The following is a 112003-nucleotide window of genomic DNA, read 5'->3' on the forward strand; positions in this document are numbered from 1 at the left end:
AGCACGACCGGAAGCAGGTACGCGAAGGCCGGCAGCACCTGCATCGTGTCGAGGACCGGTCGCAGCACCCGGTGCATCCGGTCCGACAGGCCGGCGGCGAGCCCGAGGAGACCACCGAGCAGCACCGACGCGGCGACGGCGACCACCATCAGCGCGAGCGTCTGCATGGTGGGCACCCACATGCCGAGCAGTCCACACCCGCCGAGGGCGACGACGCAGGCCAGCGCGAGCCGGACACCGGCGACACGCCAGGCCACCAGGCCGGCGGCCGCGACGACGCCGGCCCAGCCGGCGGCCAGCAGCGCCAGGTACACCGCGCGGACGGACACGACCACGAGGTTGCTCACGTGACCGAGGAAGTAGAGGAACACCGGATGGCTGTCGCGGTGGTCGATGATCCAGTCGCTGGCGCGCCCGAGCGGCGCGGACACGTCGACGGCCAGCGCTCCCGGCCATCCGCCGCCGCCCAGGAGTACGGCGCCGAGAAGCAGGCCGAGGGCCGTGCCGGCGCCGATCAGGCGGCCGCGGTGCCGCGCGAGCGCGCGCAGCGTCCCGGGCCGGGCGTCACGGGTCGCGGCGCCGTCGGCGTCGTCGACGGCAGTGCCGGTGGCCGTCCGGCCGGAAGGGGCGGGGGTGACGGTCACGGTCATCGCACCCACCGCCCCGGGCCGCTCGTGCGCCGCACGGGCCACACGGGGCGGCGGCTGGTGTCCCCGCCGGCCGGAGCGCTGCCGAGGCGACCGGCGTCACCGGCGGAACCGGAGGCGCCGAAGGCCGCGCGGGGGCGTCCGGTGCCACGGCGCTCTCCCCGGGCGCCGGCACCGGTGGTGCCGCCCGGCGGCGGCGAGGTCGTAGGGGAGTGCATCAGGCCACCCCCTTCCCCGCCGCGGCCGGTACGCCGGCGACGACACCCAGGAGTCCCGCGTGGTCCACCACGCCGAGGCACCGGCCGTCCTCGACCACCCGGGCGTTCTCGCCCGTCCGGGCGACGGCTTCGATGGCCTCCTGGACGGTGGCGTCGGGGGCGAGCGCCGGGCCGGCCTCGTGTTCCTCCGCGAGCGCGGGGCGCATCGCCGAGCGCACGGTCAGCACCTGCTCGCGCGGCACGTCACGGACGAAGTCACGGACGTAGTCGTCGGCGGGGGAGCCCACGATCTCCTCCGGCGTACCGAGCTGCACGATCCGGCCGTCGCGCATCAGCGCGATGCGGTCGCCGAGCTTCAGCGCCTCGCTCAGGTCGTGCGTGATGAAGACCATCGTGCGTCCCTCCTCCCGGTGCAGGCGCACGACCTCCTCCTGCATGTCCCGGCGGATGAGCGGGTCCAGCGCACTGAACGGCTCGTCGAACAGCAGTACTTCGGGGTCCACGGCGAGAGCGCGGGCCAGACCGACCCGCTGCTGCTGACCGCCGGACAACTGGCCAGGTCTGCGCTGCTCCATGCCCGCGAGGCCGACCTTGGCGACGAATTCCGCCGCCCGCTCACGCCGTTCACCGCGACCCACGCCCTGGATCTCCAGGCCGTACGCGACGTTGTCGAGCACGGTGCGGTGCGGCAGCAGACCGAAGTGCTGGAAGACCATCGCCGCCCGGTGCCGGCGCAGTTCGCGGAGCCGGCCGGGGTCCATGGACAGGACGTCCTCGCCGTCGATGGAGACCGTGCCCGAGGTCGGCTCGATCAGCCTGGTCAGGCAGCGTACGAGCGTCGACTTGCCCGAGCCCGACAGGCCCATGACGACGAAGACCTCACCCTTCGCGACGTCGAAGGAGACGTCGCGGACAGCGGCGGTGCAGCCGGTACGCTCCCGCAGCTCGGCCGCGCCGAGCCGCGCGAGCTCCTGGTCGTCGGGCACCCGCTCGGCCTTGGGCCCGAACACCTTCCACAGACCACGTACGGAGAAGACGGACCGTGCGGCGGGCGGGGACGGCGCGGTGGCGCGGGTCGGGGCGTACGGCATGCTCATCGGGTCGTACCTCCCAGCAGGTCGGCGCATTTCTCGCCGACCATGAGCACGCCGATCATGGGGTTGACGGCGGGCATGGTCGGGAAGACGGACGCGTCGGCGATCCGGATGCCGTCGAGGCCCCGGATCCTCAGGTCGGGTGCGACGACGGCGAGTTCGTCGTCGACGGCACCCATCCGGCAGGTGCCGGCCGGGTGGTAGACGGTGTGCGCGACGTGCCGGGCGTAGGCGCTGAGCTCCTCGTCCGAGGTGATCTCCGGCCCCGGGCACACCTCGCGCTTCAGCCAGCCGGCCAGGGGTTCGCTCGCCGCGATCTGCCGGGCGATGCGGATCCCGTCGACGAGGGTCCGTCCGTCGTAGTCGTCCTCGTCGGTGAAGTACCGGAAGTCCAGGGCGGGCTTCACCTCGGGGTCGTCGCTCGTCAGGTACAACCGGCCGCGGCTGCGCGGCTTGGGGATGTTCGGTGTCATCGACACGCCGTGCGCGGGCCGTTCGTAGCCCAGACGCTCGGGGTTGTCGGTGAAGGGGATCTGGTAGAAGTGGAACATCAGGTCCGGTCCCTCGGACTCCGGGTCCCGGCGGACGAAGAGACCGGCGTCGGAGTCCATCGCGGAGTTCTCCGGGATCGGGCCGTGGGTCTCCCACACGATGACCGACTCGGGGTGGTCGAGCAGGTTCTCCCCGACGCCCGGCAGGTCGTGCACGACGGGTATGCCGAGCTTCTCGAGATCGGCGCGCGGCCCGACGCCGGAGTGCAGCAGCAGGCGCGGCGTGTCCACGGCGCCCGCGCACACCAGGATCTCGCGCCGGGCGCGCACGACGTGTTCCGTGCCGTCCTTCGCCCGGATGTGCACGCCGGTCGCCCGGGTGCCCTCGAACTCCAGCCGGAACGCCCAGGTCTCCAGGGCGATGTGCAGGTTCGACCGGTCCAGGAACGGGTGGAGATAGGCGACGGAGGCGGACGACCGCTTGTTGTTCTCCGGGTGGTAGGCGAGGTCGAAGAAGCCGACGCCCTCGTGGAACGGCTCGCGGTTGAAGCCCTCGACGCGGGGCACCCCGAGCGCGGTCTGCGCCGCGTCGACGAAGTCCCGCGCGATCGCGTTCCGGTCGGCCTCGTCGACGGGAACGATGTTGTTGCGCAGCCGGGCGAAGTAGGGGGCCATCGCGGCGGCGTCCCAACCCTCGGCACCGGCCTCGGCCCACTCGTCCCAGTCGGAGGGAAGGGGCTTGAACGCGATGAGGGTGTTGTGCGAGGAGCAGCCGCCCAGCACGCGGGCCCGGCTGTGCCGGATGTACGAGTTGCCCCGGGGCTGCTCCGTGGTGGGGTAGTCGTAGTCCAGCTCGCCCCCGAGCAGACCCATCCAGCGGCGCAGGGTGAGGACGTCGTCGCGGCCGACGTCGCTGGGGCCGCCCTCGATGACGGCGACGGTGACGTTCGGGTCCTCGGTCAGCCGGGAGGCGATCACCGAACCCGCGGTGCCGCCGCCGACGACGACGTAGTCGTACACGTGCTGGTCGTTCATGCCTGGTCCTTCCGCGTCTCGCCCGCGAACCAGCGCACGGGGCGCGGAGCGAGGTTCCGGTAGATGTGCTTGGTCTCGCGGTACTCGGCGAGACCGCCGGGGCCCAGTTCCCGGCCGATGCCGGACTTCCCGAAGCCGCCCCATTCCGCCTGTGGCAGGTACGGGTGGAAGTCGTTGATCCACACGGTGCCGTGGCGCAGCCGGGCCGCGACGCGCTGGGCGCGGTCCTCGTCGGCGGTCCACACCGCTCCGGCGAGGCCGAATTCGGTGTCGTTGGCGAGGGCGACGGCCTCGGCCTCCGTCTCGAAGGTCTCCACGGTGAGGACGGGCCCGAAGACCTCCTCGCGGACGACCCGCATGCGCCGGTGGCAGCGGTCGAGGACCGTGGGCCGGTAGAAGTAGCCCGCCCCGGCCGGTCGCTCGCCGCCCGCCCGCAGCACCGCCCCCTCGCCGAGGGCCGAGGCGACGTACTCCTCGGTCCTCGCCAGCTGCGCGGCGGACACCAGCGGACCGCACTCCACGCCCTCGTCGGTGCCGCGTCCGAGCCTGATGTGGGCCGCACGCCGGGAGAGTTCGGCGACGAAGCGCTCCCGCAGAGAGGCCTCGACGATGAGACGGGAGCCGGCGGAGCAGACCTGGCCGCTGTGGATGAACGCGGCGTTGAGGGCCTGGTCGACGGCGGTGTCGAACCCCTCGGGCGTCGCACAGGCGTCGGCGAAGACGACGTTGGGATTCTTGCCGCCCAGTTCGAGGGCGACCTTCTTCACGCTGTCGGCAGCCGCCCTGGCGACCTTCGTCCCGCTGACGAGACCGCCCGTGAACGAGACGAGGTCGACGTCCGGGTGCTCGGCGAGCCGCGCACCGACGGTATCGCCGGGGCCGGTCACGACGTTGGCCGCGCCCAGTGGCAGTCCGGCCTCCAGGAGCAGTTCGACCAGGACGACGGTGCTCAGCGGGGTGATCTCGCTGGGCTTGATCACGAACGTGTTGCCGGCGGCGAGGGCGGGCGCGATCTTCCAGCTGGCCTGGAGCAACGGGTAGTTCCACGGCGTGATCAGGGCGCAGACCCCGACGGGCTCGTGCACGACGACGCTGCGGATCTCGTCCGATCCGGCATCGACGACCCGCCCGCCACCGTCCTCGTTCGCGACGAGGTCGGCGAAGTAGAGGAAGGCGTCGCGGACGCAGTCGACGTCGACGAGGCCCTCCTCCAGTGTCTTGCCCGCGTCCTGGCTCTCCAGAGCGCCGATCCGCTCACGGTCGCGCTTCAGCAGGTCGGCGACCCGCCTGAGGAGGGCGGCGCGCTCGGCGACCGGCGTACGGGGCCAGGAACCGTCGTCGAACGCGGCCCGCGCCGCGGCCACGGCGTCGTCCGTGTCCTGGACACCGCCCTCGGCCACGATCGCGAAGGCGGTCGCGTCGGCGGGGTCGATGATCTCGCGCGTGGCTCCGGACAGGGCTGCGCGCCACTCTCCGCCCACATGGATGGTCTGTTGTGCTGCCGTCACGTCGCGTCTGGCCTTCCGTTTTCCGAGTCCCCCTGCCGGGTGTCCGGCGATCCGGCCACCTGCCCTGACCTCTGCGATCCATGCGCAACGCGCTACGGAGAGTGAGCTGCGTCACTGTTGGGAAGGGGCAAAAGCGGCATGTGGGGGATTCGAGTGAGCGAGGCTCGACGGTCAGGCATGTGCTGCCGCACCTGACCGTCCAGGGAAATGGCGGGCGTCCGTCAGTCCCGCGGTCAGCGCCGCCAGAACCGGCTGCCAGGCCGCCGGAGTCAGGGCCCCAGGAACCGGCTCCGCCCCTCAATGTCAGACCCATCCCGTAGAACGGTGCTCATCGCAGTCGAGTCGTGAACCAGGGCTCCCCAACGTGCCGTCGGGTGAACGGCGGCGGAGCCGGGGTCCCGGGACGACCTGACGACGCCTACCTCCGCCGAACTCAGGAGACTGACCCGCCATGAGCCCGACCCTCACGCCGCGCCGCGCACCGTCCTTCGGCGACCGGATCGCCGACGCGGTCCTGGACGCCGCGTACGAGACACAGCGCCTGTACGGGCACGGCGCGTTCGGTGTTCCCTGCCCGACGTGCGGAGTGCCGGCCGGGACGCTGTGCCTGGCCCGACGCAGCGTGCACGCCGAGCGGCGCGGGGCACACCGACGGACCCTGGAGGGCCGCACGCTCGTCCCGCTGCTCGTCGCGGCCGCCCGCTGACATCGCGCGGCACGGTGTACGGGGGCTCGGTCGTCAGTCCCAGGCGTTGAAGAGTGCCCCACCCAGCGTGGTGATGCCGTAGGAGCGAATGTGACGCCACTCGTTCCGCGTCAGCATCGAGGTGTCGATGTCCGAGAGAGGCGTTGCGAGCCGCTCATCGCTCAGAAGCACGAAGCCTGCTTCCGTGAAGTGGGAGGACCACGCGGGAATGGGGGCGAACTCCTCCGCGTACCAGGTCCGGCGTTCTTGAGCGAAGGCGATCCAGGGGTGGTGGGCGTGACACAGAACGACGCGCTCGCGCGTGCGGTCGACGACCGAGGCGGTGTGGAAGGTCACGGGGTACTCCTGGACCTGGATCTCGCCGACCTGGCCTCCGACGGCTCGGGCAGCGGCGTGCAGAGCGCCTCGGAAGGCCCGTAGATCGGTTTCCGGAACCGGGCCATCCTTCGGCACGAAAAAGCCCGTCGCGCCCCGCGGCAGTGCGAGGCCGGTGTTCCCCTCATTGACCATGCCTCTCATTGTGGCCGGTGGACGGCCCCCTTCGCTGTCGCAGGCGCTGGCGGTCGTGAGGCCCGACTGGTGTGACGGCGACCGTGAGTGGGCCATCCCGATGTTGCACGTGAGCGGCAGCCCGCCCGTGTCGGCCGTCGGCTGTCACGCCAGTGGAGAGCGCTCCGTGCGGGCATACGTCGAGTTCACGTCGCACCAGCTTCGCCTCGACGCGCTCCACCGCGTCCTCACCACGCTGGGCATCGACGGGGCCGAGGAGCCGCAGGACGGGCTCGGACGACTGGACCGGGCGTGCGGTCCATGCTCCCGTCGTATCCACGCCCCGCGTGATCATGGCCTTGACCTGCGGATTTCGTACGAGTCGCCGGCGTGAACAGTGAGCGAACCCCTGGCGCGACGGGTTTCGGAGGTGCCGTGCCACGCCTTAGCGTCCCCGCCATGTCCGACTTCTCACGCCGTAAGGTCCTCGGCACCCTCGCCGCGGGCTCCGCGCTCTCCGTCCTGCCGCCCTCCCTCCTGACGGCCATGGCCGCCCCCATGCCGCGTGGTGGCCTCCGGGCCGTCGAGCACGTCATCGTGCTGATGCAGGAGAATCGTTCCTTCGACAATTACTTCGGCACGCTCAGGGGTGTCCGCGGCTTCGGCGACCGGAGAGCGCTGCGACTGCCGGACGGCGCGAGCGTGTTCGAGCAGCCCCGCTCCGGCGGGCCCGCCGTCCTGCCGTTCTCCGCCCGGCAGGCGGCCGTCGACGCAGGCCGGCCCGAGAGCGACATCCAGTACCTCGGCTCGCTGCCGCACGGCTTCGCCGACGGGGTACAGGCCCGCGCGAACGGCTGGTGGAACGACTGGATCGCGGCCAAGGGGCAGAGCACCATGGCCCACTACGACCGGCGCGACATCCCCCTCCAGTACGAACTCGCCGACCGTTTCACCATCTGCGACGCCTACCACTGCTCCGTCTTCGGCTCCACGAACCCCAACCGCAACTTCCTGTGGACCGGCACGACCGGGTTCGAACCCAACGGCGGGGGCCGGGCCGTCACCAACGCCGCGTACTCCTACAGCCACGCCGGCTACGACTGGACCACCTACCCGGAGCGCCTGGAGGCCGCCGGAGTGTCCTGGCAGATCTACCAGGAGTGGGACAACTTCACCGACAACGCGGTGGAGTACTTCAAGCCGTGGAAGCGGATCGGCCGGAAGATCCTCACCGCCGCCGGGTTCTCCTACGCCACGACCGAGGAGTTCTACGACAAGCTGTGGGCGAAGAGCGCCGGCGAGCGCCAGGCCGACCTGGCCCGGTTCCGTACCGCCGTCGACGCCCTCCCCGAGGACGAGCGTCGGCTGTTCCTCCGCGGCGCCCACCGCTCCGAACCGGGCACCCTGCTCACCCGGATCAAGGCCGACATCAAGGCCGGGACCCTCCCGAAGGTCAGCTGGGTGGTGCCCACGGCCGCACTGTCCGAACACCCCAGCTCCTCCACGCCCGTCGGTAGCGCCGGCCTCGTCTACGACCTGCTGGACGCCATCGCCTCGGACCCCGAGACCTGGTCGAAGACCGCGCTGTTCATCAACTTCGACGAGAACGACGGCTACTTCGACCACGTCCCCGCCCCGACCGCCCCCAGACCGGACACCGGCGACGGAGACGACTGGGTGAACGGCCGTCCCGTCGGGCCCGGCCCGCGCGTCCCGATGACCGTCGTGTCCCCCTGGACGGTCGGCGGGTTCGTGAACTCCGAGCTCTTCGACCACACCTCGGTCATCCGGTTCCTGGAGAAGTGGACCGGCGTCCAGGAACCCAACATCAGCGCCTGGCGGCGCAGCGTCTTCGGTGACCTGACCTCCGTGTTCGACTTCGACCGCAGCTACCGGCAGCCCGAGGTGAAGCAGCCCGGCGCGGTCCCGGCGCCGATCGGCCGATGGAACCCGGTGCCGCCCGCGACGCAGGAGCGGCCCGTCCAGGAGCACGGCGTCCGCCCCACACGGCCCTCCCCGTACCGGCTCTCGCTGCGCGCCACCGTCACCGACGCCGAGGTGCGGCTGGGGCTCGGCAACGAAGGGCGGCGGACCGCCGCGATCACCGCGTACCCGGGGGACGGGACCGTCCCCCGGACCTGGACCGTCGCCGGCCGGGACAGCACCACCGGAAGCCTCCCGTACGGTCCCGAGGGCTACGACCTCCAGGTGCACGGCCCCGGCTGGGCGCTGTGGGAACTGCGCGGCGCCGGTACCGGTGCCGAGGCGCATGTGGTGGAGCGTGCCCATGCCCGCAGCGTGGACGTGGAATGCAGCAACCCGTCGAAGCGGACTCGGACACTCCTGGTGGGGGAGTCCACCCACCCGAGGCGCGGCGAGGGCGGCGTGCAGATCGTCAGACTGGCGCCCGGTCGGAAGCGGACCGTGTCCGTACCGCTCGCCCGGCACGGCTGGTACGACATCGTGGTGCTCGACCAGGACGACCCGCGCTTCCTGCGCCGGATGTCCGGCCGGCCCGCGGACAGCGGACCCGGCAGTACCGACCCGGCGATCGGTGCGGGGCCGGCGCTGAGCGCGGCGCTCACCCTGCCGGAGCCGTTGCCTCCGCTGACCGCCCCGTTCGTGCAGGGCAGCCCCGCCGACGTGGTGGTACGCGTACGTACTGAGGACACGGGACGGCTGAGGGACCTCGCGGTGTCCCTGCTGGCACCGGCCGGCTGGACGGTGAAGCCCTCCGGGCCGGTCCCGCGGAGCCTGCCCGGCGGCGGATCGGCCGACCTGCGGTTCACCGTCACCCCCGCGGCGGACGCCACCGCCGCCACGCTCACCGTCGCCGCCCACGCCGAGGACGACGGTCTGCTGCGGATCGCGGACGCCCGGGTCCGGGCCGAGGTCGCCCGCGCGGTGAGCCTCACCCTGACCGCGCCGGCGAGTTCGCCCGACACCGACGGCTGCGCGCTGTACCCGGAGAAGCCGCTGGCCGTGACCGCGACCGTCACGAACGCGGGGAGCGTTCCGCTCACCGCGCTGTCGGCGGCGCTGGCCGTACCGGACGGGTGGCGTGCCGAGGCGACCTCCGGCACCCCGGCCTCGGTGCCGGCCCGCACGTCGGTGAAGGTGGTCTGGGAGGTCACGGCCCCGGCATCGGCGGCCCGCACCTCGGCGACGCTGAAGGCGACCATCGGCGCGCGCACCGCGGGCGGCGCGGCGGTGGAGCAGACCGGGTCGTTGGCCACCCGTGTGGGTCCGGTGATGACCGGCTACCTGATGGCCGAGGACTTCGAGTCCCTCGCCGACCGGCTGGCCCCGGCCACCGACCTGAGCCGTCCGGGACTGAAGGGCTGGACGCGGACCGCACCTGAGGGGTGGACGGTCACCAACGCGCCCGGGATGCCGAAGGGCACGGAGGAGCTCAACGGCTGGTCGTTCCTGTCCCGGCAGTTCTGGTTCCCGGCCGGCCAGGAACGCGCGGCGTTCGGCCGGTCCCTGGGCATCGTCGCCGTCGCCGACCCGGACGACTGGGACGACACGGGCAGCCCGTCCAGCCGTGGCACCTTCGATTCGACGCTGACGACGCCCGCGGTCGTGATCCCGGCGGGGACCGAGACCCTGTACCTGGGCTTTGACTCCCACTACCGGCAGGAGAGCCCGCAGGAGGCGGAGGTGACCGTGGTCTTCGACACCGGTGCCACCTCCCGGGTGCTGCACTACTCCGGCGCGGCGTCGGGGAACACCAACGGCGGCCGCGACCAGCAGAACCGTCTCGTCACCGCCTCCTTCCCGGTCCCGGCCGACGCGCGCTCGGTGAAGGTGGGCTTCCGGATCCACCACGCGGGCAACAACTGGTTCTGGGCGGTGGACAACATCAGGCTGAGCTCCTTCCCCGTCACCGACGCCTGACCGGCCCTGGGCCTCTGCGGCTGGGCCCCCGGTGCCGGGGGCCCAGCCGGGCCGTCACGTCCGCGGCGAGCAACCGGTCCGCTACCGAGCCCGCCGGCGTCCACAGCGCTCCAGGACGCCGGCGGGACCGGTACCCCAGGACGCCGGCTGCCGCCGGTTGGTCGGCGGATCGCGGCAGCTGAACTATTCGTCACCGCGCAGTCCCTGTCGCCGCCTCACCGGCCGCGAGTGCCGTCCGATGGGGGCCGGAACGGCTCAACTGTCGCCGGACGGCAGGTTCTCCTTGATCTTGGCGATGGCGAAGCCCCAGCCCTGGGACACCGTCGGCTTGCCCGGCACGGCCACCTCCGCCGGGTTGGTCAGCACGTCCAGGAGGACCGGGCCCGGGAGCGCGAGCGCCCGGCGTACGGCCTCGTCGAGGTCCGCCGGGTCGGTGACGCGGATGCCCGTCAGCCCGAGGGCCTCGGCCACCGCGGCGAAGTCGGGGTTGTCGAGGACCGTCCCGAACTCGGGGAGCCCGGCCTGTTCCTGCTCCAGCTTGACCATGCCGAGGCGGCGGTTGTCGAAGACGACCAGCTTGACCGGCAGGCGCTCGGACCGGATCGTCATGAGGTCGCCCAGCAGCATGCTCAGGCCGCCGTCCCCGCACAGGGCGACGACCTGGCGTCCGGGTGCCCACAGTTGGGCGCCGATGGCCTGCGGCATGGCGTTGGCCATGGAGCCCAGGTTGTACGAACCGATCAGCCGGCGGTCGCCGCGCATCCGGACGAAACGCGACAGCCAGACGGTGGCCATTCCGGTGTCCGAGGTGAAGATCGCGTCGTCGGCCGCGTGCCGGTCCACCGCCGCCACCAGGGCCTCCGGGCGGATCTCCTCGACCCGGTTGTCGAACATCGCCCGCACCCGCCCGAGCAGGCGCCGGTCATGGGCGGGATCGGCCAAGCCCGCCTGACCCTCCTCCCACCGCAGGAACCGCTCGCGTGCCTCGTCCAGGTGGGCCCGCGAGCCGACCGGGCCGAGCAGTGGCAACAGGGCTCGCAGCGTCGCGCCGACGTCCCCGGCGAGTCCGACGTCGACCGGTACGCGGCGGCCGAGGTGTTCCTCGCGGACGTCGATCTGCACGACGCGGCAGTCCTCCGGATACCACTCGCGGTAGGGGAAGTCGGTACCCAGCATGATCAAGGTGTCGCAGGTGTCCAGGGCGTGGGCGGCGGCGGGGTTGCCGATCAGGCCGGTCTGCCCGACCCCGTACGGGTTGTCCGCTTCGAAGCCCTCCTTGCCCTTGAGCGTGAGCACCATGGGCGCGGAGAGGAGCTGGGCCGCGCGCAGTACCTCCTCGCGGGCGTCCCGGGCGCCGCGTCCGACGAGCAGGGTGATCCGGGAGCCGGCGGCGATCGCCTCGGCGGCCTCCGCCAGGGCCGGGTCGTCGGGGCGGGTCACGGCAGGGCGGGGCAGGGCGAACCGCGTCGGCCGGTCCTCCTCCACCTTCCGGTCGCCGACGTCTCCGGGCACGGTCAGCACCGCCACGCCCCGGCGGGTCACGGCCGCGCGCACCGCGGACTCCAGCAGCCTCGGCATCTGGGAGGGGGACGTCACGGTGGCCCGGTACACGGCCACGTCCCGGAACAGGAGGTCGTTGTCGACTTCCTGGAAGTAGTCGCCGCCCACCTCCGACAGCGGCACCTGGCCGCAGACGGCCAGGACCGGGGCGCCGCTCTTGGCGGCGTCGTACAGGCCGTTGAGCAGGTGGACCGACCCGGGCCCCACGGTGCCCATGCAGACCGCCAGCCGGCCCGACAACTGCGCCTGGGCCCCGGCGGCGAACGCCGCCGCCTCCTCGTGCCGGAAGCCGGTCCACTCGATGCCGTCGGTGGTCCGGATGGCGTCCGTGAGGGGGTTGAGGGCGTCGCCGACGACGCCGAAGACGTGGTCCACGCCGAGGTCCGCGAGACCGTCGACGATCACTTGGGCGACGGTACGGGTCATGAGGTCTCCCTTGTCGAGAAGGAACGTCGGCTGTCGAGGCCGAGGGGGCACGAGAACAGAAGGGGCGGAGGTACGGGGAGGAAACGGACGAAGGGACGGGGGAGGAACGGACGGAGGAACGGGGGAGGAACGGACGGAGGGTGGGAGGTACGAAGACAGGGAACGCCGACCGACCGGGTCACCGGAGGGTGAACCGGTCCGGGTGCGCCGCCATCCAGTCGCCTGCCCAGGAATCCGGGAGCGATCCGGAAGTGCCGGGATCCCCGGACCCGGCCGACGTGAGCAACTGCCCCGGGGCGAGCGGCTCGTACACCTCCGCATGGGACCGGACGTCGTCCGGTCCGACCCGGCTCAGGAGCATCTCGGGCGTCAGATCGGCGGGACCGGCGGCGCCCATGGCGGCCATGATCTGCAGGGCGCTCTTGACGGTCGCCTCCTGGAAGCGCTGGACACGCCGCGCCTTGTCCTCGACATCCAGGGCCCGGGCCCGTCGGGGGTTCTGTGTGGCGACGCCGACGGGGCAGGTGTTGGTGTGGCAGCGCTGTGCCTGGATGCAGCCGAGGGCGAACATCATGGCCCGGGCGGAGTTGGTGTAGTCGGCCCCCTGGATGAGCCGCTTGACGATGTCGCCGCCGGTGGCGACCTTTCCGGAGGCGCCGATACGGATCCGGTCGCGCAGTCCGACACCGACGAGGGCCCGGTGGACCGTCGTCAGGCCCTCGGTGAGCGGGAGTCCGACGGAGTCCGCGAACTCCAGCGGCGCGGCGCCGGTGCCGCCTTCGGCCCCGTCGACGACGATGAAGTCGGGGGTGACGTCCTCCTCCAGCATGGCCTTGCAGACGGCGAGGAACTCGCGGCGCGAGCCGACGCACAGCTTGAACCCGACGGGCTTGCCGCCGGCGAGGTCGCGCATCCGGTCCAGGAAGTGCACGAGCTCCCGGGGAGTCCGGTAGACGCGGTGGTACGGCGGTGAGATCACGGTACGGCCCTCCGGGACGCCCCGGACCGTAGCGATCTCCCGGCCGACCTTGGGGCCCGGCAGCACCCCTCCGATGCCGGGTTTGGCTCCCTGGCTGATCTTCAGCAGCACACAGGCGACCTGGTCGAGGGCGGCCTTCTCGGCGAACCGCCGCGGGTCGAAGTCGCCGTCCTCGGTCCGGCAGCCGAAGTACCCCGTCCCGATCTCCCAGACGAGGTCCCCGCCCGGAGCGAGGTGGTGCTCCGATATCCCGCCCTCACCGGTGTCCTGGGCGAAGCCGCCCCGGCGGGCGCCCTCGTTCAGGGCACGCACGGCGCGGTCCGACAGGGCGCCGAAGCTCATCGCCGAGACGTTGAGCAGGGCCATGTCGTACGGCCTGGTGCAGCCGGGCCCGCCGATCCGGACCCGGGGCGGCTCGGTCGGGACGGGGCGGGGGGCCATGGAGGGGACGAAATAGGCGGTGCCCGGGCGGTCCAGGTCCAGCTCCGTGCCGAAGGGGTCTTCGGCGTCGGTTCCCTTGGCCCGCTCGTAGACGATGGAGCGGGTGTCCCGGTCGAAGGGCGCGCCGTCGACGTTCCGCTCCACGAAGTACTGCTGCACCTCGGGCCGGAGCGCCTCCATCGCGAACCTCAGGTGTCCCAGGACCGGGTAGTTGCGCAGGACCGAGTGGCGCCGCTGGAGCAGGTCGTACGCCGCCACCGCGGCGAGCAGCAGGGCGGGGCCGGCCGCGCACCACCACCACGGGGACACCAGGGCGGCCAGGAGGCCGGCGGCGAGCGCGGTCAGGGCCGGGAAGGCCGCGAGCAGAATCGTCACCATGCGGGCCCGCCTGTCCCCGATCGGGGAAGTCACTCCCGCCGCGGCGCGGGCGCCCGGGGTCCGGTCGGCCCGGGCGGGGTGAATCCGGCGCGGCGCGACGAGGGCGGGTTTGCGCCGGGCGGACCCGGCTACACGACCCACATGAGTGCTTCGCAGAACAACGACCGCAACCCCTCCCGCTGGAGCGACGAGCTCGCGGCGACGGACGGCACCGGCCCGTCGGACGGTACGGGTCCGTCGGACGCGGCCGGAGCCGCCGTACGGGTGGGAGAGCCAGGCCCGGGGACGGCGGAGACGCCTGACCGGGCGGCCACGGGGGCGCTGCGTGTCCTTCCCGCCCCGTTCGCCGAGAAGGCCCGTACGGCCGCGTACGTGGCGCGTGGCGGCGGGGGCGCGATGTGGACCGTGGTGCGCTCGCACACGACGGCGGCCGGAGCCGCCGTCGTGGGGACGACGGCCGCCGTCGCCGGTGCGTACGCGTGGGGACGGCGGGCGGGGCGGCGTCGCCGCGGCCCGCTCGGCATCGTGGCCCGACCCAAGGGGAGTACGGGCCGCTGGTACCGCTGGTAGGAGCTTCCCCCGGGAGTTCTGGGGCCCGTCCCGCTGCTGTTGCGGAGCGGGCTCCAGCGCGTGCTCCGGCGCGGGGAAGACGGGCGCCACTCGATGGTGGTGTCGGGATCCCAGAGACCATCATGCGAAAACTACGGTTTCCAAATGGGCAGAGGGTAACTAATGTTTACGTGCCGTCTCGCTCGCGACCCGACGGCGTCAGCGAGACAGGCCCTCAGACGACGGCGATCAGTTCCCGGAAGCGCGGGTCCGACCGGAGTTCCTTGAAGCAGGGATCACCTTGGGCCTCCCGCTTCTCGTCTGCGGTGACGAGGGCGTGGCGAAGGTCCTCGATCGCGTAGTCCCACTGCTGCCGACGGGCTTCCTCCCCGACGTCCCTCCGCCGTGCGACGAACATGTGCAGGCACGCGTGGTCGTAGGCCAGTCTCGGGGTGGCGGTCGCACCCTTGTGGGGGTGCTGTGCGTCGACGTCCTCGACCGCCTTGACGCCTTGCAGCACATCAAGGCATGCCACGAGATTGACGGCGTGCGGGTACATTACCGTCAGCCGGCGCAGCAGATCCTGGCCCTTCCAGGTGACCTTGCCCGCATCGCACAGGCGGCTGAGCTCGGCCGTGGGCGTCCGGGCGGAGGTCAGCATGGCGGCACGGTCCACGTAGGTGCCGTCGCCGTCGCCGTCGATGTCGGCTCGGGCGTAGGCGTATGCGTTGAGCCACTGTGTGGCGCACCGGTAGAGGATCCGGATCTTCAGCGGCATCCACCCCTCCTGGTCGTCGGTGACCTGCCGGATCGAGGAGCGTTTGTAGGCGTGGTCGATGACCCGGGCGAACGCTGCGAGATCCGTCTCCTTGTAGGTCGTGTGCTCGTACGCCGCCCACAGGTACTCGAACCGTGCCAGCTCGTTCCCGGGGTCCTCGTTGACGGCTCTGGCCAGCAGCCGCACCTGCGTGGCGGGCCGGCTGTCGTCGTTCTTGAGCAGCGACTTGCTGGTCGCGATCACCTGGAGGGCGACGCTCCGCCACTGCCGGGCGCCGTACAGGCCGCGCTGGAGTTCCGTGTGCACCGTGCTCAGCTGCACGAGGACGAAGGCGGCGGCGCCGGTGAGCATCTGTGCCTTGGCCCGGTTCTCGTCGTCGTCCGAGGGGAGCCTCAGGTCCGGCCGGCTGAACACCGCGCTCGCGGCGTGCTTTCCGTTGCGCGTGAGGGTGGTCGCGACACGGTTGCCGTCCACCAGAGTGACCCTGGCACGCCAGGTCAGATCCGGTCTGAGGGCGAAGAACAGGCGCGTCAGCGTTCCCACGAACTTCCCCGCGGGCAGGACGCTCAGCTCCTCCACGGGGATCTGGCTCAGCGGTGTGCTCCCCGGTGTGCTCGTGCTCGTGTGCAGGGCCTGCGGGGTCTCGGTTCCGAGGTCCATCATCCGGGCGAGCAGGTAGTCGGACGAGGCGGCGTTCACGCTGCCGTCGGACTGCTGGACCTCGACCTGGAGCCGCAGGTTCTGGCCCAGCGCCGCCCCCGTCAGGAACACCCCGAGCGCCGAGAGGGCGATGTGCACGAACATGAGTCGTACGTCGTAACTGAGCGCGTCGGCCAGCAGCACCGGGAGGATCCCGGCCGCGGTGACGATGCCCAGGGCGATGAACAGCCTGCGCCACGGCTTAGCCCTGCCGCGTGAGCCCCAGAGCGCCAGGGCGACCGCCGCCAGGGCGACCACCCCGATGACCAGCGCGCCGATCCAGCAATCGGTCCACGTGGGGGAGAAGGGGCTGAACATGGCGAACAGTGGTGCCATCACCGCGGCCGCGAACAGCAGAAAGGCGCCCAGGCTCCCGGTCGTCCACCGGATCCACTTCTGCCAGGCGACCGCGTCCACCTTGACCAGCCAGCGCGAGGAGAGGCCGGCGAGGGCGTAGAAGATCAGCATCCCGATCGTGGCGAGCACGACCAGGCGTCCGATGGGGAGCGCCCAGTCCTGGTAGAAGCGATCACCGTTCGAGACCGCTGTGGGCAGGGGGCGGCTTTCGAGGTCCGCGACTTTCGCGACGCCTGCGCTCGCGGCGGCGTTCGTCGCGTCGAGGTGAAGGGCGGCGTCGAACTTGACCTTCGCCCCGTCGAGGTGTCCGGAGCGGATCAGGAGCTGACCGGCAGTGACGAGCTGGGCCGCCGCCCTGCGCGCTTCGGCCACCAGCCGGAGGCCGTCCACCGCGCACGTCTGGTCGCCGTCTCCCGCCTTCACCGACTCGTACAGAGCCTGCGCCCTGTTCAACGATCCATGCCCACGGTGGCCGTCGGCCGCCTCGCAGGCCTGTTGCGCGACCGTGTCGGCGGGCACCGCCGCGAGCGTGGTGGCCAGGACGAGCGTCACCAGGGCCAGGGCCCGAACAAGTCGTCTCCACATGTACGGCAATCAAACCCAGCCGCGGGTCCGTGACGCGGAGGCGCACCGCCGACACCGGCGAAACCGCCCTCACGCCCCGACGCGCACGACCACTTTGCCGAACGCCGCCCCCGACGCGTAGTGGCGGAACGCGTCCGCCGCCTGCTCGAACGGGAAGGCGCGGTCCAGGACCGGGCGGATGTGATGCCGGGTCAGGAAGGCGTTCAGGGCGGTGAACTGGGCCCTGCTGCCCACCGCGAGCGCGCGGACGGTCGCGCCCGAGCCGAAGAGGACGCGGGGGTCCAGTGGGGGTGCCGTGTCCGAGACGAAGCCGACGCAGGCGACGTGGCCCGCGACCCGTACCGACCGGAGGGACGCGTCGAGGTGGCCCGCGACGTCGACCACGCGGTCGACGCCCTCGCCTTCCGTCGCCTCCCGCACGGCGGACGCCCAGTCGGGCACGGCCCGGTAGTCGATCACCTCGTCCGCGCCGAGGCCGGTCAACAGCTTCGCCTTCTCCGGGCCGCTGGTCGTCGCGATCACGCGGGCGCCGAGGGCCTTGCCGAGCTGGAGGGCGAAGAGGGACACCCCGCCGGAGCCGAGCGTGAGCAGGGTCTGCCCGGGGCGCAGGCCCTCGCCGTCGCCGGTCAGGGCGTTCCAGGCGGTGACCGCCGCGACGGGCAGCGTCGCGGCCTCCTCGTACGACAGGTGTGCGGGTACGGGCACCAGGGCCGTCGCGTCGAGCACGGCGAGTTCGGTGAGCATGCCGTCCAGGGAGCCGCCGAGCTGGGGGAGGTGGCCCAGGCCGAAGGGGCCGTCCCGCCAGCTAGGGAAGACCGTGGCGGCCACCCGGTCCCCGACCCGTACGGCATCCACGCCGGGGCCGACGGCGACCACCTCGCCGGCGCCGTCCGCGAGCGGCACGACGTCGGGGCGTACCGGCAGGACGTAGTCGCCGCGCAGGATCATCAGGTCGCGGTAGCTCAGGGAGGCCGCGCGGACGGCGACCAGGGCCTGGCCGGGGCCGGGGGTGGGGTCGGCGTGCTCCCGGAGCGTCAGCCCGTCGATGCCGGCGCCGCTGTCGACGTGGTGGCTACGCACGGGCCGCCACCTCCGCGTCGGAGACGGAGCCGGGGACGGAGCCGAGGGTGTCGGTGGCCAGGGGGACTTCGCCCGCCGTCTTGCTGTAGCCCAGGGCCTCCACGATCCGTCCGTTCTCGACGCGCATGAGGTTCACGCCGCTCACGTGGTCGGCGGGGCCGTCGCCGAAGCGGTAGCGCCAGCGGATCGCGGCCCGGTCGCCCGCGACGAAGACGTCCTCGGGGCCGAAGCCCGTGGTGCGGTCGGCGGCCAGTGTCCGCCAGAAGGCCAGGCACGCCTCCCGGCCCTCGAAGCGCTCGCCGTCCGGGGCGGGCTGGACGGACTCCATGACGCAGTCCTCGGCCACCAGGTCGTCGAGGACGTCGGGGGCGTGGTGGACGAAGGCGTGGTTGAAGAGGTCGATGACGTCGGTGGTGGTGCGGGGGCGGGGATGCATGAGGTCTCCAGGTGGAGGAGGTAGTAGATAGAACAGTCGGTCTACTGAGTGCGGGCTCGAAATATATAGACCGGTTGATCTATCAGTCAAGGGTCGGCACACTGGTGGCCATGAGCACCCGTACCGGACCCGGCCCCCGCGACCGCCTCCTCGATGCCGCCCAGGAACTGACCTACCGCCACGGCGTCGGCGTGGGCGTGGACACACTGCTCAAGAGCGCGAACGTGGCCCGCCGCTCCCTGTACGAGCACTTCGGCGGCAAGGACGGCCTGATCGCGGAGGTGCTGCGGCGCAGCGCCGCCGAGGACGAAGCCGCGTACGAGCGGGTCATGGACGCGGCGGGCGACGACCCGCGCGCACGCCTGACGGCCGTCTTCGACGAGCTCGCCGCCGTCGTCGCGCGACCGGATTTCCGGGGCTGCCGCTACCTCGCCGCCGACCTGGCGCTCGCCGACCCCGACCATCCCGGACACGCCGTCACCCGCGCGTACCGCGAGCGCGTGAGCGGCCTCCTGGCGGCCGAGCTCACCCGGCTCGGCCACCCCCGCCCGGCCCACGCCGCCGACCAGCTGCTGCTGCTCATCGACGGGGCCATGGCCGTCGGGGCCACCCGCCCCGCCACCGACCCGGTCGCCTCCGCGCGGGAGCTGGCCGAGGGGATCCTCGCGGAGGCGACGGGCATCTGAACCCCCCGGCCGCCCGGCCGGACCGACGCGGTTCGGACCGCCCCCAGCGCCTCCGTCGGCTCCTGCTCCCTGCGGGGTTGGTCCCGCGCCCGCAAGGGGTTCGATATCTTGATCGCAGTCATCAACGAGTTGCTCTGATGTCGCTCGCCGGGCTAGGGCAGACAGTAATTCGGTGTCGCAGCTGCAATCCCGGTGCTGCAAAGACGGGCGATCGGGCAACGGAAAACCGGGAGTTCCTGTTGCGTGCGCCCGTACCAACCATCTTTCGTCACGGCCATTCGTTGATGGCTGCGACGAGAAGGGTTGCTTCGTGGCGGACGGCGAACTTGCATGCAGAGCACCGACAACAACGCCCGCCCACTACCTGAGCCTGATGCGGAGACTCTCTGCAAGCCACACGAACAGCGCGGGTCCGCATGGCGACGGACACCGGGGTCGCAGGGCCGTTTCACACGGCGGCCCTCGGCGAGTGCGCCGCCAGGGCTACTGCTGCGGGGCCAACGTACCTTCATCCTCCCAGAGGAAGAGCCCGCGGCGGATGTCCTCCCAGGTGTACGGCAGGGGCGGGAAGCCTTCGACGGTCAGCACGTACTTCTCGGCTGCGCCGGACACCTTGAAGTCGAAGGTGAACTCACAGGACTTGAGGGTGTAACCCTGGGCTCTACCGGGCGCGAGCGCGCCGGTACCCAGGATCTTGCCTGCGTCGTCTGTCACGCGGACTTCTGCCCCGGCCTTGACCTTGGAGTTCGGCGGGACCGTGCACGGCTTGCCGATCGAGGGGCCCTTGCCGTCCGTGGACAGTTCCACAGAGACCCGCCCATTGATGGTGAGAGTCACAGCGGACGGTGTGGCACTGGGCGCCGAGTCTTTCGCGTCGTTCGTCGTGCCAGAGCAACCGACGAGACCCGCGATGCCGAGCACCAGGCCGCCACAGACCCACGGTCTTCTCATTCTTCCCACCCCTTGTGACGTGCGGCGGACTGTCCTGCGCAGGTATCGCGCACCCTACACATCCACCCGAACGAGCCACCACCAGAATGGGCGTGGGAGCGCGCCTCTTGCCCTGGCTCTCACTGTCAACGCCAGCGGGCGCTTGCGGCCGCCGTCCACCGACGGGCCAGAAAGGCGTTCCGCCGGGACCGCCCGGCCCGGGGCATGCTGACAGGCTCACAGCGCCGCGACTCGACGCCCGCCGCGGCGGCCGGTCAGTTGGTCTTGGACCGCGACCTGGACCAGGCCCGCCTGGACGACGCGACGCCCGTCTTGCTGAGCTCGCTACTGGCCCCGGAGGTACTGGCCGCGGACGCCGCTGCTCGCGTCGCGCTCGTCGAGTGGCTGTGTGTCCGCGGCGCGGATTCCCGGCACGGGCACGGGTGCTGCAGCGGTGGGGAAGTGCGGGTCCGGGCGGCGACTGCCCGCGTCGGCGGACTCGGCCGCAGCGTACGCGTCCGCCGGCGTCAATGACGCCGATTCTCCTGGCGTTTCATTGATCCGTGCATGACGGATCTGGTTGAGCGGGTGGTGTCGGAGGAGTTGTGCGCGCTGTTCCGGCGGGTGGTGCCGCCGGCGGTGGTGATACGCATGGGCAAGTCGAAGTGGGTGCCGGCGGCCGTCGCAGTGGCTACCGGTGTGCTGGCGGTGGCCGGGTGGCTGGGCTTCCGCTGGATGGAGGAGCCGCTGGCGGAGCATGCGGTGCGCAGGTACGACGCGACGGTCCGGGCGAGTACGGCGCCGCACACGCAGTACGTGTTCACCGGGCGCGTGCAGGCCTTCGAGGAGCAGCGGGAGACCGAGGGGTGGACGCAGGACGTCTACCGGTTCGATGTCGCGACGGTGCTGCGGGGGAGCGTGCACGGCACGGTGCGGGTCACGTACGGGCTGGACGAGGGGGTGACGCCTCGGCTGAAGGACGGCAGCACGTACGTGTTCGCGACCAACGCGTGGGCGGACCCCGACAAGGACGGGCACGCGCACCTCTACGAAGGTGCGAGGCGGCCGGTGAACGACGAGGAACTGTCGGTGTGGAGGAGGGCGGCGGCGCTCCCGCTGGCGGGCCAGCAGCGGAGGCGGGGTGATGGAGGCACCTCGCCGGCCGAGGTGCCGCCTTTCACCTGCCGCCGGCCCGGGGGTGGTCAGCTGATCCGGAGGATCACCGCCATAAACTCGGCGCGGGTAGCGTGCTTGGGCCGCGAGCGCACCGATGGCGCCGAGGTCCGCATGAAGTCGCCGGGCCGGCGGGCGCCGCGCACGGTCATGCAGGAGTGCTCCGGCTCGAACGCAGGTCACGTCGAGGGACCTTGACCTTGGACAGGCCGACGACTTGGCCGTCGGCGGCTTCGAAGTGGACGTCGAGAAGGGCCTTGGGATCGGGATTGGCGCTGGTGGCGAGGGTGGCCATCTTCAAGTGGGCTGTGACGGCGAGGGTGCGGCGATGCCGTCGCGGTCGGGGTCCCGCACGTACGGTGTGGACCACGCAACCCTGCCCCGCCCGAGCTTTCGAAGCCGCGCAGGGCCCGGCCCGGGCCGCCTACGGACCGCGCCAGAGGTTGGCGAAAGCCGAGTTCTCGATGGTCCGACGCTGGCGTACGGCCTCCAGTTCCATGACCGCGTCGTGTGCGGCGGCGACCACGACCGTGGCCGCTTCGTCGTCGAGACCCGGCGCGGCGTCGGACGGGCCGCCGCCGATGCCCACGACTGAGGCGAGGGCCGCCAGAACGGGTTCCCTCCGCTCCCAACGGTCGACCGCCCCGCGGCGGGCCGGTGTGTCGACCGGCTCCAAGCGTCGCGCACCGAACGACAGGCGGCCACTGCGAGCCGGGATCAGCTCACCGTCCCCCTCCATCGCGGTCTGGTAGGCGGCCGCGAGGTTCTCGCCACGGCGCCACAGCCAGTCTTCGACGCGCTCGTACGGTGCCTGCCGGGCGAGACGCTCCGCCGCCTCGCCGAGGAGCCGGTCCTCGGGGGCCGACGGTGCACCGGGCACGACACGGACGCCGTCCAGGGCGACGTCCCCGGCACTGAGGAGATCGATCAGTTCGGCTCCCGCGAGCGCGAGAGACAGGTCTCCCTGCCCGACGGCGGGTTCCTGTTCGGAATCCATTGCGATGATGAACAGGTCTTTCGCCGTGGTCATGAACGGCTCCCCTCGGAGGCATCGACGAAGGCGCGCCCAGCCTCTCTCGGCGGTGGAGCCGGCGAGACGATGGGAGTCTGCCCTTGCCAGTATCGTCCCGGCCGGCCGCTCCCGGCACGGTTTCGGCCGCATCGCGATCAAAGGGTGATCACCTGGGCCGGGGACCCTTCGTCGGCAGGGCGGCGCACGGCCTCTCGGGCCGGGTTACGGTCGCTCCGTGGATGAAGGCTGCGACCGGCCACCCTGGTCACGCCAGGGTGCGGCGGCCGGGGCCCGGGCCGCTTCCGTCCCTTCCGGCAGAGCGATGTCGCCCCTCGACGAGGCGTTCTGCATCCGCATGATGCGCGCCACGTGGTGCTCCACGTGCGGGTGGAGCACCAGGCGCTCGGCGATGTCCCGGTTGGCGCGGTTCTGGAGGACGAGACGGGCCACGTCCTCCTCGCGCGGGGACAACCGGTCGCCGTAGCGGAGGCGGCCCCGGCGGTGGGTGGTGACGATGGGGCGGCGGCGCAGAACCCGTCGCCAGCGGACGCCCAGCTGCCGGTAGACCTCGGCCACGTCCCGCACACCCGGGACAGCCGCCTCCCCGCGCAGGTCGAGCAGGCAGCGCCCCCCGGCCCTCCGCCGCGCGGGCGACCTCGAGGGGGCGGTCGAGCAACGGCCACCTTGCCTCCGTGTCCGTCTACAGGCCGACGGCCTCGTCCGGCCGGTTTACGGCCTCTGCGAGTAGCGCCCTGCACACAGGTCAGGGCGGCTTCGGCGACGAGCCGCAGGCCGCGCGTCGTGTGGCCGCTGCCGTGGAGTGCCTCCACTGCGACGGGCGCACCTCAATCGCCCAACCCCGGTCCTGATCGGCCCCCCGAAGCACGTGCCGGGAGGTGTTCATCTGGGGGAAGGAGAGGCAGAAACGCGGTCGAGAGCCCCGTCCTCGGCGGATATCCTCGCGGACGCCTGGTACCAGGGCTCCGGCGCCCGAACCGGTGGACGCGTGGTGACGCCACCGCACCCCAAGACCAGGAAGACGTCCTGTTGCACCGCCCTCACGGATGGCCGGGCCGGCGGCGGGGGACGGTGTACTCCTTGGCGGTCATGTCCTGGGAGCGGGTGCCGTGCTCTCCGCTGTCAGACGGCCGTCCGCAGTCCGCCTCAGCCACCCCGGGTGACGCTCCAGACCGTGATCCCGAAAGCGAGGGGGAGGGCCGCGCTGCCGGCGAGGAGGAAACGCGCGGGCACGGTCAGGCGCCGGGTGGTGGGGAGGAAGGTGAGGGCGATCGGGCCGCCGAGGACGACGAGTCCGATCAGCGCGCTCCACAGCAGCAGACCACCGACCGGCTCGTCCGCTGCCGCGCCGATGAGCGCGGTGAGGAGCGCCATCGTCGCCAGCCCGCCCAGCAGGACCAGCACCACCGCCCACACCACCCCGGCCAGGATCGCGACGCCGGTCTGTCCGCGGCGCGGCGACGGCGCCGGGCGGCCGGGTCCGTACAGCGCCGCGTACGCATCGGGGTTCATGGACGGCTCCTCGGGTGTGATGCGGGGGACGGCCCCATCCTCACCGCGCGCCCCGGGCCGGGGCCTGAGCACGCCCACTCATCTCCTGGTGGCCCCGTACTCACCCACCCACGCCGCGACCGCCGCGTAGTCGGCCCCCGTCAGGCCCCTTCGCGGGTCGACGCGGTGGAGAAAGGTGGGAGCCCCGTGGCACGCGGCGACCCAGTCCCGGTCGGCCTGGGTGATCTCGTCGTCGAGCCAGGCATACGGCCGACCGGCGGCCCAGGCGGCGAGGGCCCGAGTCTTCCAGTGCAGGCTTGTCGCCCCCGCGGACGACTCCAGAGCGTCGTTGGCCCAGTGCACGACCGGCAGCGGCGGGAGACCGAGCCGCGGGGCGAGGACGTCGTTCGCGTCATCGGTCCAGGTGGTCGCCCAGACCAGCTCGCAGCCCAGCGCCGTAAGGCGCCGGCCGTGGGAGGGGTCCACGCGGTGGAGGAGCGGATGGGCGTCCGGGTGCGGCTCGGGGGCGTACGCGGGGTGCGGGCCGGGGCCGCCGAAAGGAATGAGGGGGCCGTCCACGTCGAGGAAGAGCAGGGGCCACATGCCCTCAGCCTGCCACGAGACCGCTGCCCCGCACACGCGTACACCTTCGCTCTCTCGCCGATCGTCCGCAGACTCGGACGCTGCTGGGCATCGTGGGCGTACTCACCTTCCGCTCTCTGGCCGGCCTTCGACGAATCCCCCTCGATCTTCGCCGACACGCTGGCGCAGTCCCTGCTGGGTGAGCGTGCTGAAGCGGGACGAGGCGGGTCAGGCGTATGCGGAGACGGTCATGACGGCGGCGGCCGAGCGGGGTGAGCCCTGGCAGACGTTCCTCAGCATCGAGCAGATGGACGCCCTCCTGCTTGAGCACCGGTTCCAGCCGATCGAGTACGTCCGGCAGCGCGAAACGATCGACCCAGCGGAGTGGGTGCGAACCGACGCGCTCCGTCCGTTCGAGCTCTCCGTCCTGGCCCGTGCGAGGGTCCCCGCCGGCTAGGAGCAGTCCGGCCGGCCACCGGTCGCTCCGTCGTGTCCGACTTCCCGCCTGCGCGACCTCGTCATCCGCCGCCGGGGTGGGGAGGCCGGTGCATGGCCCAGCGGATGGCAGCGGTCACCGCGGCGCCGGCGGGAGCCGCGCACCAGCGCTCGGTACGGGGTAGCAGGGGCAGGTTCAGAGGGGCGCGGGCCCAGGGTGGGAGCAGGGCGACCGCGGCCGCCGCCAGCATCGCGTACGGCGGGCGCGCCGGCCAGGGCAGCGGGGGGCTGAGCAGAATGAACCGGGCCGCGGAGCGGGCCGCTTCGGTGCCGCGTAGCTCCGGTCGGAAGGCGTCTATCCGCTCTGCCAGTTCGTCCGTCGTGCGCGGTGGGTGGACCATGCCCAGAGCGCGCCCCACCCGGGCCGTCGAGGCGACGTACGCGTCGCACTCGTCCTCCCGCAGGCGCTGGGCGCCGTACCGCTGGTAGGCCCGCAGAAAACTGTCCACCTCGGCGATGTGCACCCACTCGAGCAGGTGCGGGTCGTCGGCGCGGTACGGGTCACTGTCAGGGGTGCGGCCACTGATGCGCGCGTGCACCGCCCGTACGCCGTCCACCGCGAGCTGCGCGTCCTCGACGGTCCCGTAGGTGGTGAAGGCCAGAAACGTGCTGGTGCGCTGGAGGCGGCCCCAGGGGTCGCCCCGGTACCCGGAATGGGCCTCCACAGCGGCCATCGCCCGCGGATGCAGGGACTGCAGGAGGAGCGCGGTCAGTCCGCCGACGAACATCGAGGCGTCACCGTGGACCCGGCGGATCGGCTCCTGGGGTGCGAACCACCGCGGACCGGGGGTGTCGTGGATCCTGGCCCGGTTCTCCGCGCCGGACGGACCCGCGACACGACTGAAGAGGGCGTCGCCGAGGCGATCACGGGCTCGCGGCGACACCATTCGGTCGATGCCTCCCCACCGGTTCACGGCTCCATTGTCGCGCGGACGGGACCGTCCCGGAAGGACACGTCGGCGACCGCGCGCCCTCGCCTCGGCCGGTGCGGCGGCGCCGAACCGCATCCTCAAGCATGTTGCAGAAGGCTCAGGCCCACGCATAGGGGAAATGCCCGCCTCGCAGGCTTCTGCAACACGCATTAGCGAACAGCGTGGCACCAAAACCGTCGGTGCTCGCCGCGCGAGCGGAGGTGAGCCGCCGGGCGACGAGTCCCGCCCATCGACGACCACGTGCTCTCCGCGTGAGCGGCCGGCTCACCTCCGCTCGCGCGGAGAGCACTCGGCGGCGCCGAGTGCCAGGAGCCACGCGCTCGGCCCATCTCCGCTCGCGCGGACGACCACCTGCGCCGCTGGCTGCGCGAACGTGGCATCCGCCCTCGCATTTTGCCCGCAAGGGCGTCGAGTCCTCGCAGCGGCTGGGCCGCCACCGCTGGGTCCGGTTCTTCCAGGCGGGGGAGACACCGGCCTCAGCGGCGACGTGCGCGATCGGACGCGTGCGGCAACGTTCCACGAGCCTTCGGCGTCCCTCGATGTTCAAGGGTGCGTTCGCATGTGTCATCGGAGCACCTCGGTGCTCCGGCCGGCCGTGATGACGGTGCGGAGAGGGAAGGCGATGAGCAGCGCCACGGCGACGAGGAGTCCGCTCGCCCAGAGCGGCCCGAGGATACCGGCTTCGGTGCTGAGGGTGGCCGCGGCGATGGCGGGGCCGATGGCGGCGCCTACGTTGAGTGCCGCAGTCGCGTACGAGCCTGCCATGGTGGGGGCTCCCGCGGCCTCGTAGAGGACCCGTGTGATCAGCGTGCCGCCCAGCGCGAACGACAGCGTGCCCTGCATGAACACGAGGATGAACAGGGTGACCGGCTCGTCGGCCAGCACCGCCAGGGCCGGCCAGCCGATGAGCAGCAACGGACCGCCGACTGCGATGACCGAACCGGGACGCCGGTCGGAGAGCCGTCCGGCGACGGTGACGCCTACGAAGGAACCGGCGCCGAAAAGCACCAGGGCGACAGGGATCCACAACTCGCCCAGCCCGGCGCTGTCGGTCACCACGGGTGCGAGGAAGGTGAGGCTCCCGAACGTTGCCGCGTTCACCAGCGCACCGAGCAGCATCACCAGGATCAACGGCGGCCTGGTGAGCTGGGCGAGTTCCGCTCGCAAGGCCGGCCTGCCGGTCGCCTCGCTCTCGTCACGTCCTGCCGGGATTCCCTTCAGGATGCCGAGAGCTGCGGGGAGGCAGAGGGCGGCGACGGCCCAGAATGTGGCCCGCCAGCCGAGCAACGTGCCGAGCACCGCCCCACCGGGGACACCGGCGATCGTGGCCACCGTGGTGCCCGACAGCAGTACGGCCAGCGCGCGTCCCTTCTTGTCGGGCGGGACCAACGTGGCGGCAGCCGTCAGAGCGACGGCAAGGAACCCTGCGTTCGCGAGCGCGGCGACGACCCGAGTGGCGAACAGGAGGGGGAAGCTCGTGGTGACGGCGCCCACGGCGTGAGCTGCCGCGAAGACGAGCACGAACCCGAGAAGGCCGACGCGCCTGGGCCAGTTGCGGGCAAGCGCGGCCACAAGAGGGGCGCCGGCGATCATGCCGATCGCGAACGCCGAGGTGAGGACGCCCGCTGTCCCGACTGTGACGTCAAGATCTGAGGCGATGTCCGGCAAGAGGCCGGCGAGCATGAACTCCGAGGTCCCCATGGCGAAGACCGCCACGGCAAGCAGATACAGAGGAAGAGGCATCGAGTCGCTCCGAGGTGGGAGAAGCACGAGAAGGTCATCTCGTCACCGCGGCCAGCCCCATGCGCACACGCGTGGCACCGCGGGAGCGGTGCGACGACAGGGCTACGAGCTCAGTGGTTCAGGGGGCTGACGGCGTGACCGAAAGCCCCCACCGTGTCTGACTCAGGACTCGACATGGTCCGCACGGTACCCGACCCATGCCCGTCGAAGCATCTTGTTTTCACGGGCATCGGCCTGTGAAACCAACGTCATGTCCCGCAACATCCAGCTCCTGCGGATCGCCCAGGAGAAGCGGCCCGGCGCCCCCGACATCGTCGACTTCGGCACCCTCGAGGCAGCCCGCGCTGGAGCACTCCAGCGAGCTCTACGCCGCCGTCGCCGCGGCCTTCCTCACCGCCAGCGGTCACCCCGTCAAGGCGAGCCCCCAGCAAGCCCGTCGACCTGGTCAGCCAGACCGCGAACGGAATGGACGTCCGGGACATCGCCGCCGCCCCGACCACCTGGACCCCCTGACCGGGTTCCGGCCGGCGGAATCCCGGCGCCGCTCCCGTCTCCGGCCCGGCGGAGTCCTCGGTGAGGGAGAGGAAGTGGAGCGGGGCTGGGCCGGGTGTGGCGGCCCCGCAGGGCCGAAGCGGCCGTTCACCCGAGCTCCTTCGGCGACCACTCGGCCGATGGTGGGTCAGATCCAGCCGCGGCGTGCCGCGACGACGCCGGCCTGGAAACGGTTCACCGCGCCCAGGAGTTCGTGGAGGCGGCTCATGCGCCGGCGCATGGTGCGGACGGACCAGCCGAGCTGGCGGGCTATTGCCTCGTCCTTGAGACCGCTGACCAGCAGGGTGAGCACCAGACGATCCTCCTCACCGAGCGGGTCCTCGGCGGGTACGTCGAGCGGCAGGGCCTGTTTCCAGCACAGTTCCCAGTAGTCGGTGAGGGCGTCCAGCAGGGTGGAGGGGCGGATGACCGCGGCGCGCACGCCGTCGAGGTCCAGGGAGAGCGGCATCAGCGCCAGTCGGCGGTCCGCGATGGCCAGTTTGATCCGCAGGCCCGGCATCACCCGGGCCTGCTCGCCACGGCGCACGAGTCCGCGGATGTCCTCGAGCACTCCCGGCCACTCCAGCGCCTCGGGGGCGTAGACCGCGCGGTAGCGCACGCCGCGCCCCAGCGCCGTGCTCTCCACCGGGTTGGAGGTGGTCAGTGCGTACGGCGGCCGGTCCAGTGTCATGACGTCCTCGCGCGCTTCCTGCTGGAGGCGGACGAACCAGCGCCCGAGCGCCTCGCGGCCGGTGGCGATCTCCACCTCCTCCTCCCCGGCGGTGCCGGCCTGCGCCGCCGCGAAGAGGCGGGACAGCTCGCCCGCCGCCGAACGGACCCGGTCCAACTCCGCCGTCCTGTTGCGGATCAGGGACTCCACCGCGGCGCCCGGCTCGATCGCCGCGTACCGTCGGCGGACCCCCGCGAGCCGCCCGACCAGGCCGTGGTCGTGCAGCCGGTCCAGCGCCCTGGCGGCACGCAGGGTGGAGCAGCCGAGGTCGCCGGCGAGCTCGGCGGGGGCCGCCGTACGCCGGGTCAGCACGGCCCGGTAGACGCTCTCGTCGAACGGATCGATGCCTGCCGCGGTGAGCTCGTTCGTCATATGCCGATCCTGGCCCACTTGTGCCAGGTGCAGCAATGGGCCGCCAAGATCCGTTGTACGGAGAGTCACTTCGGCGCTAGGACTTCTGCCCATGGCCAAAAACCCACGAAGCAGCCGACGTCTGACGGCCGCCGCGGTCACCGCCGTCGCGCTGGCCGGTACGCTCACCGCGACGCCAGGCACCGCGACCGCGACGTCACCCGACCCGCACCAGCGGGTCATCGTCGAGCTGTCCGGAGACGCCGCCGTGGCAGCGGCCCCCGGCGGCTCGCTCACCTCCCTGACCGCCGGCACCACCTCCGCCGTCGGCGACGCCCGACGGGCCCTGGCGGCGCGGCAGGACGCCTTCGTCACGACGGCACGGCAAGCCGGACTGCACCCCGCCGCACCCCGCCGGCTCGGTCTGCTCCTCAACGCCGTCGCCATGACGGTGCCCGCCTCCGAGAGGGCGCGGCTGGCCGCGCTGCCCGGTGTCACCGCCGTCCGCCCCGACACCCGGATACAGGTCCGCACGGACATCAGCGTCCCGCTGACCGGAGCGCCCGAGGTCTGGAAGCGCGAGGACCCGGCCGGGGTGAAGGCCACCGGCAAGGGCACCGTGGTGGCGGTCCTGGACAGCGGCGTGGACTACGGCCACCCCGACCTGGGCGGCGGCTTCGGCGAGGGCCACAAGGTCGTCGGCGGCTACGACTTCGCCAACGGTGACGACGACCCGATGGACGACAACGGCCACGGCACCCACGTCGCCGGCATCATCGCGGGCAAGGCGGCCGGGAAGGAAGGCGTCACCGGCATGGCGCCCGACGCGCGTCTGCTGGCCTACAAGGTCACCGGCGCTGACGGCAGCGGCTACACCTCCGACATCATCGCCGGCATCGAGGCGGCTGCCGATCCGGGCAACCCGCACCCGGCCGACGTCATCAACATGAGCCTCGGCGGCCCCGGCGACGGCACCGACCCGCTGGGCCGCGCGGCGACCGCCGCCGTACGCGCCGGAGTGGTCGTCGTCGCGGCGGCGGGCAACTCCGGGCCCGGCAGCGGCACCATCAGCACACCGGCGGCGGCCGACGGCGTCATCGCCGTCGGCGCCTCCACCAGCGGGCTGCGGATCCCCAGCGCCTACCTGGCGGGCAAGGAGCCCGAACTGATCCAGACCTACCGGGGCGTGCTGTCCGCGAACCCGCCGACGCGACCGGTCACCGCGCCGCTCGTGGACGTCGGCGCGGGCACCGCCGAGGACTGGAAGCGCGTCGGTGACGTCCGGGGCAAGATCCTGCGCGCCGACCTGCTCGTCCCTCCCAGCACGGACGTCCTGAGCCAGAGCGACATCGACTGGGCACGCGAAGCCGAGGAGCGCGGCGCGCTCGCCGTCCTCGGCGGCCTCCCGGTCCACGACGGACCCGTGCTCGCCGCCACCCCCGGAGTGGCCGAGGCACGGGAGACCCCCGCCCGCCCCGACCTCACCCGGACCGCCGCCTCCGGCGACTCGCTGCGCATGGACCGCCTGGTCGTCATGGGCATCGACACGACCCAGTACGCCCAGCTGAGCCGCGAACTGGCCGCCGGAAAGGTGTCCGTCACCCTGAGCGGCACCGATTCCACCGACGAGATCGCCTCCTTCTCGTCGCGCGGACCCGGCACCGGCTTCGGACTCAAACCCGACCTCGTCGCACCCGGCGTGGAGATCCGCTCCTCGATCCCCACCTCGATGTACGCACCCGGTGTCTACCGCATGTCGGGCACCTCGATGGCCAGCCCGCACGTCGCCGGAGCCGCCGCCCTGCTGCGCCAACTGCGGCCCGGCCAGGACCCCGACGCGATCAGGTCCGCACTGGTCGGCACCGCGAAGGGCCTCGCCGGCACCGGCCCCACCGTCCAGGGCAACGGACGCCTCGACGTGGCCACCGCCGCGTCCGCCACCCTCACCGCCCTCCCGACGAGCGTGTCGTTCGGCCTCGCCGACCTCGCGGACCGGACCGTCGGCGGCACCGCGAAGGTACGCCTGGCCAACCCCGGCGAGAAGCCGCTGCCCGTCACCCTCGCCAGCACCGGCCCCGCCACCGTGTCCCCGTCGCGGGTGACCGTCCCCGCCGGGGGGTCGGCGACCGTCGACGTCACCCTGCGCGCGGACCGCCCGGCCACCGACACGGAGATCAGCGGCCGGATCACCGCCACCCCCGCGCGCGGCCCGGCTCTCCGCGTGCCGTACCTGCTCGTCGTCCGGCACCTGGTCGTCCAGGCGTCCCCCGATCCGAGCGACGGCCGCTCCACCGTGCACGTCGCCGCCCCGGCCGCCCTGAACGCGCCGCCGGAGATCAGGGTCACGCCGCCGCACGGCAAGGCCTTCACCCTGCGCACCACCATGAACGGCGCCGGCTACTACCAGGCCGACGTGACCGGGAGGACGGCCGGCGCCTACCGCCTGTCCGTGTCGGCCACGACCACCGACGCGCGTCGGATCACGGGGACCGGTGCTTTCGAGGTCACCCCCGCCGGCAGCCGCGGCGACCGCTGGGAGCCCATCGGCCCGAACAACGAGGCCGGTCACGTCGCGCTCACGCCCGCCCGGCCGAAGCAGGCCGTCGTGACCCAGTTCCGGAAGGCCGCCCCCTGGCTGACCACCGACGGCGGCGCCCACTGGCGCCAGGTGGGCCGGCTGCCCGTCGCCGACGGCAACGGCACCGGAGCGGTCGTGGTCGACGCCCGCCGCCCCGACCGCTGGTGGTACGCCGTGAACACGGCCGCCGACCCCACCCGCCGCGGCACCATCCTGCGTACCGACGACAACGGCCGCACCTGGCGCAAGCTCGACGTGCCCGACGCGCGCGTCGACGCGTTCGTCGCGGACGAGGAGACCCGTACCCTCGCCGCGATCGTCGGCGGCACCCTGCTGGTCAGCACGGACGCGGGCGACAGCTGGGCGGAGTACCCCACCGGCGTGACCGGCGGCGTCCGTGACGCGGCCCTCGTCGGCGACACGCTGTACCTGGCGACCTTCGACAGCGTCTGGCGCCTCGACGGCGTGGGCAAGGGCGACCCCGGTACGGCGCACCGCGTCCTCGACGAGCCCGTGGACACCGTCCGCGGTCTGGCGGCCGATTCCACCGTGGTGGCGGCCTACGTCCCCGGCACCGGCGTGCGCGGCTCCTACGACAAGGGCCGCACCTGGTCCACCCTGCTGCCCGTCGCGGAGGGCGGCAACGGCCTGTCCGCCTCCGGCGGCGACCTGTACCTGCGCGCGCTGTTCGGCGCGGGGCAGGTCAGCCACGACCACGGCAGGACCTGGAAGCCGGTGTCCGCTCCCTCGAAGGCCGCCATCGCGATGGACTACGACCGCTGGGCCGACGGCTCGGTGACCGTGTCCAGCGAACAGGACGGCCTGTACCGCGGCTCGGCCGACGGCACCGGCTACCGGAGGATCGGCGTCCAGGGCCTGACCCCCTTCGCCCTCGCGGCCAGCGGCGACCGGCTGCTCGCCGGAACGGTGAGCGGCACCTACCGCACCGCGATCCCCGTCACCGGCCCCGAGTGGGGCCACACCGGGGCGGAGGGCATGACCGGCCGGCTCACCTCGCACATCGCCGTCTCGCCGCGGGACACCAAGGTGGTGTGGCAGGTCCGGCGCACCGCGACCGGTCTCTTCGAGGTCTCCCGCAGTGGCGACGCCGGCCGGACCTGGCAGGTGAAGGGCACCTCGTCGGAGATACCGACCTCGATCCTGGTCCACCCGGCCGATCCCGACCGGGTGACGATCAGCTTCAGGAGCATCTTCGGCAACGGGCTGTTCTCCACCTTGGACGGCGGCAGGACGTGGAAGAACCTCTTCCACGAGAGGTCCTTCGACGCGATGGCCGGCGACCCGCGCGACCCGCGGCGCCTCTGGCTCGGCAACGCCTCGGGCCTCTACCGCTCGGACGACGGCGGCGTCACCAAGACCAAGGTCGCCGAGGGCCCCGTCACCGCGATCCTGAAGGACGGCCGGCGCCTGATCGTCGGCGGATCGTCCGTCCGGGTCAGCACCGATGACGGCACGACCTTCCGCACCGCCGACACCGGCCCGCTCGCGGTCCACGTCTCGGACCTGCTGCGGGTGGGCGGAGCGCTCTACGCGGCGACCGCCGGTTCGAAGGAGTCCGGCCTCGTCCAGGGCGGCCGGGGCGTACTGCGCAGCACCGACTCAGGCCTCACCTGGGAGAACGTCTCCAGCGGTCTGCAGAACACCGACACCACCAAGCTGGCCGCCGCCCCGGACGGACGCTCGCTCTACGTCGGCACGGTCGACGGCGGAGTACACCGCCTGAAGCTGCGCCGCTGACCCCCACGCGCACGAGGCGCGTGACCGCCTGACCGGCGCGAGCGCCGGCCCCGCCCCGAACCCCCGGGCGGGCCGGCCCTCGCGCCGTCGTCGTTCCCTGGCACCGGCGCACCCTTTTCGAACGCCGTCCCGAACAGTCCCGAACACGCTCCGGTCGTTGTCACGGCCCGAGGCCCGGCGAAGACTCTGTACCGCCCCGGCCGACCGGACGGGGACCTGACCGATCGAGCGGCGGGGCGCGTTCCGCAGCACGGGGGACGTCCATGTGCGGCCCGGCGCCCCGACGCCATCGCCAGACCAGGGAAGAACCGACAGGAGGGACCTCACATGAAGACCGTCCGTGGATGGGCCGACCGCATGCTGGAGCAGCTGGTGCCGCAGGAGACGGCGAGCGCGTGCACCGGCTACTGGATCTACCGGTGCATCAACAGCGCGTGCGGCAGTTTCAGCAACTACACGCAGCGCGTCTGGTCCTGTGACCTCAACAGGCGCGAGTTCATGAGCTGCGGCTGCTGAACCGCCCCCGCCCGTCCGGCTCCGTGACCACCGCACGGCGCAGGCGGTAGCTCCGCGGCGCCATGCCCCGTCAGCACCATCGGGGCCGCCCTCGTCCGGGCACCGTACGACCCGTCCCGTGGCCCGGCTCGCACCAGGGCCGGGCCACGGATCTCTCCCCGGGAGACCCAGTGGAATTCGTCTCGGCCGTGAGCCGGATCGCGCTCGTCCTCGTCTTCGCGGCGGCAGTCCTCGGAAAGATCAGGAACGCGGAGTCCTTCCGCGCCTTCACGTACTCCGTGGAGACGCTGGGGCGGGTGTCCGCAGCCCGGGCGCCTGCCCTCGCGGTGGGCGTCGTCCTCGCGGAAGCGGCGGGCACGTTGCTCCTGGCCTGGCCCGAGGCCTATGGCGGCCGGCTTCCCGCGATGACCGGTCTTCTGACGACGAGCGGTCTGCTGGCCTCGTTCACCTACGCCGTCGCCCGCGCCCTGCGCGCCGGACAACAGGTGGCCTGCCGCTGCTTCGGCACCTCGGCGGGCCCCGTCGGCCCTCCCCAACTCGTCCGCAACGCCCTGCTCCTCGCCGTCGCGGCGGCGGCCGCCCCCGGCGTGTGGGACGGCGGGCACCTCACCTGGCAGGCCCGGTTCACCGCCTGGCTGTGCGGGGCGACGGCCGCTCTCCTCCTGGTCGTCGGAGACGAACTCGTCACGCTGCTGCGGCCCACACCCGCCGCCCCGACCCGTACGAGCAACTGATTCCCTCTACCGAGAAGAGGCCTCCCGTGGTCTACCTGGCCATAGCGCTGGTGGTCGTCGGCGCGCTCTGCGCGCTGGACCTCCTGCTGACGCTCGCGGTCCTCCGCCGGCTGCGGAACCGCTCCTCCGCCGCCCCGGCCCCCACGGAGGACGGCGGCATCTCCGTGGGCGCGACCGTGGCGCCCTTCAGCTCCCGGTGCATCGAGGGCATGCCCCTGACGGAACGCGACCTCACGGACGGCGCCGTGGTGTCGTTCTTCACCCCTGGCTGCAAGCCGTGCCGGGACAAGCTGCCCCGCTTCGTGGAGCAGGTCGGCGCGCTCCAGGGACGGCGCCAGGCGATCGCCGTCGTGGTGGCGGGGAGCCACGAGCAGCGGTACGCGGACGAGGCCCAGGCGATGGCCGAGCAGCTCTCTTCCGTGGTCAGGGTCATCCGGGAGACACCGGAGGGGCCCTGCGCGAGCGCCTTCGGCGTCAGGGCCTTCCCCGCCCAGTTCGCCGTCTCGGCGGTCGACGGGGAGCCGCCCACCGTGGCCGCGGTCGGGGACTCGGTCCTCACGGCCGTTCCGGCCGGGCGGGCATGAGTCCCGCCCCGGGTGCCGCGCCACCCCGCGCGGTGCCGCTTCACCACGCGGTGACGTCGGCCCTCGGGCTCGGCCTGCGGGCGACCCCCGCCGCGATGGCCGGATTCCTGGCCGTGACCGTGGTGTCCGCCGCTGCGCCCGTGGTGATCACGTGGCTGGTCAAGGACATCCTGGACGGCCTCGCGGCGGGCAACGGCGTACGCGGGAGCCTCGGCCCCGCCGTCGCGCTGGCCGTCGCCGGCGCCGTGTCGGCCGGCGCAACTCAGCTCACCGCCTACCTCCAGGCCAGGATGACCCGGGCGACCAGTCTCCTCGTCCAGGAACGGCTGCACACCGCCGTCGACGGCTTCGTGGGGCTGGGCCGTTTCGAGAACCCGGAGTTCCTCGACCGTCTCCGGATGGCCCAGCACGCCGGCGGGCTCGCCCCCTTCCAGGTGGTCCAGGCCGTGGCGGGCATCGTCCGCGGCTGCGTCCTCCTCGTCGGATTCCTCGGCTCCCTCGCCGTCCTGCATCCTCTGCTCGCCGTCGTCGTGTCGCTGTCCGGTGTCCCCGTGCTCTGGGCGGAGATCGTGCTCAGCCGCCGGCGTGCCGCCACCTTCTGGGAGATCAGCCCCGCCGAGCGCCGGGAACTCTTCTACGCGACGCTGCTGTCGAGCGTGGAGGCCGCGAAGGAGATCCGGCTCTACGCCGCCGGACGCTTCTTCCGGGAACGTCTGCTGGCCGAACGGCGCAGGGCCGACGGGCTGCGGGAGCTGATGGACCGCAGGGAACTGCGCGTGCAGACCTCCCTTCAGGTGGCCGCCTCCCTCCTGGCGGGCGCCGCACTGCTGTGGGCGGTCGCCTCCGCCGCACGGGGGACCATGACGGTCGGCGGCGTCTCCCTTGTGCTGGCCGCCATCCCCGCCGTACAGAGCGCCATCGCGGGACTGGCCGGTGAGACCGGGCAGGTGCACCACTCCCTCATGATGTTCGATCACTACGTCACCGTCGTGGGGCTCGGCCCCGACCTCCCCGCCCCCGGGCGCGCCACCGCGGTCCCGCCCCTGCGGGACGCCGTCGAACTGCGGGACGTGTGGTTCCGCTACGACGAGGGCACGCCCTGGGTGCTGCGCGGCGTCGACCTGCGCATCGAGGCGGGGAAGGCGCTGTCCCTCGTGGGCGTCAACGGCTCGGGGAAGTCGACGCTGGTCAAGCTGCTGTGCCGGTTCTACGATCCCACCCGCGGCCGCATCCTCTGGGACGGCGTCGACCTGCACGCCATGGACCCGGTGGAGCTGCGGCGCCGTGTCGCCGCCACCTTCCAGGAGCCGATGCGCTACGAGCTCACGGCCCGCGAGAACATCGCCGTCGGCGACCTGAGCGCCCTCGACGTGCCGGAACGCTGTGAGGCGGCGGCCCGGCTGGCGGGCGTGCACGAGGACGTGACGCGGCTGCCCCACGGGTACTCCACCCTGCTGAGCCGCACGTTCCGGGGCGAGGACGACCACGCGTCCGGCGTGCAGCTGTCCGGAGGGCAGTGGCAACGGATCGGCCTCGCGCGCTCGTTCCTGCGTGCCGACGCCGACCTGCTGATCCTGGACGAGCCCAGCTCCGGTCTGGACCCGGCCGCCGAGCACGAGATCCACACCCGGCTGCGGGCCCGCCGCTCCGGCCGCACCAGCGTGCTGATCTCGCACCGGCTCGGCGCGGTCAAGGACGCCGACACCATCGCGGTCCTCCAGGACGGGCGCATCACCGAACGGGGCGACCACGCCGCCCTGATGGACCGCGAAGGGACCTACCACCGGCTGTTCACGCTGCAGTCCCGCGGCTACCGCGAACGGACGGACGGCTCCGGGGACGACGTGGCGGACGAAGAGGCAGGCACGTCCCACCCCCTCGTGCTGCCCGGCCTGAGTCCGTGACGCGGCCGGTGCGGAGGCGTTCCGCGTACGTGGCGGCGGGAAGTGCCGCCGGGCTGTCGGTCCTGGGGTGCGCGGTCGCGTTCCTGCTCCGGCACCGTTGCGTCCTGCTCGACGTCAGCGGCTCCAGCATGACCCCCACCTACCGCGACGGGGACCGGCTGCTGGCCCTCAAGGTGCCGGCACGCCTCGTGCGCAGAGGGGCGGTCGTCGCGATCCGGATGCGACCGGCCGGGGGCGCGGCGGGGGACGTCACGGAGGGCCAGGACGCCCTGCCCGGCGGGCCCTTGCCCACCGCCGTGATCAAACGCGTCGCCGCCCTTCCCGGAGACCGGACACCCGGCCGGCCTTCCTCGACGGACCTCGTGCCGGCCCGGCACGTCTACGTCCTCGGTGACAACCACGAGGTCAGCTACGACTCCCGCCAGACCGGACCCGTGCCGTTCGACCGGCTCGCCGCCGTGGTTCTCGGCCGGGTCCGCCACGGCGTCAGGCCCGGCGATGCCTGACCACCGTGCGCCGTGCGGCCGCGGGGCACCGCCGGCCGCCCCGCTAGCCGTCGGCCGACCCCGCCCCGGAGGGAAGGACCACGGCTCCGCGCCGGGCCGCCGCGGCCGCCTCGCGGGTTCGGGCCGCCGCGTCGTGGTCGCCGCCCAGGGCGTGGGCCTCGGCCAGCGTGTCGAGACCGGTGGCCAGCCAGGTCCGGGCGCCGATGTCCCGCCACAGCCGCACGGCGGCCTCCGCGCGCCGACGGGCGTGCTCCGGCCGGCCGGCGGACAACTGAGCCTCCGCCAAGGCGTTCAGGGCGGCCGCCTCGCCCCAGATGTTGCCGAACTCGCGGTAGGTCCACAGGCTGCGGGCCAGCATGCGGCGACCCTCGTGGAGGGAGCCCTGGCGGACCAGGATGTCGCCGAGCCAGCAGGTCGCGTGCGTGGCCCCGAGCCGGTCGCCGAGTTCGGTGCTGATCGCGGCGGCCAGCCGGAAGGACTCGGCGGCGGGGGCGTAGGCCCCGAGGGCGCGATGGCTCTGCCCCAGACACCGCAGGGCCTGCGCCTCACCGGGGCGGTAGCCGCCGCTCCGGCTCACGCGCAGGCCCTCCGTGAACCGCTCCATGGCCGCCGGGACCCGGCCGTGTTCGAGCGCGATGACACCGACGCCGGTGGTCGCGTAGACGAGACAGTTGACGTTCCCCGCCTTCCGGGCCAGCTCGGCGGCCTCCTCGAAGCACCGCACGGCGGCCTCGTACTGTCCGAGGAGCCGGTGTACGTACGCGAGACCGGCGGTCGCGCTCGCCCGGTACGACGGCCCCAGGCCCTCGGCGAGCAGCAGCGCCTGCTCGAAGTGGTCCAGCGCCTCGGGGTACCGGTCGAGAATGGTGGTGAGTTCGCCCAGGCAGCGGTGGAGCTGCGAGGCGCTGCGCCGGTCGCCGACGTGCGTGGCGGCCTTCAACGACCGCTTCTGCAAACGCTCCCAGTCGTCGAAGTGCCCGCCGACCTGGAAGAGCGTCGTCAGCGTGGTCGCCAGCCCCGCCGCCGGTGCCACCTCCGAGCGGTCCAGCGCCTGGTCCACCACCTGGATGAGGAACTGCCGCTCCTCCGTGAACCACGCGAGCGGAGCGGCGAGCAACTGCTCAGTGTCCCCGGGAGAGAGCCGCCAGGAGACCAGGTCACTCTGCGAGACGCCCTGGAAGTCGACGCTGAGCGTGTCCGCGGCCCGGTCGGCCAGATGGAGGGCGGCGCCGAGGAGCCGGGTGAGCGCCTCGGCGCGCTCCTGCCGTCGCAGCTCGCCACTGGCCCGTTCGCGCGCGAGTACCCGTACGAGATCGTGCAGTTGGTAGCGGATGCCGGTGGTGCCGACCGCGCGGACCCCGACGAGGTGGACCTCCACTAGGTCGTCGAGCACCTTCTCCGCCTCCACCAGGTCGACCCCCAGCAGGGCGGCCAGGGCCCAGACCCCGAAGTCGGCCGTGGGCATCAGGGCGAGGAGGCCCAGGGCGTGCTGGGTGGCCGGCGTCATCCCCTGGTAGGACAGGTCGAGGCTGGCGCGTACGGCGATGTGCCCGACGGCCAGTTCGTCGAGTCGGCGCTGTTCGTCGGCGAGGGCGCGGGCGACCTTCCGCAGCGGCCAGTGCGGCCGTGCGGCGAGGCGCGCCCCGGCGACCCACACCGCGAGGGGCAGACCGCCGCAGGTGTCGACGATGGACCGTGCCGAACCCGCGTCCTCGGCCGTGCGGTCCGTGCCCAGCATCTCGCGCAGCAGCGTCAGACCGGTCGCGGAGTCGAAGACGCCGAGCGGCAGCCGGTGACCGCTCATGTCGGCCAGGGTGGTGCGGCTGGTGACCATGACGGCGCAGCGGGCGCCGTTCGGGAGGAGGTCGCCCACCTGCAGGGCGTCGGCCGCGTTGTCCAGGACGATCAGGGTCCGCCGCTGGGCCAGGAGGGTGCGGTAGAGGTGGACGCGGTCGGTCATGTCGGAGGGCACGGCACCGCCGCGTACGCCGAGCGCCCGCAGGAACGCCCCGAGGACCGTGAACGGCTCGGCCGGTTCCGCGTCGAACCCCCGCAGGTCGGCGTAGAGCTGTCCGTCCGGGAAGCGGGGGGCCAGCTGATGGCCGGCGCGTACGGCGAGAGCGGTCTTGCCGACCCCCGCGGGACCGGTGACCAGGACGACCGACGGCCCGGGCCCCGGCCGGTCCAGCATCCGGCAGGCGGTGTCCAACTCCTCCTCACGGCCCACGAACAGCGCCGGATCGGCGGGGAGCAGCCAGGGCGTGAGCGGCCAGCGGTCCCCTCCGGCATCCTCCTCGGCACCGCCCGCGGCCAGGGGGTCCCATGACTCCGGGGAGGGCCGGGCGACGGCCTCGGTGCGCGGGGCGCCCTCCCGCCGGGCGAGCACCTCGTGTGCCGCCAGCCATTCCCGTACCGCCGCCGGGTCGCCGCCGCAGGCGCGGACGAGCGCCGCCACCACCTCCGGCCGCGGCAGCGACCCCCGGCCCAGCGCGTTCGCCATCGTGCTCACCGGCAGGTGGTCGCCGGCCTTCCGGGCCTCGCGCTCCAGCGTGCGGTAGGAGAGACCGGACCGGGTCTTCGCGACCCGCAGCAGGGCGACGAACTCGGCGGCCGTCCGGGCGTGGCCGGGCCGCGGTAACGGGGTAGTCACAGGCGGGCACACTACCCATTCAGCGGTGCGCTGACAGCCATCGATACCGGCCAGACCCGGGGCTGTCCTGATCCGGGACGGCCCGCGACACGGGCGCGCGGCGGGTGTCAGGCCGGGCAGATCCGGTCCGGGAGTCCGGCGGGCATGCCATGGCGCTCGTCCTGGGTGAGGTCCCGGCCGACGACGTCGCACAGGTGGCGTCTCCAGAACGCGCCGGAAACGCCGTGCATCGCCTCGTACGTGCTCGTGCCCAGCCGGTCGGCGAACCGGTCGTCCCACAGCCTCTTCAGTACGAAGCCGAGGAGCGGCAGGCTCTCGGGCTCGCCGCACGCGTCGTCGGGAAGCGATTCCCCGGCTGGCGGCTGGCGGCTGGCGGCAGCGGGGGAGAGCGGCTACGTATGGCTGGTGTCGACGCTCATCCGCCGCGGTACGCCGCATCACCGGGGCCGGCCGTCCGCGGGAACGTCGGCGCCCGTGGAGGCCTACCGTGGGAGACATGCGGCTCCTGCTGACCTCGGACACTCATCTGCCCGTTCGCGCCGCGGCCCTGCCGGACGCCCTCATGGCGGCCCTCGACGACGCCGACGCCGTCATCCACGCCGGTGACTGGATCGACGAGGCCACGCTCGACCTGCTGGTGTCCAGGTCCCGTCGGCTGATCGGCGTGTACGGCAACAACGACGGCCCGGGACTGTGCCGCAGACTTCCGGAGGTCGCCCGCGCCGAGCTGGAAGGACTGCGGTTCGCGGTCGTGCACGAGACGGGAGCGGCCGCGGGACGGGAGCGGCGCTGCGCCGCGCGCTTCCCCGACGTGGATGTCCTCGTGTTCGGCCACAGCCACATCCCGTGGGACACCAGCGCCGGGACCCTGCGGCTGCTGAACCCCGGCTCGCCCACGGACCGCAGGCGCCGGCCCTTCTGCTCCTTCATGACGCTGACCGTGGCGGGGGCGGAACTGCACGACGTGACGCTCCACCGGCTTCCCCCGCGCCGCTGACCGTTCTGGGCCCCCCGCCGCGAGATCCCCGCCACCGTCCCACCCCCGTGGACCCGACCCGCCGACCTGCCGACCCGCCGTCCCGCGCAGGCCGCGAGGCGCGCCGGGCGAAGAAGCGGACTTCCCGGCCGTTTCGCCCGATCCGCCGCGGGCAGCCGCTCCAGAGAGTGATCGACACGCAAGACAGCGAGAAGACCGAGCCCCCACCCGATGGCGCGACGGACCCCGTACGAGTGCCCCGGGGCCACGGAGGATCCGTCGACGGGTGTAGCCGCATCCGGCCGACGACGGCGAAAGGAGCGCTTGATGAGCGAGAACCAGACGGCGGACGACGCCTATCAGCCCACGGGCGCCCGCGAGGAGCAAGAGGACGTGGCGCCGCTGGACCTCCAGAACGCCGTGGACGAGCGCACCTACGACGCCATGCTGGACGAGGGCTACTCGCCTCCCGAGAAGCCGCTGGGCGTCACCAAGCACGGCACGACGGCCGAGGAGCAGCAGACCGGTGAGTCCCTGGACGGCAGGCTCGCCCAGGAGGTCCCCGATGTCGCGGAGCCGGAAGGGGACGGTCTGGGGGACCTGCCCGGCGGGGAGGGCGAACTGATCGACACCGAGGTGGGTACCGACCGCGCAGGGCGGTTGAGGGCGCCGGACGAGGGTGCCCGTACCGACACCACCCGGGAGCTGATCGCCCGGGACGAGGGCATCGACGGAGGCGCGGCGAGCGCCGAGGAAGCGGCCGTGCACGTCGTCGAGGACGAAGCCCCGGACCCGACGTGACGGCCGGCCGGCTCACCGCCGCCCCGTATGGCCCCCGCTCTGCGGCACCGACGACAAGCTCAAGGCGAGCCGGTCACGGCGCGATCCGGGCCCCGGCAGGCGCGGTTCCGGCCAGCACCAGCAGTACGACGTCGAGTCCGGCCAGGGCCAGGATGGCGACGAAAGGCCCCCGCCCGCGCAACAGCGCGGGCGGTCCGGCCACCGCCACGGCGCAGAGAGCGACGGCCACGCCGACCGGTGCCGCTCCGGCGAGGGACGCCCGGCCCCCGGGGCCGGCCGTCAGCGTCACACAGGAGGCCAGGGTCAGGGCGGCGGCCGACGCCGAGCATCCCCGCCGGCCCAGTCGCTGAGGGAGCCCGCGCACCCCGCTCGCGAGGTCGTCGTCGAGGTCGGGCAGGACGTTCGCGAAGTGGGCGCCGGTCCCCAGGAGGGCCGCCGCGGCGGTCAACCACGGGGGCGGCCAGGGGCCGCCGGGAAGAGCCAGCGTCAGGAACGCGGGAAGCAGCCCGAAGGCGACGGTGTAGGGCAGCCAGGAGAGAACCGTCCGTTTGAGCCACAGGTTGTACGCCCATCCCCCCGCGACGCCGCCGAGGTGCACGGCGCCGGCCAGGAGCCCGCAGCCGAGCGACAGCGGGACGCAGACCAGCAGGGCCGTGCACGCCGCCGCGCCCACCGTGCCCGGCCGGGCGGCCCCCGTGGCCAGCGGCTTGTCGCGGCGTCCCGCCGCTCGGTCGCGCACGAGGTCCAGCCGGTCGTTGGACCAGCCGATGGACAGCTGCCCCGCGGCGACGGCGGCCACCGCCAGGGCCCCGGAGGCGAGATCCAGCCCGAAGACGGTGGCCAGCAGGGCCGTGAGGACCGTCACCGCTGCCGCCGGCACCGGGTGACTCGCCTTCAGCAGACCGAGGACGAGGGAGCGTTCCGTCGGGCCGGGCACCGCCGGAGCGGCGAGGCGGTGGGGTCCTTCGTCCGTGGTGGGGCGCATCGCCCCACGCTAGGCGACGGCGCGCCCGTGTTCTCCCGGTTGAGGGTGTCGACGCCTCCTTGTCCCTATGTTGGAGCAATGACCCGCGTCCTCGCGGTGAGCACGGCCTTCCCGCCGCACCGCTACCCGCAGCACGAGATCACCGAAGAACTCGTCTCCGGCCTGCCGCCCGGATCCGACCGGGCTCTCGTACGCCGGCTGCACGCCGCGGCCGGTGTGGAGAGCCGGCACCTCGCTCTGCCCCTCGACCGTTACCGCGATCTCGGTTCCTTCGGCGAGACCAACCGCCTCTTCGTCGAACTGGCGGTCGCGCTGGGCGCCGAGGCCGTCGAGCGGGCGCTCCACGACGCCGGCGTCCACGCGGAGGACGTCGACCTGGTCGTCTCGACCACCGTGACCGGCATCGCGACCCCCTCTGTGGAGGCGCGCCTCGCCGCCGAGGTCGGTCTGCGGCCCGACGTCCGGCGCACGCCGCTGTTCGGGCTCGGTTGCGGCGCGGGCGCCGTCGGCCTGGCCCGCGTCCACGACTTCCTCGAAGGACGGCCGGACGGCACCGCTCTCCTCCTCTCCACCGAACTGTGCTCACTCACCTTGCAGCGCGCCGACACGTCGACGGCGAACCTGGTGGCGGGCGGCCTGTTCGGGGACGGAGCCGCCGCCCTCGTGGCCGTCGGCGCTGAGCGTCCGGCCGACGCCGGCCATCCCGTCGGCAGTGCCCTCTCCTCGGCCTCCGCGTGTACGTCATCAAGCCCGGCCGGTTCCTCCGGGCCGAGCGTCGTGGCGGCACGCAGCCGCCTGTACCCGGGGACCGCGCACCTGTTGGGGTGGGACGTCGGCGACTGGGGCTTCCGCATGGTCCTCGGTCCGGAACTCCCGGAACTCGTCAGGTTGCAGGTGACCGAGGAAGTCGAGTCCTTCCTCGCCGCGCACGACCTCAAACCCGGGGACGTGGGCGCCTGGATCTGCCATCCCGGCGGCCCGAAGATCATGGACGCGCTCGCCGGCGGGCTCGGCCTGCCGGACTCGGCCCTCGCGGCGAGCCGCCGCGCCCTGGCCGCCCACGGCAATCTGTCCTCGGCCTCGGTGCTGCAGATCCTGAAGGACGTCCAGGTCGCCCGGCCGCCGTCCGGAACGACCGGTCTGGTGATCGGCCTGGGGCCCGGCTTCGCCTCCGAACTCGTCCTCCTGGCCTGGTGAGGCTCTCGTGACAGTGACGGTGACGTTGTACACCGCGTTGGTCCTGCTGGTCGTCGCCGAACGCTTCGCGGAACTCGCCGTGGCGCGACGCAACGGGAACTGGAGCCGGGCCCGGGGCTCCCGCGAGCACGGCGCCGGACACTACCCGGTCATGGTCGTCCTGCACGCCGCGCTCCTCCTCGGCTGCCTCGTCGAACCCCGGGCGGCCGACCGGCCCTTCCTGCCGGTGCTCGGCTGGGGCGCCCTCGGCCTCACCCTGACCGCCCAGGCCCTGCGGTGGTGGTGCATCGGGACGCTGGGGCCCCGCTGGCACACCCGGGTGCTGATCGTGCCCGGCCTGCCGCTCGTCGCCTCCGGCCCGTACCGCTTCCTTCGGCACCCCAACTACGTCGCGGTCGTCGTCGAGGGCGTGGCCCTGCCGCTGGTGCACACCGCCTGGCTGACGGCCCTGGGCTTCTCGCTGCTGAACGCGGCTCTGCTGACCGTCCGCATCCGCTGCGAGAACGACGCGCTGGCGTCGTCACGTGCCCTCGCCCCCGCCGGAGCCGCGTCGTGATCGACCTCCTCGTCGTCGGGGGCGGACCGGCGGGTCTGGCCACCGCGATCCACGGAGCGCGACGAGGCTTCGAGGTCGTGGTCGCCGAGCCTCGGCCCGCGCCCATCGACAAAGCCTGCGGAGAGGGTCTGATGCCCTCGGCGGTGCGCGCCCTGGACGCCCTCGGCGTGCGGGTGCCCGGCGGGCGCCTCCGGGGCATCCGCTACGTGGACGCCGAAGGCGGCCGGCGTGCCGAAGCCCTGTTCCGTACGGGGCCCGGTCTCGGAGTACGCCGAACCGTGTTGCACGAGGCGCTCGCCGCCCGGGCCCTCGGACTCGGCGTCCGCGTCGTGCCGCACCGCATCCGTCGCGTGTCCCAGTCCGACGCGTACGTGACCGCGGACGGGATCGCCGCCCGCTATCTCGTGGCGGCCGACGGACTGCACTCGCCCACCCGGCGCGCGCTCGGCCTGACCGTACGGCCGGCCCCCGCCCGGCGACACCCGCCCCGGTACGGGCTGCGCCGCCACTACGACGTCGAGCCGTGGACCGACCTGGTGGAGGTGCACTGGTCCGCCGACTGCGAGGCGTACGTCACTCCGCTCGGACCACGGCAGCTCGGCGTCGCCATCCTCACCTCGAGCCGACTGCCCTTCGACGAGCAGCTGACCCGCTTCCCCGCGCTGGCCGCCCGTCTGCGCACGGCCGACGGGTCACCGGTCAGGGGCGCCGGGCCGCTGCGTCAGCAGGCCCGCGCCCGTACGGCCGGCCGGGTACTGTTCGTCGGCGACGCCGCCGGCTACGTCGACGCGCTGACCGGCGAGGGCCTGACCCTCGCCCTGACGGCGGCGGACGCCCTCGTGCGATGCCTCCGCGAGGGCCGCCCGCAGGCCTACGAACAGGCCTGGTGCCGCTTGTCCCGCAGCTACCGCCTCCTGACGAGGTCCCTGCTCTGGATCCGCAACCAGCCGGCCATGGCTCCCTTGATCACGCCGGCCGCCGCCCGGTTTCCCGGCCTGTTCCAGAGCACCGTGAACCTGCTGGCCTGAACACCCGCGTCCGAAAGCGGGCCCTCGGACTCGGACAGGCGCCACCGAAGGGACCTCGGACCGAGCCCCGTCGCTCGCCCGTACGGTGTGACGCCCCCGGGCCGCGCCGCAGGACTGCCGCCGCTCCGGCCGCCGGTCAGTTCCAGCGGATGAGTGTCGCCAGGTGGTCGTCGGAACCGTCCATGGGCGGTTCGAGGTCGGCGATCTTCACGGGCCGAGGAGCCGGGCATGCGAATGCCCCGGACGCGGGCCCCGGCGGACTTGGCCCGGCGGAGGTAGGTCCAGGTGTCGGTGGCAGACGTGATCGGGTCGGCCGGGTCGTGGAGGGCGATGACGGTGCGGTGGGCCAGGTGGGTGACCGGCTCGCCGGGAGGGCACCAGGGGGCGAGGGCGACGACACCGCGGACCTGCGGATCGTCGGCGGCGCGCAGCGCGGCCCGGGCCCCCATGGAGTGCCCGAGCAACACCACGGGCAGAGGGCCGGCCACATCCGCAAGTTCGGCCAGGGCCCGACGCGTGTCGTGAACGGGGTCGGCGCGCTCTGCGTTCCAGCCGCGCATCCGGTAGCGGACGTACCCGATGAGGACGTCGGCGTGGCGGGGGTCTTCGCCGAGTACCCGGGCGAAAGCTCTCATTCGCAGCTAACCGGGGCTCGGGCATATGGAGAGCGTGGAATGCGCTGTTTCGCTCGGGTCCGCTTATTTCGTGCTCGCCGGTGTGCCGCGGGCGGTTCTGCGGGGTGGCAGGGGGAGGAAGCCGCTGGTGCGGGCTGCGTAGGCTGCGTAGCCGGGGCGTTGGGCCATGTGCTTCTCCAGGAGGCGCTTGCCGCTGCCGATGGTGAGGAGCAGGGTCATGAGGACCGGGGAGAGGAGGACGGTGAGGGACGGCTGCCAGGCGGTGCAGGCGAGGAAGTACAGGCCCCACCAGATGAGGCTGTCGCCGAAGTAGTTGGGGTGCCGGGTCCAGGCCCACAGGCCCTGGTCCATGATCCGTCCCCGGTTGGCGGGGTCCGCCTTGAAGCGGGCCAGCTGGTGGTTGCCGACGGCCTCGAAGACCAGTCCGGTCGCCCACAGCGCGAGCCCGCAGTACGCCAGGACGCCCAGGGGCGCGGAGCTGTAGGAGGCCGCCTGGACGGGGAGGGAGATCAGCCAGACCAGGGCCGCCTGGCCGAGGTAGACGGTGCGCAGCGCGTAGAGGGTCCGGTTTCCGGGGGCCTTGTCGAGGAGGGCGGTGTAGCGGGGGTCCTCGCCATGGCCGCGGGAGCGGTGGGCGATGTGTACCGACAGCCGCAGCCCCCACAGGATGGTCGTCGCGGCGACGAGCAGGCGGCGGCTGTCGTCGCCGTGACCGTCGGAGAGCAGCCAGGTGACGGCGGCGACGGCGGCGAAGGCGAGTCCCCAGGCGATGTCGACGAGGCGGTGCAGTCCGCGGCGCACGGCGGCGGCGAAGGTGGCGAGGAGCACCGCCGTCGCCGTGCCCGCGCAGACGGCGAGGTTGACGCCGAGGGCGCCCCAGTCGGTCCCGTTCACGCGGGGCTGCCGGGGGAGTACCAGGCGGTGGGGGTGGCCGGCATGGCTGACGCCCCCTCGCGGGTGGGCCGCACGGCGAGGATCTGGTCGACGCCCATGCGGCGTTCGGCGAAGGCGAGCGAGGCACCGGCGAGGTAGAGCCGCCAGACGCGGGCGGTGGTCGTTCCGACGAGGGCCTCGATGTCGCTCCAGCCTTGTTCGAGGGAGGAGCGCCAGGCGTCGATGGTGGTCGTGTAGTGCTCGCGGAGCGATTCGACGGAGCGGGCCTCCAGGCCGGCGGTTTCCAGTACGTCCACGGTGCGGCCCACGGGGCGCATGTGCATGTCGGGGGCGATGTACGTCTCGATGAAGGCGCCTCCGCCGGGTGCGTGGGCGCCGCGGGACATCTGCTGGATCAGGAGGCGGCCCTCGGGGCGCAGCGCGTCGTGGAGCTTGGAGGCGAAGACGGGGTACTCGGCGTCGCCGACGTGCTCGCCCATCTCGACGGCCGCGGCCGCGTCGTATCCGCCGCCGTCGATGTCGCGCCAGTGCCGTAGCTGGACGTCCACGAGGTCGGCCACCCCCTCGCGCGTGGCGCGTTCGGCGACGTGGTCGTGCTGGGCGCGGGAGAGGGTGACGGCAGTGACGCGGGCCTTGTGTGCGCGTGCCGCGTGGACGGTGAGGGAGCCCCAGCCGCAGCCGACGTCGAGCAGCCGGTCCCCGGGGCCGAGGCCCAGTTTGCGGCAGATCAGGTCGAGTTTGTCGCGCTGCGCGTCGGCCAGGGTGTAGGTCGGGTCGTCCGGTCGGGTCCAGTAGGCGCAGGAGTACGCCATCGTCTCGTCGAGGAGGAGCGCGTAGAAGTCGTTGGAGAGGTCGTAGTGGTGGCTGATGCCCGCGCGGTCCCGCCCGACGCTGTGCAGGCCACCGGTCAGGCGGGCCCGCCCGTCGGGGCGCTTCGGGGGCGGTCCGACGACCCCCAGGCGTACCGCGAGGGCGGTGGCCGCGGCCATGCTCGCCGGTCCTGGGCGTGCCGCAGGCCGGTCACGGACGTTTCGGCCGGCCCTGGAGAGGGCGTCGGCGAGGTCGCCCTCGACGTCCAGGTCGCCGGTGACGTACGCCTCGGCCAGGCCGAGCTCGCCCGGCTGCCACACGAGGCGGCGCAGCGCGTCGGGCGAGCGGAGGACCACCAGGGGCGCGTCGGCGGGGCCCGTCTGGCTGCCGTCCCAAGCCCGGACGCGCACGGGCAGCGGCCCCGGGAGGAAGTGGCCGAGGAGTTGGGCGAGTCGGTCGGCGGCGGGGCTCATCGAGGGGTTCCTTCGGTGAGGAGGAGCTGGCGGACGTCGAGGTAGCGGGAGCGGAATCCGGCTTCCGAGTAGGCGAGGTAGAACTCCCACATGCGCTGGAAGACCGGGTCGAAGCCGAGGCCGGTGACGGCGGGACGGTTGGCTGTGAACCGTTCCCGCCACAGGCGCAGGGTCTCCGCGTAGTGCTCGCCGAAGCCGTCGTCGGCGGCCGTGTGCAGGCCGGCGGCGGCGGAGTGTTCGGCGATGGCTTCCCGGGAGGGGATCAGGCCGCCGGGGAAGACGTACTTGCTGATGAAGGTGTGGGTGGCGGCGGTGTGGAGCATCTGCTGGTGGCCCATGGTGATGGCCTGGAGGGCGATCCTGCCGCCGCGGGCGAGTGCGCGGCGCAGGGCCGTGAAGTAGGCGGGCCAGTAGTCGGCGCCGACCGCTTCGATCATCTCCACGCTGACGACGGCGTCGTACCGCCCCTCCGCGTCGCGGTAGTCGCGCAGCTGGACGTCCACCCGGCCGGCGAGGCCGGCCGCGGCGATCCGCTCGCGGGCCAGGGCCGCCTGTTCGGCGGAGAGGGTCAGGGTGGTGACGTGGGCGCCGCGGGCGGCGGCCCGCAGGGCGAGTTCGCCCCAACCGGTGCCGATCTCCAGCAGCCGGGTGCCCTCGCCGACGGCGGCGAGGTCCAGGAGCCGGTCGATCTTGCGGTGCTGGGCGGCGGCGAGGGAATCGAAGCAGGCGGGGAACGCGGTGAAGACGGCGGAGGAGTAGGTGAGGGTGGGGTCGAGGAAGGTGGCGAACAGGTCGTTGGACAGGTCGTAGTGGCGCTGGATGTTGGCGCGGGCCCCGTCGCGGGTGTTCCGGTCGGCGACGGGGCGGGAGGCCACCCACAGGCCCCGGAGCCGGCGCAGTGGAGCGGGGACCAGGTCGTCGGCGTGGGCGGCGAGGACGGTCAGGACGCCCGCCAGGTCGTCGCTGTCCCATTCGGCGGCCATGTAGGACTCGCCGAAGCCGATCAGTCCGTGCCGGCCGATGCGGCGGTGGAAGGCGTCGGCGTCGTGAAGCGTCAACCGCGGACCCGGGGCCGACGCGCGGTCCCGGGCGGAGGGCCCGGTCAGCCCCAGCCGGTCCAGTGCCCGGCCCACCAGCTGCCGGGCGACGGCCGTGCGGACCGGGCCGGCTGGGGGGAGCCGGGCCACGTCCGGCCAGAGCTCCGCGTCGACGTCGGCGCGGCGGACGGCGGGCACGGCGGCCGCCGGGTCGACGACCTGGTCCTGGCGAGGGACCCGGACCGGGCCGCCGGCGGGCTGGGGCCGGGGCTCGGAGGTGAGGGCGGGGCGAGTCACGGCAGCATGCCTTTCTGCGACGTGGGGCGGGGACGGGGCTGCACGGGCAGGCCGCGCAGCAGCAGGTGGATGCCGTGGCGGCGGATCCCGGCCCAGACCGCGGCGGTGGACCAGGGTCTGCGCACGGCCGCGGACAGCAGGGCGGGCACGCTCGCGGGGCGTCGGACGCCCCGGACCACCGCGGTGAACGCCCGGCCTCCTTCGTGCTCCAGCTGGACGGCCAGGCCGAGCCGTTCGCCGGGCAGCGGCAGCCGCATCCGGTAGCGGCCCTCGACCGCGAAGAACGGTGAGACGTAGAACTCCTTGTCCACTTCCGCCTCACCGGCCTCGTCGGTGCGCAGCAGGTAGCAGTGGCGCTGACCGTAGGTGTTGTGGACCTCCGCGACCACGCACACCAGGGCGCCGGCGGCGTCGTGGCACCAGAACACGCTGAGCGGGTTGAAGACGAATCCGAAGACGCGGGCGTGCGCGAGCATCACCACCCGCCCGCCTTCCAGGTCGACGCTGTGGGCGGCGAGGAAGGCGTCGAGTCCGGCACGGACGGACCCGGCGGAGCCGGCGAAGTGGTCGCGGGCGTCGAAACGGGCGAGGGGACGCAGCGGCCGGGGCAGTGCAGGGAGCCGGTCGAGGTCCACGTACCACAGGTAGGTGCGGTGCCGCAGAGCGTGCCGCAGGGGCGTGCGGCGGACGTGTGTGATCACGCAGTCGTACAGCGCCGGTGTCCCGGCCGCCGTGAGCGCGGCGGCGGAGTCGGTCCCGGTCACGAGCGCAGCCCCAGGGAGCGGGCGGCCCGGACGCCGGAGCGGCAGCCGTCCTCGTGGAAGCCCCAGCCGTGCCAGGCCCCGGCATACGCGGTCGTGGCCGTGTTGAGTCGGGGCAGTTCCCGCTGGGCTGCGACCGAGGTGGGGGTGTACACCGGGTGTTCGTACACCATCCGCTCCACCACCCGGTCCGCGGCGATGCCGTCCTCGCCGCCGAGGGTGACGACGTAGTCGGCGCCGGCGGGCAGCCGCTGGAGCCGCCGCATGTCGTAGCTGACGCGGACGGGCTCGGCCGTGGGGTCGCAGCTGGTCATGCGGTAGTTCCAGCAGGCGCGGGCGCGCGGCGAGCGGGGCAGGACGGTGGTGTCGGTGTGCAGGACGGTGGGGTTGCGGGAGTAGGTGAACGCGCCCAGGAGCCGCTTCTCGTCCGTGGTGGGGTCCGCGAGCATCCGCAGTGCCTGGTCGGGGTGGGTGGCGATCACCACGGCGTCGTGGGCGTCGGTGGTCGCGTCGGCGGTGGTGATCAGCACGCCCCGGCTGGTGCGCTGGACGGCCTTGACGGGGCTGGAGGTCCGGACCCGCTGGATGTGTTTGGCGGCGGCGTCGACGTAGGCGGCGGAGCCGCCGGTGACGGTCTTCCACTGGGGGGAGCCGGTGACGGACAGCAGGCCGTGGTGGTCGAGGAAGGCGAAGAGGTAGGCGGCGGGGTAGGACAGGGCGGTGCGTGCCGGGCAGGACCAGACCGCGGAGACCAGGGGGAGGGCGAAGTGGCTGACGAAGTAGGCGGAGTACCCGCCTACGCGCAGGAAGTCCCCGAGCGTGATGCCGGAACGCGGTGTGCGGGCCAGCAGGCGGCGGGCGCCGCGGTGGAAGGCCGGAACCTCCGCCAGCAGACGAAGGTGGCGGCCTCGCAGGGCGGCCCGGGAGGCGAACAGAGCGGCCGGGCCGCGGGCGCCCGCGTACTCCAGGCCGCAGCCGTCGCACCGCACCGACATGCTCATCTCGGCGTCCTGCGTGCCGATCCCCAGTTCGCGGAACAGCTGCAGCAGAGTGGGGTAGGTGCGTTCGTTGTGGACGATGAACCCGGAGTCCACGGCGACCTGCCGGCCTCCGGGGGCCGGCAGGTCACGGGTGTGGGCGTGGCCGCCGAGCCGTCCGTCCGCCTCGTACAGGGTGACCTCGTACGAGGACGCCAGGACGTAAGCGGCGGTCAGTCCGGCCACCCCGGCGCCGACCACGGCCACTTTCCGGTCTTCCACCACAAGCGCTCCCGCCACTCGACACGCTCGACTGCTGCGTTTCACCCGTACTTCGCAGCGGCCGGGCGATCGGATTGGCGTGATGTGTGACCGCGGGGTGGAGGGTCCGGAGGAAGAGATGTGCCCGTTCAGCCGGCCAGGCCGTCGGAGTACGAGCACAGCTGTGCGCTGCACACCGGGGTGTCGTCGCCGGGGTAGAAGACGAGGACGAGCGGCTTGCCGCGCTGCTCGCACAGGGTGTGGTCGCGGCGATGGACGGTTTCGCCGTCCAGACGTACGCCGGACAGGCAGAAGTCGCCGACGATGTCCCGATCGCCGGGGCGCTCGCCATGAAGTACCTCGATCGCTGATCGATGCGGAGCGCCCGGTCAGGCGGGCAGGGCCATCAGGAGCAGGGGGTCGGTGGTGGGCTGGGGGGATCCTCCGTCGGGCTCGAGGGTGAGGCCGACGGCGCCAGCGTCCGCCGGATCGCCGGTGAGGATCACGGCGCCGTCGCGGTCGATCAGACCGGCCGGGAGCATCGTGCCGTCGTGGTCGAGCCACAACTGATAGGTCTTTCCGGGACCGGGTGCGGGCAGGTTGGCGGCGGTGAAGACGGCCTTGTTCTGCTGGTCGGACGTGACGACGGTGGTCAGGGCCCCATTGGCGGACTTGCCGTGAACGGTCTGGGCGTCCGGGGCTGCCAGGACGGCACTGACCGCGTCGAGCTGCTGCTGGGCCTGGCGGGCCCGCTGTTCGAGGTCCTCTCCGTTCTGCGTCTGCCACACCGCGACTCCGCCCAGTGCGGCGGCGGCCACGCCGGCGGCCAGGGCCAGGGGTACGGCCCGGCGGCGCAGGATGCCGCCGAGGGCGGGCGCCGCACTGGCGGCGGGGACGCGTGGGGGCAGCTGACGTACGCCGTCGATGGCGGCCATGACCTGTGCCTTGGCGGCCGGAGGCGGCGGCTGGGCGACCGCTGCCGCCAGGCGTGCTGCGGTCGCCTGGAACTCGGCGGCTTCCTGGCGGCACGCCTCGCACGTCTGGAGGTGGGCGTCGAAGTCCTTGCGTTCGGCGTCTTCGAGTGCGCCCAGGGCGTAGGCGGCGACGAGGGTGTGGGCGTCGGTGGCGTGGTGGTTCATGTGGTCACCCCCAAGCAGTCGCGGAGCCGGTTGAGCCCGTCGCGCATGCGTGTCTTGATGGTGGGAAGCGGCGTGCGCAGGGATTCGGCGACTTCACGGTAGGTCAGCCCTTGGTAGTACGCGAGGGTGATCGCCTGCCGCTGCAGTTCGGTCAGGCCGAGCACACAGCGCCGGACCTGCTCGGACTCCAGGCGGGTCTCGACCTGTTCGGCGACCTCGTCGAAGGCGGTGGTGTGCTCGCGGACTGCCTGGGCCTGATCGCGGTCGGTGGCGGCCTGGGCGGAGCGGACCCGGTCCACGGCCCGACGGTGGGCGATCGCCGCCGCCCACGCCGTCACCGCGCCGGCCTCGGGCCGGTAGCGCGCCGCCTGCCGCCACAGGTCGATCATGACCTCCTGGGTGACCTCCTCGGACTGCGCGCGGTCGCGCACCACTTTGACCACAATGCCGAAGACCAGGGGTGTCAGGGTGTCGTAGAGGGCGGTGAATGCCTGCTTGTCGCCGCGCGCCACCTTGCCCATGATCTCGGTGAGGTCGCTGGGGGCGGGGCGGCCGCTGCGGCCGACGCCAAAGGGAAGCGGCTGGTTTACCTGCGCCGCTCCGGTCGTGAGCAGAAGGCGAAGGGGCGGCCTGGGCCGGCCGTCGGGGGGCGGGGCGTCCATCGCAAGCCGGTCCTTTGTCGTCGCTCGATCGTGCTGGACCGTCCGGGGGCGCTCCGGTCACCGAAGTCTGGTGGGTGTCTCGTCCATTCTCCGTAGCGGACGGGCGCGTGGATGGGGGGTGCTACGTCACCCGCGCCATCCGTGAGTAACCCGTTCGAGGGAAGCCGGGCGCAGCGGCCAAGCCGGAGGGCGTAGGGCGGCGAAGACGGTGCGTGAGGAGAGTGGAGCGACGTTCTTGGCTCCCCTCACCGGCCGCGCGGGTTGCGCGGCCGAGGCACCCTCGTAGGAGGTAGTTCACATGGTTCGTGTGCGACACGGTCTGGCGGTGGCCCTGGCGGCCGGTGCGGTGGTCGTCGGCGGGGCGTCGATGGCATCGGCCGATGCCGGTGCGCAGGGAGTGGCCGCCTACTCGCCGGGAGTGGGATCGGGCAACCTCCTTCAGGTTCCCGTCCACATCCCGGTCAACGCGTGCGGCAACACCGTCAGCGTGATCGGGCTGCTGAACCCGTCCTTCGGCAACACCTGCGTCAACGCCTGACCGAGCACCGCGAGAAGAGCTCCGGTCCGCCACCTACAAGACGGGGTGCCGCGGACCGGTGATCCGCCCGGAGGGCAGCGCGCTCCAGGCGGGTCGGCCGCGGGCGGCTGTCGGCACAGCCGCCCGCGGCACCACGTCCTTCCGCCTGGGCTACCAGGTGAGGACCGCGATGACCTGCCTGCCCCGGATGGAGGGGCTGACGAAGAGGTCCGCCCCCAGCGCCCGGACGATCTTCAGTCCCCGGCCCCCCGGCCCCCCCGGCTCCTTGCGCCGCGCGTCGCGGTGGCTCCCGGTCAGGTCCGCCGTCCCGTCGCTGACGGCGGTACCCGCCCGGCCCCGCTCCAGGCTCAAGGTGAGCGCGTAGGGTCCGGCGGCGTGCAGTACCGCGTTGCCGACCAGCTCCGAGACGACGAGTACGAGATCCTCGGCAACCTCACGGGGGCAGGCGTCCGCCTCCTGTGCCAGGAGCCGTGCTGCGGGCTGACGGGCCTGGTGGCCGCAGGTCCGTCCGCGAGGATCGGCAGATGCAGCGTGGCCGGACATCCGCAGGGAGCGATGGCGGTGCCCATGATGATTCCTCACGCAGAACAGCGCCGATGATTGTCCCGCTGCGCCCGGAGGCCTCCCGATGCCCGGCGAGGCGGAGAGATCGGTGCCTGGGCTGCCAGGTATTTGCGGACCGTGCGGCGGTTGAGTCCCGTCTCCTTCGCGATCTCGGACAAGCTCATCGCCCCGGACTCGAACAGCCGGAGAAATCGTCGAAGCTCCATCCATCGCTGCGGGTCCAAGACCTCGGCGAGCCGCCCTCCGCCGGCCCCGAACAGGCCAGCAGCAGCTGCCCAACAGCAACCCTCAGCACGTCAAGAACTGGGCACGTTCATTCGTACGTGGCTGGGCACGTTCACGTGTACCCCGACAACCGCTTGCCTGCGGGTCCGTCCCAAGTGCCGCTGTCAGCCCAAGGCTGAAGAGGGGCGCTGTCGGGTGAGGTCAGCGCCCTTCTTGTGTTCTTCGTTGAACACCCTCGACCTGCACCAGCACTGGGACGCCCCCAAGGGGCCGACCACGCTGTGGCACTGAGGTCGTGCTCTGCTTTCGTCGGGCGGCCTTTTTCGGCGTGTGGTCCGGAGGGTCACCCTCGTCGTTGCGGCGGGACGTGTTCCACGTTCACCGTGCCCGGGGCGTATGGCAGGTGCTTCCTGCCTGTCAGCAGGGCGTCGGCGGAGGTGTCGCCCATGAGGTAGCGGCGGAAGAAAGCCGTCGTGTAGGCGGTGGTGATCCGGCGCTGGGTGGCCTCGTCCAGTCTGGAGTGTTCCTGCTCCTGGCCGTCCTGGGAGACGCAGTACCCGGGACGCCGGCCGGAGACGGCGTCGTTCTTCCCGCCGACCTGTCCGCTCGCGGGGGACCACTGGGTGTTGAAGGAGTTGTGGTTGCCGCCGGTCAGGGTGACGCCGTGCAGGGGGGCCTTGTTCTTCCCCTTGTTCCAGACGATGTACCGGCCGGTGTTGACTTGGTCGCAGGTGCCCCACAGCACGGCGAGCGGGATCTTGGTGATCGGTTCGACGTCCCAGGTCGCGGTGGGGGCGAGGCCGAGTACGGCCTTCACCTTGACGCCTTGGGGCCAGGCACCGTGCCGGGCGTCGGATGCGTGTTGCATCACTCCGCCGCCCCCCATGGAGTGGCCGAGGGTGCCGACCCGGCCGAGGTCCACATGGCCGGCGAACCTGGCGCGGCTGTCCTGGCCCGTCCGTGCGTCCTTCAGCTTACCCAGCAAGGGGCCCTTCGCCTGGGAGAGTTGACGCCACAGTTCCAGATGCTTGTCGATCAGGGCGGCGCGGGCCTGGTACACCGACGGGGCCTGTCCCGCGCTGGTCGCGTTGATGCCGTTGGCGCCCATGGAGACCACGATGAAGCCCTCGCGGGCGAGGGCCTTGGCTAGGAAGTCGTATCCGGAACTGCTGGGCAGGGGGCGGACTCCGTCCCGGCAGGGCCAGGACCACAAGGGGGCGCTCGTTTGTTCGACGAGGGTGAGCAGGCGGGCCACCTCGTCCTCGTCGCCGGTCTTCTCGGCTTCGGCCAGTGCCTTCTGTGCGGCCTCGAGCTTGGTCTGTGCCGCGCGGTCCGCGCAGGTGTGCCACAGTCCGTGCTGCATCACGATCAGGGGATGCCGGCCCTTGGCCACGTCCTTTGGGTAGTGGACGACGGCGGCGAGTTCGGCTTTGCCCTCGTAGGGGGCGGGCGGCGTGAACGCCTGGTCGCCGAGGTCGTACCAGGCCTCCGCCACCTCGTGGGTTCCGGGACGGGCTTCCTGACCGGTCTCCTGGCCGGGCGCGGCCTTACCGGCCGAGGCCTGCACGGGTACGACCACCGCGGCCGCGACCGCTGCCACGGCGCCGGCGACAAGGGCTCTGCGGCCTGCTCTTCCGGAGAAGAGCCGCCTGCGGTGCTTCACTGCCATGAGTGTTCTTCCTTTCGGATCGTCTGGGGCTCGGATCGTCCGGGCCGCCATGTGCGGGCGGTACCTGGCCGGGCCGCCCGGGAGTCAGCGGCGGTGCCGGGCGCCTCGGCCGCGTCGCGCGGCCACGCCGGCGCCCGCGACCGCCGCCACGAGAAGGGCACACGCCACGCCGATGGCGGTGAGCGGTGAGCGGTCGGGCTCCTCTTCGGCGTGGGCCGCTGCCCGCGGTGTGGGCGGTTCGGTGCCGGCGGGTGTGGCCGGTGACCCGGTCGGCGGGGGAAGGGAATTGGTGTGGCCTGCCGGGGGCGCGGAAGCGCCGGCCGTGCGGAAGGCTTCATCGACGAAGGCCCGGGCCTGGTCGTGGAGGCGTGCGCCGGCCTCGCCGTCCTCCATCATGTCGACTCCGTGGACGGGGCTGTCGAGGATGTGGAGTTGCTTGTTCTTGGCTCCGGACGCCAGGTGGAGGGCGCGCACCTCGTCGACGAAGGTCTGGTCGCCCGTGGCCGCGGCGAAGAAGGAGGGCACCTTCACCTTCGCAAGGCCGGGGAGGGGCTTCAGCACCGGGAGCTCGCGGGGCGAGGACAGGATGAGCAGGCCGACGAGTTCGGGGATCTCGGGGGCGACGGTCGCCGTCGCGGTGCCGCCCATGGACGCTCCGCCCGCGAGGATGTGCCGCGCGCCCCGGTCCCTGAGCTGTTGGACGGCGGCCCGGACGTCCCGGTCGAAGTGCAAGTTGGCGGCCCTGCCGCCCTGCTCGGAAGCCCCGTCGTGCACATTGCGCTGGTCGTAGACCAGGACCTGGTAGCCGACGGCGGCGAGCTCCTCGGCGAACGCCAGCCAGCTGCAGATGTTCCAGCCGTTCTCGTGGGAGAGGACCACGCCGCGCGGCCCGCTGCCCAGGACGAGACCGGCCAGCCGGACGCCGTCCCTGGCCGTGAAGGCGATCGCCTTGACGTGCAGTCGCTTGGGCACGCAGGCGTTGACGGGCACCTTGGCCCGCAGAGGGCCGCGCTGCACGGTGGCGGAGCCGGTTGACGGCGTCCCTCGCTGCGGACCGGTCTGCACCGTCGCGGTAGTCGCGGTAGTCGCGGTAGTCGTGGCGGCCGCGGTGCCGGGCACGGTGAGCGGAGAGACCAGAGCGAGGAACAGGGGCAGTGCGAGGGTTCGGGCTGTGCCGGTGGCGCGGCGAGGAGGAGCGGGGGTCATGGCTCCTTCGTAGTCGAGCCGTGTCAGGGAACTGTCAGGTTTCCTCTGGTTTCCTGTCGGGTCGGACCAGGCGGGCAGGTATAGCGGGACAAACGGTGCAGATCACCGGATTAGCGGGCCTATGATTGCGAAAGTGGATCTTGTTCGTTGGTGATCACTTCTTCTGGGACGTGGGAATCTGACGAACGGCCAGTGGGCCCGGCTTAAGCCGCTGCTGCCGCGAGGCATCAAGCCGGCAGGCCGCAGGTGTGGACGCGGCGGCAGCTGATAGACGGCATATGGTGGCGGACCCGCACCCGTGTTCCCTGGCGGGACGTGCCCGAGCGTTATGGGCCGTGGGGCCGGCTCTATGACCTGTTTCCGGCCCTGGCAGCGGGACGGCACCTGGGCGAGTCCTCGTCCGCCTGGACCAGGCGGGCTATGACCGGGACCGTGCTGCCGCCGGCCGAGTTGCCGTACTCCTCGGTCTCCGGTACGTGGTCGCCGTTGAGCTCCTTCACCCAGCCGGGGGCCTGCTGCACCCGCTCGACGTCGAACAGGCCGGTTCCCAGGATGTGTTCGAGGGGCACCTGGCCGCGTACGGCGGGGACGATCCGCGCTTCCGGATTGAGGCGGGACAGCGTGGCGCGCAGCAGGCGTGCCTCTTCCGGGCCGACTAGGTCGAGCTTGTTGAGGACGATGACGTCCGCGAACTCGACCTGGTCCATGAGGAGGTCGCTCACGGTCCGCTCGTCGTCCTCGTACTGGTCGAGCCCGCGGGCGACGAGTTCGTCGCCGCCGTCCAGCTCGGGCAGGAAGCCCGCGGCATCCACGACGGTCACCATGGTGTCGAGCCGGGCGAGGTCGCCGAGGGTGGCGCCGTCGTCGCGGGGGAAGGAGAACGCCGCGGCCACGGGCATGGGCTCGGAGATGCCACTGGACTCGATGAGCAGGTAGTCGAAGCGGCCTTCGCGGGCGAGCCGGTCGACCTCCTCCAGCAGGTCGTCGCGCAGGGTGCAGCAGATGCACCCGTTGGTCATCTCGACCAGCCGCTCCTCGGTGCGGGACAGGGCCGCCTCGCCGCCGCGGACGAGTGCGGCGTCGATGTTGACCTCGCTCATGTCGTTGACGATGACCGCGACCCGCAGCCCTTCGCGATTGCCGAGGACATGGTTGAGCAGGGTGGTCTTCCCCGCCCCGAGGAACCCGGACAACACGGTCACGGGAAGCCGGTCGGTGGGCGTCATGAGCGCTCAGCCTTCCGACTGGATCAGGCCGCGCTCGTACGCCTTCGCAAGGCGCTGCGGGACCCGGTGGACGACGCCGTCCACGGTGACCGGCACCAGCTGGGGCGTGACCGCCTTCCACTGGGCACGGCGGTGACGGGTGTTGCTGCGGGACATCTTCCGTTTGGGGACGGCCATCGTGAGACTCCTTGGTCCGGTTGCTGACACGCAGAGGCTATATGAAAATGGATCCCATTATCAATCTTGCCCTGTGTGGCTGAAGAGAGGGTCGGACCACCCGGTCCAGCTCGCGCGGCCCGATGCGAGTTCGGCGTCGGTGACCAGGGCGGCATCCAGTGCGCCGGTGATGCGGTCGACGTCGAGGTGTGGCCCGGTGAATCTGATCTCACTGCGCCGCTCGCCGTAGTAGACGTCCCAGTGCCAGGAGGCGAGGGTGCGGCGCTGTGCGGAGGCGGCTTCCCAGGATGGGGTGTCGGGTTCCTCCAGCCAGATCGCACTCGCGGACGTCGAGGTGCGGGCCGGCCGACCGCCAACTGAGGATGGCGTCGCAGTCGCGGCCGGTTCTGGCTCGCCGACCGTCCCGACGTCCTGCTCGCCTGGGACGCGGCCGGCGGAGCGCTGTGCGTGGAGAACGCGGGCCCCTGGCTGGCGTCCCTGCCCGACGCCGCCTGGGAGATGGTCCCGCCCGTACGCCGGGCGGCCGCCGCCCTCGACTGGCACCCCGAGCACGGTGACTGCTGCCAGCACCTCGTGTTCACCTCGCCCGGCCTCGACCGGGACGGGCTCGAGGAACTCCTCGACTCCTGCCTGCTGACGAACGCCGAGTACCAGGCGGGACGCGAGGCCTGGAAGCACCTGCTCGCCGCCTTCGACTCCCTTCTCGACGCCACTTGACCTCGTACGCCCCCACTGAACCGCTCAATCGAAGGAGCCGCGACATGGCCCGATGCCCCGACCCCCGCAAGCCCGCGAAGTCCCGCCCGAACCCGCTCGACGCGGCCGGCATCACGTACATCGACTACAAGGACACCGACCTGCTCCGCAGGTTCGTCTCCGACCGCGGCAGATGGCGCCGAGGTGGTCGACGACCTCGGCCAGGGTCCGCAGCCGAACCTCGGGGCCGACGACGCACCCCCGCGCGGCAAGCAGGGGCCGCACCTCGCCGATGGCCGGGGTGATGGTGGAGCGGTCCACGACTACTCGGCCGTCTCGCTCAAAGTGCCGCCGGATCTTTCCCTAGCCGTTCATTCAGGACTGGGTGCGTTCGACCATCCAGCGTGTGCCGACTTGGAACGGGGCGGGCACCCCTCTGCGGGCGATCTTGTCGGTAAGGCCCTGCGCCCCAACACCTGGCGACTGGGCTTGCCGTCGTAGGCGGAGTCGCGATGCACGGTGGCGTCAGTGGGGAGGTTCCCGACCTGGCGCCTCGCCGTGTCGATGGTCGGTCCGAGCAGGACGGAGTCATTTGTCGGTCCGCGTCGGCTGAAACCAGGCCAATCGGTATCCCGCCGCTGTCGACGAGGGTCGTCCGGGGAATAGGTGACGGCCCCGGTCAGGATGCCTGGATGCAGGCCCTCACAACATGGCTGTCGTCGTCGGGACCGTTCGTGGTCGGCGGCAGCCCGGCGAGGAAGGTGCGGATCTCGTCGGCCTCGGGGACGGCGAGGGCGGTGTAGAGGTCGAGGGCCTGGCGGGCGTGGTCGTGGGCGAGGTCGATGCGGCCGAGGTCGCGGTGGGCGTGCGCCATGCCGTCATGGGCGCGGGCCTGTTCGGGGCGGTAGCCGAATTCGCGGGCGAGGGCCAGAGCGTTGTCGTGTTCGGTCACGGCCTGGGTCAGGTCGCCCAGCGAACGGGCTGCTTCCGCGAGGGCGTTGAGCGACTCGGCCTCGTCTCCGGGGAAGTCGAACTTGCGGCACAGCTCAAGGGCCTGGCGGTGCTGCCGCCGGGCTTCGTCGTAGCGGCCCTGTCGCTGGTACAGCAGCCCGATGTTGTTCAGCACGATGGTCTCGCCGATGCGGGATCCCGTCTCGCGGTACGCGTGCAGCGCCTGCCGATGGTGCTCGTGGGCGTCCTCGTGCCGCCCCCGGTGCTCGTGGACGATGCCGAGATCGGTCAGGCATCGGGCCTCGCCGCCGCGGTCGCCGAGCTCGCGGAAGAACGCGAGGGCCTGCGCGCTGTGGTCGTGGGCCCGGTCGTAGTCCCGTCGGCGCCTGGAGACGATGCCGAGGCCCTGCAGTGCGCGGGCCTCGGCGCCTCGGTCGCCGATCCCGTGCGCGAGGTCCAGGGCGTGCCGGTATTGCTCAGCCGCCTGCTCGTGGTCGCCGTGCCACCAGAAATGCACTTCGCCGAGATCGATGAGCGTGCGCGCTTCGGCGGCGGTGTCGCCGCTCCGGCGGCCGGCTTGGAGTGCCAGGCCGTGGAGGGCCAGCGCGTCGGCCTGGTGGGCGTGGCCGAGGAGGTAGCGGTGCAGGGTGGCGGCCAGTCGGGTGGTGTGCGGGAGCATGTCGTGCTCGGCCGCGTACTGGCCGGTCGCCATGAGGTTCGCGCGTTCGGCGTCCAGCCAGGCGATCGCCTCGGCCTCGTCCCGCGGGGGCCATGCCGGAGTGTCCGGCGCGGGGATGCGCGGCCTGCGGTTCCTGCCCTCGGGGTAGAGATGGTCGATGGCCGTACTCGCGATGTGGAGATAGTGGTGGAACAGCCGGCCGAGGGCCTCGCGCCGAGAGTCGGGGGCCTCCTGGGCGGCCGCGGTGGCGAGGGCGTGTTCGCGCAGCAGGTCGTGGAAGGTGTAGCGGCCCAGTTGATGTTGCGTCAGTACATGGGCATCCAGGAGGTCTTCGAGGAGCGTTTCGGCCTCGTCGAGCGGGAGGCCGGTAAGCGCGGATGCCGCCTCGGCGCTGATGTCGCGGCCCGGCTGGAGTCCCATGAGCCGGAACATGCGCTGCTGGTCCTCGGTCAGCTGCTCGTAGGACAGCGTGAACGCCGCTGCCACTCCGCGCTCCGACGTGGCCAGCTCGGAGAGTCTGCGGCGCTGGTCGCGGAGCCGGTCGGCGAGGTACGCGACGGTCCAGCGGGGTCGGTGGTGCAGGCGGGCGGCGGCGATGCGGACGGCCAGCGGCAGGAATCCGCACAACTGCAGGACGTCGAGGACGGCCAGGGGTTCGGCGACCGCCCGTGCGCCGACGATCGCCGTGAACATCTCCTCGGCGTCCGTGGCGGGCAGTACGTCCAGGGACAGGGCGTGCGCCCCGTCCAGGTCGGTCAGCCGTCGGCGGCTGGTGATCAGGACGAGGGCGCGCGAGGCCGCTCCGGGCAGCAACTGGCGTACCTGGTCGGCGCCGAGAGCGTTGTCCAGCACGGCCAGCACACGGCGGCCGGAGAGTTCGGACCGCCACAGCGCGGCGCGATCGGCGACCGACGCGGGTATGTGTGAGGCGGGTACGCCGAGTTGGCCCAGAAGGACCTCGAGTGCGGCACCGGCGTCGAGGGGGACCTGGCCGGCGGTGTGCGCCTGCAGGTCGACGAAGAGCTGCCCGTCCGGGAAGCGGTCCGCGAGGCGGTGCCCCGCGTGGACAGCGAGCGTCGTCTTGCCGACCCCGGCCATCCCGTCGATCGCCGAGATCGTCACGACACCGCCGCTGCCGCCCGACCACAGGCGGATCAGCCCGGCGACCTCGTCTTCGCGTCCGGTGAAGTCCGGGACGTCGTACGGTAGGAAGTTGACCCCCTGCGGCTTCGCCGGCGCGGCGGCGGGCCCGGCGTCCGGCGTGACGGACTGCGCGGCGGCGGGCGGGACAGAGGGCGCGGTGACCGGCGGCCGCAGTTCGGGGGCGTCTCGCAGGATGTCCTGTTCGAGCTTCCCGAACGCGTGGCCGGGGTCGAGCCCTTGCTGTTCGGCCAGGGCGGTCCGGAAGTCCCGTGCCACCTGCAGCGCGTCGGTCTGGCGTCCGGCGCGGTGCAGGGCGAGCATCAGCTGGCAGCAGAGCCGTTCCCGCAGGGGATGGGCCGAGGCGTGGACGGACAGTTCGTCGATGAGATTGTCGTGCCGCCCCCGGGCCAGCTCCAGCTCGGCCAGGCGCTCGACAGCGGTCAGCAGCTGCCCGTTCAGACGTGCTCGGGTGCCCTGGACGTAGGGGGCGGTGATGTCGGCCAGCGGCTCGCCCCGCCACAGTGCCAGCGCGGCACGGATCCGGTCCGCGATGTCCCCCGGGTCGTCGGAGTCGGCCTGCGCCGTGGCGATTCGGCTGGTGAACTCCTCCAGATCGAGCTGCCCCGGTTCGGGGGTGATCACGTACCCGGCCGGCCGCGTCGCCAGCATCCCGTCGGCCCCTGAAGCGCGCAGCATCCGCCGGATCGCGGCGATCGTGGTCTGGATCTGCGCGCGGGCGGAATCCGGCGGCAGCGGCCCCCACATCGCGTCGATCAGGCGATCCACACTGATCGCGACCCCGGAATGCAGCAACAGGTAGGCGAGCACGGCCCGATGACGGGGCGCCAGGCTGGGCGTGTCCGTACCGGGAGCCACGGCCTCCACCGGGCCGAGGATCGTGAACCGCATGCCGCCACTCCAGAGGTCACCGTCGCGCGCATCGAAGACGCATCGGGAATGTATCAAGATCGCCCGGCAGAGTTCTCCGCATGACAGCACTCCACACCGTCGAACCGGAGAACACGACCGGCGAGACCGCAGCCCTGTTCAACGCCACGCACCAGGCCCTGGGAGTCGTACCGAACCTGGCCAGGGTGATGGCCAACAGTCCCCCCGTACTCAAGGGGTACGTGGCCGTCGTCACCGCCCTGAGCGCGGCGGGAACCCTGCCGGCGGCCGTACGCGAGAGCATCGCACTGCTGGTGGCCCAGGAGAACGGATCCGACTACTGCCTGTCCGTGCACGCGTTCCGCGCGACGAGGACGGCCGGACTGAGTACCGCCGAGGCCGGGCGCGCACGCCACGGTGAGGCCGAGGACCCCTGGGCCGCCGCCGTCCTGGAGCTGGCCGCCGTGATGGTCCGCGACCGCGGAGCCGTCACCGACGAGCAGCTGGCCGCCGCCCGGCGCGCCGGTCTGTCCGACGGGCAGATCGTCGAGGTCGTCGCCCACGTCGCTCTCAACGTGTTCTCCAACTACCTGGCCACGACGGCCCGTATCGACATCGACTGGCCGCTCGTGCGCCACACCGACTGAGAAACGTGAACGCGATGACACAGGCTGCGTCGGGTGGCCCGAACCGATCCACTCCGACCTCTCTCCTGAACGAGACCGCCTTCCCCACCGAGGATCCCCACATGATCAGCGTCGTCCCCCTCACTCGTGTCTCCCCTGAAGACGCCGCCGCCTGGCACGCGGTCGTAGCTGCCTCGCTCGCCGGCGACCTGCCGGAAGAGCCCCGGCCCACGGTCGATCAGGTCCACGCCCAACTCGCCGTCCCCGGGCGGGACAACCGGCGACTTCTCTGGCAGGCCACCGTGCCCGACGGCGCAGTGGTCGGCGTGGCAGGGCTGCGGTTGTTCACCTCGCCCGGTCAAAGGCACTTGTCGGAGCTGGAGCTGCACGTCGCTCCCGACCGGCGGCGCTCGGGCGTCGGCTCGCTCCTGCTGGCCACGGTCGCGGCGGCGGCACGGGCCGAGGAACGGCGCAGCATCATCGCTGCCGTGTCCGGCGACGGACCGGGGGACGCCTTCTGCACCGCGCGAGGCTTCCGGCGGGTGCTGGCGTTGGATCACCTGCTGCTCGACGTCGCCCGAGCCGATGATGCCGCGGCCGACGCCGAGCACCCCGGCTACGAACTGGCCGACTGGACCGGCACGGTTCCCGACGACCTGGCCGAGGCGTTCGCCGCCGCCAAGAACGCGATGAACGACATGCCCATGGGCGACATGGACTACGGCAGCCAGACCTGGACCGCCGACCGGGTCCGGGCCATGGCCGAAGTCCTGGCCGAGCGCGGTGACGTACTGCTGACGACCGCCGCGCTCGTCAAGGGGGAGATGGCCGGATACACCGAGATCGTCATCCGGGCCGGGGAGACCCGCCGGGCACTGCAGTACGACACCGCCGTGGTGCCCGCACACCGCGGCCACGGGCTCGGGCTGTGGGTCAAGGCACAGATGGTGCGCAGGCTCCGCGCCGAGCACCCCGGAATCGTGGAGATCGAGACCGACAACGCCCAGGACAACACACACATGCTCGCCGTGAACCGGCAGCTGGGCTTCCGCTTCCACCGCAGCACCCACGAATACCAACTCGACCTGCCCACCACCTGACCACTCCACCACCTGGCCTTGCCACAGCCAGACCACCCCACCAAGGAGAACGTCCCATGCAGATGTTCAAGACCCCCGAGGCGATCGCCGCCGTTGTGGAGATCCCCGCCGGGCGCATCAGCCTCCTCGCCGCCGACCGCGCCGAGACCACCGCAGAGGTGCGTCCCGCGGACGCCGGCAAGGGCCTGCGGCTTACCACTATCGACGGCGATGTCCACGTCGGCCGGCTGGGCGGCCCGCGGAGATCTCCGCCGCGCGGGGCGGCATCACCATCGGCGAGGCGGTGCGCGGCACGGTGGTGCTCCACACCCAGCACGGCGACATCTCGATCGCCGCCGCCCCCGGTGTCTCCGCCACGCTCGACGCCGACGCCCGCCACGGCCGCGTCAGCAACGTCCTGAAGAACGACGGCTCCCCCGTGCGTGAGATCAGCGCCACCAGCGGCAGCGGCAACGTCTCCGCCCGCAGCCTCTGACCCCCTCATCCACCACCTCCTCCTTCTCACCTCACCCCCTCCACCCGACATTTCCACCCGACAAGGGAGCGCCACCCCGCCATGTCCCAGTTCACCGCTTCCGGGCAGCGCAGGATCCGCGACGTGCTGGCCCGACACGTCGATTCCGGCAAGATCCCCGGCGTCGTCGCGCTGTACAGCAAGGACGACGAGACGCACGTCGAGACGCTCGGCACAATGGAGCACGAGGGCGGCGCGCCGATGCGCCGGGACACCATCTTCCGGATGGCGTCCACTTCCAAGCCGGTGTCGATAGCGGCGGCGATGGTGCTGCTCGACGAGTGCCGGCTGCGGCTGGACGACCCGGTGGACCGATGGCTGCCGGAGCTGGCCGACCGTCAGGTGCTGAAGACGTTCGACGGCCCGCTCGACGACACGGTCCCGGCGCGCCGTCCCGTCACCGTCCGGGACGTGCTGACCTCCACCTTCGGCCTCGGTATGGACATGACCTCCATCGGTACGCCGATCATGAACGAGGTCTTCGCACAGGGGCTGACGCCCAACCTGCCCACGCCGATGCCCGGGCAGGACGAATGGCTGCGCCGCCTGGGCACCCTGCCGCTGATGCACCAGCCCGGCGACCACTGGCAATACCAGCTCGCCAGCGACCTGACCGGCGTACTGGTCTCCCGGGTGACCGGCAAGACCTTCGAGGATGCGCTGCGCGAACACGTCTTCGGCCCACTGGGGATGGACGACACCGGCTTCCACATCCCGGACCACAAGATCGAAAGGCTGCCGGTCCTCTACGCGCCCGATCCGGAGTCCGGCGAGTTCCACGTATGGGACGCGCCCAAGGGCGGCCGTTGGAACACCCCTCCGGCGTTCCAGAGCGGCGGCGGTGGGCTGGCCTCCACCGCGGACGACTACCACGCCTCCTTCAGGATGCTGCTGAACGGCGGCAAGCACGGCGGCGAGCGCGTTCTGTCCAGGCAGGCCGTGGAACTGATGACCACCAACCGCCTCACCCCCGCCCAGAACGCCGCCCGCACCGAACTGGCCACCAACAACGTCCACATCTCCTTCGGACAGGGCCAGCACGGCGGCTGGGGCTTCGGAATGGCGGTACGGACCTACCGCGGCGACTACGCCCCCGTCGGGCAGTTCGGCTGGGACGGCGGCGCCGGCACCTCCACCTACGCCGACCCCGTCAACAACGTCGTCGGCATCCTCCTCACCCAGGTCGGCACATCCGTGCCCGACTCGATCCACCTGATGCACGACTTCTGGACCACTCTGTACCAGGCGATCGAGGACTGATCGCCAGCAAGTCCGTTCCGTCCGCACATGCGGATGGGGGATTGGTCGGGCTGCACCCATGTGCGCCCGGAGCAGGCCGGGGCCCACGTCGCGATGCGTTCCGACGCAGTCGCCTCCGTACCCGGTACCCAGGGCAGCCGTGAGCTGCCGGGGCTCGGTGACCGCCGCAGCTCCGCCCCCGAGGTCCCCCCGAGGCTTCCGGCAAGGCCCCGGCCTTGCCTCACATTCACCGGCCCAGGCCGGCACCCATGGAAATGAGAACCGCTCAATGCGTGTGTTGTTGATGGCGTACGGGTCGCGTGGAGACGTCGAGCCGATGGTGGGACTCGCAGTGGGTCTGCGGGCGCTCGGCGCGGAGGTGCGCGTGTGCGCGCCGCCGGACTTCGCGGAGCCGCTGGAGAGCCTGGGCTTCCCGCTGGCACCGATCGGCCGGCCGTTGCGGCCGGTCGTGAAGGCAGTGGTGACCGGCACGGCGCCGGCGGCGGCGGAGGGCTTGGCCGAGCGCACGGCCGCGTTGCTCACCTCCACGTACGATGCGGTCGCCGCGGCCGCAGAGGGCTGTGACGTGGTGGTGGCGACCGGCCTGATCCCGGCCATGGCCGCCGCGCGGTCGGTGGCGGAGCAGCTGGGCATCCCCTACATGTCCGTGGCCTACTTTCCGGCGTTCCTGCCGTCGCCACACCATCCCCCGCTGGCGTGGCCGGGCCGGCCCGTCCCAGCGGAGGCGACCGGCAACCGGGCGCTGTGGGAGCTGAACGCGGAGAACCTGAACGCTCTGTTCGGCACGGCGATCAACACGCACCGGGCATCGATCGGCCTGCCCCCGGTGGACAGCGTCCGCGACCACGTCCTCACCGATCGGCCGTTGCTGGCTGCCGACCCGGTCCTGAGTCCGTGGCTGGAACCTGCGGACCTCGACGTGGTGCAGACCGGCGCGTGGATCCGACCGGACGAACGCCCGCTCCCGGCTGATCTGGAGGCGTTCCTGAACGCCGGAACACCACCGGTGTACGTGGGCTTCGGCAGCATTCCCGTGCGCGACGCGCAGAACGTCACTCGGGCTGCCATCGAGGCCATCCGCGCGCAGGGCCGCCGTGTCCTGCTCTCCCACGGCTGGGCCGACCTGGAACCGGCCGACGACAAGGACGACTGCCTCGCCATCGATGAGGTCAACCATCAGGCCCTCTTCCGCCGGGTGGCCGCCATCGTGCACCACGGCGGCGCGGGCACCACGACGACGGCCGCCCGGGCCGGCGCGCCCCAGGTCGTGGTACCCCAGATGGCGGACCAGCCCTACTGGGCCGGCCGTGTGGCCGAACTCGGCATCGGAGCCGCCCACGACGGCCCGACCCCGACCGTCGAGTCCCTGTCGGCCGCACTCGCGACAGCCCTGACCCCCGAAACGGAAGCACGGGCGAAGGCCGTCGCCGACACGATCCGCACCGACGGGACGGCGGTGGCCGCAAGACTGCTCCTCGAAACGGTGGAGGCTGCGCCGATGAGCCGTGAACAGATCTCCGGCATTGCGCATGCCGACCACCCGATCAAGTCCCCGCTCGGTGACGATTCGGTCAGCCGGCTGCTCGAACGCGGCCTGCCGCGAGGCGACGAGCGCGTCCTCGACCTCGGATGCGGCACGGCGGAATGGCTGCTGCGCGCTCTGGCCACGCGCCCGGCCCTGCACGCCGAAGGCGTCGACGTGTCCGAAGTCGCCCTGACGCGGGCCCGCCAGGCAGCGAGCGAACTCGGGGTCGACGAGCGCCTGGTCCTCCACCGGCAGGCGGCCGCGGACTTCGTCTCCCCACAGCCGTTCGACCTGGTGATCAGCATCGGTGCCACGCACGCTTACGGCGGCCTCTTGCCCACGCTCGCGGCAGCCCGCGAGCACCTGGCTCCCGGTGGCCGCGTCCTGATCGGCGAGTCGTTCTGGGACCGCGACCCGTCACCGGCGGCCGTGGAGATCTTCGGTGACCTCGACGACCTGGCGACCACGGTCGACCGCGTCGTCGCCGACGGCTGGACCCCGGTCCACTGCCACGTCAGCACCCGGGCTGAGCTGGACACCTACGAGTGGGCCTGCTGGGGCTCCCTGGCCGCGTGGGCACTCGACCACCCCGCCCATCCGGCCGCCGCGCAGGCGCTGGAAACGGCCAACGCCGCCCGCTCGGAGTGGCTGCACGGGTACCGGGACAGCTTCGGCTTCGTCTGCATGGTGCTGCGTCAGACCTCGGAGTGATCGCCTAGGGCGCCGAAAAGCTCACGCACCCAAGACGTCCCTCGCGCCCGGGGCACGCCTTCTGCACCTCTCAGCGGGTCCCGGGGGGCCCGCTGAGAGGTGCTCCGGGCTGCGTACTGGACGACCGAAGGCAGCGTTCTGGACGTCAGGGAGGTCGGGCACTGTGCCCGGGGAAGACCTTCTACACGTGCGTGTCCGGGGCCGTCCACGGCGATCTCACGGGCGGTAGACGAGTTCCATCAGGATGGCCGCGATGAGGAGCCGCGCTCCCAGGCCGAGCACCCACACGAGGTCCAGGACGATTCCGGCTACGCATACGGCCGGTGCGGCGGCGAGCGACGGCGACTCGCGTAGCACCCGGAGGCCCGCGGGTGTACGCGCATGGTTCCGGCCCATGGCTCGACCGCAGCCCGAGGAGCCCTTGCGGGGTACTGGATGACCGGCCGTCGTCGGAGCCCAGGTGTCAAAAACGTGTGAAGAGAGCGGCACCCGGCGCAAAGAACGCGCCAGGAAGTGCTGGGACCGCGCCGGCCGGGGGACACCCTGAGCGGAACTGAGTACGAAGGAGACACCCGCATGTCCGCGCTGACCACCGAGAACGGGACTGCACCCGTTGCCGAGGAGCCCCCTGACACCGGTGCGCGCCACAAGCTGACCGCGGTCACCGGACTCGCCGCCCTGTCGCTCGACGCGATGGCCTCCGTGGCCTACGGTCCCGAGGCCATCGTCCTCGTCCTCGCCGCGGCCGGCGGCTACGGCCTCGGCTTCACGCTCCCGGTCACCCTGGCCATCGCGGCCCTGCTGGCCGTCCTCGTCGCCTCGTACCGGCAGGTCATCGCAGCCTTCCCGGACGGCGGCGGCTCCTACGCGGTGGCGAAGGCCCACCTCGGCCGACGGACCAGCCTCGTGGCCGCCGGCTCCCTGGTCCTGGACTACGTCCTGAACGTGGCCGTGGCCGTGACGGCCGGCGTCGCCGCACTGACCTCCGCCTTCCCCGGGCTCTACGGCGACCGCCTGTGGATCTGCCTGGCCGTACTCGTCCTGATCACGGGCGTGAACCTGCGGGGGATCGTCGACTCGGCGCGCGCTTTCATCCTCCCGACCGCCGTCTTCATCGGCGCGATCCTGACGCTGATCGTCGTCGGCCTGTTCCGTGACGCCCCCGTCTCCACGGCCGCTTCGGACGGTCACGCCTCCGTCCTCGCGGACAACGCCACCACCGTCGGCGCCCTGCTGCTCCTGAAGGCGTTCGCCTCCGGCTGCTCCGCCCTCACCGGTGTGGAGGCGATAGCGAACGCGGTGCCCTCCTTCCGCGCCCCCGCCGCCCGACGCGCCATGCGCGCCGAGGTCGCCCTGGGCGCGCTGCTCGGCGTGATGCTGATCGGCCTGTCCGTCCTGATCTCCCGCTTCGGCCTCCAGCCCGTCGGGGGCGTCACCGTCCTCGCTCAGCTCGCCGATGCCTCCCTGGGGCACAACTGGGCCTTCTACGTCGTCCAGTTCGCCACGATGCTGCTGCTCGCCCTCTCCGCGAACACTTCCTTCGGCGGGCTGCCGGTGCTCCTGAAGCTCCTCGCCCGCGACAACTACCTGCCGCACGTCTTCGGCCTCAAGGCCGACCGGCAGGTTCACCGCCACGGCGTCGTCTGGCTGGCCGTCGTCTCCGCCGGGCTGCTGGTCTTCTCCGGCGGCGACACCAACACCCTCGTGCCGCTCTTCGCGATCGGCGTCTTCGTCGGCTTCACGATCGCCCAGACCGGCATGGTCCTGCACTGGCGCCAGGAGAGGGGGCCCAAGTGGGCGCCGAAGGCCCTGCTCAACGGCCTCGGCGCCGTCCTCACCGGTGTCTCCGCGGTCGTCGTCACCGCCACCAAGTTCCACGACGGCGCCTGGCTGATCGTGATCGCGCTGCCGCTGCTCGTCCTCGCCTTCGAGGCCGTGCACCGAGCGTACGGGAAGATCGGCGAGCGTCTCGGCGTCGGCCGGATACCGGAGGCCCCGCACCGCGAGCGCTCCCTCGTTCTGGTGCCCGTGTCCTCCCTGACCCGGGTCACCAGCGAGGCCCTCACCGCCGCCGTCTCCCTCGGCGACGAGGTGCGCGCCCTCACCGTCTGCCACCCGGACCACGAGGACCAGGCGGCCACCGAGGCCCTGGAGCGGGACTGGGCCCTGTGGAACCCGGGCGTGCCCCTCGTGCGGCTTCCGTCCGAGCGTCGCTCCCTCGGCCGGCCCATCACCGCCTACGTACGCGACCTGCGCGCAACCGAAGCGGGTACCCGGGTCACCGTCCTCATCCCGGAGGCCGAACCCGAGCGTCTGTGGCAGCGCGCCCTGCAGAACCAGCGGGGCGCGGTCGTCGCCCACGCAGTCCGCCGCGACACGGACGCCGTCGTCTGCCGGCTTCGCTTCCGCTGCTGACCCGGACACTGACGTCAGCACCTGCCCCGTCAGGGATACGTCAAGGACTCCTCCGCCCGGTGCCCTCCGCGCAGCGCCGGGCGGAGGCTTGAGGTGTCGGGGCAGAGGGGGGCTGGATCTTGCGAGGTGGGTCATGAGGATTCCGCTTCGGGACACGGCCGCCGTGGCCGCCGGAGTCCTGGCACCGCTCGGCGCCGCGCTCGCGCTCGTGCCGCTGCGGACCTCCGTCACGCACACCGATCTCGGGCTGGTGCTCGTCGTGGTGGTCGTCGCGGTGTCGGCCCTCGGCAACCGCTTCGCCGGTGCCCTCGCCGCCCTGTCGGCCGCCGCGTGGTTCGACTTCTTCCACACCGAGCCGTACCAGAGCTTCCACATCCACGACCGGGCCGACATCGAGACCGCCGTCCTGCTCTTGCTCGTCGGCCTGATCGTGTCGCAGCTGGCCGCGTACGGTCGGACGATGGGACGAGTGGCGGTCGTGGACGCCACGCATCTGGAACGGCTGCACGGGACGAGCCGGCTGGCCGGTCTCAGCACGTCGTCCGACGAGGTCGTCCGACGGGTGCGGGACGAGCTGATCGAGGTGCTCGAACTGCGGGCGTGCCGCTTCGAGTACGGCACGCTCATCGGGCGGCCGGCGCGCCTCGACCCGGACGGGACGGTGAAGGTGGCCGGCTGGATCTGGGACCTGGAGCGGCAGGGCTGGCCGGACGGCGAGATCGAACTGCGCGCGATCGTCCACGGCCGCTATCAGGGCCGCTTCATGATGACCCCGGGGCCGGACTCCGCACCGCCGCCCCTTGAGGCGCGCCTGGTCGCCGCCGACCTGGCGGCCCAGGCCGCTGCCGTACTCGACGACGAAGCGGTCAGTGCAGGCCCGAGATCCTGAAGACCGAGTGAGCGGTGTCCCGTTCGACACGGTGCCGGAGCCGGTGGAGGTCGCGCACGCCGTCCCGCAGGGTCCCTGTGGGTAGATGCCGGTCGCCCCTTCCGCCGCCGACCGGACACGCCCTCTTGCCCGTTGAAGCCCCGGTGCCCTCTCAGGTCGCACCCCGCGAGGCGCTGGAGGCCACGGCCCACTGCCCGCCCCGGCACCGTCGGAATCACAACGGCACGGCGATCGGTAGTCCCAGGAGCTGGCGGGCCGCGGTCGGCGGTCTCACCGTGGCGAGGACCTCCGCGACCTCCCGGCCTCCGGGCCGGCCTGGGCGAGCGCGGCGACCAGGGACGTTGAGGGGCTGCCGCCCATGCTCGAACTGCGACGCCGCCTCGGTCCCCGGCACGTCACCCGTCCCGCGATGTCCTGACGGCGATCTTGTGCCGAAGGCCGGTCTCAGTGGGGTGCCGCGACCGCAGGGCCCCAGGCCCGCCCGACCTCGGCGGCCGGAAACGGCGTCCGCTTGCTCTCGGTGAGCAGACGACGGGCGAACTCGCCGAAGATCACGGCAGCTCGGGAGTGCCGGTTGATGATCGAGGCGATCTCGCCCGGGACGCCATCGGGCCAGTGACCTGCGTCCCACTCCCTCAAGAATGCCTCGTGTTCCATCCCGCCGCGCAGGCCATCGGGCAGGTGATGGCGGAGCAGGTGACTCACGGTGTGGCAGCGGTCATACGCGAGGTGGTCGGAGAGGAACTCCGCCTCGGCCGCTGACAGTTCGAAGCCGGAACTCAGGGCGAGGCCGAAGTCCGCGAAGTACAGCATCTGGCCGTCGGTCAGGACATTGGCGAAGTGGGCGTCGAAGTGGACGAGTCCGTGCGAGCTCATGAAGGCGGTGCCGCGCGTCAGGGCTTGCTCCACCCACGGGTACGGCGAACTCTCCCTGCCCTCCGGCGCGGCAGTCCGGTAGTCGTGCAGCCAGTCGCCGAGTGTCTGCGGGAAGTGTTCCAGGAAGAGAACCAGGCTGGACGAGGACCGGCCGATGGCCTCCAGCCGCTCGCGCACGGCCGATGACCCCTCCCAGTGCGCGACCGCCCCGTCGATGCCCCCGAACTCGTCGGCGACCGCTTCGGGAGGGGAGTCGGGCAGGATGCGCCAGTGGTACATCAGCGGAAAGCCCACGTACTCGTTCCCGAGGACCCAGTTGGTGGTCATGGCATGCACGGCCAGCTCTCGCCAGGCCCCGAACCCCGCTGAGCCCACCCCGTACTGGTAGAACATCGGCAGTCCGAAGAGGTTCGCCGTCGACCGCACATTCTCCGGACGCAACTCGGTGTCCGTCAGGGGCACCCGCTTGACGAACACCCGCGTGCCATCGATGTCCAGCTCCGCCGACCTGCCGCCGATACCGGACCCGAGCGGGTCGGCGGCAGCCACGACCTCACCGAGCCGACGATCACTCAGCAGAGACAGGCGCGTGGCCACGGTCCCGTACGTGGCAAGCCGAACGGCATATCGCGGGTCCGGATGGTGCATCGACGACTCCTCGGTGCCCAGAACCAGGGCCTCGGCGCTCTCGCGGACCTGGTCGAGCCTATCCGCCGGAGCTGTTGAAGGATCAGATACGCGAAGTCGCCCGGAACGCTGGCCCCGGACGCCGCCTCAGACGATGACATGCCCGCCGGCACCGATCTCTCACGGACGCGACCGCAAGCGTTCTACCTGCACAAACGATACCCATTCACCCGTTTGCCCCGGATGCGCTGTGGAACACCCGCTATCTCGACGCCGCCGTGGCCCGGCTCCGCGCCGAGGGCCACGACATCAAGGACGAGGACGTCGCCCGGCTCTCCCCGCTCAAGGACCGGCACGTCCACTTCCTGGGCCGCTACCTGTTCAACATCACCGCCAGCGTCCCCGGCCAGGGCCTGTGTCCCTTCCGCGACCCAGACGCACCCGAGGACGGTGACGAGGAGGAGTAACCCGGCTCAGTCCGGGCCGGTGCCTATTCAAGCTATGAGCAGACGGAGGCCGAGGTCTGCCGTGTCGAGGTGGGCGAGGTCGCTGTTGCGCTCGGCCCAGCGGCCGGAGTCGAGGTCGTCGCGGAGGCTTCGCACCGCCCGCTGCTCTGCGTCCGGCCCGACCCTTGTCCACACCGACATCGCACGGCGGACGTGCTCCTCCAGATACGCCGCCGGTCTGCGCCAATACGCCTCGAACAGGCCGTCAGCGCAGTCCCACGGGATGGGCACCGGCTCATTGCGAGCGCCAATCGCGTCGGCCATCCCCGCAAGTGAGGGAAATTCTGCGAGGACGGTGGCGAACTCGGGCAGGTAGTCACGGGTAAGCCAGAACCGGTCCTGCCATCCGGGCTCGTCAGTGTCGAACGTCAGCACCACCACGCGGCGGGCCACGCGCTGCATCTCGCGCAGCCCCGCTATCGGGTCTCCCCAGTGGTGAACAGTGGAGACGGCCATCGCGACGTCGAAGGAGCGGTCCTCGAACGGCAGGCTTTCCGCGGCGGCGGCCACGCACGGCGCCGAGCCAGCAGGCCGCTGACGCCGCATAATCTCCGACGGCTCAACCGCGGTCACCTCACGATCAGCCGGCTCGTAGGAGCCGGTGCCGGCCCCCACATTCAGCACCGTCCGCGCGCCCCCGAGCGCGTCCAAGATCTGCGCGGCGATCCGTGGCTCGGTACGCCGCGTCGCTGTGTAGGCGCCGCCGATCGCGTCGTACAGCCGTGCACCGAGCATCCCCAGTTGCTCCTCCGGTGTCACCTTCAGTCCCCTCACCCGTGCCTCAAGTTCCCTGTCGATGGCCGCCACCATGGCGTCAGCTCGATCGCGCCGCTCCAGCAGCAGCCCGCGCAGTCGGCGCAGGTGCGCGACCGCGTCGGTGGACGAGTCGCCGACCAGTTCCGCAACCTCCCGCAACCCGAAGCCCAGCTGGCGGTAGGCCAGCACCTCCCGCAGCCGCTCGACGTCACCGTCCGAGTAGGCCCGGTACCCACCTGCGGTCCGCGCCGACGGACGCAGGAGCCCGATCTCGTCATAGTGATGCAGCGTGCGGACGCTCACGCCGGCCAGCTCGGCCACGCGCCCCACGGTCCAGTGATCTTCCACGGCACCGACTATGCAGCCTGACGTCACGTGAGGGTCAAGAGCCGCACTGATGACCTGCAAGAGCCGACGCGCAGGCCGTAGCCGCACGCCGCACCACTGTCAGAAGCGATCCTTCGTGCGTAGCCCGATCGGGAGGGCGTCGGCTGGCCGTTGGGCGTCCGGTGGTGGGGGTGGGGGTGCGGGCTTGCGGTATCCGCGAGGAGGTGGTCGAGGCGTTCCGGCGTGACGTTGGCCTGGTCTGTGACTGCTGTTTGTGGCCGCTGGGTCGGGCGTATCCCGGCCTCGTTCTCTTTGATGCTTTGAGCCGGGTTTGGCGGTTCGGCCTGGGCCTGGGCCGGTGGCTACTTGCCGGGCCTGGCCTCGGCGGACTTGGTGTCCAAGATGCCCTCCTGGGCTCTGTGTGTTGGGTGTGGGGTGGTGATCGGTGGTGTGAACAGTGTCTGGACGGTTTCGCTGGTCAGCTCTCGCAGCCAGGTGTGGGCGTGGTCGTTGTCGTAGCGCTGGTGCCACAGCAGGTAGAGGGGGACGTCGGGTAGAGGGAGCGGCGGCGGCAGTGTGGTCAGGCCGAGTTGTTTGCGGGCCGTGCGGGTGACGGCGTCGGGGAGGGTGACGACCAGGTCGGTGGTGAGGGCGAGTTGGAGTGCGAAGGCGGCGGTGGGGCCGGCGGCGGCGACGTGTCGTTGGAGGCCGTGTGCGGTCAGGGCGTCGTCGATCGGGTCGCGCAGGCGGCCGCGCCGGGAAACGGTGAGGTGTTCGGCGGCTGCGTAGGTCTCGAGGCTGAGCGGGCCTTCGGTGAGCGGGTGGCCGGGTCGTACGGCGACGACCATCCGGTCCGTGCCGACGAGGCGGTGGCGGATGTCGGGGAGTGTCGGGGGGCTGGAACTCGATTCGAGGTCGACCTCACCCCGGCGCAGCTCGGCGTCGTCCGTCCCGGGTTCGGCCGGCAGTCGCAGTCGGACGCCGGGGGCCTGATGGCGGACGGCCGTGGTCAAGGTGGTGCCGCAAGCGGCGGTCAGGGTGTCGTGCCAGCGCACGGTGAACACCCGGTCCAGGTTCGACAGGTCGAGTTCTTGCTGCGCGGACAGAAGTTGGTGGGCCTGCTGCACGAGGGTGTGGACCTGGGTGCGCATGGCCAGCGCGCGGGTGGTGGGCACCATGCTGCGGCCGGTGCGGACCAGGATGGGGTCACCGGTGGCCTTGCGGATGCGGCCCAGGGAACGGCTCATCGCCGGCGAGGTGACGTGGAGGCGAGCTGCCGCGCCGGCGACGCTGCCCTCTTCCAGGAGGGCGTCCAGCGCTGTGAGCAGGTTCAGATCCAGTTGCATGACAGTAACTCTACAAGTGCCAACCATGCACTTGTTGTTAACAATCGGGCGTCCTACCTTCGAGGTGCGGGGGCGAGACCACCACCAACGCCGCTTCCCCTTTGCCGATCTCCTGGGAGACCACCATGAGCACAGCCATGCCTTTCGACGCTGACGCGGCGTTCCTGGCCGACGTCATCGCCGCGGTGAAGGCCGCCGGCCTCGTACTGCGCGACCGCTCCACCTCGTACGCCCGGGGCGTGGGCCTGGACGAGATCGTCGGCGAGATCCACGCCAACGACGACGCGGTGCTGGGCGTGCTGCGGGAACCGCTGCTGAGGGTCCGGCCGGGTTCGCGGTGGGCTGAGGACGAGCTCGCCGGCGGTGCGCTCCCGGCGGGGGAGTGGTGGGTCGTCGATCCCGCCGAGGGCAACATCAACCACGTCCATGGCATGGAGGACTGGGCCGTCACCGCCACCCTGGTCAGCGACAACCAGCCGGTCCTCACCGTTGTCCACCTGCCGCTGACGGGCGACACGTACACCGCCGTCGCCGGCGGCGGCGCCCGCCTCAACGGCCGTCCGCTGAAGGTGTCGGCCAAGACCGACCTGGGCGCCGCGCTCGTCGGCACCGGTCAGGCCAAGCCCGGCGAGGACAAGCGCACGTTCCGGCGGATCGGTGACTCTGTTACCGCCATGCTCGTCAACGGCCTGGTCGTGCGCGTGTCCGTTCCCGCCACGATGCAGCTCATCCACGTCGCCGCCGGACGCATGGACGCGTTCTGGCAGTTCTCGGACGTCCGCTCCGGCCTGGTCGCGGGCGCCCTGCTGGTCGCCGAGGCCGGAGGCACCGTCACCGACCTGGCGGGCGAACCCTGGAACACCGGCAGCCGAGACTTCCTGGCCGCCGCCCCTGGCATCCACGACGCCGCCCTGAAGGTCCTCTCGCCGATCGTCTGACCGGACGTCTCCGCTCTTTCCCGCCCCCGCACCGCCAGGAGTGTCACCGCATGACCCGCATCGGCATTCTGGGTGCCGGGCGCGTCGGCGCCAACCTCGCCGGCAAGCTCTCAGCAGCCGGACACCATGTCACCCTTGGCGTCCGGAGCCCTGAAGACGCCGCTGCCCGCATGGCTGCTGTCGTCCCGCGGATCGCCTTCGCCGACCAGCGCACCACCGCCCGCACCACGGACCTCGTGATCAACGCGACGCCCGGGGAAAGTCCCCTGGAGCGCCTCAGTCGCCTGCGTACCGAGGTCTGCGGAAAGATCCTCATCGATGTCTCCAATGCCACCCAGGCCGCCGCTGGCGGCTTGCCCGGCGACCTGTGCTACCCCGGCAGCAGCCTCGCCGAGAAGCTCCAGACCGCGCTTGCCGACACTCACGTGGTCAAGACCTTCAACACCATGCTCTTCATGGTCATGACCGCTCCCGAAACCCTGGCCACCCCACCGACCGCTTTTCTCTCGGGCAACGACGGACACGCGAAGAAGACTGTCACCGGCCTGCTCGGAGACCTGGGCTGGCAGCCCGAACGGATCGAGGACCTCGGCGACATCACCACAGCCCGCGCCACCGAGGCCGTGATCCTGCTCGTGCCCCACATCCTGCGGCGACACGGCTTCAAGCCTTTCGCCGTCTCCCTCGCCCGCTGACTCACCAGAACCGGAGCCGGGCAGTCGGCTCGGCTCTTTCAGAGTGGCCAGGGATCGGGCGAGGGGCCGATGTGTCGCAACGCACGAGGCTCCTGTGCCGTTGAGAGAGATGTTCGATGTATCAACTCATCAGCACAGGAGCCTAGTTGGTTCCCCGTCCTGCCGCACTTGACCTGCCTCATGCGGTGGTCGAGTGGTTCGATGCTCATCGTTACCCGCGAGGAAGGCCGACGGCGCACGCTGCCGCCCCACCAGGGTGCACTCGTGGGCCTGGTCTACCCGCGCCGGTACGACACGCTCGCGCAGATCGCTGCCGGCTTCGGTGTATCCGTCGGCACCGCCCACGCCCACGTCCAAGCCGTCGTCCAGCACCTGTCCGGCCGGGCATCCGGCCTTCTGCGTGTCCTGCGCGAGAGGATCCTGATGACGTCCTGCTCGGCGGGACGCTCGCCGAGTGCACCCGTGCAGGCGACAGCCGGGCCGACTTCTCCCAGAAGCACGTTCGTCACGGCGTGAACGTACAGGTCGTAGCCGACCCCTCGGGCAAGCTGCTGTGGATCTCGCCCGCGCTGCCCGGCCGTACCCATGAGCTGACCGCGGCCCGCACCCACCGCATCATCCGGATCTGCGAACGCCAGGGTGTTCTGACCCTCGCCGACCGCGCCTGTATCGGGGCCGGCCCCTGGGTGACCACACCGATCAGAGGCTCCCGAACCGGGACCTCACCGGGACCCGGCGAACGGTCAACCGGGCCCGGTCAGCGGCACGAGCACCGGTCGAACGCAGCATCGCGCGACTCAAGGTCCTCGCGGATCCTCCGCAAGCCCGCTGCAGCCCCAGCCGCATGACCGTCATCGTCGCGGCGTCCTCACCCTGGAGCGGCAACGCTGACGAAGCTCATTGCGGTCCAGGTGAGGACGGACTGGCGATGGCCGGCATGCGGTGAACAAGCGCCTCACGACCAGACGAGTCGGCCTTCGGCAACCGCGCAGACCGGATGGTTTCCATCGGCGATCTTCGTCAGCATCTCGGCTACGGAGTCGAAATATTGGGCCATCGATTCGTACTCGCCCGTGACCGTGACCTCACCCACGAACCAGCTGCCGACACGCCCGTCCCGCACATCGATGAACTTTCCCATCCAGCCGTCCTGGTCCGACAGGAACGGGATCCACTCATTGCGCCAGAACGGATCGTCCGGCTGGTCCGGAGGGTCGAATCCACAGTGGGTAGAGCGGTTCGCGTGGAGCTTCTCCATCGCCCGGATGCCCAGGAAGAAGCTTCCCTCGTCCGGGAACCCGTCGAAGCCGCAACATGCCACTTCGTCGTCGGCGTCTTCCTCTGGAAGGTCCAGACTGTTCTGCAGCAGCCACGTCCGAAGATCCTCAGGGAGCGAGATCCCCATCCGTTCCTCGGCGGCCGCGAGCGTCTGCTCAGTAGCGGGCCCTGGGAGGTCCGCGTGATCGGCCGGCGCGTGCTGCTGAAGAAGAGCCATCACGCGGGACCAACTCTCAGCCACACTCATCGTCCTCTGCCCTCTGTGCATGGATGCCTCTGTCCGACTGCTCTACGACGGGGGTGGCGAAGTGCCGACCGGAGAAACTTGCAGGGATGCTACTTCGAACCTGCCTCCCACCCCCGCGACCATCTTCCGGCCCGAAGCACAGTGCCGGCTCCTCAGCCTGGTGACCGTGCGTCAAACAGCCGCGCGCCCAGGCCGTCGGGTACACCGACCGAACCGCCCTGTTCCTGCGCTTCCTTGCCGACCTCCTCTCGGAAACTTCGAGCCAGTTGGCCGGAGTCAGCTCACCCCCACGCCATGACGTCAGTCGTCCGAGCCGCCCTCACCCTGGAGGGGCGAAGCTGAAGATGCTCAGTCATCGATCCCGAGGAAGAGGATGGTGGCCCAGTCGCTGGTGACCAACAGGAGTTGGCGCGACCATATGGTGCCCATGCCGATGCGGGGGCCGTCGACGTCACCGGAGGTTCGGACGGGCCCCAGATGGGCTTCGATGAGGTCGGCGATGCCGTCGGCGAGTTCGCCTGCCCGCCGGATCTCGACGGGATTGCGCAGGCTGGTGTCTGGCCACCTGTTGGCGGGCTGCATGAACCCGTCGGTCACCTCTCGGCGGAGAATGTCCCGCCAGGCTCGTGGTGACTCGAACGGGACGACCGACGTTCCTACCTGGTGTCCACTGGCTCCCGCGTCGTACACGGCTTGAGCGAGACCCTTCAACCAGTCATGACCGGGCGATATCCCAGCCACTGGGATGACAGGGGACAGCTCGATGGACGACACGAATGGGTTGCCGTCGTCGAGTAGGTCCTCGAGTGTTCCGGCTGCGGCTGACACTGTGTCTGGAGCGTCGAGTGGGTTCAGCATGGGCGTCTGGGTCCTCTGTGCGGTTCCGCGCTTCGGCCTCAGTGTGTCAGCAGAACACGTGCACGCTGCAAGGGTTTTGGGCGTTCGGCGCTCTTCCGCGGCGGGGGTCTGGTCCGTGGCCGGGATGGCATCGATCACCGGCTTGTAAAGGGTGCAGACGCCTCGCCCACGGTCTCCTTCCTGCGCGGCTCCGGCAAAGCTGATGTCACCGCCCGCTGTACGGCTCGTAGCCAACGCCGCACACCGGTTCCTTCCGGGTTCGACTGGTTCAGCAGGGTTTCCCCGTGATGGACCTACGGAATCCATGGTGCGCGACAGCGATCTTGCGGCGGCGGCGCGCCACGGTGTGGAGGCGGCGAGGAAGGCCACCGGTAGTCCCGGACGGGACCACCTGACACGTCAGGCCGCCTGGCTCAGCACCCGCCTGGGTCACTGACTCCACGTCAACTCTCCTTGCTTCTCCGAGGTTCGCAGAACGTGGCCATTTCAGGGAGGGGTTGGCGTGGCGACGTGTGCGAGGTGGAGGCGATGCGGAGGGTCTATTAAGAAACCTTGTTGAATAACCGCTTACCCCGGGTTCGGTCTTGATTTGCTCCCGCCAACCCGAACAGGGTTCCCTCGAACGTTTGACGCCCCACACGTCAACACGAGGAGAGATCCCCTTTCATGGCAACTCACAAGCGATCGCGCGGCCTTCGCAACACGGCCATAGCCACAGGTGTGGCAGGTGCCGCCGCCGCGGCGCTGTTCGCCGGCAACCTCGCCGGGGCGGCCGCCCCGGCCGAGGGCACCGTGTACGGACTCGGCGCCCCGGGCGCCGTCGACGGCAGCTTCGTCGTCATCCTCGACGCATCCGCGAACAAGGCGGACCTCGCGAAGAAGTACGGCGGAACCCTCCAGCGCGCCTACGGCTCCAAGGTCAACGGCTTCTCGGCTTCGGGTCTGACCGTCCAGGAGGCCAAGCGGCTCGCCGCCGACCCGGCCGTCGACACGGTCGTGCAGAACAAGCGCTTCAGCATCAAGGAGACGCAGGAGAAGCCCCCGTCCTGGGGCCTGGACCGGATCGACCAGACCGAGACGGCCGGCGACGAGAAGTACGCGTACCCGGACGGCGGGGGAGAGGGCGCCACCGCGTACGTCATCGACACCGGCGTCCGGATCTCGCACCAGGACTTCGGCGGCCGGGCCACCCACGGCTTCGACGCCGTCGACAACGACAACTCGGCCGACGACGGCAACGGCCACGGAACCCACGTCGCGGGAACCATCGCCGGAACCTCCCACGGCGTCGCCAAGAAAGCCAAGATCGTCGCCGTACGGGTGCTCGACGACAACGGCTCCGGCACCACCGAGCAAGTCGTGGCGGGCATCGACTGGGTGACGCAGCACCACTCCGGCCCCTCGGTCGCCAACATGAGCCTCGGCGGCGGCGCCGACGAGGCGCTCGACGCGGCGGTCCAGCGCGCCATCGCCTCCGGCGTGACCTTCGCGGTCGCCGCCGGAAACGAGTCCTCGGACGCTGGCCAGGGCTCGCCGGCGCGGGTGCCCGAGGCGATCACCGTGGCGTCCAGCACCAAGGACGACGAGCAGTCGGACTTCTCGAACTTCGGTGCGGTGGTGGACCTGTACGCCCCCGGCTCGGACATCACGTCCGACTGGAACGACAGCGACACCGGCGTCAAGACGATCTCCGGCACGTCCATGGCCACGCCGCACGTGGTGGGGGCCGCGGCCCTCTACCTGGCGGCCCACCCGACGGCGACGCCCGCCGACACGGCCGCCGCACTGACGGGGGCGGCCACGCCGGACGCCATCAAGAACGCCTCCTCCGGCACGGCGAACAAGCTCCTGAAGGTGGCGCCGTAAGCGCACACCCATAGCCGAAGCGGATGGCCCCCACGACGTGGGGGCCATCCCCGCTTCCCGCTGGTAGTCGGTGCCGAACGCCCTCAGCAGCTCCTTCGGGGACTCGGCCACCACGGCGGAGGACGCACCCGGGCTGCCGTACGCCCAGCCGGCGTGGACCAGGAGTGCGCCGGCACCTGGGGAGGGGAAGCCGGGGAGACCGGCTGCCGGTGCGCGACCTGCGGGGAGCCTGGGATGCGGCACGATGGTCCGATGAACGTACAACAGGGAAGCGCGGCCGAGGAGTCCGTCGGGGACCTCGCCCGGCGACTCGTCGCGCTGGACACGGACGGCTGGACACCGGAAGGTGTGAGGGCTGTGGCGGCCGAACTGGGGTGGGCCTGGGGCGGTACGTCGGACGCTCCCGTGCTGATCACTGGCCGGTCCTCGGGAGATGCCCGCTTGCGCCCGGTCGGCGATTACGAGAAGCGGCACGTCGACGGCGAGTCGTACGTGGAGCTCGCGGTCCCGGTGGCTGTTCCCGGGCCGGACGCCGCGGCTCAGGCTGCGGCCTTCCTCGCCGCGAAGGAGGAAGTGACCGCGGCGCTGGGCAAGCCGTCCATCATGGGCTCGCACGGTGACATGGGCCCGTTCTACGACAGCGAGCCGCTCTGGGGCGCTCCCTTCCTGCGTTGGCGCGGTCGGCCGGACACGCTCGAACTGCGTGCCGGGAAGTCGGGTCCGGAGCTGGTCCTGCAGCCCACCGGCCCCGCCGAGAGCTGGTTCTGGCGTCAGGGCAGTGGCGAGGAGCACGCGATCAGCGGATTCTTCGGGAGCACTCGCGACCAGGCCAACGTCGGCCTCGGCTTCCCCGGCGGTTGGACCGCCCGTAGCTGGGAGACCGTCACCCGCACGCTGGGGGAGTTCCTGGGGGTGCTTCCTGCCGAAACCAGCGCCCTGGGGATCCGGATCGGGATGCCGTTCTACGGGCGCGACGGTCGAAGCGCACCCCTCCTCTTCGACGTGGTGTGCGGTGACCGGCTCTCGATCGCCTGCTTCGCTCCGGACGACATCGATCCGGCCGCACTCGGCTGGGGCACGGTCGCCGAATTCCCGCACACGGCATCGGTCTTCGGTGACGACGATCCGGTGTGGCGGGTGGACGCGGGCGGCCCCGGCGAGCCGAAGGGCCGCGCACTCGCCGAGATGCTCGTGGCCACGGCCAGGGCGGCGGGGGCGAGCGATCCCACCGACCTGATCATCGGTGGCGAGGCGGGGTACGTGGACGGCTACCACGTCACCTACTACGGGCTGGGCCTGCCGACCGGTTGACCGCCTCCGGGGCGCACCGCTGCGGAGGTGCGCCCCACGGCGCTCGCCTGGACCGAACTCGACAGGAGGAGGTGTGCGGCCGTCTCCGTGCGTACGCCCCGGACGTACCGGCCGGGCGGCTCCCCGAGGTACCTGGTGAAGAGCCGGGTGAGGTGACGGGGGGTCTTCCCGACGCGAGCGGCGAGGGCGGGCGTGCTCAGGTCGTCGTTCGGGTGCGCGGCGATGGAGGACGCGAGGACGCGGACGGAGCCCTCGCGAGGCGGCGGTGCCGCGGTGAACACGCTCATCTGACGCTGATCGCCGGGTCGTTGCATGTGGACGACGAGGTGCCGGGCCACCCGGCGCGCCGGCTCCGGGCCGTGGTCCCCCTCGATGGAGGCCAGGGTCAGGTCCAGCGCGCTGGTGATGCCGGCCGACGTGTACACGTTGCCGTCGCGGATCCACAGGGGCGCCGGGTCCACCCGTACATCCGGGTAGGTGTCCGCCAGGTGTGGGGCGAACTGCCAGTGGGGGGTGGCCCGTCGGCCGTCGAGGAGACCTGCCGCGGCCAGCACGGCCGCGCCCGTACAGCCCGATGCGACCCGGCGGCTTACGCGGCTGAGGCGCCGGACGTGGCCGACGAGGCGGGGGTCCGCGGCGAACCGTCCGACGCCCAGCCCGCCCGAGACGACGAGCGCGTCCAGCGGCCCCTTCGTCCGTTCCAGGGAGGCGACACCTGCCAACGTGAGCCCGGGCACCGCACCGGATGGAGGCCCCGCCCGGGGCGATCACCCGCACGCGGTACGGCGTGCCGGGGTCGAACGGCTTTCCGTCCTCCGAGACCGCCGGCAGGATGAGTGTGACCGCGTCGGCGACAGCCGCGCCGACTACTCAGTCAAGCACCGCCGGCACGGCGTGAGCGTCCAGGTCGCCACCGAGCCGGGCGGGCACGTGTTGCGGGTCTCACTGGCTCTCCCGAGCCGGGCCCACGACCTGACCGCCGCCCGCACGCATTGCATCATCCGGATCTGCGATGGAGGGGTTGCGTCAAGCGAGCGGATGTCCTCCGTGGCCGGCTGGGCCTGGGGGCATAACGTCGCGCTCCCATGGCGAGACGCGGTATGCATGGAGAGCCTGATCGTCTTGGTCTACGGTCTTCGCACCCCCGACGTCGGAGGGATCCAAGCGGATCGTGGCGAGAGACTCGCGCTGGTCTCGGAAGTTCTCCATGATCCCGGAGAAGTCCTTCAAGAGGCCCTGATCCAGCATCAGTTTAGCCAGTACCAGTTCCCCTCCCCTTTGCGGCTCTTCCTGCTCGCGCGCCCGAATGTCCCTCAAGAAGACGAGAACGTCAGCGACGGTGTCGGGGCTCGATGCCCAAAGGTGCTCTCGGAGGTCGCGCGACTCACTTCCATGCTCAGGTCGCACGGTGGGCTGTGTCGGCACGTTGAGCCCCTCAGGCAACATTCCTGGCAGCTTCCAATACTCAAGCCCGCCCCGCACAGCCTCCGCTACGGACTCCTGAAGCTCCACGGGGAGCGACGGCACGTCTGCGACGAGTTCGGCGATTTCGTCCACTGCCGCCGCCTGCCACAGGGCATCGAACCGATCGATCTGCTCCTCTGGAGTGGTTCTGCGGGCACGCGCACCCAAGACCTCAACAAGTGAGTCCAAGACGTCCCGGCTCGGTAGTACCGGGCTGGTGAACGCGGCATGGAGTGTGCTTCGCGAGGCCCGTGTCGACGCATCCATGGCCTGGAGCATCACACTCAGAGACGGTCGCCCCGCCCAGAGGTGAAGTGTGTGCAGCGCATCATTCAGAGCCTTCAGCGGCCCCTCTGGCAACTCCGGCCTCTTGAACAGACCCGGCTTCCCCATAACACGCCCCCTGCGTCCAGAACCGTCCAGAACCGTCCACCAGCATCTCACCTCGTACGCAGCCGTCGGATTGCTTCGTATTACGTTCGGGTTCGTGGGAATCCGTAGCTGTCCGTCTCCATGCGTCCTAGCAGGTCACAGCCTCGTGCACCCTGGTCTCACAGAGCAAGTCACCACGACTTAGGGGAAGTTGACATGCACGAGTTGCTGAACCTCGCCCTCGAAGGGCTCCTCGCAAACATGCCATCGCAGATCCTCGGCAGCGCAGTAGGAGCCGGCGCCGCTATCGCCTGGAAGCGGTGGCAATGTCGCCGCCAGGAGCCGAGTGGCTCGCGTCGGCCCCGAGGTGGAGGAGTGGCTCTCGCCGTCTCCGGCCGGTCGGCGAGAAGGGCCCTGTGTGCCGTCCGCGGTGTTCGGCGCGCGGGGGCCCTTTGCGGATCCCATGCCGGTGGGGACGGTGCGACGCCTGCCGGTGAGGCCTGCCAGGAGGCCGGGCGTCGGCCGAAGCGGTCGCCGACCGCCCCGGCGGTGAGGAGCGGGGACGCGAAGGCGAGGTTCTAGGCGCCGACGATCCAGTGCAGGTCACGCGTCGAGACGTCCAGCTGCCGGCTGAGCTCGGAAGGCGTGACGTCGACGATCGTCGTGTCGAGGGTGATCGCCAGGGCGTCCAGACAGGCCGTTCCGAGAACGATGTTCTGTCCTGAGGACGCCCTGACGGGCAGGGGCGCTGGGCCGACCGGCGGCAGGGTGCCGGGTACGCGGCCTGGTCCGCGGTCCGCGGGCTGAGTCATCTGCTCATCGACGGACCACTCCGTGAACTGCCCGAGCGTGACGTCCGGCTCGCCCTCGATGTGACGCTCTCGATGATCAGCCGCAGCCTCTGACCGGGCGGTCGGCCGGTCCTGCCGAGGCGGCGTGACCTCGTCGAGGGTCGGCTGTTGTGTACCGCCCCGCCCGTGGGCGTCCCCTGCGTCCGCCCTTTCGCTGTCGACGGGCACCCGTTGCAAGTAACGCGTATTCCGTATAGCGCTCTTGAATGCTTGAGTGTAATGATTGGTACTGGGGGGCAGGGTGTGCTGCCCCAGAGAGACCGGAGGCCGCGACAGTGAGTTTGCAGCGCACAGAGCACGACCTGATCGGTGACCGCCTGGTGCCGGAAGACGTCTACTACGGCATCCACACGCTGCGCGCTCGCGACAACTTCCCGCTCACTGGCATCGCCCTGTCGGCGCATCCCGAGCTGGTGGAGGCACTCGCGGCGGTCAAGGCGGCCGCTGCCGCGGCACACCGGGATCTCGGTGTGCTCACCTCTGAACAGGCGGACGCCGTCATCCGGGCGTGCGAGGAGATTCGTGAGGGACGGCTCCATGACCAGTTCGTGGTCGACGTGTTCCAGGGAGGGGCCGGCACGTCGGCGAACATGAACGCCAACGAGGTCATCGCGAACCGCGCCCTGGAGCTGCTCGGCCGCGAGCGCGGCGCCTACGGCCACCTGCACCCCAACGACGACGTCAACCGTTCGCAGAGCACCAACGACGCCTTCCCGACCGCTGTCAAGCTCGCCCTGCACGCGGCCGCGGGCCGGCTCCTCGACGGCATGAGCGTGCTGGCCGGTGCCTTCACGGAGCGCGGCGGCACCTTCGCGAAGACGGTGAAGCTCGGCAGGACGCAGCTCCAGGACGCGGTGCCGATGACCCTCGGGCAGGAGTTCGACTCCTTCGCGCTCACTGTCCGGGACGACGCCGAAGTGATCACCCGGGCCTCGGGCGCCCTGCTCGAGGTCAATCTGGGCGGGACGGCCATCGGGACCGGTCTCAACGCGGAGGCGGGATTCGCCCAGGCGGTGATGCCGCACCTGGCCGCGATCACCGGCCTCCCCGTGCGCCCGGCCCGCGACCTGATCGAGGGCACGCAGGGCATGGGCGGTTTCCTCCAGCTCTCCAGCGCGCTGAAGCAGTACGCGGTCCGGCTGGCGAAGATCTGTAACGACCTGCGGCTGCTGTGCTCCGGCCCCAGAGCGGGCCTGGGTGAGATCAGGCTGCCCGCCCTCCAGGCCGGTTCCAGCATCATGCCCGGCAAGGTCAATCCCGTCATCCCGGAGGCCGTGAACCAGGTGTGCTTCGAGGTGATCGGTGTCGACGCCTCCGTCTGCGCGGCAGCCCAGGCCGGCCAACTCCAGCTCAACGCCTTCGAGCCGCTGATCGTGCACCTGCTGCTCAACTCCTTGAACCGCCTCGACGCGGCGAGCCGCCTGCTGGCCGAGCGGTGTGTCCAGGGCATCGAGGCGAACGAGCAGCACCTTCGCGAGCTGGTCGAAGGCTCCGCGAGTCTCGCCACGGCCCTCAATCCCGTCATCGGCTACCAGCGTGCGACCGAGCTGGCGCAGGAGAGCCTCGACACCGGTCTGTCCGTGAGGGAACTCGCCAGGCGCCGGGGACTGCTCTCCGAGGAGGAGCTGGAAGCGCGCCTCGACCCGTGGACCCTGGCCCATCCCTGCTGACCGGCGACGTGGAAGGAGGTCCGCGCCAACCTGTCGAGAAGGGGTGGCCCCCCAGGGGCCCCGTCCGGTTCCGTCCTGCCCGTGTCAGGGGCGCCACGCCCCGCTGCGCCGGCGACCGGAGGCCTCGCCTCCCCGCCCCGCGCGCCGCGCAGAACGGTGGTCCTGACCGGCATTCGACTGCCGGTCAGGACCACCGTGCGTCCTTGAGACTTCCAGAGCCAGGTGCGGCGCGCGGTGTAACAGGGAGGGGTCAGCTCTTGGTCACGCTGCAGCTGTAGGAGGCCGTTCCCGAGCCGGCGTATGCCTCCAGCTCGAGGTAGTACGTGCCGGCGCCCGCGGTGGTGCGGGTGAACGAGACCGACTCGTCCGAGCCCACGCCGTTGTTGACGGAGCGCTCCAGCGTGCTGCCGGTCGAGTCCAGCCAGTAGAGGTCGGCGTCGTAGGCGCTGGGCACGGCGCAGTTCACCGAGGCGGTCTGGCCGGAGTTCAGGCTGACCTTGAAGTAGTCGCGGTCGGTCGTGGACTGCATGGAGCCCGTGACGGTCCCGGGCGACGCGAGCGTCGTGGCGTCGTCGGCGGCGTCACGGGTGTCGTTCGGCTCGGTCTCCACCAGCGTGCTGCCGCCGCTCTGACTGCCGCAGTTCGTCTGGGGGGTGCCGGTGTAGAGGTTGGCGTCTGCGACTCCGTTGTTCACGCTGCGGAGGTAGTAACCGCAGGTCGGACGGTTCTTGAAGTCGAAGGTCGAGCCCGGCGTCAGGCGCCAGATCTTGAATCCGGAGTACGTCAGGGGCTTGCGGTCCACGGCCTGCTCGGGCTGGTGGTCGGCGAGGACGACGTAGGCGTCCTTGCCGTACTGCGTGGCCATGCCGTTGCGGTCGAGGTACAGCGAGCCGCCGCCCTCTTCCACGCCGACGCCCCAGGCCGCGCCGCCGGGGGCGAGACCGTCCTTCACCGCACGGGCGAGGAAGGACATGGTGCGGCCCATCCGGTCGCGGGTCACGAAGTGGGAGTCGTTGATGACGCCCGCGTAGTTCGGCCACTGGAACATGCCGGTGGTGAAGCTGATGTAGCGGTCGTAGGGGTTGGCGAGTGCCTCGGCGCTGGTGACGCTGCCGTTGCAGGCGTCGTAGACGATGGGGCTGTTGATGTGGTGGCCGGCGCTGCCGCCGCCGGATCCGCCGCCCTTCGCGACGACGGACTCGACGGAGGCCTCCAGCGCGGTGCCCTTCCACGCGGTGTAACGGCACTGGTCGCCGCCGGCGAAGTAGACGAACTCGGCGTTGCGGACGTCGGTGTTGACCTGGCTGTTGTTGCCGTCGTTGGCGGCGGTGAGCGTCCAGGTCGTACAGGAGTTCACGCCCGGCAGGGTCATGACCGTGTCGCACTCGGGCGTCGCGCTTCCCGAGGTCGGTGCCGAGCCCGCGAGGACGACCACGTCCATCGTTCCCGTGCCGCCGGTGATGTCGTTGACGGCGCGGCTCATGGAGGCGGGGATGACGGCTCCGGCGCCGTTCATCGTGAAGGCCGGCCCGTTCCAGGACGTGCGGCTGACGTCCGAGGGGTTGCCGAGGCGGATCCTGTTCGCGCTGGCGTGGGCGGGCTCCTGGGCGGTGAGCGTGAGGGCGACCGAGAGCAGCGCGACCGCTGCGGCGGTGGAACTGAGGGACAGACGTGACGACATGAGGGGCTCCTGAGGGAGGGAAACGGTGCCTCGTCGGTCGGCTGGATGTCGCCTGGCCGAAAGCCGATGAGGTTGGTAGCGGAACTTACAAGTCATCGCCTCTGACGGGAAGATGTATGACGACTTTGCTGGGACGTGACCGTCCAGGAGTCATAAATTCGCAGTACAGAGCCCCGTGAGCACGGGCAAGCGGCCGCGTTACGTGAACGTAATGTGAAGTACATCTAGTCAATCTGCGGATTGATCTGTAACTTCGCTGATGTGCGGCTGACGGCTGGAATCCGTCGGCAGAGTTCCCCCTTGAGAGGTTCCACCGCGATGAACGCTCGCCTTGCCCACCGCGTCGTAGCCACCGCCCTGGCGGCCACGACCCTCGCCACGCTCTCCGCCTGTGGAGGCGGTGATGACACCGCCGCGGCAGCTGGCGAAAAGGCCACCATTGCCGGGGTGAAGATCAAGAAGGACCAGGCGCTCCACGACCTGCTTCCGGCCAAGATCAAGGAGGCCGGTACCGTCCGGGTGGCCACCGACGTGCCCTACCCGCCCTTCGAGATGTTCGTGAAGGAGGGCGAGAGCACCCTCACGGGTCTGGACTACGACCTGGGCCAGGCACTCGGCGCGAAGCTCGGTGTCACGTTCGCGTTCACGCCGCAGAAGTTCGACGGGATCGTCCCGGCCATCCAGGCCGGAAAGTTCGACGCGGCGATGTCGGCGATCACGGACAACAAGGAGCGGCAGAAGGTCGTCGACTTCGTCGACTACTCGCAGTCCGGTTCCGGCGTTCTGGTCGCCGACGGCAACCCCGCCGAGATCACCACGCTGGACGACCTGTGCGGCAAGCAGGTCGCCGTCCAGGCCGCGACCCATCAGCTCGACCTGCTGAAGGCCCATCAGGACGCCTGCGGAAAGGCGGGCAAGGGGAAGATCGAGATCCAGACCTTCCCCAAGGACTCCGACGCCCAGCTCGCCCTGCGCTCCGGCAAGGTCGTCGCCCAGGTCCTGACCAAGCCCGCGGCCGGCTGGGTCGCCAAGACCGCCGACGCCGGCAAGGCCTTCGATCTGGTCGAGGACCCGGCCGCGTCCGGCGGCTACGACGCCACGCCCAACGGCATCGCGATCAGCAAGCAGCTGCCCGAGCTGACGGACGCGATCCAGAAGGCGCTGCAGTCCCTCATCGACGAGGGCACCCTCCTGCGGATCTACAACAAGTACGGCGTCGGCTCCATCCTCGTGAAGGAAGCCACCAAGAACGCGTCGGTGGACTGAGCATGATCGACACCAAGTCTCCCGCCGACCGTACGACCACCGGCGCGCCGGGCATGCGTGATCTGGAGATCGTTCCCGTCCGCAACTACGGCAGGTGGATCGCTGCCGTCGCCTCGCTCCTGGCGCTGGTGGGCCTGATCGGCTCGCTGGCGAAGAACGACAACCTGCACTGGGACGTCGTCGGCCACTACCTCTTCGCCGACCTCATCTTCGACGGTCTGACCACCACGCTCTGGCTGACCGCCGCCGCCATGCTCCTGGGCCTGAGCCTGGGCACGCTGATCGCCGTCATGCGGCTGTCCTCCAGCCCCGTGCTGTACGGCCTGGCCAACGCCTTCGTCTGGGTCTTCCGCGGCACCCCCCTGCTCGTCCAGATCATCTTCTGGGGATACGCCGCGGCCCTGTACAAGTACGTGAAGATCGGCATCCCCTTCACTGACGTCACGTTCTTCCAGGCCGAGACCAACACCCTGCTGACCCCGGCGATCGCGGCCCTGCTCGCCCTCGGGCTGAACGAAGCCGCCTACGCCTCGGAGATCGTGCGCGCCGGCATCCAGTCCGTCGACCCGGGCCAGGCCGAGGCCGCGCACTCGCTGGGCATGCGACCCGCGCTCACCATGCGCCGGATCGTGCTGCCCCAGGCGATGCGCGTGATCATCCCGCCGATGGGCAACGAGACCATCAACATGCTCAAGATGACCGCACTGGTCTCGGTCATCTCCGCCCACGACCTGATGTCCAACATCCAGGACGTGTACGCCCAGAACTACCAGGTCATCCCCATGCTGATCGTGGCCAGCCTGTGGTACCTGGCCCTGGTCACCCTCCTCAGCGTGCCGCAGGCATGGCTGGAGCGGCGCTACGGACGCGGCACCACCCGCGCCGGACACGTCTCGCCGTTCCGCCGCCTGCTCGGCGGAACTGTGGAGCGGCTGGGCAAGAAGAACAAGGAGCACAACCGATGAGCACCCCCATGGTGCGCGCCGAAGGCGTCCGCAAGCACTTCGGGAAGCTCGAGGTCCTCAAGGGCATCGACCTCACCGTCGAGCGCGGCCAGGTCTGCTGCCTGCTCGGCCCCTCCGGCTCGGGCAAGTCGACCTTCCTGCGCTGCATCAACCACCTGGAGAAGATCGACGGCGGCAAGCTCACCGTCGACGGCGAACTCGTCGGCTACCGCCAGCAGGGCAACAAGCTCCACGAACTGCGGGAACGCGAGGTCGCCGAACGCCGCCGGGACATCGGCATGGTCTTCCAGCGGTTCAACCTCTTCCCGCACATGACCGCCCTGGAGAACATCACCGAGGCACCCGTCAAGGTCGGCGGCGTGTCCAAGGCCGACGCCCGCGAGCAGGCACAGCTCCTGCTCGACCAGGTCGGACTCGGCGACCGGGCCCACCACTACCCCGCCCAGCTGTCGGGCGGCCAGCAGCAGCGGGTCGCCATCGCCCGCGCCCTGGCCATGAAGCCGAAGCTGATGCTCTTCGACGAGCCGACCTCCGCCCTCGATCCCGAGCTCGTCGGGGACGTCCTGGACGTCATGCGGCAGCTCGCGGCCGACGGGATGACCATGGTCGTCGTCACCCACGAGATCGGCTTCGCCCGCGAGGTCGGCGACACCGCCGTCTTCATGGACGAAGGCGTCGTCGTCGAAGCCGGAGACCCTCGCCAGGTCCTCGTCGATCCGGAGCAGGACCGCACCCGCGCCTTCCTGTCCAAAGTCCTGTGACCGCGCCCCCGCGCCGGCAGCTCGCCGCGGAACTCCTCGACGGCGCACGCACCCTCCAGGCCCGCTACCTGCACGACCTCGAACAGCTGGTGTCCATCGACTCCGGCTCGTACACGCCCCACGGGGTCAACCGGGTCGCCGACTGGGTCCAGAACCGGCTCACCGGCATCGGCTTCGCCGTCGAGCGCGTGACCTTCCCGCCGGGGCGGCAGGGCTTCCAGGCGGGCGACGCCCTCGTGGCCCGTAAGAAGGGCGCCCTCGCCGAGGCCGACGGCGGCCGCAGGGTCCTGCTCGCCGGCCACATGGACACCGTCTTCGAGGAGGGGACCGCGGCCGCGCGTCCCTTCGGCCTGACCGGAAGCATCGCCAACGGCCCCGGGGTCAGCGACGACAAGGGCGGCCTGCTCGCCGGCCTCACGGCCCTGGAACTCCTCCACGACCACGGCCTGGACACCTACGACGAGCTCGTCCTCCTCGCCACGCCGGACGAGGAGATCGGCTCGCCCGCCAGCCGGGAGCTCATCGAGGAGACCGCCCGCGGCATGGACTACGGGCTCGGCCTCGAATGCGCCCGGGAGAACGGCGACCTCGTCATCGCCCGCAAGGGCGTGGCCGACTTCCGCCTCACCGTCACGGGGCGCGCCGCCCACGCCGGAATCGAACCCGAACGCGGCGCGAACGCCGCACTGGCCGCCGCGCACCTCGTCGTGCAGATCCAGGCCCTCAACGGGCACTGGGACGACGTCACCGTCAACGTCGGCGTGGTACGCGCCGGAACCCGGGCGAACATCGTCTGCCCCGAGGCGGAGCTGCGCATCGAGGTCAGAGCCGCCACGACGGCCGACGTACGGCGCGTCACCCAGGCCATCCAGGAGATCGCCGACCACCCCGCGGTGCCCGGCACAACGGTCGAGGTCGAGCAGCTCGACCTGTGCCCGCCGATGGAGGACACCCCCGCCTCGCGCCGCATGCTCGACAACGCCCGCCGGGCCGCCTCCGCCGTCGGCGTCTCGCTCGGCGCCGCGGCCACCGGCGGAGTGGGCGACGCCAACCTCATCGCCGGCATGGGCGTGCCCATCCTGGACGGCCTGGGCCCCATCGGGGGCGCCGACCACAGCCCGCAGGAATGGCTCGACGTCTCCAGCGTCCCGCACCGCGTCGCCATGCTCGCCGACCTGGTCGCCGCGCTCGGCGACGCGCGCAACACCGCCTGACCCCGCAGTCCCTCCGGCATCGCCCTCCCCGCGCGATGCCGGAGACGGCGGGGCCCGAAGCCGGTCGACGGGCCCAGCCACCCACCACCTCACCCATGGAGAGCCCCATGCGCGCACATTCCGGCCCAGCACGCCGCACCGTCCTCGCGGGCAGCATCGCCCTCGCCCTCCTCACCACCGCCCCCACGGCGCACGCCCTGACCGAGCGCCCGCAGCAGCCGCACGGCTCCCTGGTCCTCGTCGGCGGCGGTCTGAAGGACGACAACAAGCAGGTGTACGGGGAGATCATCAAGCGCGCCGGCGGCCCCGCCGCCCGCATCGGAGTCATCACCGCCGCGTCCGTCCCCGAGAGCCAGGACCCCCACGCCGACGACCCCGACCTGTGCAGCAACTCCGCCTGCAACGGCGCCTACTACGCCGACCTCTTCAAGAGGCACGGGGCGGCCGACGCCCAGTGGATCCCCCTCGACATCGACCACGTCGCCAACGCCGACTCCGAAGCCGTCGTCGCCCGGATCAACTCCATGAGCGGCTTCTTCTTCGGCGGCGGAGACCAGTACCGCTACCTCACCACCCTCCTCCACGGCGACCGGCACACCGACTCCAAGGTCCTCGCCGCCATCCGAGCCAAGCTCGCCCACGGCGCGGTCGTCGCGGGCTCCTCCGCCGGCGCCCAGATCGCCTCCGGACCCGACATGGTCAGCGGCGGCGAATCCTACGAGGGCCTCCGCGACGGCAGCACCCCCGGCTACTACGAGGACCCCGCCCGCCTCGCCCACATCCCCGAGGGCGGCTTCGGCTTCCTGCGCTCCGGACTCATCGACACCCACACCGGAGCCTACGGCCGCGAAGGACGGGCGCTGCGCCTCGCCGCGGACACCGGACACGACCGCGTCTACGCCCTGGAGGAGAACACCGCCCTGGTCGTCGACGACCCCGGCACCCCGCGCGAACACCTCACCGTGCTCGGCCCCAACGGCGTCGCCGTCCTCGACCTGCGCGGCGCCCGCGCCCACACCACCGCCGCCGGCTGGACCCTGCGCGGCGCCCGCTACACCTACCTCACCGACCACGACCGGTACGACGCCCGCACCTGGACCCCCCGGCCCGCCCCCGGCAAGCGGCCCCTGAACCCCACGAGCACGGCCCCGGTGCCCGCCAACACCGACGTCTTCTACTCCTCCGCCAACCCGGACGGCACCCCCTACTCCTTCCGCACCACCGCCCGCGCGCTTGCCTCGACCCGCGCGCAGAACACCGCGAACGCCACCACGTTCGAGTCCGGCCCGCGCTTCGACGTCACCTTCAGCAAGGCCGGAGGCTTCTCCGCCTGGACCGGTGACGGCGCCACCGCGCAGACGCTGATCGGGATGAGGATCAGCATCTCGCCCAGGTGACTCCCGCGCCACCCTCCTGAGCGAAGGCACCCGGGCGCGTCCGGTGCACGCCCGGGGCCCCGCCCCGTACCACCCGCGCGACACCGTTCGGCGTGCGCAGGACCGAAGAGAGTCTCCCGTGGTTCCCAGCCCCATCGCCGACGACATCCGCCGCAAGCTCGGCATCCTCGCACCCGCCGAACGGAAGGTCGCCCGCATCCTGCTCGCGTCCTACCCGTCCGCCGGATTCGAGACGGTCGCCACGATCGCCGAACGCGCCGGCGTCAGCGCACCCACCGTCCTGCGTTTCGTGACCCGCCTCGGCTACACGGGCTTCCCCGACTTCCAGTCCGCGCTGCGCAAGGAACTCGACGAGCGCAGCGCCTCACCGCTCTCGCTCTACGAGACCGCCGGCGACGGAGCCTACGGACACTCGACGGACGGCCTCGTGGCGCACAGCAACACCCTCTTCACCCAGGCCCTCACCCAGACCCTCACCGACATCCCGCGACACGACTTCGCCGGTGCGCTCACCCTGCTGTCCGACCCCCGGCGCCGCGTCACCCTCGTCGGAGGACGCTTCACCCACCTGCTCGCGCGCTACCTCGGCCTGCACCTGATGCAGCTGCGGGACGACATCCGCTTCCTGCCCGAACGGGACGTGGAACGCACGGCGCTCCTGGCCACGCTCACCAAGCGCGACGTCGTCGTCGTGTTCGACTACCGGCGCTACGAGAACGACAAGCTCGCCATCGTCCAGCTGGCGAAGGACGGCGGAGGCAAGGTCATCGTGTTCACGGACATGTGGCTTTCCCCCACCACCACGCACGCCGACGTCGTGCTGTCGCACCGCGTCGACGCGCGCTCTCCCTACGACAGTCTGGTGCCCACCCTCGCCGTCATCGAGGTCCTGGTGGCTGCCCTTGTCACGTCGCTCGGCGACGGCGCGCACCAGCACATGAAACGCGGCGAGGAGACCGCGCGCCGCGTCGACCTGGTCTGACCCCGTCCGACCCCGACGCTGCCCGCGGCCCGCACGTCCCGCCTTCACCCGCCACGCCCACCGAAGGAAGAACCGTCATGCGCTCGCACGTCACTGCGGCCGTGGTCCTCACCGCGGTCGCCGCCCTGGCCGTGTCCGCCTGCACCACCGACTCCGGCACCACCACCGCCGGCGCCCGGCCGACGGCCGGCCCCGCCGCCGTCCTGCCGGACCTCACGGTCGAGCCCGACCCGAAGCTCCACGCGATGCTCCCCGAGAGCATCCGGAGCACGAACACCGTCCGCGTGGCCACGGACATCCCCTACCCGCCCTTCGAGATGTACGCGAACGAGGGCAGCAAGCAGATCACCGGCATCGACTACGACCTCGGGCAGGCCATCGGGGCCCGGCTCGGTGTGCGGTTCGACTTCACGGCACAGAAGTTCGACGGCATCCTCCCGGCCGTCCAGGCCGGCAAGTTCGACGCCGTCATGTCCGCGATGACCGACAAGAAGGCGCGGCAGAAGTCCGTCGACTTCGTCGATTACCTCAACGCGGGGCCCGGTTGGCTGGTCGCCAAGGGCAACCCGGCCGGGATCACCGTCGTCACCGACGTGTGCGGCAAGCCGGTCGGCGTGCAGACCGGCACCAACCACCAGAAGCTCCTGCAGCAGCGCCAGCAGCTCTGCGAGGCGAAGGGCCTCCCGCCCATCCGGATCCTCACCTTCTCCAAGGACTCCGAGGCCCAACTCGCCCTGCGCAGCGGCAAGGTCGTCGCCGACTACCTCGACGAGGTCACCGCCGCGTACGTCGCCTCCACCGCGGACGGAGGCAACGCCTTCTCGACGGTGACGGGCCGAGCCGCCGTCGGTGAGTACAGCGCCTCACCCATGGGGATCGGCATATCCAAGGACCAGGCCGGCCTCGAGGAAGCGGTGCGGGCCGCCCTGCAGTCGCTGATGGACGACGGCTCCTACCGGAAGATCCTCGGCAAGTACGAGGTCCCGAACATCGCCATCCCGAAGGCGACGGTCAACGGAGCCCTCGACTGACCCCGGACCGCCTCCTTCACAGCAGCCCGGTGCGCCGCGCGACGGCCTCGGCGTCCTTCATCCGCTGGTGCGCCTCGGCGCCCAGCTCGCCCAGGGTGGAGGCGACGACCGACTCGATGAGCGCGAGAGTAGGCGTGAGACTGTCGTAAGGGGAGGCGGAGTTCACCTGGCTGGTGAGAACGACATCGGCGTGGCTGGCGCTCGGTGACAGCCACGGATCGGTGAAGACGATCACCTTCCCGCCGCGTTCCCGCGCGAGCTCCGCGATGACCGCCTTGTCGCCCTCGTAGCGCCGGTAGTCGAAGATGACCGTCACGTCGCGACGCGCCAGCTGGGTCAGGAACGCCGCCCGCTCGACGTCCCGTTCCGGGACGAAGGCGACCTGGTCGCGGAACTGCATCAGATGGAGACCCAGATACTCCGCCAGCAGGTGGGTGAAGCGCCCGCCGGTGAGGTGGATCCGGCGGCGCGGGTCGCTCAGGAGCTTGACCGCGAGGCCGAACTCATGGGGGGAGACCTCACTGAAGGTCTGGGACAGGGCCTGCTGTACGAGAGCGAGGGAGCGCCCCGCGACCGGCTCGTCGCCCTCGCCCGGCTGCCCGGCGGACGGCTCCTGCGCCTTCGCCGGACCCGCGCTCTCGTACAGGGTGATCGGTGAGGCGTGCCGCGCCTCGAGCTCGGCACGCAGGGCCGCCTGCAGGTCGGGGAAGCCGCGGTAGCCGAGCCGGGAAGCACAGCGGAGCACGGTGGGGGCGGACACGGAGGCGCGCTCCGCGATCGTGGCGACCGTCTCGAAGATCGCCGCGGGATAGCCGGCCAGCAGGACCCGCGCGACCTTGCGCTCGGCAGGGCTGAGCTCCCCGAGTCGACTGCGGATGTCGTCGGCCAGTGTGCCGCCCATGTCGGTCCTTCCTGCACGCAGCGCCGACTCCGGCGAGCCGTCCATGATCGCGGGCGACCCGACCGCCCGTCGCTACAGATACGGCCTACCCGATGATCGAATGTACCGTACGTTACACCCATGGGTGAAGACCGCCGGAGCCGCTCCCTGCCGTGGCCGTGTGCGGGGAGTACTGCCGCCGCTCGAAGGAGGGGGCGTCACCCGCTGAGAGCACGCCGCCCCCGTACGGGCTGCGCGGCGTTCGACGCTGCGTCCGCGTTCGGCGGCCGCGCGTTCGAGGAGGTCGCGGACTGCGGCGGCGAAGCCGGGGATGGAGTGGGCGGTGAAGGCCACGTGCGCACCGCCCCGTCGCGTCACCTGGGCTGTGTGTCGAAAGTGGATCTTGGGCTGTGAATGATCACGGTTCATGGGTCGGGGAGATCTCACGGACGAGCAGTAGGCGGTGCTGGAGCCGTGGCTCCCGCGGCGGCCGGCCTCCGCGTTTGCCCACACAGGCCCGCCGGCTCAGGCGAGGTGCTTGCTGAAGAACTCGACCAGCCTGGCGACGGCAGGAGTCAGGTAATCGTCGCGGTCGTACAGGTCGACGTGGGTGGCGCCGTCGACGAGGAACAGTTCGGCGTTGCCGGGGCTGTCGGCGACGGCCTTCTCGGAGAACCCGCGGGTCACCGCCTCGGTACCGGCGATCATGAGCAGCGGGCGAGGCGCGATCTTGGCGACGTCGGCGAAGGAGTCGAACTGGTCGAGGAGGTCCGCGCTGCGCACGACCATGTCACCCGTGGAGCGCGGGTGCATGCCGCGAGGCGTCTTGTAGTAGTCGACGAACTCGGCCGTCGGGGCGGGGGTGTCGGCACCGGCCGTCTCCGGCAGCACGGCGAACGTCGCCGCGGGCTCGCCGGCGGCCTCGGCGCTGCGGAGGTTTCCGGAGTTCGCCACCATCTGCTGCCAGCCCTCGGGGTCGGCGCCGCGGAAGAAGCTGGGAACGTCCGTCCCGGATACACCCGCCACAGCCTTCATCCGGTGGTCGGTCTGAGCGGCGTAGGGCACGTAGGCTCCGGAGCCGCACACGCCCATCACGCCGATGCGGTCGGGGTCGATCTCGGGACGGGTGGTGAGGTAGGAGACCGCCGCACGGAAGTCCTCGGCACGCTGGAAGGGGTCCTCCAGACCGCGGGGCGTGCCCTCGGACTCGCCCTGGAAGGCGGCGTCGAAGGTCAGGACGGCGAATCCCTCCTTGACCAGGCGTGTCGCGTACGCCGCTGGCGCCTGCTCCTTGACTCCGGTCGTGGGGTGGCCGACGACGATGGCGGCGAGCGGTCCGTCGACGCCGTCGGGGAGGTAGAGGTGGCCGGCGAGCTGCAGGCCGTTGGTCGGGAAGCGGACGTCAGTCCTCATGTTCTGCTCCTGCGGGATCGTGGGTGGCCGGCGATCTGCGGGCCTGTATCCACCGTCCGGCCGATGGCCTGGCGCAGGAAGGTCGCGTTGCTTCCTAGGAAGGATCCTTCCCAGGCAGAGCCTTCTCCCCGGTGCCATGCTGAAGGAATGACTGGTTCCGCCCACCTTCGTGAGCTCGGTGAGTTCCTCAAACACCGCCGTGGCGAACTCACACCCGCGCAGGTGGGGCTCCCCGAGCGCGCGCACACCCAGCGCCGCGTGCAAGGGCTGCGCCGCGAGGAGGTGGCCGAGCTCGCCGCGATCAGCACCGACTACTACGTACGCATCGAGCAGGGCCGGCTGGCACCGTCACCGGCGGTGCTCGACTCCCTCGCGCGGGAGCTGCGGCTGGACGGCGACCAGAGGACGTACGTGGAAGGACTGGTCGCCCAGGCCGCGCAGGCCGGGCACCGCAAGACGCCGCGTCGGTCCGCCCGCCCCAAAGCACACCCGCACCTGACCCGGCTGCTCGCCCAGCTCACCGGCACACCCGCCATCGTCTTCGGCCCGCGCCTCGACATCCTCGCGTGGAACCCGCTGGCGGCGGAGCTGCTGTGCGACTTCGCAGCCGTGCCCGAGCCCGAGCGCAACTACGTCCGCATGGTCTTCACCGACCCGGTGATGCGCGACATCTACCCGGATTGGGAGGACGTGGCCCGCACCTGCGTCGAGGTCCTGCGGATGGAGGCCGGAACGAACCCGACCGACCCGGCCCTCACCGCCCTCGTGGGCGAGCTGGCCGTCGCCGACCAGCACTTCCGGGCCTGGTGGGCCGAGCACCGCGTCGCACACCAGGACTTCGGCAGCAAACGCATCGCGCACCCCACCGTCGGCGAACTCACCCTGGACTGGGACACCTTCCGCTACGCCGGTGCCCCGGAACAGCAGCTCGTGCTCTGGTCGGCCAATCCCGGCACTCCAGACGCGGAACGACTGGCCGTTTTGACCCGCGGCACGGCCCAGAGCCCGTGACTTTCCTGAGCATCACCGCAACTGAAGCGTTCGAGGAGCAGTGGACCGGCGTCGCTGACGAAACAGGGCCCAGGCGGACCAGCCGATCGGCGTCCCCGCAGCCACTCGTGCGACTGCCGCCTGGCGAGTCGCCCTGCGGGCCGACAACCGGCTTCCGTTTCAGTGGGGGAGCGTCGGTCGAACCCTGCGCTGTTCGAGCCGGAACCGGAGGCCTTGAGCCCGCTCGAGCTCTTCCCCGCACCAGACGCCGCGGGCCCTGCCCTGCGGGCAGACGGCGCTACTTTCCGGACACGACCTAGCCGGCACTGCCCGGCTGCGGCGGTCAGCGGTGGGCCGCCGGCATCGCCGAACGCGCTCGAGGGAGCAGGTCAGCCGCTCGTCCGCCTTCGCCGGGGCCCTCCAGCGTGGAGCTGTCTCCGCAGGAGGTCTGAGACCTCCTGCGGCAGGTGATCCGGTGCGCGTGGTGTGAGAGGCAACGGCAGGCATTGGTCGCCACGAATGATGATGGCGCCGTTCCGTCGACCTGAGCACACCGACTCCACCCCCCCCAGAAGGCGCCGCGACCGGTACGCCATCCGCCCGCCGACGGCTGGCGGACGTGAGTCCGCCGTCCGAGGTGTGGAACGGGCGCGGAGTGGGTCAGCCGGCGTGGTTGATCCATCGCTGGAGGGCGGCATGGGTGGTGTCGTCCAGTCGGCACAAGGCCTCGATGGCGTCGAGGTCGCCGGGCCGGGGTGCGATGCCTGCGGTGGTGAGGGCTGCGTGCAGTTCCAGACGACGGCGGTCGGCCGGCTCGAGGGGCGGGTACAGGCGGGTCCCCGGGGTGGGCGCGGGGAGCGGGCTGTCGTCGCGTTCGATGACGCCGCAGACGGTCGGGATCGGCGCGGGCAGGTCGTCGAGTGCGGCGGGGAAGCGATAGGGGTCGAGATCCATCAGCTCGGCAGAGCTCGAGGTGAAAGCCTGAAAACCAGTCACAAGTGCCTCCTTGGTCGTCATGCCACTGCACAGGACGACTGCGGGGGCAATGTGGTCAGTTGCGGTACGCGAGGGATCCCACCCGGATGTCCCCTATGGCATCTCGTCACAAGTCCGATGAACCAACCCGTCAACCGACGACTGGCAGGACATCCGTCCCTGGGCCGGGTGATGAAGTACCGCGCTCGACGGGCGGTGCCGGGTCACCCGGCCACGGCACGGGCCGGTCCCGCTTGGGACGCGGGACCGTGTGTCGCTCGGAGATGGGCGCGCGGCCAGGGTGCGGCCTTCGGCCCGTGGAAAACCGTGTACGAACGCCCGCCACTGGCTGTGGTCCGCCGACGGCATCGGGGGGTGCCCCCATGTCTTGGGTCAAGGGAAACGGGGCTGCGTTGAGTCGGTGAGACGGGCAGCATGGCGGTGTGGCTGATCTTCTGTGGGATGACGTGAGGTGCTTCTTCGACCCGGACCTGATGGGGTCGTTGCCTGACTTGCGCGTCCCCGATGCCTCGGTCGAGGACTGGCAGGCGGTCCTCGATCTCGTCGAGGCGAGGAGCTGGAAGCGCCAGTACTCCGAGGGCGAAACGGTGCTGCCGGTGCCCCGGGCGGAGAGCGTGCTCGCCCGTCCGGCGGACGCTGAGTGCCCGAACCTGCGGGTCTGGCCGGCTGCCGAGATGCTGGCGATCTTCCGTTTCCTTGACGACGAGGTCATCGACTTCGACGTTGACCTGCGGGAGTTGCAGGGCCAGGAACGACTCGATGTGTTCTGCGGCTTCCTCCGGGAGATCGGGCGGTGCTTGGGCAAGCAGGTCCTGATGGATCCGGAGGGCGACTACGGCCATCTCGGCTTCGATGTTGAGGCCGACCGGGTCGTCCTCCTGGCCGAACCGCTGGTCACGTGACCGCGGCCGACGGCCGCGGTTCGTAGAAGGTTCCGTCGCGGAGCATCGCGAAGAGGACGTCGGCCCGGCGTCTGGCGAGGCAGAGCAGGGCCTGGGTGTGGTGCTTGCCCTGGGCGATTTCCTTGTCGTAGTAACCCGCGATGCCGGGTCGCCCAGGGCGGCGAACGGGGAGAGGAGCGCGACCGCCCAGCCCTCACCATTTGACTACGAACTTTGACCAGCCGAACAAGTTCTAGTCGGCGACGACCCCCGTGTTCTGGCAGGCGGTCAGCAGCCAGCGGCCGTCGGCTTGTTTCGAGATCACGTACAGCGGGGCGCCCTCGCTCTCGTCGCCTGGGGCCAGGTATCGCTGACGGATCTTGACCGCCGCGACGTCGGGGCGGATGAAGAGCACGTGGACCACCTCGTAGGTGACCTTGCCGTCCCAGCTCGCCGCGGGCAGGACCTTGCGAGTGAACTCCGAGATCGCGTCGAGGCCTATGAGGACCTTGCCGTGGGCCGTCGTCCATATGGCGTCCGGGTGGAAGAGCCGGAGGAACTCCTCGGGGTCCTTGTTCTGCTGGGAGTGTTCGACGGTGGCGACGAGCCGGGTGATCGCTTCGATGTCTGCCGCGTGGGATGTGGATTCCGTGGTCATGTCGATCATCCTCACACCTCAAGCGTGGTTGAGGTCAAGCGTGTGATCACATGGGGATGTTGAGGTTGCCCCGACATCCGGCGCAGGCCCGGCACAAGCTGCCCCGAGGAATCCGTTGCCGGGACGGCGAACCGGGCACGAGCGACTTACATGATCGGCCGGACACCCCCTAGCCGATGAGAGCCGCGCTGATCTGACGGGACGTCTGCGCCGCGACGAGGGGGTTGACGGCGGCGTGGTAGGTGTACGCCATGAGGCCCGTGGCCAGCGCCCAGCCGCGGCCTCGGATCCACGTGGCGTCGTCCACACCGAGCGCGGTACGGAAGACGGCCCGGCTCCCTGCCGACATCAGGGTGAAGGCGATCATCAGGTCGCACGCCGGGTCGCCGATGCCGAGCCCGCCGAAGTCGATGACCGCGCTGAGGCGGCCGTCCACGGTGAGCAGGTTGCCGGTGTGGAAGTCGCCGTGGATCCAGACCGGAGGACCCGCCCATCCCGGCGCGCTGATCGCCGCGTCCCACAGGTCGGTCATGGCCGCGACGTCGAACACCCCGCCGACCTCCGCGATGGCGGCCCGCGTCGTCCGATCCCGTGCGGCCAGCGACCGGACGGTGAGATCCTCACGGACGCCCCGAGCCGGAATCTCCTCGGGCTCGAACCGCTGAAGGGCATGCAGGAACCGCGCCAGTTCAACGGCGGCCTCGGATGAACCGGCCAGCGCCTCGACGGTGGCCACCGTGCCGTCCAGCCAGCGGGACACCGCCCAGGGCCACGGATAGCCGAAGCCGGGCTTCCCCACCCCCACCGGGACCGGAACTGCCAGGGGCAGGTGCGGGGCGAGTCGGGGCAGCCACTCGGACTCCTTCTCGGCCTGCCCGATGGCGTCGATGTGACGGGGCAGTCGGACGGACAACTCGTCGCCCAACCGGTAGATCACATGGTCCGAGCCGGCCGGTTCGAGCAGTTCCAAAGGCAGACCGGCCCCTTGCGGAAACTGCGTATCGACCAGGCGCCTCACCAGTGCGGCATCGATCGCGGGGCGGATGTCCGCGGTTCTCTCGGTCGCCAAGGGCACTCCTGGGGTCGGCCCGCCCAAGGCGGCGGGCGGCTCAGGACATCACAGTGCCTCGCAGGCCGCCTGTCGACGGGATTTCCCCACCGCCGGCATCCGCTACGGGACTCCGCGCGCCAGATCGCCTGGAACGAGCGCCAGGGCCTCGCCGACACTCCGGCGAGCGGTGGTCCCGTCGGAGGGCAGCTGGGCCCCGGCGGAGCAGGGAGCTCGTGTGGCCTACCGAGCCGGGGGGTCATGGCGATTCCAGACCATGCCAGAGGACATGACCGAGGCCCCCCGGTCTCCGCGCCTTCGTCAGCGAATTCAAGCTCGGCGCCTCTCGTCCCACAGCCAGGACGGCACGTCAGTTCGCCGGGCTGGGCTGACTACTGCGCTCAGGTTGGTGTGGGATCAGGCGGGGGCCAGGCCCGTCTCGTAAGCGAGGATCACTGCCTGGGGCCGATGGTCGAGGCCGAGCCGGGCAGGCAGCCGTGAGGAGTACGCGCCTCATGCACGGTCTGTCCGGCCCTCCACCGCGCGGTCGCCCTGCGCTGTGCCCGGCTGCCCGTGTCGTACACAGGGGTCCGTCCTCGGTCTGTCATCCGGCGCGACCACTGCCGCAGTCCCAGGGGGTGGGCCCGGGGGGAGCAGTCTTTGGCTGTCACGTGCGCGACGTCGGGCTGACCCCTTGTGCTAGGGGGTGTCTGCCTCTGACACTACGACCGGTGAGTCCTGACTTCGGGGGAGGGATGCATGGCAGCTCAGCGCGGACCGACGAACTATCGGCGGCGGGCACAGTGGATGCGCTTCGGTGTGCCTGCGGGCGTGCTCTTGGTGGCGCTGGTCCTGGTGGCCTGGGACATCATGTCGTCCTGATTCCCGGGTGCGGCAGTGCTGGTGCTCCTCGCAGGAGCGGGTGGTGGCTGTGGCACTCTCACCGTCGCGAACGGTTGGGTGACGCGGTGCAGGGTTGAACGATGCGGGCGCGAGCGCGTAGAAGGGCGACCGGGTGCGCCGGTACCCGTCGGGCATGACGGATGCGGGGTGGACGGCGGTGCCCCCGTCGCATCAGGTGCGTCGTGGCATAGCGGACCACAATGCCGAGACCAGCCACCGCTACGCAGCCGAAAAGCTGCATATCCCATAGGTAGGTGGTGTGTTCGTCATGCCGCGCACCGCCCGCCCGGCCAGGCTCCCGCCTCCACGGTCGGACACTTTCCCCTTGTACCCCACCGTCCTCGCGATCTCGACGCTGGGGCGTCTCTGCTCGCATAACTCGTCCGCCGGCACCCGACGCACCTCTGTCGACTGTGACCGAGGCACAGGCCCAGTCGGCACCCTCCGGCTGCCACCTCAAGGCCATCTATCGTTCACGTCCTGCGCTGACGATGCGCCCATGAGACGTTCTGTCACCCCCGCCCTCGCCCTGGGGCTTTGCGCACTTCTGGCCACCGCCCTGCCCGCCCACGCCACCACGGAGCGGACCGCACACGCCGACAGCTACGGGACCAAGGCCCCGTACGCCCCCCAGCAGAACCCGCAGGCCTACCAGCACGCCCCCGCCGGTTTCACTCCCGTCTTCACCGAGAACGTCTCCCGGCACGGCTCGCGCGCCGCAAGCGACAGCGAGGACGGCGACCTGATCCTCGCCCTGTGGGAGGAGGCCGAAAGCCAGGGACAACTCACCAGGCGAGGAAGCGAGTTCGGCCCCGTTGTGCGATCGCTGCTCGATGCCATGGCCAAGGTGGGGTACGGCAACCTCAGCGGGCGTGGCAAGCAGGAGATGCAGGGCACCGCCACACGCATGGAGCAGCGGCTGCCGGAGCTGTTCGCCCAGATCGCCGAAGAGAACAAGAAGATCGACGTCGTCAGTTCCGGGCAGACGCGGGCCGTCGACAGCGGGAAGGCCTTCACCGCCGCCCTTGCCGCCACCGACCCGGATCTCGCGCCGCTCATCGGCGCGACCCGCACCGACAAGGACCTCCTCTACTTCCACAAGGCGGCCGGCGGCGCCGCCTACCGGGACTACATCGCCAACGACGAGCGGCTCGCGAAAACCCTCAAGAGCATCACCGACCAGCCCGCGACCCACGGCGCTGCCCGCAGCGTCCTTGAGAAGCTCTTCAAGCCCGCCTTCGTGCAGCGCATCGCCGACGGCGACTTCTCCTCCATCGGAAGCGATGTCGACGCCGCGGAAGCCGTCTACAACTTGTACGGTATTGCGCCGGCGATGAGGAACGAGAGCCCGGGCGGCAAGGGCTGGGGCATGGATCGGTACATCTCGCACAGCGACGCGGCCTGGTTCGGGTACCTGAGCGATGCCGAGGACTTCTACCAGAAGGGCCCGGGATTCGCCGACAGCGACATCACCTACAAGATGTCCGATGTCCTGCTCGACGACCTCTTCAAGAAGGTGGAGGCCAAACGAAACGGGACGAGTGACCTCGGTGCAGAACTGCGCTTCACGCACGCCGAGGAGCTCATTCCGCTGGCCGCGCTGCTGGGGCTGCCGGGAAGCACGAAGGCTGCCACGGACGAGCAGCCGTACACGTATGCCGGCAATCCCTGGCGCGGCGCGTCCGTGTCCCCGTTGGGCGCGAATATCCAGTGGGACGTCTTCCGCAAGGGCGACACCTATCTCGTGCGGATGCTTTACAACGAGAAGGAGATCGGTTTCAAGCAGGGGTGCGCTCCGGTGTCCAAGGACAGCACGTTCTACGACCTGGATGAACTTGAGCGCTGCTTCGGGCGTGAGAACTGAACCTGGTGGAAACACCGAGACGACTGGTACCGACGTACTGAGCATTTTCAGTGTGGTCTTTCGCGGGTGAGGACCGTGGCGGCGATGCTCGTCAGGCGGTTGAGGGCTGCGGAGGACCTGCCAGGATTTCAGCCCGTGATGCTTCGTTCGACCGGTGCTCGCCCCGCTGGCAGCACCGGTCGACCGTCCGCCGGGTTGGGGACAGGGTCAGGGCTTCGGCGTAGTCGTGTGACGTCCGGTTTGTGATCAGTTGAGGCCGAGGAGCGCGAGGGGACGAAGGGGATCGCGGGCGTTGTGCGGAGACTGGTCGCGATGTTCTTCGCTCCGGCGGTTCGGAGGGCTCCGAAAGCGAAACTGCGCCAGGTGGCCATCGCGCGGGGCGCGTTACCGGTCCGTATGTGTGAGGCGTCCTCGGCGAAGGTGGTGTGTCGCGGATGTGGTGTAGGACCGCGATCTTCCAGTGGTCGGTGACGAGTCCGACGAGCGGGGACGGGATGGCCTGCTCGGCGGTGAGGCTGGTGACGGCGTAGACCGTCATGGTGGTGGTCCTGCCGGACTTGCGGCCGGTGCGGCGGCGCTTGACCCGGACGGCTTGGCGGGCTCCGGGGAAAGGAGGTTGTTCACCGTGGCGGCCTTGATGCGGCGGGTCTCCGAGTGGCCGTGGCCGACACCCTGGTGCAGCCCTGAAGCGGGATGCCCCTCCAAGGAAGGGACTTGAGCTGCCTGCGGAGGAAGTTGGTCAAGGGCAGGCCTGATCAGCGATGATGCCTCGGCAGGCATGGTCTTCCATGCGGATCACAGAGCGTTGAGAACTCCATGACCTTGGAAGCCGTGCCCGTCCCGTACAAAGAGCTCCGCCGAGTCCGTCAGATCGCCACGAACCGGGCTTCACGCGACTACACCGAAGCCCTGGGCAATGCCGCTCGCCGGGTCCCGTGCCGTAGCCGAGCTGTTTGAAGCCGTGGCTCGTGAAGCCTCATCCAAGGAGAACTGACGATGGACCCCACACGCAGCAGAGGCCCCTTCCAGAAGCTGTGGGCAGCCACCGCCACGTCGAACCTTTCGGACGGGGTGAGCCTGGCTGCAGCGCCCCTGCTCGCGGCCACCGTGACCCACGACCCGGCGCTTATCGCCGGCATCACCGTGGCGCAGAGGGCCCCGTGGCTGGTTTTGGCTTTCATATCCGGCGCCCTCGCAGACCGGTTGGATCGAAAGCGGGTGGCACAGGCGGCGAACTGGATCCGCGTCGCCGGATTCGCAGCGCTTGCGGTGGCGGTCTTCGGCGACGCCGTCTCCATGCCGCTGCTCTATGCGGTCTTCTTCGCCATCGGGACGGCCGAGACGCTCTATGACAGTTCGTCGTCCGCGTGGCTTCCGACCCTGGTGGCCCCGGATGACCTGGGCCGGGCCAACGGAAGGCTGCAGACAACGTTCGTCGTCTGCAACGAGTTCGTCGGACCGCCCATGGGCGGATTCCTCTTCGCCACCGCCGCCGCGGCCCCGTTCGTGCTCGGCGCCGGCGGCTATCTGGCCGCCGTCGGCCTGCTGGCGCTGATCCCCTCAGCCACCCGGCGCCGTCAGGAGCCGTCCGCGGAGCCCCTGACGGTGAAGGGCATCGCCGCCGACATCGCCGTCGGCGCGCGGTGGTACTGGTCGTCGCCGACGCTGCGGTCGCTGAGCGTCGTCGCAGCAACGGGCAACGCCGTCAGCGCTGCCACCTACGGCATCCTCGTACTCCTTGCCACGGACGTGCTGGGTGTCACATCGAGCTGGTACGGCGTACTGCTCGCGGCCGGTGCCATCGGCGCGGTCATCGGCGGCCTCGTGGCCGGCAAGGTCGGCGAGTGGATGCCGCTGGGCACGCTGATCCTGGTGACGAACCTGCTGTCGGCCGGGTCCACCATCGGCATGGGACTGGCGATCAGCCCGGCGGCCACCGTCGCCTTCATGGCGCTGGACGGCTTCGTCGTCCTGATCCAGACCATCCAGGTCGTCACCCTCCGACAGCAGATCGTGCCGAACGACCTGATGGGCCGTGTCACCGCGGCCTACCGGTCCGTCGCCGTGGGCGCTTTCACCGTCGGCGGAATCGCGGGTGGCCTGGTGGCGAAGTTCTTCGGAATCCCTGCCGCCTTCTACGCCGGTGGTACCGCCATGGCGCTCACCGCCTTCGTGGTGCTGCCCGTGCTGAACAACAAGCGCCTCGCCCAGGTGAAAGAAGAGGCATCCGACCCGGAAGAGACTTCTGAAAAACGTCACGCAGACACTTCGGTGTAACACCTTGCCCCGCGCTCCTCGACCTCAACTCATCACCAACCGGACGTCACACGACTACGCTGAAGCCCTCGGTCTGGAAGCCCGGGTATGGCAAATGCCGCATCGTAGGCGTCGTGGAGAGTTACGAGAGCGCCTGTCGCTCAGCGGTGACCGCCCCCCGCCGCTGCCCGCCCGCGGGTCGCCGCCGCCCTGCTTCCCGCCGGCGCTGTGGTGCTGCTGTCCGTCGCCGTGCTGCGGCCTGCTGTTTCGCTGGTGCCGCCGCCCGGGCGGGCCGCTCGCCGCGGCTGTCCGCCGCCCGACCCGCCGGTCGCGGAGTGGTCGGTGACCGGTGTCGCGCAGGTAGAGGGCGGAGAGCCGTGGGAAGTAAAGGTGCAGGTCGGAACACTGCCTCTTCATCAGCAGGCGGGCGGCCAAGTGGGGGTGGAGGCGGCGGAGCACCGGGTGTGAATAGACGCCCCGCAGCAGATCCGCGCGCTCCCCGACGTCGACTGCAGCCAGGTGTCGGCGGTCCGCCTGCTCACGCCGTCGCTCATCGAGGAGGCCCCATGAGCGGGGCGGCCGACCGGCTGGGTCCTGCAGGGTCAGCCGGACGGCCAGGGCGTCGTCCGCGTCCCTGACCGTGCTGCTCCTCATGGGCTTCGGGCTGCCCTTTTACGCCCCGAGCCCGTCGCCACGGGAGCTCGTCCGGACCGGCTGACGCGGCGACGTCACGCAGGTACGTCGAGCGGCGGGTGCTCGAGCACGTGGGGCTTGTACTCGACCAGCTGGATGCGGCCGTCGAATGTCCGGTGCTCGATCATCTCGAGCGCAACGTCCGGGTAGCCGTCGTAGATCCGTTCCTCGCCCGTGGCCCCGGTGATCACGGGGAACATCACGACCCGGAAGCGGTCGACGAGTCCGGCTCGTAGAAGGGACCGGCACAGGCTGAGGCTGCCGATCGTGCTGAGCAGTCCCGAGCCACTCGACTTCATGGCGCGGACCGCTTCGACAGCGTCGTCGCGGACGAGTGTGGCGTTGGCCCACGTCAGTGGCTCTTTGAGTGAGGAGGAGAACACCACCTTGCGCGCTTGGGTGAGCTCGTCGACGGACGCCTCTTCTTCGGGCCTGAACTCGTCCTGGCCCTCCGGGACCTCGCCTGCGGCGAAGCCCGACATCAGGCGGTAGGTGTTCGCTCCCATCAGGTAGGTGACCTCGGGCTGCTTGCCTAGCCACGCCAGGTACTCCGGGCCCTCGAGGCCCCAGAACCCGGGCCATCCCTTTCCCGATGCATGGCCGTCGAGGGAGGTGATGAAGTCGACGAGAAGCTCCGACATGGCGCTGTCCTTTCCTGGGGTGTCACCAGCTTGGACGGACAGGGAGCAGCAAACTCATCGGCCGCGCCGTGGAGTAACGAGGAGTCGACCGCGACGGCGCAGCCCAGGTCGCCTTCATCGTCGGCTTGGGCGAGCAGCGTGTGGAAGACCTTCTCCCTGGTGCCGTCGGCGGTCGACTTCCGCAGCCGGTTGTGGGCGCCCTTCCGCGAGCCGGAGTGCTCTGGCGGGTCCGTCCACGGCGTGCCTGTGCCGTACTTGAACGCGATCGCATCGATCACTTGCCGGTGATCCTGCTACCGGCCATTCCGCTTCGGCGACCTGTCCGGCAGAGACCTCATGCGGGCCCACTGGGCGTCAGTTAACGGCACACATCAGCCAACGATCCGATGATCTGAAGGAAACGCTCTATCCGCGACGTGGCCGGCCGGTCTCTGAGGGCCCGTGGGGACCTGCGCCCTCTGGCTTCGCACGTGATTGCCCGGACGCGTCACCCGCGCAGGGGATGGAAGTCCGCGGATACGAGGAGGGCGTAGACGCCGACGTTGGCCAGGGCCGTCGTGAGCAAGTACCCGATGTGTGGCCGGGCTGCAGCGATGCCGGGCGGTGAAGCCAGGGCGCCGGTTGGCCTGGTCTGCCACCACACGAAGGCCGCGAGCAGAATGACGGCAGCCGGAAGCTGGAATTCCTCCTGGCCTGTGAAGTGCGGAATCGCCCCACTGATTCCGGCGATTCCGGCGGCGCCGA

At 71.3% G+C, this 112003-nt stretch carries 96 protein-coding genes and 12 pseudogenes (2 of these 108 running past the window's edge); 52 read left to right on the forward strand and 56 right to left on the reverse strand.

Features of this window, described 5'->3' with window-relative positions; genetic code table 11:
- The 4 genes from ACZ3ZE_RS28090 to ACZ3ZE_RS28105 all read right to left on the reverse strand — a co-directional run.
- A protein-coding gene (locus ACZ3ZE_RS28090) for an ABC transporter permease subunit (RefSeq protein ID WP_467261228.1) crosses the window boundary here: on the reverse strand, positions 1-650 show its 5' end (the start). 1360 nt of this gene lie to the left of the window's left edge; the window shows 650 of its 2010 coding nt (coding positions 1-650); the start codon lies at positions 648-650; the stop codon falls past the left edge of the window.
- 214 nt (positions 651-864) lie between these two features.
- Positions 865-1962 carry a quaternary amine ABC transporter ATP-binding protein gene (locus tag ACZ3ZE_RS28095; protein ID WP_363291595.1) on the reverse strand — a complete coding sequence of 366 codons (1098 nt, stop codon included), beginning with the start codon at positions 1960-1962 and terminating at the stop codon, positions 865-867.
- The gene (locus tag ACZ3ZE_RS28100) at positions 1959-3485 is read right to left on the reverse strand and encodes a GMC family oxidoreductase (protein ID WP_467261230.1); all 1527 of its coding nucleotides are present in this window, start codon (positions 3483-3485) and stop codon (positions 1959-1961) included. Before ACZ3ZE_RS28100 ends, ACZ3ZE_RS28095 begins: the two co-directional genes overlap by 4 nt.
- A complete protein-coding gene (locus ACZ3ZE_RS28105; RefSeq protein ID WP_442304866.1) occupies positions 3482-4993 on the reverse strand; it encodes an aldehyde dehydrogenase family protein in 1512 nt (503 codons plus the stop codon). Before ACZ3ZE_RS28105 ends, ACZ3ZE_RS28100 begins: the two co-directional genes overlap by 4 nt.
- Positions 4994-5444: 451 nt before the next feature.
- Between ACZ3ZE_RS28105 and ACZ3ZE_RS28110 the strand changes: the two genes are divergently transcribed.
- The gene (locus ACZ3ZE_RS28110; RefSeq protein ID WP_361629353.1) at positions 5445-5699 is read left to right on the forward strand and encodes a zinc finger domain-containing protein; all 255 of its coding nucleotides are present in this window, start codon (positions 5445-5447) and stop codon (positions 5697-5699) included.
- A gap of 33 nt (positions 5700-5732) precedes the next feature.
- Here ACZ3ZE_RS28110 and ACZ3ZE_RS28115 read toward each other — a convergent pair whose 3' ends face one another.
- Positions 5733-6209: a hypothetical protein gene (locus ACZ3ZE_RS28115; protein WP_363291592.1), complete on the reverse strand. Its 477-nt coding sequence runs from the start codon at positions 6207-6209 to the stop codon at positions 5733-5735.
- Positions 6210-6647: 438 nt separating this feature from the next.
- Here ACZ3ZE_RS28115 and ACZ3ZE_RS28120 point away from each other — a divergent pair, with 438 nt between their 5' ends.
- Positions 6648-10088, forward strand: a complete 3441-nt coding sequence (locus ACZ3ZE_RS28120; protein WP_467261232.1) for a phosphocholine-specific phospholipase C — start codon at positions 6648-6650, stop codon at positions 10086-10088.
- 255 nt (positions 10089-10343) lie between these two features.
- On the opposite strand, the gene ACZ3ZE_RS28125 is transcribed toward ACZ3ZE_RS28120, so the two are convergent.
- Complete coding sequence (locus tag ACZ3ZE_RS28125; protein WP_467261234.1) at positions 10344-12074, reverse strand: thiamine pyrophosphate-dependent enzyme; 1731 nt, start codon at positions 12072-12074, stop codon at positions 10344-10346.
- A gap of 178 nt (positions 12075-12252) precedes the next feature.
- A complete protein-coding gene (locus ACZ3ZE_RS28130; protein ID WP_467261236.1) occupies positions 12253-13872 on the reverse strand; it encodes an FMN-binding glutamate synthase family protein in 1620 nt (539 codons plus the stop codon).
- Between the two features lie 141 nt (positions 13873-14013).
- On the opposite strand from ACZ3ZE_RS28130, the gene ACZ3ZE_RS28135 reads away from it, so the two are divergent.
- Positions 14014-14442: a hypothetical protein gene (locus ACZ3ZE_RS28135; RefSeq protein ID WP_467261238.1), complete on the forward strand. Its 429-nt coding sequence runs from the start codon at positions 14014-14016 to the stop codon at positions 14440-14442.
- Positions 14443-14656: 214 nt separating this feature from the next.
- Here ACZ3ZE_RS28135 and ACZ3ZE_RS28140 read toward each other — a convergent pair whose 3' ends face one another.
- From ACZ3ZE_RS28140 to ACZ3ZE_RS28150, 3 genes are all read right to left on the reverse strand, one after another.
- Entirely contained in the window at positions 14657-16840 is a 2184-nt protein-coding gene (locus ACZ3ZE_RS28140; protein WP_467261240.1) for a hypothetical protein, read from the reverse strand.
- Between the two features lie 69 nt (positions 16841-16909).
- Positions 16910-17920: a zinc-dependent alcohol dehydrogenase family protein gene (locus ACZ3ZE_RS28145; protein WP_361629330.1), complete on the reverse strand. Its 1011-nt coding sequence runs from the start codon at positions 17918-17920 to the stop codon at positions 16910-16912.
- Entirely contained in the window at positions 17913-18356 is a 444-nt protein-coding gene (locus ACZ3ZE_RS28150) for a nuclear transport factor 2 family protein (RefSeq protein WP_363291585.1), read from the reverse strand. The genes ACZ3ZE_RS28145 and ACZ3ZE_RS28150 overlap by 8 nt, the downstream gene beginning before the upstream one ends.
- Before the next feature lie 110 nt (positions 18357-18466).
- Here ACZ3ZE_RS28150 and ACZ3ZE_RS28155 point away from each other — a divergent pair, with 110 nt between their 5' ends.
- Positions 18467-19042, forward strand: a complete 576-nt coding sequence (locus ACZ3ZE_RS28155) for a TetR/AcrR family transcriptional regulator (protein ID WP_442304861.1) — start codon at positions 18467-18469, stop codon at positions 19040-19042.
- Between the two features lie 483 nt (positions 19043-19525).
- On the opposite strand, the gene ACZ3ZE_RS28160 is transcribed toward ACZ3ZE_RS28155, so the two are convergent.
- Positions 19526-19879, reverse strand: a complete 354-nt coding sequence (locus ACZ3ZE_RS28160) for a hypothetical protein (protein WP_467261242.1) — start codon at positions 19877-19879, stop codon at positions 19526-19528.
- A 660-nt stretch (positions 19880-20539) separates the two neighbouring features.
- Here ACZ3ZE_RS28160 and ACZ3ZE_RS28165 point away from each other — a divergent pair.
- Positions 20540-21343 (forward strand): hypothetical protein, encoded by an 804-nt coding sequence (locus ACZ3ZE_RS28165; RefSeq protein ID WP_467261244.1) that lies wholly within the window; start codon positions 20540-20542, stop codon positions 21341-21343.
- Between the two features lie 226 nt (positions 21344-21569).
- Here the strand turns inward: ACZ3ZE_RS28165 and ACZ3ZE_RS28170 are convergent, their stop codons facing one another.
- The 4 genes from ACZ3ZE_RS28170 to ACZ3ZE_RS28185 all read right to left on the reverse strand — a co-directional run bounded on the left by ACZ3ZE_RS28170 (position 21570) and on the right by ACZ3ZE_RS28185 (position 24269).
- A complete protein-coding gene (locus tag ACZ3ZE_RS28170) occupies positions 21570-22175 on the reverse strand; it encodes a GOLPH3/VPS74 family protein (protein ID WP_361629315.1) in 606 nt (201 codons plus the stop codon).
- Positions 22176-22379: 204 nt separating this feature from the next.
- Positions 22380-22733 carry a helix-turn-helix domain-containing protein gene (locus ACZ3ZE_RS28175; protein ID WP_467261246.1) on the reverse strand — a complete coding sequence of 118 codons (354 nt, stop codon included), beginning with the start codon at positions 22731-22733 and terminating at the stop codon, positions 22380-22382.
- Positions 22734-23321: 588 nt separating this feature from the next.
- The gene (locus tag ACZ3ZE_RS28180) at positions 23322-23687 is read right to left on the reverse strand and encodes a hypothetical protein (RefSeq protein ID WP_467261248.1); all 366 of its coding nucleotides are present in this window, start codon (positions 23685-23687) and stop codon (positions 23322-23324) included.
- Between the two features lie 78 nt (positions 23688-23765).
- A complete protein-coding gene (locus ACZ3ZE_RS28185; protein WP_442304857.1) occupies positions 23766-24269 on the reverse strand; it encodes an HAD domain-containing protein in 504 nt (167 codons plus the stop codon).
- A 178-nt stretch (positions 24270-24447) separates the two neighbouring features.
- Here ACZ3ZE_RS28185 and ACZ3ZE_RS28190 point away from each other — a divergent pair, with 178 nt between their 5' ends.
- Positions 24448-24705 (forward strand): hypothetical protein, encoded by a 258-nt coding sequence (locus tag ACZ3ZE_RS28190; protein WP_467261250.1) that lies wholly within the window; start codon positions 24448-24450, stop codon positions 24703-24705.
- A gap of 61 nt (positions 24706-24766) precedes the next feature.
- On the opposite strand, the gene ACZ3ZE_RS28195 is transcribed toward ACZ3ZE_RS28190, so the two are convergent.
- Entirely contained in the window at positions 24767-25630 is an 864-nt protein-coding gene (locus ACZ3ZE_RS28195) for an oxygenase MpaB family protein (RefSeq protein WP_467261252.1), read from the reverse strand.
- 312 nt (positions 25631-25942) lie between these two features.
- Here ACZ3ZE_RS28195 and ACZ3ZE_RS28200 point away from each other — a divergent pair.
- Positions 25943-26121: pseudogene (locus ACZ3ZE_RS28200) on the forward strand (IS5/IS1182 family transposase); the annotation flags it as partial.
- A 118-nt stretch (positions 26122-26239) separates the two neighbouring features.
- Here ACZ3ZE_RS28200 and ACZ3ZE_RS28205 read toward each other — a convergent pair.
- Both ACZ3ZE_RS28205 and ACZ3ZE_RS28210 read right to left on the reverse strand, forming a co-directional pair.
- Positions 26240-27418 carry a Cmx/CmrA family chloramphenicol efflux MFS transporter gene (locus ACZ3ZE_RS28205; RefSeq protein WP_442304855.1) on the reverse strand — a complete coding sequence of 393 codons (1179 nt, stop codon included), beginning with the start codon at positions 27416-27418 and terminating at the stop codon, positions 26240-26242.
- A gap of 679 nt (positions 27419-28097) precedes the next feature.
- Positions 28098-29051, reverse strand: a complete 954-nt coding sequence (locus ACZ3ZE_RS28210; RefSeq protein ID WP_467261254.1) for a helix-turn-helix domain-containing protein — start codon at positions 29049-29051, stop codon at positions 28098-28100.
- A 91-nt stretch (positions 29052-29142) separates the two neighbouring features.
- Between ACZ3ZE_RS28210 and ACZ3ZE_RS28215 the strand changes: the two genes are divergently transcribed.
- The 6 genes from ACZ3ZE_RS28215 to ACZ3ZE_RS28240 all read left to right on the forward strand — a co-directional run bounded on the left by ACZ3ZE_RS28215 (position 29143) and on the right by ACZ3ZE_RS28240 (position 37610).
- Complete coding sequence (locus ACZ3ZE_RS28215; RefSeq protein WP_467261256.1) at positions 29143-33366, forward strand: S8 family serine peptidase; 4224 nt, start codon at positions 29143-29145, stop codon at positions 33364-33366.
- Positions 33367-33693: 327 nt separating this feature from the next.
- Positions 33694-33882, forward strand: a complete 189-nt coding sequence (locus ACZ3ZE_RS28220) for a hypothetical protein (protein ID WP_361629291.1) — start codon at positions 33694-33696, stop codon at positions 33880-33882.
- A gap of 170 nt (positions 33883-34052) precedes the next feature.
- On the forward strand, positions 34053-34616 hold the full coding sequence (locus ACZ3ZE_RS28225) for a MauE/DoxX family redox-associated membrane protein (RefSeq protein WP_442304853.1): 564 nt from the start codon (positions 34053-34055) through the stop codon (positions 34614-34616).
- Between the two features lie 26 nt (positions 34617-34642).
- The gene (locus tag ACZ3ZE_RS28230) at positions 34643-35200 is read left to right on the forward strand and encodes a TlpA family protein disulfide reductase (protein WP_467261258.1); all 558 of its coding nucleotides are present in this window, start codon (positions 34643-34645) and stop codon (positions 35198-35200) included.
- Positions 35201-35250: 50 nt separating this feature from the next.
- On the forward strand, positions 35251-37104 hold the full coding sequence (locus ACZ3ZE_RS28235; RefSeq protein WP_467261260.1) for an ABC transporter ATP-binding protein: 1854 nt from the start codon (positions 35251-35253) through the stop codon (positions 37102-37104).
- A 29-nt stretch (positions 37105-37133) separates the two neighbouring features.
- On the forward strand, positions 37134-37610 hold the full coding sequence (locus tag ACZ3ZE_RS28240; protein WP_361629279.1) for a S26 family signal peptidase: 477 nt from the start codon (positions 37134-37136) through the stop codon (positions 37608-37610).
- Between the two features lie 43 nt (positions 37611-37653).
- Here the strand turns inward: ACZ3ZE_RS28240 and ACZ3ZE_RS28245 are convergent, their stop codons facing one another.
- Both ACZ3ZE_RS28245 and ACZ3ZE_RS28250 read right to left on the reverse strand, forming a co-directional pair.
- A complete protein-coding gene (locus ACZ3ZE_RS28245; protein WP_467261262.1) occupies positions 37654-40260 on the reverse strand; it encodes an ATP-binding protein in 2607 nt (868 codons plus the stop codon).
- 107 nt (positions 40261-40367) lie between these two features.
- A pseudogene (locus ACZ3ZE_RS28250) lies at positions 40368-40604 on the reverse strand (nSTAND1 domain-containing NTPase); the annotation flags it as partial.
- Between the two features lie 152 nt (positions 40605-40756).
- On the opposite strand from ACZ3ZE_RS28250, the gene ACZ3ZE_RS28255 reads away from it, so the two are divergent.
- On the forward strand, positions 40757-41257 hold the full coding sequence (locus ACZ3ZE_RS28255) for a metallophosphoesterase family protein (RefSeq protein ID WP_467261264.1): 501 nt from the start codon (positions 40757-40759) through the stop codon (positions 41255-41257).
- 306 nt (positions 41258-41563) lie between these two features.
- Complete coding sequence (locus ACZ3ZE_RS28260) at positions 41564-42037, forward strand: DUF5709 domain-containing protein (protein ID WP_467261266.1); 474 nt, start codon at positions 41564-41566, stop codon at positions 42035-42037.
- 73 nt (positions 42038-42110) lie between these two features.
- Here ACZ3ZE_RS28260 and ACZ3ZE_RS28265 read toward each other — a convergent pair whose 3' ends face one another.
- The gene (locus tag ACZ3ZE_RS28265; RefSeq protein WP_467261268.1) at positions 42111-43022 is read right to left on the reverse strand and encodes a UbiA family prenyltransferase; all 912 of its coding nucleotides are present in this window, start codon (positions 43020-43022) and stop codon (positions 42111-42113) included.
- A gap of 78 nt (positions 43023-43100) precedes the next feature.
- On the opposite strand from ACZ3ZE_RS28265, the gene ACZ3ZE_RS28270 reads away from it, so the two are divergent.
- From ACZ3ZE_RS28270 to ACZ3ZE_RS28280, 3 genes are read left to right on the forward strand one after another with little or no spacing between them, the layout of a single operon-like run.
- Positions 43101-44219, forward strand: coding sequence for a type III polyketide synthase (locus ACZ3ZE_RS28270; RefSeq protein ID WP_467261269.1), 1119 nt, complete (start codon positions 43101-43103; stop codon positions 44217-44219).
- 19 nt (positions 44220-44238) lie between these two features.
- Positions 44239-44775 (forward strand): isoprenylcysteine carboxyl methyltransferase family protein, encoded by a 537-nt coding sequence (locus ACZ3ZE_RS28275; protein WP_467261271.1) that lies wholly within the window; start codon positions 44239-44241, stop codon positions 44773-44775.
- Positions 44772-45803, forward strand: a complete 1032-nt coding sequence (locus ACZ3ZE_RS28280) for an NAD(P)/FAD-dependent oxidoreductase (protein WP_467261273.1) — start codon at positions 44772-44774, stop codon at positions 45801-45803. Before ACZ3ZE_RS28275 ends, ACZ3ZE_RS28280 begins: the two co-directional genes overlap by 4 nt.
- Before the next feature lie 188 nt (positions 45804-45991).
- On the opposite strand, the pseudogene ACZ3ZE_RS28285 reads toward ACZ3ZE_RS28280, so the two are convergent.
- From ACZ3ZE_RS28285 to sigK, 9 genes and pseudogenes are all read right to left on the reverse strand, one after another.
- Positions 45992-46438 (reverse strand): annotated as a pseudogene (locus ACZ3ZE_RS28285) (alpha/beta fold hydrolase); the annotation flags it as partial.
- 63 nt (positions 46439-46501) lie between these two features.
- Positions 46502-47332, reverse strand: coding sequence for a DUF1295 domain-containing protein (locus tag ACZ3ZE_RS28290; RefSeq protein WP_467261275.1), 831 nt, complete (start codon positions 47330-47332; stop codon positions 46502-46504).
- On the reverse strand, positions 47329-48615 hold the full coding sequence (locus ACZ3ZE_RS28295; protein ID WP_467261277.1) for a class I SAM-dependent methyltransferase: 1287 nt from the start codon (positions 48613-48615) through the stop codon (positions 47329-47331). The genes ACZ3ZE_RS28290 and ACZ3ZE_RS28295 overlap by 4 nt, the downstream gene beginning before the upstream one ends.
- Positions 48612-49949 (reverse strand): class I SAM-dependent methyltransferase, encoded by a 1338-nt coding sequence (locus tag ACZ3ZE_RS28300; protein WP_467261279.1) that lies wholly within the window; start codon positions 49947-49949, stop codon positions 48612-48614. Before ACZ3ZE_RS28300 ends, ACZ3ZE_RS28295 begins: the two co-directional genes overlap by 4 nt.
- Positions 49946-50713: a DUF1365 domain-containing protein gene (locus ACZ3ZE_RS28305; protein WP_361631112.1), complete on the reverse strand. Its 768-nt coding sequence runs from the start codon at positions 50711-50713 to the stop codon at positions 49946-49948. Before ACZ3ZE_RS28305 ends, ACZ3ZE_RS28300 begins: the two co-directional genes overlap by 4 nt.
- Complete coding sequence (locus ACZ3ZE_RS28310) at positions 50710-51969, reverse strand: NAD(P)/FAD-dependent oxidoreductase (protein WP_467261281.1); 1260 nt, start codon at positions 51967-51969, stop codon at positions 50710-50712. Before ACZ3ZE_RS28310 ends, ACZ3ZE_RS28305 begins: the two co-directional genes overlap by 4 nt.
- A 128-nt stretch (positions 51970-52097) precedes the next feature.
- Positions 52098-52256, reverse strand: coding sequence for a redoxin domain-containing protein (locus ACZ3ZE_RS28315; RefSeq protein ID WP_467261348.1), 159 nt, complete (start codon positions 52254-52256; stop codon positions 52098-52100).
- An 81-nt stretch (positions 52257-52337) separates the two neighbouring features.
- Complete coding sequence (locus ACZ3ZE_RS28320) at positions 52338-53087, reverse strand: anti-sigma factor (protein ID WP_363291563.1); 750 nt, start codon at positions 53085-53087, stop codon at positions 52338-52340.
- On the reverse strand, positions 53084-53749 hold the full coding sequence (sigK, locus tag ACZ3ZE_RS28325; RefSeq protein WP_467261283.1) for an ECF RNA polymerase sigma factor SigK: 666 nt from the start codon (positions 53747-53749) through the stop codon (positions 53084-53086). Before sigK ends, ACZ3ZE_RS28320 begins: the two co-directional genes overlap by 4 nt.
- A 298-nt stretch (positions 53750-54047) precedes the next feature.
- On the opposite strand from sigK, the gene ACZ3ZE_RS28330 reads away from it, so the two are divergent.
- Positions 54048-54287 carry a chaplin gene (locus ACZ3ZE_RS28330; RefSeq protein ID WP_361631123.1) on the forward strand — a complete coding sequence of 80 codons (240 nt, stop codon included), beginning with the start codon at positions 54048-54050 and terminating at the stop codon, positions 54285-54287.
- Positions 54288-54437: 150 nt separating this feature from the next.
- Here ACZ3ZE_RS28330 and ACZ3ZE_RS28335 read toward each other — a convergent pair whose 3' ends face one another.
- The 4 genes from ACZ3ZE_RS28335 to ACZ3ZE_RS28350 all read right to left on the reverse strand — a co-directional run bounded on the left by ACZ3ZE_RS28335 (position 54438) and on the right by ACZ3ZE_RS28350 (position 57762).
- Positions 54438-54830, reverse strand: a complete 393-nt coding sequence (locus ACZ3ZE_RS28335; protein WP_467261285.1) for an ATP-binding protein — start codon at positions 54828-54830, stop codon at positions 54438-54440.
- A 35-nt stretch (positions 54831-54865) separates the two neighbouring features.
- The gene (locus ACZ3ZE_RS28340; RefSeq protein ID WP_467261287.1) at positions 54866-55057 is read right to left on the reverse strand and encodes a helix-turn-helix domain-containing protein; all 192 of its coding nucleotides are present in this window, start codon (positions 55055-55057) and stop codon (positions 54866-54868) included.
- 362 nt (positions 55058-55419) lie between these two features.
- Positions 55420-56745 (reverse strand): alpha/beta hydrolase, encoded by a 1326-nt coding sequence (locus ACZ3ZE_RS28345; RefSeq protein ID WP_363291562.1) that lies wholly within the window; start codon positions 56743-56745, stop codon positions 55420-55422.
- Positions 56746-56829: 84 nt separating this feature from the next.
- Positions 56830-57762 (reverse strand): alpha/beta hydrolase, encoded by a 933-nt coding sequence (locus tag ACZ3ZE_RS28350; RefSeq protein ID WP_363291560.1) that lies wholly within the window; start codon positions 57760-57762, stop codon positions 56830-56832.
- A gap of 435 nt (positions 57763-58197) precedes the next feature.
- Here ACZ3ZE_RS28350 and ACZ3ZE_RS28355 point away from each other — a divergent pair.
- A pseudogene (locus tag ACZ3ZE_RS28355) lies at positions 58198-58254 on the forward strand (hypothetical protein); the annotation flags it as partial.
- Between the two features lie 140 nt (positions 58255-58394).
- Here ACZ3ZE_RS28355 and ACZ3ZE_RS28360 read toward each other — a convergent pair.
- Both ACZ3ZE_RS28360 and rpmF read right to left on the reverse strand, forming a co-directional pair.
- A pseudogene (locus tag ACZ3ZE_RS28360) lies at positions 58395-59177 on the reverse strand (GTP-binding protein); the annotation flags it as partial.
- A 6-nt stretch (positions 59178-59183) separates the two neighbouring features.
- Positions 59184-59354: a 50S ribosomal protein L32 gene (gene rpmF, locus ACZ3ZE_RS28365; RefSeq protein ID WP_363291559.1), complete on the reverse strand. Its 171-nt coding sequence runs from the start codon at positions 59352-59354 to the stop codon at positions 59184-59186.
- A gap of 369 nt (positions 59355-59723) precedes the next feature.
- Between rpmF and ACZ3ZE_RS28370 the strand changes: the two are divergent.
- Both ACZ3ZE_RS28370 and ACZ3ZE_RS28375 read left to right on the forward strand, forming a co-directional pair.
- Positions 59724-60071 (forward strand): annotated as a pseudogene (locus tag ACZ3ZE_RS28370) (CobW C-terminal domain-containing protein); the annotation flags it as partial.
- Positions 60072-60115: 44 nt separating this feature from the next.
- Positions 60116-60355, forward strand: coding sequence for a 30S ribosomal protein S18 (locus ACZ3ZE_RS28375; RefSeq protein WP_467261289.1), 240 nt, complete (start codon positions 60116-60118; stop codon positions 60353-60355).
- 374 nt (positions 60356-60729) lie between these two features.
- On the opposite strand, the gene ACZ3ZE_RS28380 is transcribed toward ACZ3ZE_RS28375, so the two are convergent.
- Positions 60730-63732 (reverse strand): AfsR/SARP family transcriptional regulator, encoded by a 3003-nt coding sequence (locus ACZ3ZE_RS28380; protein ID WP_467261291.1) that lies wholly within the window; start codon positions 63730-63732, stop codon positions 60730-60732.
- Positions 63733-63812: 80 nt separating this feature from the next.
- On the opposite strand from ACZ3ZE_RS28380, the gene ACZ3ZE_RS28385 reads away from it, so the two are divergent.
- The 6 genes and pseudogenes from ACZ3ZE_RS28385 (at position 63813) to ACZ3ZE_RS28410 (ending at position 69447) form a co-directional block, all read left to right on the forward strand.
- Positions 63813-64358, forward strand: a complete 546-nt coding sequence (locus ACZ3ZE_RS28385) for a carboxymuconolactone decarboxylase family protein (RefSeq protein WP_361629561.1) — start codon at positions 63813-63815, stop codon at positions 64356-64358.
- Between the two features lie 101 nt (positions 64359-64459).
- The gene (locus tag ACZ3ZE_RS28390) at positions 64460-65437 is read left to right on the forward strand and encodes a GNAT family N-acetyltransferase (RefSeq protein ID WP_361629564.1); all 978 of its coding nucleotides are present in this window, start codon (positions 64460-64462) and stop codon (positions 65435-65437) included.
- Between the two features lie 56 nt (positions 65438-65493).
- Positions 65494-65912 (forward strand): annotated as a pseudogene (locus ACZ3ZE_RS28395) (DUF4097 family beta strand repeat-containing protein).
- Between the two features lie 81 nt (positions 65913-65993).
- Entirely contained in the window at positions 65994-67211 is a 1218-nt protein-coding gene (locus ACZ3ZE_RS28400) for a serine hydrolase domain-containing protein (protein WP_467261293.1), read from the forward strand.
- A 268-nt stretch (positions 67212-67479) separates the two neighbouring features.
- A pseudogene (locus ACZ3ZE_RS28405) lies at positions 67480-68697 on the forward strand (glycosyltransferase); the annotation flags it as partial.
- Between the two features lie 12 nt (positions 68698-68709).
- Complete coding sequence (locus ACZ3ZE_RS28410) at positions 68710-69447, forward strand: SAM-dependent methyltransferase (protein ID WP_361629651.1); 738 nt, start codon at positions 68710-68712, stop codon at positions 69445-69447.
- A gap of 216 nt (positions 69448-69663) precedes the next feature.
- Here the strand turns inward: ACZ3ZE_RS28410 and ACZ3ZE_RS28415 are convergent, their stop codons facing one another.
- Positions 69664-69843, reverse strand: a complete 180-nt coding sequence (locus ACZ3ZE_RS28415) for a hypothetical protein (RefSeq protein ID WP_467261295.1) — start codon at positions 69841-69843, stop codon at positions 69664-69666.
- Between the two features lie 180 nt (positions 69844-70023).
- Between ACZ3ZE_RS28415 and ACZ3ZE_RS28420 the strand changes: the two genes are divergently transcribed.
- Together ACZ3ZE_RS28420 and ACZ3ZE_RS28425 are read left to right on the forward strand one after the other, a co-directional pair.
- Positions 70024-71862 (forward strand): APC family permease, encoded by a 1839-nt coding sequence (locus ACZ3ZE_RS28420; protein WP_442304835.1) that lies wholly within the window; start codon positions 70024-70026, stop codon positions 71860-71862.
- A 133-nt stretch (positions 71863-71995) separates the two neighbouring features.
- Positions 71996-72751 carry a DUF4118 domain-containing protein gene (locus tag ACZ3ZE_RS28425; RefSeq protein WP_467261296.1) on the forward strand — a complete coding sequence of 252 codons (756 nt, stop codon included), beginning with the start codon at positions 71996-71998 and terminating at the stop codon, positions 72749-72751.
- A gap of 444 nt (positions 72752-73195) precedes the next feature.
- Here ACZ3ZE_RS28425 and ACZ3ZE_RS28430 read toward each other — a convergent pair whose 3' ends face one another.
- Positions 73196-74275 (reverse strand): protein kinase family protein, encoded by a 1080-nt coding sequence (locus ACZ3ZE_RS28430; RefSeq protein ID WP_467261298.1) that lies wholly within the window; start codon positions 74273-74275, stop codon positions 73196-73198.
- Positions 74276-74502: 227 nt separating this feature from the next.
- Here ACZ3ZE_RS28430 and ACZ3ZE_RS28435 point away from each other — a divergent pair.
- Positions 74503-74721, forward strand: a pseudogene (locus tag ACZ3ZE_RS28435) (Tn3 family transposase); the annotation flags it as partial.
- Positions 74722-74748: 27 nt separating this feature from the next.
- On the opposite strand, the gene ACZ3ZE_RS28440 reads toward ACZ3ZE_RS28435, so the two are convergent.
- Entirely contained in the window at positions 74749-75846 is a 1098-nt protein-coding gene (locus ACZ3ZE_RS28440) for a MerR family transcriptional regulator (RefSeq protein WP_361629654.1), read from the reverse strand.
- A gap of 359 nt (positions 75847-76205) precedes the next feature.
- A complete protein-coding gene (locus tag ACZ3ZE_RS28445; protein ID WP_467261300.1) occupies positions 76206-77189 on the reverse strand; it encodes a LysR family transcriptional regulator in 984 nt (327 codons plus the stop codon).
- A gap of 137 nt (positions 77190-77326) precedes the next feature.
- Between ACZ3ZE_RS28445 and ACZ3ZE_RS28450 the strand changes: the two genes are divergently transcribed.
- The 4 genes from ACZ3ZE_RS28450 (at position 77327) to ACZ3ZE_RS28465 (ending at position 79670) form a co-directional block, all read left to right on the forward strand.
- On the forward strand, positions 77327-78127 hold the full coding sequence (locus tag ACZ3ZE_RS28450; RefSeq protein WP_363291550.1) for an inositol monophosphatase family protein: 801 nt from the start codon (positions 77327-77329) through the stop codon (positions 78125-78127).
- Between the two features lie 50 nt (positions 78128-78177).
- Positions 78178-78822 carry an NADPH-dependent F420 reductase gene (locus ACZ3ZE_RS28455; protein WP_467261301.1) on the forward strand — a complete coding sequence of 215 codons (645 nt, stop codon included), beginning with the start codon at positions 78178-78180 and terminating at the stop codon, positions 78820-78822.
- Between the two features lie 201 nt (positions 78823-79023).
- Positions 79024-79338 (forward strand): helix-turn-helix domain-containing protein, encoded by a 315-nt coding sequence (locus tag ACZ3ZE_RS28460; RefSeq protein WP_467261303.1) that lies wholly within the window; start codon positions 79024-79026, stop codon positions 79336-79338.
- Positions 79254-79670 carry a transposase family protein gene (locus tag ACZ3ZE_RS28465; RefSeq protein ID WP_467261350.1) on the forward strand — a complete coding sequence of 139 codons (417 nt, stop codon included), beginning with the start codon at positions 79254-79256 and terminating at the stop codon, positions 79668-79670. Before ACZ3ZE_RS28460 ends, ACZ3ZE_RS28465 begins: the two co-directional genes overlap by 85 nt.
- 107 nt (positions 79671-79777) lie before the next feature.
- Here ACZ3ZE_RS28465 and ACZ3ZE_RS28470 read toward each other — a convergent pair whose 3' ends face one another.
- Together ACZ3ZE_RS28470 and ACZ3ZE_RS28475 are read right to left on the reverse strand one after the other, a co-directional pair.
- Complete coding sequence (locus ACZ3ZE_RS28470; protein WP_467261305.1) at positions 79778-80317, reverse strand: SMI1/KNR4 family protein; 540 nt, start codon at positions 80315-80317, stop codon at positions 79778-79780.
- Positions 80318-80695: 378 nt separating this feature from the next.
- Entirely contained in the window at positions 80696-81205 is a 510-nt protein-coding gene (locus tag ACZ3ZE_RS28475; protein WP_442304830.1) for a hypothetical protein, read from the reverse strand.
- Positions 81206-81515: 310 nt separating this feature from the next.
- On the opposite strand from ACZ3ZE_RS28475, the pseudogene ACZ3ZE_RS28480 reads away from it, so the two are divergent.
- The 3 genes and pseudogenes from ACZ3ZE_RS28480 to ACZ3ZE_RS28490 form a co-directional block, all read left to right on the forward strand.
- Positions 81516-81641: pseudogene (locus ACZ3ZE_RS28480) on the forward strand (RNA polymerase subunit sigma-24); the annotation flags it as partial.
- Between the two features lie 230 nt (positions 81642-81871).
- Positions 81872-83071: a S8 family peptidase gene (locus tag ACZ3ZE_RS28485; RefSeq protein ID WP_467261307.1), complete on the forward strand. Its 1200-nt coding sequence runs from the start codon at positions 81872-81874 to the stop codon at positions 83069-83071.
- Between the two features lie 252 nt (positions 83072-83323).
- Complete coding sequence (locus ACZ3ZE_RS28490; protein ID WP_467261309.1) at positions 83324-84382, forward strand: hypothetical protein; 1059 nt, start codon at positions 83324-83326, stop codon at positions 84380-84382.
- Here ACZ3ZE_RS28490 and ACZ3ZE_RS28495 read toward each other — a convergent pair.
- Positions 84355-85119: a GlxA family transcriptional regulator gene (locus ACZ3ZE_RS28495; RefSeq protein WP_467261311.1), complete on the reverse strand. Its 765-nt coding sequence runs from the start codon at positions 85117-85119 to the stop codon at positions 84355-84357. The genes ACZ3ZE_RS28490 and ACZ3ZE_RS28495 overlap by 28 nt on opposite strands.
- 91 nt (positions 85120-85210) lie before the next feature.
- Here ACZ3ZE_RS28495 and ACZ3ZE_RS28500 point away from each other — a divergent pair.
- Positions 85211-85396 (forward strand): annotated as a pseudogene (locus ACZ3ZE_RS28500) (transposase family protein); the annotation flags it as partial.
- A 12-nt stretch (positions 85397-85408) separates the two neighbouring features.
- On the opposite strand, the gene ACZ3ZE_RS28505 reads toward ACZ3ZE_RS28500, so the two are convergent.
- Positions 85409-85939, reverse strand: a complete 531-nt coding sequence (locus tag ACZ3ZE_RS28505; protein WP_467261356.1) for a hypothetical protein — start codon at positions 85937-85939, stop codon at positions 85409-85411.
- A gap of 857 nt (positions 85940-86796) precedes the next feature.
- Positions 86797-87030: a hypothetical protein gene (locus ACZ3ZE_RS28510; RefSeq protein ID WP_363291545.1), complete on the reverse strand. Its 234-nt coding sequence runs from the start codon at positions 87028-87030 to the stop codon at positions 86797-86799.
- 320 nt (positions 87031-87350) lie between these two features.
- Between ACZ3ZE_RS28510 and ACZ3ZE_RS28515 the strand changes: the two genes are divergently transcribed.
- Complete coding sequence (locus tag ACZ3ZE_RS28515) at positions 87351-88739, forward strand: aspartate ammonia-lyase (RefSeq protein WP_467261312.1); 1389 nt, start codon at positions 87351-87353, stop codon at positions 88737-88739.
- A 250-nt stretch (positions 88740-88989) separates the two neighbouring features.
- On the opposite strand, the gene ACZ3ZE_RS28520 is transcribed toward ACZ3ZE_RS28515, so the two are convergent.
- Complete coding sequence (locus ACZ3ZE_RS28520) at positions 88990-90420, reverse strand: pre-peptidase C-terminal domain-containing protein (RefSeq protein WP_467261314.1); 1431 nt, start codon at positions 90418-90420, stop codon at positions 88990-88992.
- Between the two features lie 318 nt (positions 90421-90738).
- Between ACZ3ZE_RS28520 and ACZ3ZE_RS28525 the strand changes: the two genes are divergently transcribed.
- From ACZ3ZE_RS28525 to ACZ3ZE_RS28555, 7 genes are all read left to right on the forward strand, one after another.
- Positions 90739-91686: an ABC transporter substrate-binding protein gene (locus tag ACZ3ZE_RS28525; RefSeq protein ID WP_361630913.1), complete on the forward strand. Its 948-nt coding sequence runs from the start codon at positions 90739-90741 to the stop codon at positions 91684-91686.
- A gap of 2 nt (positions 91687-91688) precedes the next feature.
- On the forward strand, positions 91689-92651 hold the full coding sequence (locus tag ACZ3ZE_RS28530; protein WP_363291543.1) for an amino acid ABC transporter permease: 963 nt from the start codon (positions 91689-91691) through the stop codon (positions 92649-92651).
- On the forward strand, positions 92648-93412 hold the full coding sequence (locus ACZ3ZE_RS28535; RefSeq protein WP_361630908.1) for an amino acid ABC transporter ATP-binding protein: 765 nt from the start codon (positions 92648-92650) through the stop codon (positions 93410-93412). Before ACZ3ZE_RS28530 ends, ACZ3ZE_RS28535 begins: the two co-directional genes overlap by 4 nt.
- On the forward strand, positions 93409-94626 hold the full coding sequence (locus ACZ3ZE_RS28540) for a M20 family metallopeptidase (RefSeq protein ID WP_361630905.1): 1218 nt from the start codon (positions 93409-93411) through the stop codon (positions 94624-94626). The genes ACZ3ZE_RS28535 and ACZ3ZE_RS28540 overlap by 4 nt, the downstream gene beginning before the upstream one ends.
- Before the next feature lie 107 nt (positions 94627-94733).
- Complete coding sequence (locus ACZ3ZE_RS28545; protein ID WP_361630902.1) at positions 94734-96023, forward strand: cyanophycinase; 1290 nt, start codon at positions 94734-94736, stop codon at positions 96021-96023.
- A gap of 118 nt (positions 96024-96141) precedes the next feature.
- Positions 96142-97005, forward strand: coding sequence for a MurR/RpiR family transcriptional regulator (locus tag ACZ3ZE_RS28550; protein ID WP_467261316.1), 864 nt, complete (start codon positions 96142-96144; stop codon positions 97003-97005).
- 77 nt (positions 97006-97082) lie between these two features.
- Positions 97083-98036, forward strand: a complete 954-nt coding sequence (locus ACZ3ZE_RS28555) for an ABC transporter substrate-binding protein (RefSeq protein ID WP_361630896.1) — start codon at positions 97083-97085, stop codon at positions 98034-98036.
- A 16-nt stretch (positions 98037-98052) separates the two neighbouring features.
- On the opposite strand, the gene ACZ3ZE_RS28560 is transcribed toward ACZ3ZE_RS28555, so the two are convergent.
- A complete protein-coding gene (locus tag ACZ3ZE_RS28560; RefSeq protein WP_363291538.1) occupies positions 98053-98937 on the reverse strand; it encodes a MurR/RpiR family transcriptional regulator in 885 nt (294 codons plus the stop codon).
- A 504-nt stretch (positions 98938-99441) separates the two neighbouring features.
- Positions 99442-100329, reverse strand: a complete 888-nt coding sequence (locus ACZ3ZE_RS28565; protein ID WP_361630890.1) for an alpha/beta hydrolase — start codon at positions 100327-100329, stop codon at positions 99442-99444.
- 147 nt (positions 100330-100476) lie between these two features.
- Between ACZ3ZE_RS28565 and ACZ3ZE_RS28570 the strand changes: the two genes are divergently transcribed.
- Complete coding sequence (locus tag ACZ3ZE_RS28570; RefSeq protein ID WP_467261318.1) at positions 100477-101340, forward strand: helix-turn-helix domain-containing protein; 864 nt, start codon at positions 100477-100479, stop codon at positions 101338-101340.
- Between the two features lie 639 nt (positions 101341-101979).
- Here the strand turns inward: ACZ3ZE_RS28570 and ACZ3ZE_RS28575 are convergent.
- Positions 101980-102336, reverse strand: coding sequence for a hypothetical protein (locus ACZ3ZE_RS28575; protein WP_442304828.1), 357 nt, complete (start codon positions 102334-102336; stop codon positions 101980-101982).
- Between the two features lie 401 nt (positions 102337-102737).
- Here ACZ3ZE_RS28575 and ACZ3ZE_RS28580 point away from each other — a divergent pair, with 401 nt between their 5' ends.
- Positions 102738-103217 carry a hypothetical protein gene (locus ACZ3ZE_RS28580; protein ID WP_361630974.1) on the forward strand — a complete coding sequence of 160 codons (480 nt, stop codon included), beginning with the start codon at positions 102738-102740 and terminating at the stop codon, positions 103215-103217.
- Here ACZ3ZE_RS28580 and ACZ3ZE_RS28585 read toward each other — a convergent pair.
- The 3 genes and pseudogenes from ACZ3ZE_RS28585 to ACZ3ZE_RS28595 form a co-directional block, all read right to left on the reverse strand.
- A pseudogene (locus tag ACZ3ZE_RS28585) lies at positions 103210-103391 on the reverse strand (IS110 family transposase); the annotation flags it as partial. The gene ACZ3ZE_RS28580 and the pseudogene ACZ3ZE_RS28585 sit on opposite strands and share 8 nt — an antisense overlap.
- Before the next feature lie 58 nt (positions 103392-103449).
- Positions 103450-103863 carry an SgcJ/EcaC family oxidoreductase gene (locus ACZ3ZE_RS28590; protein ID WP_361630977.1) on the reverse strand — a complete coding sequence of 138 codons (414 nt, stop codon included), beginning with the start codon at positions 103861-103863 and terminating at the stop codon, positions 103450-103452.
- 160 nt (positions 103864-104023) lie between these two features.
- The gene (locus tag ACZ3ZE_RS28595; RefSeq protein ID WP_361630980.1) at positions 104024-104923 is read right to left on the reverse strand and encodes an aminoglycoside phosphotransferase family protein; all 900 of its coding nucleotides are present in this window, start codon (positions 104921-104923) and stop codon (positions 104024-104026) included.
- 738 nt (positions 104924-105661) lie between these two features.
- On the opposite strand from ACZ3ZE_RS28595, the gene ACZ3ZE_RS28600 reads away from it, so the two are divergent.
- The 3 genes from ACZ3ZE_RS28600 (at position 105662) to ACZ3ZE_RS28610 (ending at position 109946) form a co-directional block, all read left to right on the forward strand.
- Positions 105662-105784 carry a hypothetical protein gene (locus ACZ3ZE_RS28600; RefSeq protein WP_467261320.1) on the forward strand — a complete coding sequence of 41 codons (123 nt, stop codon included), beginning with the start codon at positions 105662-105664 and terminating at the stop codon, positions 105782-105784.
- A gap of 520 nt (positions 105785-106304) precedes the next feature.
- Positions 106305-107669 carry a histidine-type phosphatase gene (locus ACZ3ZE_RS28605; protein ID WP_467261322.1) on the forward strand — a complete coding sequence of 455 codons (1365 nt, stop codon included), beginning with the start codon at positions 106305-106307 and terminating at the stop codon, positions 107667-107669.
- Positions 107670-108665: 996 nt separating this feature from the next.
- Positions 108666-109946: an MFS transporter gene (locus tag ACZ3ZE_RS28610; RefSeq protein ID WP_361630986.1), complete on the forward strand. Its 1281-nt coding sequence runs from the start codon at positions 108666-108668 to the stop codon at positions 109944-109946.
- A 707-nt stretch (positions 109947-110653) separates the two neighbouring features.
- Here ACZ3ZE_RS28610 and ACZ3ZE_RS28615 read toward each other — a convergent pair.
- The 3 genes from ACZ3ZE_RS28615 to ACZ3ZE_RS28625 form a co-directional block, all read right to left on the reverse strand.
- Entirely contained in the window at positions 110654-111259 is a 606-nt protein-coding gene (locus ACZ3ZE_RS28615; RefSeq protein ID WP_467261324.1) for a dihydrofolate reductase family protein, read from the reverse strand.
- Positions 111151-111537, reverse strand: a complete 387-nt coding sequence (locus ACZ3ZE_RS28620) for a hypothetical protein (protein ID WP_467261325.1) — start codon at positions 111535-111537, stop codon at positions 111151-111153. The genes ACZ3ZE_RS28615 and ACZ3ZE_RS28620 overlap by 109 nt, the downstream gene beginning before the upstream one ends.
- A 209-nt stretch (positions 111538-111746) precedes the next feature.
- On the reverse strand, positions 111747-112003 hold the end of the coding sequence (locus tag ACZ3ZE_RS28625; RefSeq protein ID WP_467261327.1) for an MFS transporter. Its footprint extends 1699 nt past the window's final position; only the last 257 of its 1956 coding nucleotides appear in the window; its start codon lies beyond the right edge, outside the window — the gene reads right to left on this strand; the stop codon is at positions 111747-111749.

It is taken from the genome of Streptomyces sp. NPDC023157, from assembly GCF_055560575.1.

Excerpts from the sequence above, each read along its gene's own strand:
- ACZ3ZE_RS28150 (WP_363291585.1), bottom strand. The coding sequence starts at position 18,356 with ATGCATCCCCGCCCCCGCACCACCACCGACGTCATCGACCTCTTCAAC.
- ACZ3ZE_RS28270 (WP_467261269.1), top strand. The coding sequence starts at position 43,101 with ATGACCCGCGTCCTCGCGGTGAGCACGGCCTTCCCGCCGCACCGCTAC.
- ACZ3ZE_RS28335 (WP_467261285.1), bottom strand. The coding sequence starts at position 54,830 with ATGTCCGGCCACGCTGCATCTGCCGATCCTCGCGGACGGACCTGCGGC.
- ACZ3ZE_RS28385 (WP_361629561.1), top strand. The coding sequence starts at position 63,813 with ATGACAGCACTCCACACCGTCGAACCGGAGAACACGACCGGCGAGACC.
- ACZ3ZE_RS28525 (WP_361630913.1), top strand. The coding sequence starts at position 90,739 with ATGAACGCTCGCCTTGCCCACCGCGTCGTAGCCACCGCCCTGGCGGCC.
- ACZ3ZE_RS28490 (WP_467261309.1), top strand. The coding sequence starts at position 83,324 with ATGAACGTACAACAGGGAAGCGCGGCCGAGGAGTCCGTCGGGGACCTC.
- ACZ3ZE_RS28155 (WP_442304861.1), top strand. The coding sequence starts at position 18,467 with ATGAGCACCCGTACCGGACCCGGCCCCCGCGACCGCCTCCTCGATGCC.
- ACZ3ZE_RS28450 (WP_363291550.1), top strand. The coding sequence starts at position 77,327 with ATGCCTTTCGACGCTGACGCGGCGTTCCTGGCCGACGTCATCGCCGCG.
- ACZ3ZE_RS28410 (WP_361629651.1), top strand. The coding sequence starts at position 68,710 with ATGAGCCGTGAACAGATCTCCGGCATTGCGCATGCCGACCACCCGATC.
- ACZ3ZE_RS28535 (WP_361630908.1), top strand. The coding sequence starts at position 92,648 with ATGAGCACCCCCATGGTGCGCGCCGAAGGCGTCCGCAAGCACTTCGGG.
- ACZ3ZE_RS28430 (WP_467261298.1), bottom strand. The coding sequence starts at position 74,275 with ATGCACCATCCGGACCCGCGATATGCCGTTCGGCTTGCCACGTACGGG.
- ACZ3ZE_RS28130 (WP_467261236.1), bottom strand. The coding sequence starts at position 13,872 with ATGGTGACGATTCTGCTCGCGGCCTTCCCGGCCCTGACCGCGCTCGCC.
- ACZ3ZE_RS28445 (WP_467261300.1), bottom strand. The coding sequence starts at position 77,189 with ATGCAACTGGATCTGAACCTGCTCACAGCGCTGGACGCCCTCCTGGAA.
- ACZ3ZE_RS28400 (WP_467261293.1), top strand. The coding sequence starts at position 65,994 with ATGTCCCAGTTCACCGCTTCCGGGCAGCGCAGGATCCGCGACGTGCTG.
- ACZ3ZE_RS28140 (WP_467261240.1), bottom strand. The coding sequence starts at position 16,840 with ATGTGGAGACGACTTGTTCGGGCCCTGGCCCTGGTGACGCTCGTCCTG.
- ACZ3ZE_RS28510 (WP_363291545.1), bottom strand. The coding sequence starts at position 87,030 with ATGACTCAGCCCGCGGACCGCGGACCAGGCCGCGTACCCGGCACCCTG.
- sigK (WP_467261283.1), bottom strand. The coding sequence starts at position 53,749 with ATGGACGCCCCGCCCCCCGACGGCCGGCCCAGGCCGCCCCTTCGCCTT.
- rpmF (WP_363291559.1), bottom strand. The coding sequence starts at position 59,354 with ATGGCCGTCCCCAAACGGAAGATGTCCCGCAGCAACACCCGTCACCGC.
- ACZ3ZE_RS28110 (WP_361629353.1), top strand. The coding sequence starts at position 5,445 with ATGAGCCCGACCCTCACGCCGCGCCGCGCACCGTCCTTCGGCGACCGG.
- ACZ3ZE_RS28485 (WP_467261307.1), top strand. The coding sequence starts at position 81,872 with ATGGCAACTCACAAGCGATCGCGCGGCCTTCGCAACACGGCCATAGCC.
- ACZ3ZE_RS28560 (WP_363291538.1), bottom strand. The coding sequence starts at position 98,937 with ATGGGCGGCACACTGGCCGACGACATCCGCAGTCGACTCGGGGAGCTC.
- ACZ3ZE_RS28420 (WP_442304835.1), top strand. The coding sequence starts at position 70,024 with ATGTCCGCGCTGACCACCGAGAACGGGACTGCACCCGTTGCCGAGGAG.
- ACZ3ZE_RS28125 (WP_467261234.1), bottom strand. The coding sequence starts at position 12,074 with ATGACCCGTACCGTCGCCCAAGTGATCGTCGACGGTCTCGCGGACCTC.
- ACZ3ZE_RS28475 (WP_442304830.1), bottom strand. The coding sequence starts at position 81,205 with ATGCTGAACCCACTCGACGCTCCAGACACAGTGTCAGCCGCAGCCGGA.
- ACZ3ZE_RS28575 (WP_442304828.1), bottom strand. The coding sequence starts at position 102,336 with ATGACGACCAAGGAGGCACTTGTGACTGGTTTTCAGGCTTTCACCTCG.
- ACZ3ZE_RS28095 (WP_363291595.1), bottom strand. The coding sequence starts at position 1,962 with ATGAGCATGCCGTACGCCCCGACCCGCGCCACCGCGCCGTCCCCGCCC.
- ACZ3ZE_RS28425 (WP_467261296.1), top strand. The coding sequence starts at position 71,996 with ATGAGGATTCCGCTTCGGGACACGGCCGCCGTGGCCGCCGGAGTCCTG.
- ACZ3ZE_RS28455 (WP_467261301.1), top strand. The coding sequence starts at position 78,178 with ATGACCCGCATCGGCATTCTGGGTGCCGGGCGCGTCGGCGCCAACCTC.
- ACZ3ZE_RS28380 (WP_467261291.1), bottom strand. The coding sequence starts at position 63,732 with ATGCGGTTCACGATCCTCGGCCCGGTGGAGGCCGTGGCTCCCGGTACG.
- ACZ3ZE_RS28180 (WP_467261248.1), bottom strand. The coding sequence starts at position 23,687 with ATGAACCCCGATGCGTACGCGGCGCTGTACGGACCCGGCCGCCCGGCG.
- ACZ3ZE_RS28600 (WP_467261320.1), top strand. The coding sequence starts at position 105,662 with ATGGCAGCTCAGCGCGGACCGACGAACTATCGGCGGCGGGCACAGTGG.
- ACZ3ZE_RS28260 (WP_467261266.1), top strand. The coding sequence starts at position 41,564 with ATGAGCGAGAACCAGACGGCGGACGACGCCTATCAGCCCACGGGCGCC.
- ACZ3ZE_RS28210 (WP_467261254.1), bottom strand. The coding sequence starts at position 29,051 with ATGACGAACGAGCTCACCGCGGCAGGCATCGATCCGTTCGACGAGAGC.
- ACZ3ZE_RS28340 (WP_467261287.1), bottom strand. The coding sequence starts at position 55,057 with ATGGAGCTTCGACGATTTCTCCGGCTGTTCGAGTCCGGGGCGATGAGC.
- ACZ3ZE_RS28330 (WP_361631123.1), top strand. The coding sequence starts at position 54,048 with ATGGTTCGTGTGCGACACGGTCTGGCGGTGGCCCTGGCGGCCGGTGCG.
- ACZ3ZE_RS28165 (WP_467261244.1), top strand. The coding sequence starts at position 20,540 with ATGACGGATCTGGTTGAGCGGGTGGTGTCGGAGGAGTTGTGCGCGCTG.
- ACZ3ZE_RS28470 (WP_467261305.1), bottom strand. The coding sequence starts at position 80,317 with ATGGCTCTTCTTCAGCAGCACGCGCCGGCCGATCACGCGGACCTCCCA.
- ACZ3ZE_RS28565 (WP_361630890.1), bottom strand. The coding sequence starts at position 100,329 with ATGAGGACTGACGTCCGCTTCCCGACCAACGGCCTGCAGCTCGCCGGC.
- ACZ3ZE_RS28120 (WP_467261232.1), top strand. The coding sequence starts at position 6,648 with ATGTCCGACTTCTCACGCCGTAAGGTCCTCGGCACCCTCGCCGCGGGC.
- ACZ3ZE_RS28390 (WP_361629564.1), top strand. The coding sequence starts at position 64,460 with ATGATCAGCGTCGTCCCCCTCACTCGTGTCTCCCCTGAAGACGCCGCC.
- ACZ3ZE_RS28520 (WP_467261314.1), bottom strand. The coding sequence starts at position 90,420 with ATGTCGTCACGTCTGTCCCTCAGTTCCACCGCCGCAGCGGTCGCGCTG.
- ACZ3ZE_RS28220 (WP_361629291.1), top strand. The coding sequence starts at position 33,694 with ATGAAGACCGTCCGTGGATGGGCCGACCGCATGCTGGAGCAGCTGGTG.
- ACZ3ZE_RS28460 (WP_467261303.1), top strand. The coding sequence starts at position 79,024 with ATGCTCATCGTTACCCGCGAGGAAGGCCGACGGCGCACGCTGCCGCCC.
- ACZ3ZE_RS28545 (WP_361630902.1), top strand. The coding sequence starts at position 94,734 with ATGCGCGCACATTCCGGCCCAGCACGCCGCACCGTCCTCGCGGGCAGC.
- ACZ3ZE_RS28185 (WP_442304857.1), bottom strand. The coding sequence starts at position 24,269 with ATGTGGCCCCTGCTCTTCCTCGACGTGGACGGCCCCCTCATTCCTTTC.
- ACZ3ZE_RS28135 (WP_467261238.1), top strand. The coding sequence starts at position 14,014 with ATGAGTGCTTCGCAGAACAACGACCGCAACCCCTCCCGCTGGAGCGAC.
- ACZ3ZE_RS28375 (WP_467261289.1), top strand. The coding sequence starts at position 60,116 with ATGGCCCGATGCCCCGACCCCCGCAAGCCCGCGAAGTCCCGCCCGAAC.
- ACZ3ZE_RS28555 (WP_361630896.1), top strand. The coding sequence starts at position 97,083 with ATGCGCTCGCACGTCACTGCGGCCGTGGTCCTCACCGCGGTCGCCGCC.
- ACZ3ZE_RS28115 (WP_363291592.1), bottom strand. The coding sequence starts at position 6,209 with ATGGTCAATGAGGGGAACACCGGCCTCGCACTGCCGCGGGGCGCGACG.
- ACZ3ZE_RS28615 (WP_467261324.1), bottom strand. The coding sequence starts at position 111,259 with ATGTCGGAGCTTCTCGTCGACTTCATCACCTCCCTCGACGGCCATGCA.
- ACZ3ZE_RS28320 (WP_363291563.1), bottom strand. The coding sequence starts at position 53,087 with ATGAACCACCACGCCACCGACGCCCACACCCTCGTCGCCGCCTACGCC.
- ACZ3ZE_RS28170 (WP_361629315.1), bottom strand. The coding sequence starts at position 22,175 with ATGACCACGGCGAAAGACCTGTTCATCATCGCAATGGATTCCGAACAG.
- ACZ3ZE_RS28610 (WP_361630986.1), top strand. The coding sequence starts at position 108,666 with ATGGACCCCACACGCAGCAGAGGCCCCTTCCAGAAGCTGTGGGCAGCC.
- ACZ3ZE_RS28345 (WP_363291562.1), bottom strand. The coding sequence starts at position 56,745 with ATGGCAGTGAAGCACCGCAGGCGGCTCTTCTCCGGAAGAGCAGGCCGC.
- ACZ3ZE_RS28605 (WP_467261322.1), top strand. The coding sequence starts at position 106,305 with ATGAGACGTTCTGTCACCCCCGCCCTCGCCCTGGGGCTTTGCGCACTT.
- ACZ3ZE_RS28590 (WP_361630977.1), bottom strand. The coding sequence starts at position 103,863 with ATGATCGACATGACCACGGAATCCACATCCCACGCGGCAGACATCGAA.
- ACZ3ZE_RS28415 (WP_467261295.1), bottom strand. The coding sequence starts at position 69,843 with ATGGGCCGGAACCATGCGCGTACACCCGCGGGCCTCCGGGTGCTACGC.
- ACZ3ZE_RS28215 (WP_467261256.1), top strand. The coding sequence starts at position 29,143 with ATGGCCAAAAACCCACGAAGCAGCCGACGTCTGACGGCCGCCGCGGTC.
- ACZ3ZE_RS28205 (WP_442304855.1), bottom strand. The coding sequence starts at position 27,418 with ATGCCTCTTCCTCTGTATCTGCTTGCCGTGGCGGTCTTCGCCATGGGG.
- ACZ3ZE_RS28295 (WP_467261277.1), bottom strand. The coding sequence starts at position 48,615 with ATGAGCCCCGCCGCCGACCGACTCGCCCAACTCCTCGGCCACTTCCTC.
- ACZ3ZE_RS28530 (WP_363291543.1), top strand. The coding sequence starts at position 91,689 with ATGATCGACACCAAGTCTCCCGCCGACCGTACGACCACCGGCGCGCCG.
- ACZ3ZE_RS28195 (WP_467261252.1), bottom strand. The coding sequence starts at position 25,630 with ATGGTGTCGCCGCGAGCCCGTGATCGCCTCGGCGACGCCCTCTTCAGT.
- ACZ3ZE_RS28100 (WP_467261230.1), bottom strand. The coding sequence starts at position 3,485 with ATGAACGACCAGCACGTGTACGACTACGTCGTCGTCGGCGGCGGCACC.
- ACZ3ZE_RS28570 (WP_467261318.1), top strand. The coding sequence starts at position 100,477 with ATGACTGGTTCCGCCCACCTTCGTGAGCTCGGTGAGTTCCTCAAACAC.
- ACZ3ZE_RS28265 (WP_467261268.1), bottom strand. The coding sequence starts at position 43,022 with ATGCGCCCCACCACGGACGAAGGACCCCACCGCCTCGCCGCTCCGGCG.
- ACZ3ZE_RS28255 (WP_467261264.1), top strand. The coding sequence starts at position 40,757 with ATGCGGCTCCTGCTGACCTCGGACACTCATCTGCCCGTTCGCGCCGCG.